The sequence below is a fragment of the Pseudomonas brassicacearum subsp. brassicacearum genome, from assembly GCF_008801605.1.
Lineage (GTDB): Bacteria > Pseudomonadota > Gammaproteobacteria > Pseudomonadales > Pseudomonadaceae > Aquipseudomonas > Aquipseudomonas brassicacearum.
The window spans coordinates 1-114,853 of the sequence record NZ_VZPJ01000010.1; the positions used below are offsets into that span (position 1 = coordinate 1).

Below are 114,853 nucleotides of genomic sequence, written 5' to 3' on the forward strand. Positions count from 1 at the left end.
TCCTTATTGGCGCTTTGGGTAGAAAGGGCGGGACGAGAAGTCTCCCACGGTCCGTACTGGCTAGAGTCGGAATCGAGCTTTTAGTCCCGCCCACCCCTTCAAGTCTAAACATACAAGCGAGCTTGCTCGCGATGGCAGTGGATCTGTGCGCATCAATGCAGGATGTGCCACCGTCATCGCGAGCAAGCTCGCTCCCACAGGGATTGGCGGTGAATGTGAATTTTGTAGCGCTGCGCCACAAGGAGTTTGAAGTAGATAAATAACTATATGGCTTACAAAAAATCTCGATTAAAACGCTTCTTTTGTTTGCACAAACAACACTATCAAAGAAATATCCCTTCACACACAGCCAACTCTTCCCCCTCCTGTTGCCACCCGCCTACTAAAAAACCGATTACATCGTAATACGTTGCCTCTTTTTTTGTAGGAAACTTCTGAAATTGAAGTTGCATGCCCGTCTCTTCGTACGAGCCCGGTTGCAAGTGGGCTAAGGTGCGCGCTTTATTCAAGTTCGCAGGGTAATTTATTCATGAACTCCGTTTTCATTGTCGACGATCATCCGGTCATCCGCCTCGCTGTTCGCATGCTTCTGGAGCATGAAGGCTATAAGGTCGTAGGTGAAACTGACAACGGCGTCGATGCGATGCAAATGGTGCGCGAATGCATGCCAGACCTGGTTATCCTGGACATCAGCATCCCCAAACTCGACGGGCTGGAAATCCTCTCGCGCTTCAACGCCATGACCACTCCACTCAAGACGCTGGTGCTCACGGCCCAGTCGCCGACACTTTTCGGCATTCGATGCATGCAGTCGGGTGCCTCTGGTTACGTTTGTAAACAGGAAGACCTCAGCGAACTTGTCAGCGCAATCAAAGCAGTATTGTCCGGCTATAACTATTTTCCCAGCCAGGCGCTGAATCCGGTACGCCCGGATGATCCACGCAGTATCGAGCTGGACCTTTTCAAAAGTGTCAATGATCGAGAACTGATGGTGCTGCAACTTTTTGCCCAGGGTCGTACCAACAAGGAAATAGCCAAGGGAATGTTTCTAAGCAATAAGACCGTCAGTACTTATAAGAAGCGGCTGATGCAGAAGCTCAAGGTCAAGTCCTTGGTCGATCTGATTGAAATGGCGAAGCGCAACGCGCTGGTGTGAGAAAAACAGGATGCTCAGACGCATAACCGAATGTCTCCTGCTGATCAGTGCGGCGTTATATACAGGAATGCTCGCGGCGGCGGCGAATGCGCCCGAGCAATATACCCTGCTGGGCCACTCGTCCATGGCCCATACCGAGGTCAAGCTGGATGATGTTCACCGCGCCTGGCTACAGGATCGGCAAGCGCTGGTCCTGGGAACTTCAGCCCCGGACTACCCGCCCTTCGATCTCTCCACCAGCGGACGCGACTACGAAGGCCTGACGGCCGATTACGCCGACATCATCGCCAAGGCCACTGGCCTGCCCATGAGCGTCCTGCGCTTCGACTCCCGCGAGGCGGCCATGGCCGCACTCAAGGATGGGCAAATCGATATGCTTGGCACCGCCAACGGTTTCGAGGCGCGCAACCCCGACATTGTACTATCGACACCGTATGCAGTGGACCAACCCGTTCTCGTCACCCGAACGAATGAAAGCCGATCCCTGACTGACGATCTCGAGGGGTTGCGGCTGAGCATGGTCTATCACTACCTGCCGCTACGGGAAATTGAAAAACTCTACCCCAAGGCACTCATTACCACCTACCCGTCCTACCAGAACGCCATCAATGCCGTCGCCTTCGGTCAGGCCGATGTATTTCTCGGCGATACCCTCTCCACCCACTACATGATCAACAAGGGCTATTTGAGCAATATCCGCATGGCCAGCTTCGGCAAACATGAATCCCACGGGTTCGGTTTTGCCGTACGACGTAACGACACTCGTTTGTTGGAGGTCATCAACGCTACGCTGAACCAGGTCTCCATTGCCGAGCAAGCCGCCATCTCCAAGCGCTGGAGTGCAGGCAGCGACCTGTACCTCACGGACCACAGGATACAACTGACCGACCGCGAGCAACGCTGGCTGGCGAGGCATCCGGTGGTACGGGTGGTGGTGAACGAAACCTCCGCGCCCTTCACCTTCTTCGATGCGGATGGGGACTTTCGCGGCATCAGTGCCGACCTGCTGGAACTGATTAGGCTGCGCACCGGCCTGCGCCTGGACATCCAGCGCCGCCAGAACGACAGCGAAATGATCGCTGCGGTCCTCAACGATCAAGCCGACATGATTGCCGCACTTTTGCCCAGCAGCGAACGACAACTCCAGTTGAAGTTCAGCCGCCCCTACGTCGACAGTTCGTTCGTCCTGCTGACCCGCAAACAGTCCGACACGCCCACGACACTCGATCAGTTCGGCCACGCCAGCCTGGCAATCGCCAAAGGCAATCCGGTCATTGAATGGCTACGCAGCCAGTACCCGAACATTCAAATCATCGAAACGGACGGCCCCTTGCGCGCCGTGGAAATGCTCGCCCATGGCCAGGTCGACGGCAGCGTGAACTCGCAAGTGATGGCCAACTACTTCATCTCCTCCTATGCATGGCGCGACAGGTTGCAAATCAGCAGCACGGTGGGCACCCAACAGGCCATGTTCGCGCTGGCCACGGTAAAAAACGCCACAGAGTTGAACGCCATCCTCGACAAGGCCCTGACCAGCATCGCCCCCGACGAACTTGGCGTCATCAACAACCGCTGGCGCGGTTACGTCTCGCCCTCGGAACACACCTGGCGCACCTACAACCGCCTGTTCCTCCAGGTCGGCGCGGGCATTGGCCTGTTGCTGCTGTTTTCCCTGGCGTGGAATGCCTACATGCAGCGCCAGATCAGGCAGCGTCAACGGGCGGAACTGGCCCTCAATGATCAGCTCGAATTCATGCATTCGCTGCTCAACGGCACCCCTCACCCCATCTACGTGAGAGATCGCAACGGCATCCTGCAAAGCTGCAACGACAGCTACCTGCAAACGTTCGACGTCAAACGCGAAGACGTCATCGGCAAGAACCTGATGCCAAGTTCCATGAGCAACGCCTTCGAAGCGCAGGAGTACCAGGCGGACTACCAACGCGTCATGGCCGAAGGCACCGCCCTGATCGTGGATCGGCCCCTGCACATCGGGGACAGGCAACTGACGATCTACCACTGGATCCTCCCCTACCGAAACTCCGCCGCCGAAGTGCAAGGCATCATCGGCGGCTGGATCGACATCAGTGAGCGGCGCCAGCTGTTCGAGGAACTGCGCGCGTCCAAGCAGCGGGCCGACGACGCGAACCGCGCCAAAAGCACGTTCCTGGCAACCATGAGCCATGAAATCCGCACCCCCATGAACGCGGTGATCGGCATGCTTGAACTGGCCCTGAAACACGCCGACAAAGGCCACGTGGATCGCTCGACTATCGAAGTCGCGTACGAATCGGCCTCCGGCATGCTCGAACTGATAGGCGACATCCTGGACATCGCCCGTATCGAATCCGGCCATTTGAGCCTGGCCCCCGAACGCGTCAATCTCAGGGCCCTGCTGCAATCGGTCATACGAGTATTCGAGGGCGTGGCCCGGCAGAAAAACCTGGCGCTGTCCCTGCAGTTCGACGCTGCCGAGGGCAGCCCTGACGTGTTGATGGACCCGTTGCGGTTCAAACAGGTGCTGTCGAACCTGATCAGCAATGCCCTCAAATTTACCGAGCAGGGCCAGGTAGTGATCAAGGTCCGGCTGTCGCCAACCGACCGGGACGACGCTCTGCAGATGCACCTGGAGGTCAACGACAGCGGCATCGGTATTGGCCCGGCGGACCTGCAACGTTTGTTCGAACCTTTTGCCCAGGTCGATAACACCAGCCGGATGGCCCGCAACGGCGCGGGGTTGGGGCTGGTGATCAGTCGCAACTTGTGCCAGATGATGGGTGGCAGCCTGCACATGAACAGCCAACCCGGCACCGGCACCCAGGTCCAGGTACGCCTGCAACTGACCGTCCTGTCGACAGCCCCGGTTCGCCCCCCACCTGAGCCGGTCATCGAAACGGCCCTGGCCCCCCTGAACGTCCTGATCGTGGACGATCATCCCGCCAACCGCCTGCTGATGTCGCAGCAATTGGAATACCTGGGCCATCACTATCAGGTCGCCCATGATGGTGCCCACGGACTCGAGGTCTGGCAAAAGAAACATTTCGATCTGGTCATCGCCGATTGCAACATGCCCATCATGAGCGGCTATGAACTGGCCCGGTCGGTTCGTCGCGCTGAATCCGAACAGCAACGGCCACCCTGCACCCTCCTGGGGTTCACTGCCAATGCCCAACCGGAGGAAAAACAGCGCTGCCAGGACGCTGGGATGGACGACTGCCTGTTCAAGCCGATCAGCCTGAGCGCGTTGAGCCAATGGATCAACGCGGTCAAACCCACCGGCCGCCCAGCGGTTTTCAGTGTACAAAGCCTGCAGGCGTTGACTGGCGGCGACCCTTCGTCCAACCGGCGCCTGTTGGCCGAATTGCTCAGCAGCAGCCGCTCGGACCGCCAGGAGTTGCTCGACGTCGCCCGCGGCGCAAACCGGCAAGCGCTGAGCGAAATGGCGCACAAGATAAAAGGCGTCGCCCGCATCGTCCAGGCGACCTCGCTGATCCAGCGGTGCGAGGCGTTGGAGCGCGCTTGTCATCAGCCGCAAGCACCTGGGCGAATCAGCGACTGCATCGACGCCCTCGACCGCGCCATGAGCGAACTGGAGCAGGCCCTCGAAACGGAGATCGCCAAGGCAAAATAATCCAGCGTTTACTATGCTATTCGCTCAGCAGTGCGTACCTGGGGGGTTCTCGAGCGGTTTCCCCTGCACGCGGGAATACCCATCGAGAACGCCCCCTGACACTTGGAGTGACTGCAATGCCCAGCGCACCGCGTCCGGAAAAACGCCGGTTCCCCCTGCACGTTCATATCAGCGTGATGTTTACCCTGCTTCTGTTGCTGACCGGGGTGGTGCTGGGGATTTTCAATTACCGGCAAACCACGCAAATCATCCTGTCCAGCAGTGAAAAGCTGTTCAACCGTATTGAACAGGATGTGCGCCTGGATCTGTACGACACCTACGAACCCATCCGTCACCTGTTGAGCCTGCTGGCCGACTATCCAGCGACGCGCACGCCCCAGATGGCGCAGCGCCTGGCCCTGCTCGTGCCCTTCAGTCAGGCACTGCGGGACAACCCGAACCTGGCGTCGTTGTACCTGGGCGATCATCAGGGCAACTTCCTGATGGTCCGGCCATTGCGCACCGCGGCCCTGAAAGCCGCCCTGCAGGCACCGACCGACGCGGCCTACCAGGTCTGGACGGTGGAGCGGACAACCGAGCAAGGCCCGGTTCATTCCCAGTCGCTGTTCTACGACGAGACGCTGACGCTCATCGGGCGCCGGGACATTGCCGACGAAACCTACGACCCCCGCAGCCGCAGCTGGTTTCGCAGCGCCGCCGGCAGCACCGAGCAGATCACCACCGAGCCCTACGTTTTTTTCTCCACCCATAACGTCGGCACCACCCTTGCCCGGCGCAGTGGCGAGCAGGCGGTCATCGGCGCCGACCTGACCCTGGCGGCCCTGTCCCAGACCCTGGCCAAGCATAAGGTGACCACCGGCACCGAAGTCGTCCTGCTCGATCCCACGGGCAACGCAGTGGGTTATCCCGACAGCAGCCGGCTGCTCGCCGACGCCCAGTCGGCACGCCTGACCAAGGCCCGCGACCTCAGTCCGGCTATCGCCGCCGCGCTCGACGACAACACCGACACCACGCGCCTGGAAGCGGCCGGACGCCAGTGGATCGTTTCTCGCAGCCACATGCAGGAAGGTGGGCCCCAGGGCCTGGAACTGGCGCTGCTGGTCCCTGAAGATGAGCTGCTGGACAATGCCTATCGCATGCGCTGGCAAGGCGCGCTCATCACCCTCGCCACCCTGCTGCTGTGCCTGCCTCTGGGCTGGCTGACGTCCCGGATCCTGGTCAAGCCCTTGGGCGACCTGGTGCAGGAGGCCGATGCCATTCGCAGCTTTGACTTCAACTACCCAGTGTCCCGTCGCTCCCCGGTGCTGGAAGTCGATCAGTTGGGCGTATCAATGGCGCGCATGAAAGAGACCCTGGCGAGTTTCTTTGAAATCACCGCCAGCCTGCGCGCCGAAACCCGCTTCGCCCCGTTGCTGGAACGGGTGTTATTTGAAACCGTGAAAATCGGCCAGGCCCAGGCCGGCCTGATCTATTTGCGCGAGAACGACGAAAACCGGGTCAAGCCGTATGGGCTGATAATCAATGGAACACCCAGGGACCTCGACGCCTTCAAGCTGCGCAGTCATGAACTACAGGCTGGCGACAGTCCGCAATGGCTCCAGCAACTGGCCACCTCGGACAACCTCGTGGCCTCCCTGGGCTTCGAACAGGCGGCCGATCTGCAGAGCGTCCTGCAGGCACTGGACTCGCCGCGGGTCCATCTGATTGGTATTCGCCTGCGCAATCGACACCAGGAAACCGTCGGCGTATTGGTACTGTTGATCACAGACAGCGGCACCGAAGCCGACCTGGAAAAACTGCAGCCCGACCGCATCGCCTTCCTGCAGGCCGTGTCCGGTGCCGCCGCCGTGAGCATCGAGGGCCAGCGCCTGCAAGACAGGCAAAAGCAGTTGCTGGACGCCTTCATCCAATTGCTGGCCGGCGCGATTGATGCCAAGAGCCCCTACACCGGCGGCCATTGCCAGCGGGTGCCGGTCCTGACCCTGATGCTCGCCCAGGCGGCCGCTGCCAGCCAGGCACCGGCATTCGACGCCTACCGGCCAACGGAGGATGAATGGGAAGCCCTGCACATCGCCGCCTGGCTGCACGATTGCGGCAAGGTCACCACCCCCGAATACGTGGTCGACAAGGCCACCAAGCTGGAAACCCTGAACGACCGGATCCACGAGATACGCACTCGCTTCGAAGTGCTCAAGCGCGACGCCTGGGTCGATTACTGGCAGGCCGTGGCAAGCGGCGGCGAGCCGTCATCCCTGGCACAGCAGCGCGACGCGACATTGACGGCCCTGGATGACGACTTTACCTTCGTCGCCCGCTGCAACCTGGGCTGCGAAGCCATGGCCGAGGCCGATCTGCAACGCTTGCAACAGATTGCCCAACGCCCATGGACCCGGACCCTCGACGATCGCCTTGGGGTTTCCTGGGAAGAGCACCGACGCCAGAATCGCACACCCAAGCCGTCGCTACCGGTCACTGAGCCGCTGTTGGCAGACAAGCCCGAGCACCTGCTCGAACACCACGAAGCCGAACTGATCCCGGCGGACAACCCGTGGGGTTTCCAGCTCGACGTACCGGCCTGGAAATACAACCGCGGCGAGCTCTACAACCTGAGCATCACGCGAGGCACGCTGACCCGCGAGGAACGCTACGTCATCAACCATCACATGGTGCAGACGATCATGATGCTCAGTCAGCTGCCCTTCCCCAGTCACCTGGACAATGTCGCGGAGATCGCTGGCGGTCATCACGAGAAAATGGATGGCAGCGGTTATCCCAAGCGCCTCAAACGTGAAGAGATGAGCCTGCCGGCACGCATGATGGCCATTGCCGACATTTTCGAAGCGCTGACGGCAGCCGACCGCCCCTACAAGAAAGCGAAGAAACTGAGCGAGGCCCTGGGCATCATGGCTACCATGTGCCGTGACGCCCATATCGATCCCGAGCTGTTCGGGTTGTTCATCGAAGAAAAAATCTACGAGAGCTACGCCAACCAGTTCCTCGCCCCGCACCAGATCGATGAAGTCGATCCCCACAGCCTGCTGGTCAAGGCAGGGTTGAAGGTATGATCAGCAATCCGTCAGGCGCAGGAATATCGCGGCCAACTGCTCGATGCCGGCTTGATCATGTTCGGTAAAACGCGCCGGTTTCGGACTGTCCAGGTCGAGCACGCCGATCAGGCGCCCGTCCTTGACCAGCGGAACTACCAGCTCGCTGTTCGACGCGCTGTCGCAGGCGATGTGCCCGGCGAAGGCATGGACGTCTTCGACGCGCTGGGTCTGCCGGGTCGCGGCCGCCGTACCGCACACGCCGCGGCCAAAGGGGATCCGCACGCAGGCGATCTGGCCCTGGAACGGTCCCAGGACCAACTCTTCGTTGCGATTGAGGTAGAAACCGGCCCAGTTCAGATCATCCAGCTGACTGGACAGGAAAGCCGAGAACTGCGCGGCGTTGGCAATGAAGTCACGCTCATCGGCCAGCAAGGATTCCAGCTGTGCCGATAACAACGCGTAGCCGTCAAGGCCGACTCCGGTGTCCTTCAAATCGATCATGCCTTGTGCTCCAACAATTTCAGGCCTACCCAATAACGGGCAAACTGATAGGCGCAACGTCCGTTGCGGTTGCCGCGACCGGTTGCCCAGCGCACCGCCAGCACATCCAGCGCTTCGTCGCGCTGCCAGGCCAGCCCGGCCTTGGCCGCCAGTTCGCCGATCCAGTGCTCCACCACGTTGAGGAAATGCTCCTGGGTAAACGGATAAAACGACAGCCACAGGCCAAAGCGGTCGGACAAGGCGATCTTGTCCTCTACCGCTTCACTGGGGTGAAGTTCGCCGTCGACCCGTTTCCAATTCTCGTTGTCGCTTTCCTTTTCCGGCACCAGGTGACGACGGTTGGAGGTGGCATACAGCAGCACGTTGTCCGGCGCCTGCTCCAGGGATCCATCCAACACGCTCTTGAGCACGCGGTAATCGCCTTCACCGGATTCGAACGACAAGTCATCGCAGAACAACACGAAGCGCTGGGGCAGTTTCGCAACCTGCTCGACCACCCGAGGCAAATCGGCCAGGTGATCGCGTTCGATCTCGATCAAGCGCAAGCCATGCGGGGCATGTTCAGCCAACAAGGCGCGTACCAGGGACGATTTGCCGGTGCCACGCGAGCCCCAGAGCAAGGCATGGTTGGCGGGCATGCCATCGATGAACTGCCGGGTGTTACGGCCCAGTTGTTCGACCTGGCGGTCCACGCCGATCAGGTCCGACAGGCGCATGTCGAGGCTGACCTGCAGCGGCAGCAGGTAGCCGCTACGGCCGTCACGCTGCCAGCGGGCAGCCAGGGTCTGGGTCCAATCGATGGTGGGCCGGGGCGCCGGCAGCAAAGGTTCGATCCGGGCCAGCACGGCATCGGCACGCTCAAGAAAAGCATTCAATCGCGAGTCCACGTCTTCTCCTCGGACAGGTTCACAGTAATGATGGCGCTCGAGCTACGAAACGCCGTATCCAATGGCGGGTCTACTTCACACAATACACACCGGCTGCACCGGATTTCAGAGATGATCAGCTATGCTTGACCGGCGAAGGGAAACGTAAGTGGTTCATCACTCAATGGACATCAGATTCACCCAACGGCTTTCCTATAAGCAGGCCCGCCTGACCGTCCTGGTGGGCTTCGTGTTGGGCACCTTGCTCAGCCTGATGCAGATCGGCATCGATTATGCCAGCGAAGACGCGTCGATCAACCGTGAAATCCTCTCGCTGCTGGAAATCAGCCATAACCCGGCCTCGCGCATCGCCTACAACATCGACGCCGAGCTCGCCCAAGAGCTGTCCATGGGCCTGCTGCGCTCACCGGCCATCATCGGGGCCGAGCTGATCGACAACAACAATACGGTGCTCGCCAGCGTCAAGCGGCCCGAGCTGCAAAGCAGCTACCGGTTCATCAGCGACTTTCTGTTCGGCGCCCAGCGTCAGTTCGAGGACCGGCTCTACCTGGATCACTTGCCCAGCGAATCCCTGGGCATGCTGCGACTGGACGTCGACACTTTTGCGTTCGGCAGTCGTTTCCTGCGCCGTGCCGAGGTCACCTTGCTCAACGGTTTCGCCCGCAGCCTGATCCTGACGGGCCTGCTGCTGGCACTGTTCTACGTGATGCTGACCAAGCCCTTGGTGCGGGTCATCCGCGAACTGAGCAGCCGCGACCCGAGCAGCAACGAGCAGAGCCGCCTGGAATGCCCCACCGGCCACCAGTCCGATGAAATTGGCGTGCTGGTATCCGTCGCCAACCAGCAGTTCGAAAATATCTCCACCGAAATCCAGCAGCGGCGCACGGCCGAAAATCGCCTCACCGAATACCTCGCGCAACTGGAAAACATCGTCTCGGCACGCACCGCCGAACTCAAGGCCAGCAACGCCCGCCTCAGCCAGTCCAACGAGGAACTGGAAGTGGCCCGGCGCACGGCCCTGGACATGGCCGAGGCCCGCTCTGCGTTCCTCGCCAACATGAGCCACGAGATACGCACACCGCTGAACGGCCTGCTGGGAATGATCGCCCTGTCCCTGGACGGCCCCCTGACGGCCGAACAACAGCAACAGCTATCGATTGCCCATGACTCGGGCAAGGTATTGGTCGAACTGCTCAACGACATCCTCGACCTGTCGAAATTCGACGCCGGTCAACTGGAGCTCGAACACATCCCGTTCGACCTCGGCTCCCTGGTGGAGGATACCGCCAACCTGCTTTCCCAGAACGCGGCCCCCAGTGTCGAACTGGCCTGCCTGATCGACCCGCAGTTCCCGGCGCAAGTACTCGGCGACCCGACCCGGGTGCGCCAGATCGTCAGCAACCTGCTGTCCAACGCACTGAAATTCACGCGCTTCGGCCGGGTCGACGTGAAGTTGAGTCATTACGAGGGCGGCGTGCGCATCGAGATCTGCGACACGGGTATCGGCATTCCCCAGGAAGCCCAGGCAAGAATCCTGCAACCGTTCACCCAGGCCGGCGCCGGGATTACCCGCCAGTTCGGTGGCACCGGGCTGGGCCTGGCACTGACCTACAACCTCTGCGAAGCCATGCAGGGCCGGTTGACGATCAGTTCCGAAGCCGGCTTTGGCAGTCAGTTCTGTGCCGACCTGCCCCTGCCCTGCCATCTCCCGGCAACGCCGGTCGAACCGTTGCGCGGCAACGTCGTCGCCATCACCGGCAGCAGCAGCGGCCTGGCCGAATTGCTGGGCATGCTGTTGCCGGGATGGGGCCTGGATTATGTGCAGCGCTCCATCGATGACGGGTTGTTGGGGCTCACACCCGACGTACTGATTACCGACTGCCCGGAATGCCTGTTCAACCTGCGGCCAACCTTTGACGCACCGATCCTGCTGGTGACCGCCTATGGCAGCTTCATGCCCAGCGAAGAAGCCGCCGCCCTCGCCCCGCTGATACAACAGGCCCGGCCGCTGGCGCGCCATGCGCTATACCAGATTCTGCGGCGCGCCATGCAAAGCGAGGCGACCGTCATCGATGACGCACAGATCGAAGCCCTGGCGCCGTCCAGGCGTGGACGGGTGCTGCTGGTGGAGGACAACCCGGTCAACCAACTGGTGGCCAAGGGGATGTTGGTAAAGCTGGGCTGCGAAGTCACCGTCGCGGCCCATGGCGGCGAAGCCCTGGATCAACTGGAACAACGGGTGTTCGACCTGGTGTTGATGGACTGCAACATGCCGGTGATGGATGGTTACGAAGCCAGCCGGCAGATCCGCCAAAGCGGGCGCTGGTCGGATCTGCCGATTGTCGCCCTGACGGCCAACGCGATGCCCGAGGAACGCGAGCGTTGCCGCGCGGCCGGCATGAACGATTACCTGTCCAAGCCATTCCGCCGCGAAGAACTGGCGGCAGTGCTGGACCAGTGGGTGCCGACTACGTCAGCGCTTTGATCTGGCCCAACAGGTAATCGAGACCGTCTCGCAACGTTCCGAGGCGGTCCAGGTCGATACCGCTGTCGCACAACAGGCGGGCCTTGAGCGGAGCGACCTGTTCACGCAAGGCTCGCCCTGCAGTCGTCAGGCTCAAGTGCACCTCCCGCTCGTCCCGGGCCGAACGCTGGCGCTGGACCAGGTCCAGCTGTTCCAGGCGCTTGAGCAGCGGCGTCAGCGTGCCGGAATCCAGCAGCAAACGCTCACCCAGGGCCTTGACCGTCGGCTGTGGTGGGGCCGTGTCCTGCCATTCCCACAGCACCAGCATCGCCAGGTACTGCGGATAAGTCAGACCGAGCTGATCGAGCATCGGTTTGTAGCCACGGATCACTGCGCGCGAAGCAGCGTACAGCTTGAAGCACAACTGGCTGTCGAGCTTCAGCGAATCGACTGACAGGTCATTCATTTGAGCAGCGCTTCGATCTCACCGGTCAGGTCCTGGGGCTTGGTGGTCGGGGCAAAACGCTTGACCACTTGGCCGTCCTTGCCGATCAGGAACTTGGTGAAATTCCACTTGATGCCTTTGGACCCCAGCACGCCGGGCGCCCGCTGCTTAAGCTGGACGAACAGGGGATGGGCGTTGGCACCATTGACCTCGATTTTCTTGAACAGCGGAAAACTCACGCCAAAGTTCAGCTCGCAGAACTCGGTAATCGCCCCCTCGTTGCCCGGCTCCTGCTTGCCGAACTGATTGCAGGGAAAGCCCAACACCACCAGGCCCTGGTCCTTGTAGGTCTGCCACAGCGCCTCAAGCCCCTTGTACTGCGGGGTGAACCCGCACTGGCTGGCCGTGTTGACCACCAGCACAGCCTTGCCGGCGAAATCGGCGAGGGTCTTTTGCTCACCCTTGATGGTGGTGCACGGGATGCTCAACAGGTTATCGCTCATGGCAAGGCTCCGAAAACGTATAGGACAGGCGGCGAAGATAGCGAGCAATTAAATTGCATGCAATTTAATTATCAAAAATACCCACACCACAAACTGTGGGAGCAAGGCTTGCCCGCGATGAAGGCGATACGGTCGTTCAGAAATCGAGAGGCCCTGTTTCGCGAGCAAGCTTTGCTCCCACCGAATTACTCCCGGGGGACCAGATCCAGGCACACCGAGTTGATGCAGTACCGCAAACCCGTGGGCGGCGGGCCGTCGGGGAAGACGTGGCCCAGGTGAGCGTCGCATTTGGCGCAGACCACCTCGGTGCGAATCATGCCGTGGCTGACGTCCCGAACCTCCACCACCGCGCTGCCCTCGATCGGCGCGTAGAAACTCGGCCAGCCACAACCGGAATCGAATTTGGTCTGCGAATCGAACAACGGCTCGTTGCAGCAAATGCAGTGGTACACGCCGTCGGTCTTGGTGGCGTTGTATTTACCGGAGAATGGCCGCTCGGTGCCCTTCAGCCGACAGACGTTGTACTGCTCCGGGTCGAGCATGGAGCGCCATTCTTCAAGGGTTTTTTCCAACTTTTCCATCGTCCTACCTCGGCAATTGAAAAAGCCCGATCCGACGCTTTTCCGCAGATCGGGCGGCACGTATGATTGCGCCTCGTCAGACGCCAGTCTGGCAGTCACGTCATGCGCATTCAAACGGATTGTGGCGCCTATACCGCGTCAGGCCTGGGCACAGACGCAGGATTCCCAGTACGGTAGTTCATACGCCGCCTGGATCGTTCATTTTCGGGAACACATCGCCATGCAGGTCAGCAAATCGAACAAGCTCGCCAACGTCTGCTACGACATTCGCGGCCCGGTGCTCAAGCACGCCAAACGCCTGGAAGAGGAAGGCCATCGCATCCTCAAGCTGAACATCGGTAATCCGGCCCCCTTTGGTTTCGAAGCGCCCGATGAAATCCTCCAGGACGTCATCCGCAATCTGCCGACCGCCCAGGGCTACAGCGACTCCAAGGGCCTGTTCAGCGCCCGCAAGGCCGTGATGCAGTACTACCAGCAGAAGCAGGTCGAAGGCGTCGGCATCGAGGACATCTACCTGGGTAACGGTGTGTCCGAGCTGATCGTGATGTCCATGCAAGCCCTGCTCAACAACGGCGACGAAGTGCTGGTGCCGGCGCCGGACTATCCGCTGTGGACCGCTGCCGTGAGCCTGTCCGGTGGCAACCCGGTGCATTACCTGTGCGACGAACAGGCCAACTGGTTTCCCGACCTGGCGGACATCAAGGCCAAGATCACGCCCAATACCAAGGCACTGGTGATCATCAACCCGAACAACCCGACCGGCGCCGTGTATTCCAGGGAAGTGCTGCTGGGCATGCTGGAACTGGCCCGCCAGCACAACCTGGTGGTGTTTTCCGACGAGATCTACGACAAGATCCTCTACGACGACGCCGTGCACATCTGCACTGCATCCCTGGCACCGGACCTGCTGTGCCTGACCTTCAACGGCCTGTCCAAATCCTATCGGGTAGCGGGTTTCCGCTCAGGCTGGGTCGTCATTTCCGGTCCCAAGCATCACGCCCAGAGCTACATCGAAGGCATCGACATGCTGGCCAACATGCGCCTGTGTGCCAACGTGCCGAGCCAGCATGCGATCCAGACGGCGCTTGGCGGCTACCAGAGCATCAACGACCTGGTCCTGCCCCAGGGCCGACTGCTGGAACAGCGCAATCGAACCTGGGAGCTGCTCAACGACATTCCCGGCGTCAGTTGTGTCAAGCCGATGGGCGCGCTGTATGCCTTCCCGCGGATCGACCCGAAGGTCTGCCCGATCCACAACGATGAAAAATTCGTCCTCGACCTGCTGCTGTCCGAGAAGCTACTGGTGGTCCAGGGCACGGCGTTCAACTGGCCGTGGCCGGATCACTTCCGCGTCGTGACCCTGCCGCGGGTCGATGACCTCGACCAGGCCATTGGCCGGATCGGCAACTTCCTCAAGTCCTACCGCCAATAAGCCAGACAGCGTGCGGGGAGTCCTCGCCTCGCACGCTGTTTGATTCAGCAACACATCCGTTCTGCCGACTCCGCAACGCCTTCTACACTAGGGGTTGAACAGCCAACGGGCACTCTGGCTCAACGTTCACGGGGGGCAGGCGCCATATTTTTTTCCCCAGTCACTTTCAGAAAAGTCTTTCAAACATTTAGGACGGCTGTAGGACACAGTTTGAAATAGTCGGCGAGTTGAATAGCCTGCGGCGGCACCTTATATACCCCGCATAACGCTACATCTTTAGCACGAGGAGATTTTCACAACCATGATGCGCATCCTGCTGTTCTTGGCCACTAACCTGGCGGTCGTGCTGATTGCCAGCATCACCCTGAGCCTCTTCGGCTTCAACGGGTTCATGGCGGCCAACGGGGTTGATCTCAACCTCAATCAGCTGCTGATTTTCTGTGCGGTGTTCGGTTTCGCCGGTTCCCTGTTCTCGCTGTTCATCTCCAAGTGGATGGCGAAGATGAGCACCAGCACCCAGATCATCAGCCAGCCGCGCACTCGCCACGAACAATGGCTGCTGCAAACCGTCGAGCAGTTGTCCCGCGAAGCCGGTATCAAGATGCCGGAAGTCGGTATCTTCCCGGCCTATGAGGCCAACGCCTTTGCCACCGGCTGGAACAAGAACGACGCACTGGTCGCCGTCAGCCAGGGCTTGCTCGAGCGCTTCTCGCCCGATGAAGTCAAGGCCGTGCTGGCCCACGAGATCGGCCACGTCGCCAACGGCGACATGGTGACCCTGGCGCTGATCCAGGGCGTGGTGAACACCTTCGTGATGTTCTTTGCCCGCATCATCGGCAATTTCGTCGACAAGGTGATCTTCAAGAACGAAGAAGGCCAAGGCATCGCCTACTACGTGGCGACCATCTTCGCCGAGCTGGTACTGGGCATCCTCGCCAGCGCCATCGTCATGTGGTTCTCGCGCAAGCGTGAATTCCGCGCCGACGACGCCGGTGCACGCCTGGCCGGCACCAGCGCCATGATCGGCGCCCTGCAACGCCTGCGCGCCGAACAAGGCTTGCCAGTGCACATGCCCGACACCCTGAATGCCTTTGGCATCAACGGTGGCATCAAGCAGGGCCTGGCTCGCATGTTCATGAGCCATCCGCCGCTGGAAGAGCGTATTGACGCACTGCGTCGTCGGGGTTGATCGTTAGTCAAGAGAAAACCCGCAGAAATGCGTAATGCTGTTCAGCTTGGAAAAAACGGCGCTTCTTTCAGAAATGGGAAGCGTCTTTTTTTGGGGAGTTTTTTTTGGAAAAATCTACTCGCCCTTTTCCTGATGGGTCGTGTGTATATCCATTACTGCGGTAACGGATATGTACTCGATCAACAAAATCCAGGCCACCCCGTCAGGCCGCCTTCGCGAGCAAGCCCGCTCCCACAGGGGAACTTGGGTGACCACAGGTTTTGTGTTCACAGCAGATCAAATGTGGGAGCAAGCATGCTCCCGATGGCATCAGCACAAACAACGCTTCAACCTCTGGACAGCCGATAAACACGCTCATCCAGCCGCTTCACACCCGCCTGCAAAAACTTCCAGCTCTCTCCCAGTACATCCTGTTCCTGCAAGACCTCCAGCCGCCAGGCATCCCCCAGCAGCCGCTGCACCTCATCATCCCCGACAGAGAACGGTGGGCCAGGCATTTCATCCTGGTTGTAATCCAGGGTAATCAACAATCCGACGCCATTGGGCAAGATCTTCTGCAGATGGGCCGCATACCGCTCGCGCATCGGCAGGGGCAAAGCGATCAGCGCGGCGCGGTCGTACAGTCCCACGCAATCGACCACATCCTTCGGGCCCAGGGCAAAGAAATCACCGCAGCGAATCTCGATATCACCGGCACGGAACACCCTGAAAGCGCCCTCTTCACTCACAACCGGCTCAAGCTGATGCTCAAGGAAAAAATCCGTGGCGGCTTTTTCCGACAACTCCACGCCAAGCACTGAGTAGCCCTGATGGGCAAGCCACAGCAGATCCAGGCTTTTCCCACACAACGGCACCAGCACCCGACTGCCTTGGGCCAATCCCAATTGTGGCCAGAAACGTTGCAGGTAGGGGTTCACCTCCGGTAAGTGAAAACCAATCTGGTTCGATGACCAGCGCTTGTGCCAAAACTCGGGCTCCATGATTCACTCCAGAAAATTCGATCAAAATGGGTTAAAACTTATATTAGATTTAGATCATTGACCTGATGGAAGATGACCCCATCTTAACGCTCAGGAGTCCCTTCATGCTGCCCAGCCTGTTTATCTCCCATGGCTCACCGATGCTCGCCCTGGAACCCGGCGACAGCGGTCCGGCATTGGCTCGCCTGGCCGCTCAATTGCCCAAGCCCAAGGCCATCGTCATCGTGTCCGCTCACTGGGAAAGTAACGAACTGCTGGTCAGCGCCAATCCGCAGCCGCGCACCTGGCACGACTTCGGCGGCTTTCCACCGGCGCTGTATGAGGTGCAGTACCCCGCGCCTGGCGATCCTCAACTGGCGACGCAAGTCGCGGACATGCTCAACGCCGCGGACCTGCCGGCACGCCTCGACCCTCAACGGCCGTTTGACCATGGTGCCTGGGTGCCATTGTCCTTGATGTACCCCGAGGCCGACATCCCGGTGGTGCAGGTTTCCCTGCCCAGCCGCCAGGGACCGATGTTGCAGACACAGGTCGGCCAGGCCCTGGCGAACCTGCGCCAACAGGGCATCTTGCTGATCGGCTCTGGCAGCATCACCCATAACCTGCGCGACCTGGACTGGAACGCCGGTCCCGACAGCATCGAGCCCTGGGCCAAGGACTTTCGCGATTGGATGGTTGAGAAGCTGGCGGCCGACGACGAGACCGCGCTGCATGATTACCGTCGCCAGGCACCGAACGCCGTGCGCAGCCACCCCAGTGATGAGCACTTGCTGCCGCTGTATTTTGCCCGGGGTGCAGGGGGCAAGTTCAGTGTTGCCCATGCGGGGTTCACGATGGGGACGCTGGGGATGGACATCTATCGGTTCGATTGACCGGGTCGCTTCAATCGCGAGCAAGCTCGCTCCCACATTGGATTTTCGGCGCTCCCAAAACCTTGTGGGAGCGGGCTTGCTCGCGAATGGGACAACGCCAATCAACCTGAAGGAACACCAAACGACAGGCAAAAAAAATCCCCGAACCAGTCGGGGATTTTTCATGTTCGATCAATCAGCCCAAGAGCCGATCAATCTTCGCGATAGCGACGCAGCTTGAGCTGCTTGCCAGCCACACGAGTGTCTTTCAACTTGGTCAGCAACTTCTCCAGACCATCTTCCGGCAGCTCTACCAGGCTGAAGCTGTCACGCACCTGAATGCGGCCGATAGCTTCGCGGGCCAGGCCGCCTTCGTTGAGGATGGCACCCAGCAGGTTCTTGGCAGCGATGCCGTCACGGGCACCCAGCGCGGTACGGCAGCGAGCACGACCTTCGGCCAGCGGGATCGGCGCACGACGCTCGCGATCACCACGATCCGGACGATCACCGGTGCGCTCAGGACGATCGCCACGCGGTGCGTTGTTCGGCACCAGGGGACGTTCCTTCTCGATTGCAGCCAGGTTCAGCGCTTGGCCATTGGTGGCCTTGCGCAGCAGTGCGGCGGCCAGGGCGCGAGGGCTGCAACCGATGTCGGCGGTCAGGCGATCGAGCAGATCACCGTGGGTCGATTCGGCGTCAGCCACCAGTGGCGACAGGCTGTTGGTCAGTTTCTTGATGCGGGCATCGAGAACGGCCTGGGCGTCCGGCAGGCGAACTTCAGCTACCTTCTGGCCAGTTACACGCTCGATCACTTGCAGCATGCGGCGCTCACGCGGGGTGACCAGCAGCAGCGCACGGCCTTCGCGACCGGCACGGCCAGTACGGCCGATACGGTGAACGTAGGATTCCGGATCGTACGGCATGTCCACGTTGAATACGTGGGTGATGCGCGGAACGTCCAGGCCACGGGCAGCAACGTCGGTCGCCACAACGATATCCAGGCGGCCATCCTTGAGGGAGTCGATCACGCGCTCACGCTGGTTCTGGGCAATGTCACCGTTCAGCGCAGCGGCTTTGTAGCCTTTGGCTTCCAGGGCGCTGGCCAGGTCCAGGGTCGCTTGCTTGGTGCGCACGAACATGATCAGGGCGTCGAAGTCTTCCACTTCCAGCAAGCTGAGAACGGCAGACGTCTTCTGGTCAGCGTGAACCAGCAGGTGAGCCTGTTCGATCGCGGTGACGGTCTGGGTCTTGGTCTGGATCTTCACGTGTTGCGGATCGCGCAGGTGGCGCTCGGCAATGGCGCGGATCGATTGCGGCAGGGTGGCCGAGAACAATACAGTCTGGCGGGTTGCTGGCAGGGCCTTGAAGATGACTTCCAGGTCATCCATGAAACCCAGCTTGAGCATTTCGTCGGCTTCGTCGAGAACCAGGTGGTTCACGGTGGCCAGGACTTTTTCGTCACGACGCAGGTGGTCGCACAGACGACCCGGAGTGGCGACAACGATCTGCGCGCCATTACGGATGGCTTTGAGTTGTGGGCCCATCGGGGCACCGCCGTAAACGGCCACAACAGTAACGCCAGGCATCTGCTTGGAATAGGTTTCGAAAGCGGTTGCTACTTGCAGCGCCAACTCACGAGTTGGCGCCAGGATCAGGGCTTGCGGTTCGCGCTTGGCAGGATCGATGCGATGCAGGATCGGCAGGGCGAACGCAGCGGTTTTACCCGTACCGGTTTGCGCCTGGCCAATCATGTCGTGGCCGGCCATGATGATCGGGATCGATTGCTGCTGAATCGCCGAAGGTTCTTCGTAGCCGGTCGCAGTGACGGCAGCGAGAATGTTCGGGTTGAGATTAAAAGCGGCGAAGCCGCCGGTTTCCTGGGTCATGGGTCTGCCTCTAAGTGCATCCGCAAAGACCCATGCTCCAAAGCTGCGCATGCCGTGTTGAGACTCAAGAGTCGCCCTGGCTGCTTTGTCGGCGGGGATTTGCGAAAACGAATGAATGAAAAAGAACGTCGTGGAAGCATCCGTTGTGCGGACATGCAACCGAAGCTGACTTCGGGGAATTGCGCTACCTTGACGCGGCCCGGCTAAAGGCCGGCGCGCACTATACCGGAATTCGCCCAAAAAGGGAGCTTTTTTTATTGCCAGACACCGTTATGGGGCTCGCTGTCACAGGCCCAGGGGTTAACGGTACAACCGTTTGTTTTACAGAGGCCCAGCGTTGCGGGGATGAGGTGCTAAAACGGTTCATCTTTACCTGTGGGAGCAAAGCTTGCTCGCGATGCGGACACCGCGATTTGCGCAGGTACTGAGTTGCGTTCATCGCGAGCAAGCTTTGCTCCCACAGGGGGGGGGGTTGTCACGCCTTGGACGGGTGTCACGTTGCCGGGCGAATGGCCTTGATCAACGACTGCAACGAATAGCCCAGTCGCGGCGCCAGCCCTTCGGCCCTGGCGACCAGTCCTTGCATGTCCAGCTCCTGATCCAGGTCCGCCGGCACGATGAGGATCACATTGCCCTCCTTCACCGGCAGCTCCCAATAATGCCGGTGGTACAAGCCGCGCAACAGCGCCGCCCCCAATGGCTTGCCGTCATCGGTGGCCCACTGGTTGATCACCAGCCAGCCGCCCGGGTTGAGGCGTTTCTGGCAGTTTTCCAGGAAGCCCCAGGCCAGGTGCCCGACGCCGGGACCGACATCGGTATAGAGGTCGACGAAAATCAAGTCCGCCGGCTCGGCGCTTTCAAGCAGCTCCAGTGCATCGCCGACGCGGATGTACAGCCGCGGATCGTCATCCAACCCCAGGTATTCGATGGCCAGGCGTGGCACGTCGGGGCGCAGTTCAATGGCCTCGACATCTTCCAACGGCAGGAACTTGAGGCAGGCCTGGGTCAACGTACCGGCGCCCAGCCCCAGAAACAGCGCACTTTCCGGCTGCTCGTGACACAACGCGCCGATGAGCATGGCGCGGGTATAGTCATATTCGAGCCAGCTCGGATCGGCTGTGAACACGCAACTCTGCTCAATGGCATCGCCAAACTCGAGAAACCGGTAATCGGCCACTTCGAATACGCGAATCATGCCGAACTCGTCGTGCACCTCGGCGAGCAAATGCTCGACGCGCTCCTCTGTCATTTCATCTCCTGATGGTGACCGTGCCGGCTTGAGCCTGCGTATACGGGACAAAGGCGCGATTGTCCGCGAAGCAACCGGAGCAGGTCACGCACTAATTTGCTGATAACATGGCCGTCCAAGCGTAAATCACCTAGAGATCATGATGAGCCAACCCTGGAGCCCTGACAGCTGGCGCGCCCTGCCGATCCAGCAACAACCCCGCTACCCCGACGCCGCGCACCTGTTGCAGGTAGAGCAGACCCTGGCCAGCTATCCGCCTCTGGTGTTTGCCGGTGAGGCCCGGGAGTTGCGCCGTCAGTTCGCCGAGGTGACCCAGGGCCGGGCGTTCCTGCTGCAAGGCGGCGACTGCGCCGAAAGCTTTGCCGAGTTCTCGGCGGCCAAGATCCGCGACACCTTCAAGGTGCTCTTGCAGATGGCGATCGTCATGACCTTTGCCGCCGGCTGCCCGGTGGTCAAGGTCGGGCGCATGGCCGGGCAGTTCGCCAAGCCGCGCTCAGCCAATGATGAAACCATCGACGGTGTGACCTTGCCGGCCTACCGGGGCGATATCGTCAACGGCATCGGTTTCGACGAGAAAAGCCGCGTACCGGACCCGGAGCGGTTGCTGCAGTCCTACCACCAGTCCACCGCCACCTTGAACCTGCTGCGCGCCTTCGCCCAGGGCGGGTTCGCCGACCTGCACCAGGTGCACAAGTGGAACCTGGACTTCATCGCCAATTCGGCCCTGGCGGAAAAGTACAGTCACCTGGCCGACCGCATCGACGAAACCCTGGCATTCATGCGCGCCTGCGGCATGGACAGCTCGCCGCAACTGCGCGAAACCAGTTTCTTCACTGCCCACGAAGCGTTGCTGCTCAATTACGAAGAAGCCTTCGTGCGCCGTGACAGCCTGACCAACGATTATTACGACTGCTCGGCCCACATGCTGTGGATCGGCGACCGCACCCGTCAGTTGGACGGCGCCCATGTCGAATTCCTGCGCGGGGTGAACAACCCGATCGGGGTCAAGGTCGGCCCGAGTATGGATCCCGACGACCTGATCCGCCTGATCGACGTGCTCAACCCGCAGAACGACCCCGGCCGGCTGAACCTGATCGCCCGGATGGGCGCCAACAAGGTCGGCGAACACTTGCCGCCGCTGTTGCGCGCCGTGCAGCGTGAAGGCAAGCAAGTGCTGTGGAGCTCAGACCCGATGCATGGCAACACCATCAAGGCCAGCAGCGGCTACAAGACCCGGGACTTTGCGCAGATCCTCGGTGAAGTGAAGCAGTTCTTCCAGGTCCACGAAGCCGAAGGCACCTATGCCGGCGGGATTCACATCGAGATGACCGGGCAAAACGTCACCGAATGCATCGGCGGCGCACGCCCGATTACCGAGGACGGGCTGTCGGACCGCTACCACACCCACTGCGACCCGCGGATGAATGCCGATCAGTCGCTGGAGCTGGCGTTTTTGATTGCCGAGACGTTGAAGCAGGTTCGGCGGTGAGTCAGTAAGGCTTTCGGTGCCTGCTGGATTGCTGTCGCGAGCAAGCTCGCTCCCACATTGGATCGGCTGTGAACACAAAACCTGTGGTCACCAGAAATCCCTTGTGGGAGCGAGCTTGCTCGCGAAGGCGTCGGCTCAGTCACCATCAATCTGGGCCAATGCCACCGCCAACCGAACCCCACTCACTCGCTGGCAATTGAGCTGGACCCGCTCCAACCCCAGCCACCGGGCCATGCGCCTCAAGTTCAGCGCCAGGGCCTGCATCCCCTCCTCGTCCAGCCCCGACGCGTCCTCGTGCACGGCATGCACGGCCAACTGCCCCAGGGCCCGCTCCGCCCGCAGGTCCACCCGAGCTGCAATGCGTTCGTGGTGCAGGAACGGCAACACGTAATAGCCATACACCCGCTTGTGGACAGGCGTGTAGATCTCCAACCGGTAGCGAAAGTCGAACAACCGCTCGGTACGGCCGCGCTCCCAGACCAGCGAGTCGAACGGCGACAGCAAGGCACTGGCGGCGACTTTGCGAGGAACTTTCGCCTCAGGTCGGCACCAGGCCGGTTGTTTCCAGCCCTGCACCTGGCAGCGCAGCAGCTCTCCGGCCTCCTCCAACTCAGCCAGGCGCCCACGGCTGTCGGCCGGAGCGAGGCGAAAGTAGTCGCGCAGATCTTTCTCTGTGGCAATGCCCAAGGCGTCGGCTGCATGTAGCAGCAAGGCGCGTTGGGCCTGGGCCTCGTCCGGCAACGGTTGCTGCAGGATCGAGGCCGGCAGGACCCGTTCGGGCAAGTCGTAGAGCCGCTCGAACCCGCGCCGCCCCGCCACCGTGACTTCACCCGCGGCAAACAGCCACTCCAGCGCATGTTTCTCCGCACTCCAGTCCCACCAAGGCCCGGCCTTCTCCTGGCGCGTGGACAAGCTGCCAGCACCCAGGGCGCCCTGCTCCTGGACCGACGCCAGGACACGGCGGATGACATCCTGGCGTTCTTGGCCGAAACGCGCCAACTGCTGATAAATCCCTTCGCCACCCGACGCCCGATTCATGCGCCAGCGCATCAACGGATACATCGACATCGGCAGCAGCGACGCTTCATGTCCCCAGTATTCGAACAGCGTACGACGTCGGCCCTGGCTCCAGGCTGCTTGATCGAGCAAATCGCGATTGTAGTGACCGAGGCGGGAGAACAGCGGGAGGTAATGCGAGCGCACCAACGCATTGACTGAGTCGATCTGCAGGACGCCGAGGCGTTCGATCAGGCGGTTGAGGCGTGAGGGTTGCACCGAAGCTGGCGGCGACCGCCCATCGAATCCTTGGGCGGCCAACGCCAGACGCCGGGCCTGTTTGAGGGTAAAGGACAGAGTCGCGGGCATGGAGATCTCCTTCTCTGCTCGCAACCTACCTCACCAATAAGGGGTTTGTGTAGGAAAGGATGGCTCATTTGTGCATTGGGTCGTCCCAGAATGGCCGAACCACTTCCTGTTCCACGTCGGCACGACTCACGCCAATGTCCTTGAGCGCCTCGTCGCTCATTCCGGCCAGCAGTTCGCGTTCGTGGTGCAATTCGTACCAGCGACTAAACTTGTGCAGCAGGGCGCTGACGGAAAAGCCGTGGGAGAGTTTGTCTATCAGTAGATAACCTTTTTGACCTTTCATCGTGATGTCCTCCGTTGGGGATGGATCAAGTCTCGCGCTAACGATAAGATCAATCCAACGAATGTTTCTTATGCAATACATCTCGGAGATTGATCAATTGTCGAGTTACCCGAGCATCGATACGGAAGTGCTGCGTACCTTTGTCGCCATCGCCGACCAGGGCGGTTTCACCCGGGCCGGGGAATTGGTCAATCGCACCCAGTCTGCCGTGAGCATGCAGATGAAGCGGCTGGAAGAAGACGTATTGCAACGCCGCCTGTTCGAGCGTGACGGACGCCAGGTCAAGCTCACCGCCGAAGGCCAGGTGCTGCTGGGCTACGCTCGGCGGATCCTCAAGCTGCACAGCGAGGTGTTCAATACCCTGCGCGAACCGCACATGGTCGGCACGGTGCGCATCGGCACGCCGGACGATTACGTGATGCGCTTTCTGCCTGGCATCCTGCAACGCTTCGCCCAGTTCTACCCGCTGATCGAAATTGAAGTGCACTGCGAATCGTCCAAGCAGTTGCTGCTGCGCCAGGACCTGGACCTGTCCATCGTCACCCGCAAGCCAGGGGACGAAATCGGCCAGTTGCTGCGCAAGGAGCGTTTTGTCTGGGCCGAAGCCGCCTGCTTCAACGTCCATGAACAAACACCGCTGCCGCTGGCGATGTTCAACAGTGACTGTTTCTGCCGGCAATGGGCCTGCAATGCGCTGGATGCCATGGGGCGCGATTATCGCGTGGCATACAACAGCTCGAGCCTGTCGGCGCTCATGGCGGTGGTGGGCGCCGGCCTGGCAATCACGGCGCAACTGGAAAGCCTGCTGACCCCGGACATGCGCGTACTGGGCGAAGCTGAAGACCTGCCGGAACTGCCCGAGGCCAGCATCATGCTGATCCGCAACCTGCATAACCCCTCGCCGATCACCGAGTGCCTGGCCGAGCACATCGTCGAAGGCTTCAAACTTTAAAGGCGAGCAGCACCGCGCACAGCACCAGGAAACCGCAGAACAGCCCGCGCAACAGCCGCTCCGGCAAGGCGTGGGCGACTTTCACCCCCCAACTGATGCTCAGCAGGCCACCGACGGCCAGCGGCAGGCCGATGCTCCAGTCCACCTCATGGTGAAACGCATAAGTGGCGAGGGTCACGCCGGTACTGGGCAAGGCCAGTGCCAGGGATAACCCTTGGGCGACCACCTGGCTGGTGCTAAAGATGCTGGTCAGGATCGGCGTCGCGACCACGGCCCCGCCAACCCCGAACAGACCGCCCATGGTGCCGGATGCTGCCCCCAGTACGGCGAGCCATGGCCAGCCATAACGCATCTGCGCCGAAGCCGGTGCATTGGCGGCGAACATGCGGGCCAGGTTGTAGAGGGTCAGCGCGATCAGGAACGCGACGAAGCCGATCCGCATGCTGTTCGCGTCGATCCCCACGGCCCAGATCGAACCAAGCCAGGCAAAGCAGAAACCCATGGAAGCCAACGGCAGGACATGGCGCAATTCAATGCGATTGCGCTGGTGATAGCGCCACAACGCGAGCATCACGTTGGGCACCACCATGACCAGCGCCGTACCTTGGGCCAGTTGCTGGTCGAGGCCGAACCAGACGCCCAGCACCGGAATGGCAATCAGGCCGCCACCGATCCCGAACAATCCCCCCAAGGTACCCAACACGGCACCAAACACCAAAAACAGCACAAATTCGAACAAGACGATTCCCCTTTCATCAGGGTGCTTATCCTACGCAGTCGGCGCCAGCGGGGAAACGTAACATCTGTGCAGACGTCAGAATTATCTGGCGCATTAAAGATTCGCCCGCTAGATTCGTAACGATCATTGATTGAAGGTTTTGCCATGAACACCCTGCGCGACACCCCCGAAGCCTGCGAAGCCCTGCTGCTCGACAACCAGGTCTGTTTCGCCCTGCACTCCACCTCACTGCTGATGACCAAAGTCTACAAGCCGCTGCTACAGGCCCTGGGCCTGACGTATCCGCAATACCTGGCGATGATGGTGTTGTGGGAAAAGGACGGATTGACCGTCGGTGAAATCAGCACACGTCTGCTGACAGACCCCGGCTCGCTGACGCCACTGCTCAAGCGCCTGGAGGCCGAAGGCCTGCTGAGCCGCACCCGCAGCCGTGAAGACGAACGCGTAGTGATTGTCGAACTCACCGAACAGGGTCGCGCCCTGCGCGAAAAAGCCCTCGACATCCCCCAGTGCATCCTCGCCGCCAGCGGCCTGACCCTGGAGCAGTTGAAGAAGCTGCAACTTGACCTGCAGGCACTGCGCGGGCATTTGCAAGACAGCCTCTGACTTACCTCCAACTGACCCACCGCTATCGCGAGCAAGCTCGCTCCCACACTTGATGCTCAGTGACTATAAATCTGCGTTCGACGCAAATCTAATGTGGGAGCGAGCTTGCTCGCGATGGCGGCAGTCCTGCCGCTCCCTGATCTGTAACTCGCCCATCTAAAATTTTTATGCTGCGCTTAAACGCTCTAGATCAAGGGTTACACGCCCTTTCAGCGGCGCAAATTCAACTCGCTTCGAAAATTTATATTGCGCACTAAATATTAGCGCTATACATTCTCCTCACACCTACTTAGCGCGCAAACATTTAGCGCAACAACACCAATCCAGAAACGAGGCTCTCATCATGCAAACTCTCTACACCGCAATCGCAACCTCCACCGGCGGCCGTGATGGTCGTGCGATCTCCAGCGACAACATCCTCGACGTCAAACTCGCCACGCCCAAGGAACTCGGTGGTGCAGGCGGTGCGGCAACCAACCCTGAGCAACTGTTCGCCGCCGGCTACTCGGCCTGCTTCATCGGCGCACTGAAATTCGTGGCCAGCCAGAGCAAACGCAAGATCCCGGACGACGCCTCGATTACCGCCCATGTCGGCATCGGCCAGATCCCCGGCGGTTTCGGCCTCGACATCGACCTGCACATCAGCCTGCCAGGGCTGGACCAGGCCGACGCGCAAAGCCTGGTGGATGCGGCTCACCAGGTCTGCCCGTACTCCAACGCCACCCGCGGCAACGTTGATGTGCGCCTGCACGTCACCGTCTAACCACCGACCCTGGACCCGAACCTAAGGAGATGCACATGAACACGCTCAGCAAAGCCTTGACCGCCACCCTTCTCGCCCTCGGCGTCAGCAGTGCCTTCGCCGACGGCATCGTCGAACACAACACCCAGGCGTTTCTCGACGCGCTGAATGCCGGCACCGGCAAGCCCCTGGAGCAACTGTCACCCAAGGACGCTCGCGCCGTATTGGTGGGCGCCCAGGCAGGGGTGAAACTGACCTTGCCCAAGGCCGACGTCAGCGAGAAAACCATCCAGGTCGAGGGCCAACCGATCAGCCTGACCATCGTTCGCCCGGCCGGGGTCAAGGGTGAGTTGCCCGTGTTCATGTTCTTCCACGGCGGTGGCTGGGTATTGGGTGACTTCCCGACCCACGAACGCCTGGTTCGGGATCTGGTGGCGGGCTCGGGCGCTGTCGCGGTGTTCGTCAACTACACGCCCTCACCCGAGGCGCATTACCCGGTGGCGATCAACCAGGCCTACGCCGCCACGAAATGGGTGGCCGAACACGGTAAGCAGATCAACGTCGACGGCAAGCGCCTGGCCGTGGTGGGCAACAGCGTCGGCGGCAACATGGCGGCGGTCGTGGCCTTGATGGCGAAGGACAAAGGCACGCCGGCGATCCGCTTCCAGGCATTGCTGTGGCCGGTGACCGATGCCAGCTTCGAGACGGCGTCCTACAACCAGTTCGCCGAAGGGCACTTCCTCAGTAAAAACATGATGAAGTGGTTCTGGGACAACTACACCACCGACGCCGGGCAACGCAGCCAGATCTATGCCTCGCCGTTACGCGCCAGCACCGCACAACTCAAGGGCCTGCCGCCCGCGCTGGTACAAACTGCCGAGGCCGACGTCCTGCGCGATGAGGGTGAAGCCTATGCCCGCAAGCTGGACGCAGCCGGTGTACCCGTCACCGCCGTGCGCTACAACGGCATGATCCACGACTATGGCTTGCTCAACGTGGTCAGCCAGGTGCCGGCGGTACGTTCGGCGATGCTGCAGGTGTCGCAAGAGCTCAAGCAACACCTGAAGTGACTTGTGATGAAACACTGTGGGAGCAAGGATCAATCCCCTCACCACAGACCCCATCCTGTCCCTTGGCCTGAACATGATCCGCAGGCATAAAAAAGCCCGACTCAATGGTCGGGCTTTTTCATACACAAGGCTTCGCTTATTTAGCGCGGCCTTTGTAGGAACCGCCTTCGCGGGTATCGATCTCGATCATGTCGCCGATTTCGATGAAGTCAGCTACCGACAGTTCGGTACCGTTCTTCAGTTTGGCAGGCTTCATCACCTTGCCGGAAGTGTCACCGCGAGCGGAGCCTTCGGTGTAGTCAACCTGACGCACGATGGTGGTCGGCAGCTCTACGGAAACCAGGCGCTCTTCGAAGAACACGGCTTCGCAGACGTCGGTCATGCCTTCTTCGATGAACGGCAGAACGCTTTCGATGTCTTCGGCGTTCAGCTCGTACATGGTGTAGTCAGTGGTGTCCATGAACGTGTAGGTGTCGCCGCTGATGAAGGACAGGGTCGCTTCTTTGCGGTCGAGGATCACGTCGTCCAGTTTGTCGTCGGCGCTGTAGACGATCTCGGTCTTGTAACCGGTCAGCAGGTTCTTCAGCTTGGTCTTCATGATCGCGCTGTTACGACCCGACTTGGTGAACTCAGCTTTCTGAACCAGCCAAGGATCGTTTTCGAGACGGATCACGGTCCCGGGTTTCAGTTCTTTACCAGTTTTCATTGCGAATATCCGAATTTGGATGGGATTTACAAAAATCTAGGCCGCGTATCATATCCAATTTACATAAAACTTCACCAGCGCTGCGGCAAGATCGGCTCGCGAGGCCTGTTCCAGACACCACGCCTGGGCATGTTCGGCCAGTTCCTGCTGCTGTTCACGGGTGTCTTTCCAATGTTCAGTCATCTCCTGGCCGGCATTCCAGGCCCGCCAAAGACCGCTGATCGCTTTTTGCGCCGCCTGGGAAAGCCCCTGGGTGTAGAGCCTGAGAAACGCCTCGAGTTTTTCCAGGTGGACGTCTTCTTCCTGCTGGTAGATGTGCCAGAGCAACGGCCGGCCGGCCCATTGGGCGCGCACGAAGGAATCTTCGCCACGCACGGCGTTGAAATCGCAACACCATAACAATTGATCGTACTGGTCCTGGCGGATGAACGGCAATACCTGCACCGTCAGTGCGCCGCGTCGATGTACCGCACCGACCGCCAGGCCGTCGACGCCAAGCCAACGCTCGACATCACCCAGTACCCGCCCTTCGGGAACCAGCACATGAAACGCCTGGGCATCAGCGGCCATTGCGTCAAACCAGCTCGCCAGCCCGGCGTTCTCATAGGCAAACAGCGAGATAAGGCAGGTATTCGGCGCCCGCTCGACGCCCAGACCTTGCAGGAACATTCGTTGCGCCGCGGCATCCTGCTGGAATTGCCGGCGGCGTTCCAGAAGCCCCGCCTCACGCAGCAGGCCACCTGTTCCTTCCTGGAAGCCCGGGAAAAAGAAATATTTCTGCACGTGCTTGTACTTGACCGACGGTAGGCCGTGGCAACCGATCACCCAGTCCTCGGCGCTCAAATAATCAAGGTTCATCCACAGGGGCGTCGTCTGGCGCGCCGCCATCGCATCCATGTAGGCGCTCGGCAGTTGGCAGGCAAACGCAGCGATCACCACGTCGGCGGCGTCGGTGGGCGCCCACTCCCCAGGCCAGTGACACACTTGCACACCCTGCTGCCATTGCTCGGACAGGGTGACGTCGATTTCCGGACACAACCGTTCGAAGGCACGCAGGTCATCGACCCATAGCCGCACCGCGCATCGATGTTCGGCCACCAACTGCCGAGCCAGGCGCCACGTGACACCAATGTCGCCAAAGTTATCGACGACGGTGCAAAAAATATCCCAACGCACGGTCATTCCCGACTCCCTGTGGCAAAGGCCTGATTGTCCCGAATAAACCGATCACGCAGAAGAGCCGACGGCGATTAATCTTCATGCGACAATCATCGCCTGCCCATGACTCTGCCAGGAAGCAGCCATGCCCGATCACTCGACACCCTCGCGCCTCACGGCTTTGCAATTGACCTTCAGCATCGCCCTGGGCCTCTGGCTGGGGTTCCTCGCCATCGTGTTGACGAGCTGGCTGCTGTCCAGATTTCTGTTCAATGAACAACTGGCACCCGTGGCCGCCGCCGTCCATCAACTGGCGCAACCACCGGCGGTGCAACCACCCCCAGAGCCGCCCACACCGATGTTCGAGCAGTACCAACAGAACCTGCAACGGAACGAGCAGCGCCAGGCGCTCGATCAGGCCCGCAACAATCCGCGCAACCTGTCCAACCCCAAGTGCCAGTTCTGGCTGCAACAGGACCAGAATGCGCCCAGTGAAAAAAGCCGCGCCAACGTTCTGCAATTCTGCGAATGACCATGAACAAACAGACCGTCCACCAGTTGATTCTCGACAAGCTCAAGATTGATCTCGACATCGCCGAACGCGCCGCGCAGACCGCCTACGAAACCGCGACCCACGAAGAAAACATCGCCGAGAACAAGTACGACACCCTGGGTCTCGAGGCGTCCTACCTCGCCGCCGGACAAGCCAGGCGCGTGGAAGAAATCCGCCAGGCCCTCACCCTCTGCCAGAACCTGACGCTAAGGCCTTACGACGAGCAGCGCGGTATTCAGGTCGGCACCTTGATCGGCCTGGAAGATGAGGACGGCCGTCAGCAATGGCTCTTCCTGGGGCCGGATGCGGCGGGCTTGAAGGTCTCGCTGGTGGGCCAGCCGATCACTGTCATCACCCCTCGCTCACCGCTGGGCCGCGGCCTTCTGGGCAAGTTCGAAGGGGATGAAGTAGAGATCGTGGTAGCGGGCGCCCGGCAACAGTTCGCTGTCACCGAGGCGATCTAGAAGGGTCTTAGTGCACCGGTAGTTCGACGCCGTCGAACAACTCTTCGAGTTCTTGCTTGTTGTGGCACTGGATGGCCTTGGCCATGACTTCCCGGGTCAGGTGCGGTGCAAATTTCTCGATGAAATCGCACATGAAACCCCGCAGGAAAGTGCCACGACGGAAGCCGATCTTGGTCACGCTGGATTCGAACAACTCGCTGGCATCCAGCACCACCAGGTCGCTGTCGAGCTTGGTATCGACGGCCATCTTCGCGACGATGCCCACGCCCAGGCCCAGGCGAACGTAGGTCTTGATCACGTCGGCATCGGCGGCGGTGAACACTACTTTCGGCGTCAGGCCACGATGGCTGAAGGCTTCGTCAAGCTTGGAACGACCAGTGAAACCGAATACGTAGGTCACGATCGGGTATTCGGCCAGGGCTTCGAGGGTCAGCTTCGGCAGCTTCGTCAACGGATGGCCCTGGGGCACGACCACACAGCGGTTCCAGCGATAGCACGGCATCATCACCAAATCCCCGAACAGTTCCAGGGCCTCGGTGGCAATGGCGAAATCCACCGTGCCGTCGGCCGCCATCTCGGCGATCTGCATTGGCGAGCCTTGGTGCATGTGCAGCGCCACGTCGGGGTATTGCTTGATGAAGTTGCTGATCACCGGCGGCAGCGCATAGCGGGCCTGGGTGTGGGTAGTGGCGATCGACAGGGTGCCCTTTTTCTCGTTGGAGAACTCCTGGGCGATCTGCTTGATGCTTTCGACCTTGCGCAGGATCTCGCCAGCGGTGGTGATGATGCGCTCGCCGGCCGGAGTCACGCGGGTCAGGTGTTTACCGCTACGGGCGAAGACTTCGACGCCCAGTTCATCTTCCAACAGGCGGATCTGCTTGCTGATGCCAGGTTGCGACGTGTAAAGGCTTTGGGCAGTAGCGGAAACGTTGAGGTCGTGGTGCGCCACTTCCCAGATGTAGCGCAGTTGTTGAAGCTTCATATGTATCCCTCAAAGCAGTTGGACGCCACGGGCATCAGCGACGGTATATAACTATATGAAAGGTTACGACAATAAATCTAGAACTTTTTATAAAAAGCCATCATTTAGCCTCAAGCCTCTCCCTGGCGTCGACGCTGTACCAGCGGTACCAGGTAGACCGGTACCCGGGATAACTGCAACACCCGTGCAGCGGTTCTGCCCAAGGGGGTCTCACCGCTTGCCCCTTGGCAATGACTGCCTACGATCAGCAAGTCGACAGAGAGTTTCGCAGCCTGCTCCAGGATGACCTGGGAAGGATCGCCCTGGTACACCCTGACCGACTTGATCAGTTGCAAATCCTGCTGCCCGTCTCCCAACTCCTCGCGGAAACTGTCGAGCACTCGCTGTTCGATATTGGCCATCACCGTATTCAGACCTTGGCGATGAAATTCGTTCAGCGCCTGTTCATCGAGATAGCTCTGCAACACCGACTCGGCGAACAGCCCCATCGGTTCCACCGCATGCACCACATACAACTCGGCTTCAAACGTCCGTGCTAACGCCAAGGCATGCTGCATCACATAAGGGGCGTACAGGCCCAGGTCTGTGGCGTACAGCATCGAACGAATCATGTGACCTCCTCGCGTGCCAAAATGGCGGAGATTGATTCAGCTTAGCAGCGCCTCGGGGACTGCGACGTGCGGCTTGACGTCCCGGACCAAGGGCAGTCAGGGCTTCATTTCGTTACTGATACCGTGGGGCACGTGACCGGTGGCGACCACCTCTCGGGCCAGTTCGCAATGGCCGGTCTGGTCATCGAAAAAAACATCGGCGGCGAACGCTTCGAGGAAGGCCGATTTGGTCAGGCCGCCCAGGAACAACGACTCATCCAGGCGAATATCCCACTCACGCAAGGTCCGGATGACCCGCTCGTGGGCCGGTGCCGAACGGGCCGTCACCAGCGCCGTACGAATGGGACAGGCGTCCTCGGGAAACTCGCGCTGCAGTGCATTGAGCGCCGCCAGGAACCCCTTGAACGGCCCGCCTCGCAGTGGCTCGCGGGCGGCCTGTCGCTCGCTGGCCTGGAAGGCTTCCAACCCATCGGCCTGATAGACGCGCTCCGATTCATCGGAAAACAGCACGGCATCGCCGTCGAAGGCAATGCGCAGCTCCTCGCTGGCCGCGCGACTGGCACCACCCGACAGGATGGTCGCGGCGGCAAACCCGGCGTCCAGGGCGCTGCGCACGTCTTCAGCGTGGGTCGACAAAAAGAGATCGCAACCGAACGCCTTGAGGTACGGGTAAGGACTGCGGCCGCCAACGAAAGCCGCGCGCGAGATCGCCAGCCCGTAATGATGAATCGAGTTGAACACTCGAAGGCCGGTGTCGGCGCTGTTGCGCGAAACCAGAATCACCTCGACTCGGGCGCGCCCCAGGTGCTCGTTGAGGTTCAGCAGCTTTTGCACCAGGGCGAAGGCATCACCGGGTGCCAGGACTTCGTCTTCATGCTCGATCTGGTACTGCCGATAGGCTTCGACGCCACTGGACAAATACACCTTGTGGCTTTCCCGCAGGTCGAACAACGCCCGCGACGAAATCGCCAGCACCAGTTTGTCGTCGATGTTGTTTGCCATACCGCTCCCCTTTCGCCCGCTCAGCGGTTATATCGGTCCACGAACGCTAACGCCTGATACAAGGCTTCGATTTTCGGCAGCTCACACCCTGCCGCTTTCGCAGCCGCCAATGGCCGGCCGTAGATCGCGTCCAGTTCCAGCGCACGCTTGTGGGAATAATCGTGGTACATGCTCGGCCAGTAGTCGGGCATCTTCTCGGTCATCGTGAACAGATACTCGGCATAACCCGGCACGATGTGATGCCCGCAGGCTTGCGCACCGCGAACCACCTCCCCCATCAGTGCCTGGATCAATTCGCGGCTATGGTCGTTGGCCATCAACGGCGTGGTACTGGCGCCCAACAGAACCGAAAGACCGTTGTACGGCACATTCCACACCAGCTTCTGCCAGCGGGCCTGTTGCAGGCCCGGCATGGCCTGGGCATCGATACCGGCGTTGCGGAACAACGTCGCCGCCTCTTCGACGATCACCATGCGTTGTGCCTGGTCGGCGCAAGGCCCACTGTGATAACCGACGTTGACCGCGCCGAGGGCCTGGTGGGTGACGACACCAGGGCCGACGCGATGCACGCAGATCAGGCACAGGCCACCCAGCAGGTGCAACGAATCGGGCAACAAGGGTCGAAGATCGTCTTCGACATCCAGGCCGTTCTGCAGCAACAGGACTTTTGCCCCGTCAGCAGCAGCCTGGGTAATGGCCGGGGCCAGCTCGGCATTGCTGGTGGTCTTGGCGCCGACCAGCAGCCAGTCGCAGGGCGGCATGTCGGCTGCCGAGCGATACGCCTGGACGGGGTTGAGGGCCAGCGTACCGTGAACCGCGCTGTCGATCCGCAAGCCGGCTTCGGCCACGGCAGCAAATTCGCTGCGCAGTAAAAAGTGCACGTCAAAACCGGCACGCGCCAGCATCACGCCGTAGAACCCACCGATCGCCCCGGTGCCGATCATCCCGATCCGCGGTTTCACGCCTGCCTGCATCTTTGCAACTCTCCTGGTAAAAGTCCCTGCACACTATCAGCGCGAGCGGCATGGCATGCAATCATCATTACATCTGCTCACGAATCTGCTTCAGAGCCATCCCCAAGGCCTGCTCCCCAGCCTTTAGGGCATTAAACCCGACCCAGCCCATTGTCGAGCCACCTCGTAACGCGATAAGGTTCGGCTCCCCGACGCGCTTAAAATCCGCTGTGCACCGCCGCGCGGGGATCGCTGGCGGCCGGCACCCGTGACCTGACGAGTAACACGATGGCTGATTTACCGATCAACGACCTTAACGTCGCCTCCAACGAGACCCTCATCACGCCTGACCAGCTCAAGCGCGATATTCCCCTGAGCGACGCTGCCCTGCGCACCGTGACCAAGGGCCGGGAAGTCATCCGCAACATCCTGGACGGCACCGATCATCGCCTGTTCGTGGTCATCGGGCCCTGCTCGATCCATGACATCAAGGCCGCCCACGAATACGCCGAGCGCCTGAAAGTGCTGGCTGCGGAAGTCTCCGACACCCTGTACCTGGTCATGCGGGTGTATTTCGAGAAGCCTCGGACCACCGTCGGCTGGAAAGGCCTGATCAACGACCCGTACCTGGATGACTCCTTCAAGATCCAGGACGGCCTGCACATCGGTCGTCAATTGCTGCTGGACCTGGCGGAAATGGGCCTGCCCACGGCCACCGAAGCGCTGGACCCGATCTCGCCGCAATACCTGCAGGACCTGATCAGTTGGTCGGCCATCGGCGCGCGCACCACCGAATCCCAGACCCACCGCGAAATGGCCTCCGGCCTGTCGTCGGCAGTGGGCTTCAAGAACGGCACCGACGGTGGCCTCACCGTGGCGATCAACGCCTTGCAGTCGGTCTCCAGCCCACACCGTTTCCTGGGCATCAACCAGGAAGGTGGCGTGTCGATCGTCACCACCAAGGGCAACGCCTACGGTCACGTGGTACTGCGCGGTGGCAATGGCAAGCCGAACTACGATTCGGTCAGCGTCGCGCTGTGTGAACAGGCGCTGAACAAAGCCAAGATCAAGCCGAACATCATGGTCGACTGCAGCCACGCCAACTCCAACAAGGACCCGGCACTGCAACCGCTGGTGATGGAGAACGTGGCCAACCAGATCCTGGAAGGCAACCAGTCGATTATCGGCCTGATGGTCGAAAGCCACTTGAATTGGGGCTGCCAGGCCATCCCGAAAGACCTCGCCGACTTGCAGTACGGCGTCTCCATCACCGATGCCTGCATCGACTGGAGCGCCACCGAGAACACCCTGCGCAGCATGCATGCCAAGCTCAAGGATGTTCTGCCGAAGCGGCAGCGCGGCTAAAAAGGATCGCAGCCTCGTTGCACTCGACAGCTCCTACACGCTCCTACGTAACTTCTACACATATTTGGAGCGGGGATGTAGGAGCTGGCGAAGCCTGCGATCTTTTGCTTTCCTCAAGACATAAAAAAACGCCGGGCTCTTCAGCTCGGCGTTTTTTATTGGGAATCCGTTTTCTCAGAGTTTCGCCGCGTGCCGCTGGTGACGCTCCATGTAGCGCTCCACGTAGGAACAGGATGGGATCACCGTATAGCCCATTTCTTCAGCGTACTGCAGCGCACTTTCGGTCAACGCCGCCGCGATGCCCCGACCGCGCAAGGCGTTGGGCACGAAGGTGCGATAGATATCCAGGGTCTGCTTGCCCAGGTCCATATAGGTCAGATAGGCACGATGACCGTCCACATTGGTCTCGAACTGATGACCAGCCTGGTCATGGTGGATGGTAACCGCCTCGCTCATCACTACTCCTCGCGGGTCTGAATGCCGACCCCTACCTTACCGATGTTTTTCCGGCGAAGGAACATCTACGCCACCCCGTGCCTTCCTGGTCACCGAGCGCCAAAACCGATCCGCTCAAACCCGAGCACGTCGTGAATAGTAGGCACCAATGACGCAAATGCTCAAGGCACGCCTGTCATCGAAGGGGTAAACCTCGTCCGGTTTATCGATTGAGCGCCATCGTCGCGCTGTAGTCGGTCACGGTGCAATAGCTGAACATCGCCAGTTGTTGAGTCTTGAGACGAGCGCGCGTAGTTAAAGTCACCGCCAATACCAATAAAGATGCCTGGGGCATTGCACAAAAAATGTACAAAAGTGTAGGTGAATCAATAAACAACGGTGTTAGCGAGGGCTGCCAGAGTTCTCCGTCGCCACGGAACTTTTTTTCGTTGACGCGCTCCAGCAAAGGGCTTCGGGCTGTATATTTTTTAAACACCCCTTAGAAAAGTTGCTCGAAAAAGAATCACCGCCTACAATTTTTTTGCTTCTTGCGCTACGTCAGTTTACTTACTACAAGTAATGGGTAGTATGTACGCCGGCTAACTCCTCAGTCTGGGGAGACAGTCACTAATAGAATGTCCTTGAAGGGGAACACGATGAACAACGTTCTGAAATTCTCTGCTCTGGCCCTGGCCGCAGTTCTGGCTACCGGTTGCAGCAGCGCATCGAAAGAAACCGAAGCACGTCTGACTGCTACCGAAGACGCAGCAGCTCGCTCCCAGGCTCGTGCAGACGAAGCTTACCGTAAAGCTGATGAAGCTCTGGCTGCTGCTCAAAAAGCACAACAGACTGCTGACGAAGCTAACGAGCGTGCTCTGCGCATGCTGGACAAAGCTAGCCGCAAGTAATAGTCCTTCGGGATTGTTATCGAGCCGACCCATTTTTGGGTCGGCTTTTTTTTTGGGTTCGAGAGCTATTGCCCGGTGTTTTCCCAAGCAATAAAAAACCCGCCGACATCGCGAAACGTCGGCGGGTTGTTGTCGAGTCTTTTACTGCTGCAAGTCGATCGGCGCGCTCGTGACCATCGGTGCCGAGGTATTCGGAACAGCGATTTCCACCGGCATGCCATCTTCGGCCGCCACCACGTCCCGCACCACGTCCCAGTTCATGCGCAAGTTGCTGGTGATGTCTTCACGCTTGAGCATCGCGTTGATCACTGAGGTGTGCTTGTCCACCACCGACGGGTTGCCCTTGTCGTCCAGCGGTGTGTGAGCTTCCAGGTACACCTTGCCACCGCTCAAGCCCAGCTTGTAGGGGTCGTTGATGATCCGCACCGATGTCCCCACCGGCACCATGCCGGCCATTTCCAGCACGTTGTTGTTGAACATCCGGAAGCAACCGTGGCTGGTCCGCATGCCGATGCCGAACTTCTTGTTCGAACCATGGATCAGGTAGCCCGGGGTGCCCAGGGTGAACTTGAACGGACCCAGCGGGTTATCCGGGCCGGCGGGCACGACATTCGGCAGCGGGTCGCCGTCAGCGGCGTGTTCGGCCTTGATCGATGCCGGCGGGGTCCAGGTCGGGTTCGGCGTCTTGGCGATGATGCTGGTGTGGGCGATCGGCGATCCCCAGCCCTCACGCCCAATCCCCAGCGGGAAGGTGTAGACCACGTTCCGCCCCTTGGGGAAATAGTAGAGACGGTACTCGGCAAGGTTGATCACGATGCCCTCGCGCGGACCCGGCGGCAGGATGAAGCGAGTCGGCAGCACGATCTCGGTGCCTGCGCCCGGCAACCAGGGATCGACCCCGGGGTTGGCGGCGACCATCTCGCTGTAGCCCAGGTCATAGGTGGTACCCAGGTCGGCGAAGGTGTCTTCGTATTTGGCCTTGATAACCTGCACCTGGCCAACGATGTCTTCACCCGGCGGTGGCAGAGGCAGCTCCAGGGCGGCAACGGGGCCCGCCATACACAGGGCGGCAAGAGACAGGCAGCGGGCGACGGCAGGCAAGCGCGGCAACATCCGGGAAATCCTTCGCAGATCGAACAAGGGGTTATGAAAACGGCGATTGTACACTGCCACTTGTTATTTCGGGGAGAGCGGTACAGAGGCGTCCGATGTGAAGCATTGTTTCAGGCATTCACATCTATGGATGGTTCGACCAAATCCCTGTGGGAGCGAGCCTGCTCGCGATAGCGGAGGGTCTGCTTGCATTAATGTTGAATGTGCTGCCGCCATCGCGAGCAGGCTCGCTCCCACAAGGGACATGTCGAAATCTGGGAAACTACAACTCGAACCGCAGCTCCGGCCAGATTGGCGAGGTGCCGCGTTTCTGGGACTCCAGGATCGCCCGGCACAACGAGCACAGGCGATGATCCTGGAAAATCTTGCGATCGACGCTCGACCAGCGTGGCTGGGCCGGCAGCAGGCTGCCGCAGAGGGTCCGGTCGGCCGAGCCACCGAGTTCCAACTGCCGGGTCACCAGGTGCACCCGTACTTCCTGGCAGGCGAACAGATCCAGCTGCTCGTCAGGCTCGATCAGTTGGTAGGCAAACAGGGACCAGGCGGGACGCGGCATCGGGGGCTCCAAATCGGGGGCGCCACATTAGCCGAAAGCCCGCCGGTAGAAAAGCGTCAAAGCAGCGGTTTCAGTGTCGGCCAGACATTTTCCAGCAACTTGCCCTGGGCCGCGACGGACGGGTGCAATCCGTCGCCTTGCATCATGGTCGGGATGCCACCGACGTCCTTGAGAAAAAACGGCACCAGCGGGACTTTTTTCTCCTCGGCCAGGGTGCTGTAGACCCGGGCAAAGGCATCGGTGTAGCGCCGTCCGTAATTGGGTGGCAGTTGCATGCCCAGCAAAAGTACCTGGGCACCGCTGGCACGAGCGCTGTCGATCATCGCTGCAAGGTTTTGTTGCAATTGTGTTGGCGGCTGTCCGCGCAGGCCATCGTTGCCGCCCAGTTCCAGGATCACCAGGTCCGGCTTATGGGCTGCAAGCAGCGCCGGCAGCCGCGCCTGGCCTCCGGCACTGGTGTCGCCACTGATGGAAGCATTGACCACTTTATCGTCAAAACCCTCGGCCTTGAGCCGTTGTTCGAGCAACGACACCCACCCTTGCCGGGTATCCAGGCCGAAAGCCGCGCTGATACTATCGCCAACGATCAGGACTGTACCCGCCGCTGCGTTCTGGGCCATGCACATCAAGGCCAGGCCGGCACTCAAAAACCACACACGCATCGGATTCTCCATGGGCTCAAGCATTCTCACCGCGACGGACCTTAGCAAAGTGGTCTCCAGCGCGGAAGGTGAACTGACCATCCTGCACGAACTCAGCCTGGAACTGAACAAAGGCGATAGCCTGGCCATCGTCGGGGCGTCCGGTTCCGGCAAATCCACTCTCCTGGGCCTGCTGGCCGGCCTCGACCTGCCCAGCAGCGGCGAGGTGACACTCGCCGGCCAAGCGCTCAGCGCTCTGGATGAAGACCAGCGTGCGCGGATCCGCGCCGAGCATGTCGGCTTCGTCTTCCAGTCGTTCCAGTTGCTCGACAGCCTCAATGCACTGGAAAACGTCATGCTGCCGCTGGAACTTGACGGGCGCAAGGATGCCCGCGAACGGGCCACGCAACTGTTGCAGCGCGTCGGCCTGGGCCAGCGCCTGACCCACTCGCCACGCCAGCTCTCCGGCGGCGAACAGCAACGCGTGGCGATTGCCCGCGCCTTTGCCGCCGAGCCCGACGTGCTGTTTGCCGACGAACCCACCGGCAACCTCGACAGCCATACCGGCGAGCGCATCAGCGACCTGCTGTTCGAATTGAACAAGGAACGCGGCACGACCCTGGTGCTGGTGACCCATGATGAACGCCTGGCCCATCGTTGCCGGCGCCTGATCCGACTTGAAGCCGGCGAGATGGTCGCCCCTCTGGAGCCTTGATGGCACGCTTGCCGCTGTTGCGCCTGTTCAGTCTCGCTGTCCGTCAATTGCTTCGCGATGCCCGCGCCGGTGAGTTGCGGGTGTTGTTCTTCGCCCTGCTGGTGGCGGTGGCGGCCAGTACCGCCATCGGTTACTTCGGTGCCCGCCTCAACGGCGCGATGATGATGCGCGCCACCGAGTTCCTCGGTGCCGACCTGCTGCTCGAAGGCAGCTCCCCCGCCCGCCCGGAGCAGATTCGCAGCGGCATCGAACTGGGGTTGGAACACGCCCGGGTGGTGGAGTTCTCCAGTGTTGTGGCCACCGACAATGGCATCCAGCTGTCCAGCGTCAAGGCGGCCGATGACAGCTACCCATTGCGCGGCGAGCTGAAAAGCACCCCCACCCCGTTCGCCCCGGAAGAAATCGGCGGACGCCCGAACCCTGGCGAGGCCTGGGTCGAAGCACGACTGCTGACGGCACTGGAGCTGAAGATCGGCGACAGCATCGACGTCGGCAACCAGACCTTGCGCCTGAGCCGCGTGCTGACTTATGAGCCCGATCGCGCCGGCAACTTCTACAGCCTCACCCCGCGGGTACTGATCAACCTCAAGGACCTGGAGGCCACCGGCGTGGTCCAGCCGGGCAGCCGTGTCAGCTATCGCGACCTGTGGCGCGGCCCGGCATCGGCGCTGCAAACCTACCGCGACCTGGTCAAGCCAGGCCTTGAAGCCAACCAGCGCCTGCAGGATGCCCGCGACGGCAACCGGCAGATCGGTGGCGCCCTGGGCAAGGCCGAACGCTACCTGAACATGGCCAGCCTGGTGGCGGTGTTGCTGTCCGGTGTCGCCGTCGCGCTCTCGGCCAACCGCTTTGCCACCCGACGGTTCGACGCCAGCGCGCTGCTGCGCTGCCTGGGCCTGTCACGCCGGGAAACCATGGTGCTGTTCAGCCTGCAATTGACGGTGTTGGGCCTGCTCGCCAGCATCAGCGGCGCCCTGCTCGGCTGGATCGCCCAACTGGGCCTGTTCGCCCTGCTGCATGACCTGCTGCCCACCACCGTTCCGCCGGGTGGCCTGCTGCCGGCGATCGCCGGGATCGGCACCGGGCTGGTGGCCCTGGCGGGGTTCGCCCTGCCGCCATTGGCTGCGCTGGGCCGGGTACCGCCGTTGCGCGTGCTGCGCCGGGACATGCTGCCGATCCCCTCCAGCTCCTGGGTGATCTACGGTGCCGCGCTGGGCGCCCTGGGCCTGATCATGTGGCGCCTGAGCCTGGACCTGGTCCTCACCTTCGCCCTGCTGGGTGGTGGCGTCGTCGCCGCGCTGGTGCTCGGCGGCTTGTTGTTGCTGCTGCTCCAGAGCCTGCGTCGCCTGTTGGCCCGCGCTTCCCTGCCCTGGCGGCTGGGCCTCGGCCAATTGCTGCGTCATCCCTTGGCCGCCGCCGGCCAGGCCCTGGCGTTTGGCCTGATCCTGTTGTCCATGGCGTTGATCGCGTTGTTGCGCGGCGAGCTGCTGGACACCTGGCAAAACCAGTTGCCAAAAAACGCCCCGAACTATTTCGCGCTGAACATCCTGCCCAACGACAAGCAGGCCTTCACCGACAAGCTGCTGGCATTGTCGGCGCAATCGGCCCCGCTCTACCCCGTGGTACCCGGGCGCCTCGTCAGCATCAATGGCGAACCGGCCACAGAGTTCGTCACCAAGGACTCTGCGGGTGACCGGGCGCTGCAACGTGACTTGAGCCTGACCTGGGCCGCGGACCTGCCGACGGGCAACATCGTCACCGCAGGGACCTGGTGGCCGCAGCAACCACCGGACGATATCCCGGGGGTTTCGGTGGAAGGCAAAGTGGCCGAGAACCTCAAGATCAAGCTGGGCGACCGCCTCGTGTTCAGCGTGGGTGGCGTCAACCGTGAAGCGAAGGTCACCAGCCTGCGGGAGATCAACTGGGACAATTTCCAGCCCAACTTCTTCATGATCTTCCAGCCAGGCACATTGAAGGATCTGCCAGCGACCTATCTCACCAGTTTCTACCTGGCGTCGGGCCACGACCAACCGATCGTCGACCTGTCCCGGGCCTTTCCGGCGGTGACGATCCTGCAAGTCGAGGCCCTGCTCGAACAACTGCGCAGCATCCTGGCCCAGGTGACCCTGGCGGTGGAGTATGTGTTGTTGTTTGTACTGGCAGCGGGGATGGCGGTGTTGTTTTCCGGCCTGCAGGCGACCCTCGACGAGCGCATTCGCCAAGGTGCGCTATTGCGTGCACTGGGCGCCGAACGGCCCTTGCTGGTCAAGGCCCGGCGCATCGAGTTCGGCCTGCTGGGCGCGGTCAGTGGCCTGCTTGCGGCCCTGGGTTCGGAGCTGGTGAGCCTGGTGCTTTACCGGTACGCCTTCGACCTGCCCTGGCATCCGCATCCATGGCTGTTGGCATTGCCGCTGCTGGGGGCCTTGTTGATCGGCGCGGCCGGGGTGTTTGGCACCCGTCGAGCGCTCAACGCCAGCCCGCTGACAGTATTGCGCGAGGGTTGATAGACTCCCGGCTTCGCTATTACAAGAAGTTGCCATGAGCCGTTATCGCCCACCCCGCACCGCCGGCACCGCGCTGATCACCCCCGAGGGTGAAGCGCGGATGCGCGCTGAATTCCATGAGCTGTGGCATGTGCGCCGTCCCCAGGTGACCCAGGCGGTCAGCGAGGCGGCGGCCCAGGGTGATCGTTCGGAGAACGCCGAATACACCTACGGCAAGAAAATGCTGCGGGAAATCGACAGTCGCGTGCGCTTCCTCACCAAGCGCCTTGAAGCGCTTAAAGTAGTCAGTGAAAAACCCAGCGATCCGAACAAGGTGTACTTCGGTGCCTGGGTGACGGTCGAAGATGAGGATGGCAAGGAATCACGCTATCGCATCGTCGGCCCGGACGAGTTGGACCTGAAGCAGAACCTGATCAGTATCGACTCACCGTTGGCACGGGCCCTGATCGGCAAGGCCCTGGACGCCGAGGTCAGCGTCCAGACGCCTACCGGCGAGAAACGGGTCTACATCGTGGACATCGCGTATCCGTAATCCTCGCCTCAGCGGCGCGTGATCAATCCCTGCCGGGCAACACGGGTCAACTGCCGGATCATTTCAGGAGCGTCCACCGCACTGGGGGACTGGATGACGGCCAGATCGAAACTGTCATTGGCGAACCGGGCCAGTGACTCGCCGTCTTCGACAAACTGGATCAGGAAAGCTGCGGGCCCATGATTACGACGTGGCCAGCCGTCGAGATAGCGCAAGAGCGTTGGCTGGTGAGTGCCGCCCAGGAGAATTTTCGGATTGCGTTGCACAAGGTTCGCCGTGATCGGCGCAAGACGTACTAGGGGGCTGGGTGCGTTCATCGTGTCGTGTCTCTGCCTCAAAAGTCTGCATGGCAGGTGAGAGGCAACACCGAACCAGCGCTTTAGCGGTATTTCGAAGCCTTGTCTTCGGCTTCTATCGGCGACTGGATTGAGTCACCTGGCGCCCCGCAAGTAGCTGTTTAAATCGGCGCATGAGCGGCATCCTAGAGAAGCTGACTGGCCAGTGTCAAGAATCACTCTCCATAAAAAGGCCCGTAGAAGACAGTAATGCTGTTTTCTGATTATCTGTTCCGAGAGGTGTGGGTTGGTGTGTATATCCGTTGCTGCGGTAACGGCGACTTAGGGTTCCGCCCTTACGGCGGGTCACTTTTGGAAAAGCGCCAAAAGTAAAAGCGCTTTGCCCCACCACTCGGCACCTCGCCTAGGCTCGGTGTGCCCGCACTCCGGCATTGCTCCGTGGGCCCGCCGCGAAGGGCCATCCATGGCCCAGCGCGACTACCTCGGCATCCATGCCGAGGTGCCCACTGCGCAATGCCTGCGTTCGGCCAGCGTGGTTTTACGGGGCGTCCAGATCAAGATCTAAAGCAAGAGCAAGAGCAAGAGCAAGAGCATGACCGGGGGACACATGCCAGCATCGTTGGGGCTGAGCCACCGCTATCGCGAGCAAGCTCGCTCCCACACAGAATCTCCAGTGAACACAAAATTATGTCCGACACAAAACCACTGTGGGAGCGAGCTTGCTCGCGATGAGGCCGGCACATCCAACATCACCGCAAACTGACACACCGCCTTCGCGAGCAAGCTTTGCTCCCACAGCCAAAACAACAAAACCAAAAAAACGGCGCTTTCCCATTTCTGGAAGAAGCGCCGCTTTTTCGAAGTGAACAGCATCACGTACAAGACGGGTTCCAATCGTGCAATCAACCCGCGATGGCGCGATCGACCGACAGCTTGCCCGCACCTTCGATCAGCACGGCAATACTGCCCGCCAGCAACGCCAGGGCAAACTCATAACCGTTGTTGGCCATGAACAAGCCGTTACCGATGTGCACGGAGAAAATCGCCACCAGCGACAGAAAGGCCAGGCCCAGTGCCGCAGGACGCGCCAGCAAACCGATGATCAGCGCCAGGCCGGCGAAAAACTCGGTGCCGCCCGCCAGTGTCGCCATCACGTAACCTGGGGTCAGGCCGATGCTTTCCATCCACTGCGCGGTGCCTGCCAAGCCGTAGCCACCGAACAGGCCGAAGAGTTTCTGCGAGCCATGGGCGGCGAAAATGATGCCGACAGCGATGCGCAGGACAGTCAGGCCGTAGCCAGCGCGGGTAAACAAGACTTTATTGATCAACGAGCTCATGCGGGTTCATCCCTAGGTATGTGGTTGTTGGTCGCTATATTAATCAAAAAAACTTGTACCAAAAGCGCAAAAAATGCGAGATACAAATCGAATTTATCGATTATTTTCGCTGGGCGACCTTTTGATCTCCAGGCTCCAGCGACTCTCGCTCACGATCAAATGCCAAGTAGTACTTATTGACACTATTAACGTAGCTGACGGCGCCCATTCCTACCTGCTCCATGGCAATGCGCTCGACCTGGAAAAACCACTGGTTGGGGTTCAGTCCCCGCCGCCGGGCCTCGGCTCGCATACCTTGGACGCGCTCGGGGCCCATGTTGTAGGCGGCCAGGACGAAGGCCATGCGCTCGCGCTCGTTGAGCTTGGGGCTGGCAAAGAACTTGCGGCGGATGAGGGCCAGGTACTTGGCGCCAGCCTGCACATTGGCATCCAGGTTCTGGATGTTATCGACTCCGACGCGCTGAGCCGCCGATGGGGTGATCTGCATCAGGCCGGTGGGGCCTGTGCCGCTGCGGGCGTTGGGTTGCAGGGCTGATTCCTTGAACGCCAGGGCCGCCAGGTTGAGCCAGTCCATGCCTTGGGCATCGGCATGTTTTTGCAGCACCGGGCGCAGTTTTTCCAGGCGCTGGCGATCAGCCCGGGCCAGCGGATAGTGGACCTGATACAAACGACGGTAAATGCGCAGGAATGCCGCGTCCTCGTTGGCGGGCACCTTGTAGGTCGCCAGGAATCGGTCGATGCTCGCCCGCAGCATGGCGGCGTCACGGCGAACGAACCAATACTCGTCACTCGGCTCGCCGATCAGCACCTGACGGTCGAAGCGCAACTTGGGCAGGATCTTGCTCCAGCGCTCGGCGATGGGCTGCTCGACGATGGTCAAATGGAAAATCCCACCCTGGACCATTTCCAGGACATCCTCCACAGCCAGGGTAGGATCGACCCATTCGACCTTCACCGGCGGCAGCTTGAGCAGCGCCAGTTTCTGGTTGATCTGGCTCACGGCGTCCCCCGCCGCGCTGCCGTTGGGCAGGGCCAGGGTCTTGCCGGAAAGTTGCTCCACACGGGTGTAGCGCTTCTCGCCCTTGATACCCACCAGCAGCAACGGCACGCCGGTACGGATCGGATCGCTGGCGCTGACCGCATGGCCGGCCTGCAGCTCGAGCAACTCACCCGGCGCTACCAGGTCGCCCTCCCCGCGCTGCAAGGCGCCGAGCAACTGGTCCTTGGCCATGGGGATAATCTTGAGGGTGATTTCCTGGCCATCCCGGGCGTGGCCGTTGAGGTATTGCTCGAAGGCTCGCAGCCGATGGTATTCGACACCAATGGGTTGGCCCTGGACTTCACCGGAGCTGTTGCGGCTCTGGTTGACCAAAACCTTCAACACACGGCTGCTGCGAATTTGCGCCAGGTCGCGCACCGTGCCCGGCGCCACTGCCTGCACCGGCCCAGGCAGCCGCGCTTCGGCCGGCATTGGCAACAACAGCGAACAACACAACAGTAGCAATACCTGGGGACGTGTCATCCACTCTCCGGAAGGAATACTGCGGACCGCCTCCCTTGAAAAAACGAGGCTGAGTCGACAGAAACAGAGCGCCTGGGGCGCTGAAAAAGTGCGGAAGACTGGCACAGTGATGGCTTTTATACCAACCCGATGTGTCTCGCGGCCTTAACAGACAGCCTCAACTCGTTGTAGTTCTTGGCTTTTCTTATAAATCTACAGCTCTGATATGCTTTCCAGCCTTTGGGCCGAGGTAGCACCATGCAACTCATCGATATCGGCGTCAACCTGACCAACCCCAGTTTCGCCGACAAACATCAGGCGGTGCTCGAGCGCGCCTATGAATCCGGAGTCTGCCAACTGGTCTTGACCGGCACCAGTATCGAGGGCAGCGAACAGGCTCTGGAACTGTGTCAACACCTCGACGACACTGGCGAGCGACTGTTTTCCACCGCCGGCATTCACCCTCACAGTGCCAGCGAGTGGACCGCCGACAGCGCCCGGCACCTCAAGGATCTGCTGATGCACAGCCGCGTGCGCGCGGTGGGCGAATGCGGGCTGGATTTCAACCGGGACTTCTCTCCCCGACCGCAACAGGAAAAGGTCCTGGAAGAACACCTCGCCTTGGCGGTCCAGTTGCAATTGCCGGTGTTCCTGCATGAACGCGATGCCGATCAACGCTTGCTGGACATCCTCCGGGATTTTCGCGATCAATTGCCGGCGGCCGTGGTGCACTGCTTTACCGGTGAAAAAAAGGCGCTATTCAGCTACCTCGACCTGGACCTGCACATCGGCATCACTGGCTGGATCTGTGACGAACGCCGCGGCACGCACCTGCACCCGTTGGTGCGCGAAATTCCCCGCGGTCGGCTGATGCTCGAAAGTGACGCACCGTACCTGCTGCCCCGCACGTTGCGGCCCAAACCCAAGAATGGCCGCAACGAACCGGCCTACCTGACGGAGGTCCTGCGCGAAGTGGCCTTGCACCGGGGCGAAACCCAGGAAGACCTGGCAGCCCACAGCACCGCCTGCGCCCGGGCGTTTTTTGGTTTACCCACAATATCCTGAACCCTGCAGATCCCTGTGGGCTCACATCAAAACCCTGGGGTCGATGTTGTCTGTTGACCCATATCAAAATCCCGTCACCTGAGTAGCGGCAGAATAATGGCACCTTGCCAATGCTGTTTCCGCTATCAGAGAAGACCTTCCATGGGTGCCTGGCTTAGCAATATCTCGCTGAAATACAAATTCTGGGCGGTCAATGCGGTCGCCTTTGTCACCACCTTGCTGCTGGTGCTCTACGCGGTGCACCTCGAACAGCAGGCGCGCAACCACGCGGCCCAGGCGAACGCCCAGGCCCAGGCGCACCTGCTTGATGCCTGGCCAGCCGGAACGCCCTTGCCCAAGGTCGACTATCTCCTGGCATTCCAGCGCGACCAGATTCCTGTTCTCAACGAACAACCGCTGCCTTCGCTGGCCCAGGCCAACGGCTGGGTCGAACTCGACACCGGGCTGCTGTTTGGCGACGACCCGCTGCTGGGCGCCCAAGTGGTCCGTCGAGGTGACGGCCAACAACTCGCCGTGTTGGCCCAAGGTGTGAGCCTGAGCCAAGTGTTCGGTGAACGCTTCAGCCATTACGCCGTGGCCGTGTTCGTGTTGATGTTGGCGATGCTGGGCGCCTCGCAGCTGTTGATCCGGTTTTTGCTCAGCCAGCTCAACACGCTCAAAGACGTGATGCTGCATGTGGAAAAAACCGGTGACCTGTCCGCCCGCGTGCCCCTGGCCTGCGAGGACGAAGTGGGCCAGATGGCGGCGGCGTTCAACGCCATGCAGGCCGGTTATCAACGGGTGGTCGACACCGTTGCCAGCACCGCCCGGCAGTTGGACAGTGGTGCGGCACGCCTGGCGTCGAGCATGAACGATGTTCGCCACGGCATGCTCGGCCAGCAAAGCGAAACTGATCAGGCCGCCACGGCGATCAACGAAATGTCCGCCACGGTTTATCACATCGCCCAACATGCCGGCGCCACCCGCGACCTGTCGAAAACCGCCGACACCCTGGCCGGCAACGGTCACGAAGTGGTCGCCCGGGTGCAACAGTCGATCACCGGGTTGTCTTCGGGTGTGCAACAGACCGCCGAAATGATCCAGCGCCTGGCCGAAGACAGCCAGAAGATCAATGGCGTGGTCAGTGTGATCCACAGCATCGCCGAACAGACCAATCTGCTCGCCCTGAACGCGGCCATAGAAGCCGCACGGGCCGGGGAAATGGGCCGAGGCTTTGCCGTGGTGGCCGACGAAGTGCGTAACCTGGCCAAGCGAGTACAGACCTCCACGGACGAAATCACCACCATGGTTTCGGCCCTGCAAGCCGGGACCCGGGACGCGGTGGACTTCATGCAGGAGAGTTCGCTCAAGGCCGACGATTGCGTGCAACAGGCCCGCGAGGCCGGTGACGCGTTGGCACAGATCACCGCAGCGGTGGCGCAAATGCGCGAGAGCAACACCCAGATCGCTGTCGCGGCCGAACAGCAAAGCCATGTCGCCGAGGAAATGAACCGGGCGGTGGTGAGTATTCGCGACGTGACCGAAAACACCGTGCGCCAAACCGTCGACTCAGCCACCACCAGCCATGAACTGGCGACGTTGGCGGGCGAGTTGAGCAAGGCGATTGGGCAGTTGAAACTGTAGAACACTGGCTTGCCCGAGTTTCCCTGTGGTGAGGGGATTCCCTCTGTGGGAGCAAGGCTTGCCCGCGATGGGCGCAATGCGGTCTTTGGCGAACCGACGAGCCTCCATCGCGGGCAAGCCTTGCTCCCACAGATAAATCCCCTTGCCACAACAGCAAACTGTATGGCCACCTATCGCTTCGATAGCCAACCGCCATTCGCCGCCTCACCCGACCGGACCTATCCTTGGATTATTCAGCTTCATTCAAGGAACAGCATCATGGGCAAACGTCACCCCAATCTTCCCGCCTGGCAATGGCGCGCCTACCCAGACAATCATCGGCACCCCACCAACCTGGTGTTGCACCTGATTGCCGTGCCGCTGTTCATCATCGCGTTTCTGCTGATTGTGTCGGGGGTGTTCAGCTTGAGCCTGGGCGATATCGCCATCGGCATCATCGGCCTGCTCGCGGCACTCGGCTTGCAACGTCACGGACACAGCCTGGAGGCCCAGGCCTCCGAGCCGTTCAGCGATCGCAAGGATGCCGTGTCACGCCTGCTGGTGGAACAGTTCCTGACTTTCCCACGGTTCTTTCTCAGCGGTGGCTGGTGGCGCGCCTGGCGGGAGCGCCACCGCCACAACCGCAAGCCTTGACCGGAGCAGCCTTACCCAAAGATAGTGACCGTCTGCCGACTCAGGGCGATCAAGCGGCCATCGGCGCTCCAGAACTTCGCGGCGACATGGCCGTAGCCGTCCTGGGCGTGCTCAATCTCGGCCAGGTACTTGCACCAGTCCAGTGTCGTGAGCTCCAGCAGCGGCTGGACGAACTCGATGGTCCAAGTGAGCGTACTGCCCGGGGCCATTTGCGTGAGGTGAGGCAATAAGGCTGGAGGCCAGGCATCGACCAAGGCCAGGATGTGGCTTTCGTTCAGCTGTTCCTCTTTCACGTCCCCGCGCAAACGCACCCAACCGCCCATGCTCCGGGACTTGTTGCCGCTGAATGGCAAGCCGCCAACGCTCCAGCGCATAGCCAGGTGCCGCATGAATTCCGGGGTCATGCCTTTGACATAAGGCAGCTCCTGGCATTGCTCCACGCTTTTGAATTCTGGCGCGGGATCGGCCTGCACCGCCACCACGGATGAGCGCGATGCACCGAAGCTGCCTTGCACCACGGTCACTACCTGGCCATTCTGCACCGCGCGCCCCAACACCTGGCTGACTGCCTTGCCTTCACGCAATACGTCGACTTCGAAACTGACAGGCACGTCGGGTTCGACCGGGCCGACAAAGGTGATCGCCAGCGAGCGCACCGGGCGGTCCGCCGGCACTTGGGCACGCATCGCCTCATATTGCAGTGCCGCCACCAACCCGCCAAAACTGGCCCGCCCCTGGCCCCATTCAGGCGCGATGCTCACCGCACCTGGCAGCCGGCGCACGGCATCGATCAAATCGGAAAAGCGCATGACGACCTCGAAAACAGGGAAAAGGATGAAGGGATCTTAACCAGCCCGGGCTGGCGGCACAGGGCTCATTCCGGCCAAAGAGACTGACAGAAAAGCCGCAGTCTTTGAATTCCCCCCAAACCAATGTGGGAGCGAGCTTGCTCGCGATAGCGGTGTATCAGTCAATCTGTACGCGAACTGACCCACCGCTATCGCGAGCAAGCTCGCTCCCACAGAGGGGAAGTCCCACAGGGGATGTGCTGGGGTTCAGGATTTTTCGAAGCAACTGGCAATCAGCTTGTCGAGCACCTTGTCGGACTTGGCCTCGGCCTTTTCCATCGCGGCGTGCCAGGTTGGCACACAAGCGTGCAGATCGGTTTCTTCCTTGGCCCTGGCCAGCCATTGCCAGCAATCGTGCCAGTCACCCAGCGCGGCCTGGGCGGACTTGAGCCGGGGCATGGCTGCTTCGGGCAAGCGGTCGAGTTCAGGGTAGGCTTCGATGGCGTAGCGCACGCGCTTGATCAGCAGGCGCAATCGATGGCGGTCATGGGCCGGATCACGCAGGGCTTCGCCGAGCGTTTTCCACTGTTTGTCCAGGCGCTTTTCGATGCGCTTGCGCAAGCCCTTCAGCAACCCCTCACGCTGGGCGGCGCGAATGAAGCGCGGGAAGGCATCGAGGATCATCAGCAACTGCGCCAGTTCAACACTCGCGGCCACGGCGGGATAAGCCTCGGCCATTTGCACCTGGCGTCGCCGCGCCGCCTCGGCCTGGCCATGCTGCTCCAGGTAAGCGGCCAACACTTCCCGGTCGCGCAAGGGCGTGGTCAGGGTGCCGACCGCCGAAGCAGCCGTTTCCAGCTGTTCGACGCCGGGCAACCCACGCAATGGTCGAAGCAGGCTGCGCAAACGGCGAACCGTGGTCCGCAGGTCATGCAGCGCTTCGCTGTCGGTATGGGCATTCAAGCGGGCCTGACAGGCCAACAGGCGGACTTCCAGGCCCAGTATCCGGGCCACCAGCCGATCGATCATGGACGTACTCCGTACACAGCGTTGAGCGTCAAGCCGCAAGCTACCAGTGAAAAACGATTCTGCGTCCTTCCCTTGTAGCTTGCAGTTGATTGCTTGTCGCTGCCTTTATCGTCCGGCGCGGGACTCGCGAATGTAGAAACGCGCCTTCTCGGCTTTCTTGGCGCAGCCTTCGAACGCTTCGAATTGCTGCTGGGTCTTGGCGCCCGTCAGCAAGGACAGGGCCTTGGAGTAGCTGACGGTGCCGGCAAAACCTTCGGCCTTGGCCAGGTCCAGTTCATGCCAGGCACTGTCGAGCTGGCTGCCACAACTGTCGCGGTAAGCGGTTTTGCCTGCACAACCGGCCAGGGCCAAAACCATCAAAGAAGCCACCAAGGGCAGGCGGATCCGGGCTTTCATCAATAACACCTCAAGTCAGGTCAACAGTCGTGCTATTAAGACGGTGGCAACGGCGAAAAGTGCCTTGCTTGACCGCGTAAATTCAAGTGTGGCCGAGCATACGCAAATGCCGCCACGGCGTGTCAAAAAACGACGCGTGCGCCACAACGATTGAGCCAAGTCGTCGATGGGTGCATTGTTGAAATCTGTTCGACAAGAGGCCGGGTCATGACAAAACGTGTCGCATTGGTATTGGGTTCGGGTGGCGCCCGGGGCTATGCCCATATCGGGGTGATCGAAGAAATCGAACGACGTGGCTACGACATTGCTTGCATCGCCGGTTGTTCCATGGGCGCGGTCGTGGGGGGGATTTATGCGGCGGGCAAGCTTGAGGAGTACCGCAACTGGATCGAAAGCCTGGATTATCTGGACGTCCTGCGCCTGGTCGACGTCAGTTTTCGCCTGGGGGCGATCCGTGGCGAAAAGGTCTTCGGGCAGATCCGCAAGATCGTCGGCGAAATCAACATTGAACAATTGCGCATCCCCTACACCGCCGTCGCGACCGACCTGACCAACCAGCAGGAAATCTGGTTCCAGGAAGGTTGCCTGCATCAGGCGATGCGCGCCTCGGCGGCGATTCCCAGCCTGTTCACGCCCGTGATGCAAGGCAACCGCATGTTGGTGGATGGCGGCCTGCTCAACCCATTGCCGATCGTGCCGGTGGTGTCGAGCCACTGCGACCTGATCATCGCGGTCAACCTCAACGCCACCAATCAGAAACAATATCGGTTACCGGTGATCCCGCGCCCCGCCGCGTTCCGGCGGCGCTTCGACACCCTGGTCAGTTCCCTGGGGTCGCGCCTGCCGTTTCGCCGCAAGCAGGCCGAGCAGCTGTTGCTGCTGGAGCAGGAAGCCTTGAAGGCCGAAGCCGCTGACATCAACCCGTGGATCGACTCGGCCGAGCCCGAAGGCCAACAACCGGCCGCCGCGCCAGAGAACGAAGGCGCACCGAAATCCGCCACCGGTTCGTTCATCATCGATAACGTCGGCCCGGCGTCGTTGCTGGATTTGATCAACCAGAGTTTCGAAGTGATGCAGACCTCGCTGGCCCAGTACAAGATTGCCGGTTACCCGCCGGATGTGCTGATCAACGTGCCGAAACGGGTGTGCCGGTTCTTCGAGTTCTACAAGGCGCCGGAGCTGATCGCGTTGGGGCGGGAGATTGCCAGCGATACTTTGGATCGGTATGAGAGCGACCAGAACTGAGAGATATCGAGTGGCTGTTCGGGCCTCTTCGCGAGCAAGCTCGCTCCCACATTGATCTGCAGTGAACCCTGTGGGAGCGAGCTTGCTCGCGATGGCGGCAGCCCTGACAACACCAGACTAAAGCCCACCCTCCCCCAACAACCGATACCCCACCCCCGCCTCGGTCACAATGAACCGCGGTCGGGTCGGGTCGTCGGCCAGTTTCTGGCGCAGGTGGCCGACCACGATCCGCAGGTAGTGACTGTCTTCGGTGTGGGTCGGGCCCCAGATGTCCTTGAGCAGTTGCTGCTGGGTAATGACCCGCCCCGGGTGCCGCGCCAGTTGCGCCAGCACGGCGTACTCCTTGCGGGTCAGGGCCACTTCGCTGCCGTCCAGCAGCACCCGTCGATACGCCAGGTCCACCGTCAGCGGGCCGAACTTCAGCGCGGCTTCCTGTGGCTCGCCTGCCGGAGCCTGGCGCAACAAGGCGCGGATGCGGGCGAGAAATTCCTGGATACCGAACGGCTTGGTCACATAATCGTTGGCTCCGTTGTCCAGCGCCTCGACCTTCTGCGCTTCGCTGGCCCTCACCGAGAGCACCAGCACCGGCACCGTCGACCATTGGCGAAACTCGCGCAACACCTGCTGGCCGTCCATGTCCGGCAGGCCCAGGTCGAGCACCAGCAGATCGGGTTTGTTCAGCGCCGCTTGGGCAAGCCCTTCAGCGCCAGTGCCGGCTTCCAGCACCTTGTAGCCTTGGGAACTCAGGCTGATGCGCAGGAATTTGCGGATCTGCGGCTCGTCATCGATGACCAAAAGGGTCGCGGTCTGGCTCATGGGGTTCGTTCGTTGCACTCAGGTGGAAAGGCAAGCAGGTGGGACGAGAGTAACCCAGCGCCGCTCAAGCTTCATCGTCCATGCCCGGTTGTGCCTGCAAGGGCAGGTGCAACGTGATGCAGGTGCCGCGTCCGTCGAGACCATCGGCCACGCTGATCCGCCCGCCATGGGCACCGACCATGCCCTGGCAGATGGCCAATCCCAACCCCGTGCCCTGCCCGCCCCGGTCACCGCGCGCGGCGGTGTAGAACATGTCGAAGATTTTCTCTCGCTCTTGTTCAGGGATCCCGGGCCCCTCGTCAGCCACCGCAAAAAACACTTCGCTGTCGGTCGCCCCGGCGCTCAGCAGCAGCCGCCCGTGGGCCGGCGAGAATCGCGCAGCGTTCTCCAGCACGTTCACCAGGGCCTGTTCGATCAACGCCGCATGGACATACAACAAGGGCAGATCGGCAGGCACCTCGACGCCGACCGCCAGCGGCGCCAACACCGCCCGCAAGCGGTTCAGTGCGCTGCCGACGATATCGGCCGGCGACACCCAGTCCCGCGCCAGCTTCAGGGCGCCGTGGCCAAGACGGGTCATGTCCAGCAGGTTCTGGATGTAGCGATCCAGCCGCTCGGCCTCATCGCGGGTGCCTTCGAGCAGTTCGCGACGATCGGTCAGTGGGATCGCCTCCCCCAGCGCCAGCAGGCTGTCGATGCTGCCGCGCATGGACGTCAGCGGCGTGCGCAAGTCATGGGACACCGAAGCCAGCAAGGCGCTGCGCAGTTGCTCGGTTTCACCGTGCAGGCGCGCCGCTTCCAGGTCCTGGGCCAGTTGCGCCCGCGCCAACGCCTGGGCCAATGGTTGACTGAGGGCCGCCAGTAAACGGCGACGCTGGCCGCTCAACGGCTTGCCTTCGTTCGGGCACACACCCAGCAATCCCAGTGGCCCGCCTTCCGCCGACAGCGGCCACCACCACCAGCGTCCGGATGGCAACGTCCCGGTGCCGGCACCGGCGGGCTGGTCGTGCTGCCAGGCCCAGTCGGCCGCCGCACGTTCGGCCTCGGTGAATGTCAACGGCTCGCCGGTCTCGACCTTCCAATCGCTCTGGCCGTCGCGATTGAGCAGACAAAGCTGCAAGTCGTGCAGGCCGTTGAGATGCTGCGCGGCGGCGCTGATCACCGCCTGGCGGTCGGTGGCGGCAGTGAGTTTGCGCGACAGGTCGAGCAGTTCGCCGGTTTCCTGCTGGGTGTCGCGCAGGGCCTGCAACTGGCGACGCTGGCGAGCGGCAAGATTGCCGGTCAGGGCGGCCATCAGCAGGAAAAACACCAGGGTCAGCACGTCTTCTTCGCGCTGGATGGTGAAGGAAAAATTCGGCGGGATGAACAGGAAATCATAGGCCAGGAACGACAGCGCTGCACAGGCCAGCGCCGGGCCAAGGCTGCTACGTACCGCCACCAGCAGCACCGCCATCAGGAACACCAGGGAGATATTGGGCAGCGCCAGCCACCCTGAAATACCCCAGGCCAACGCGCTGGCCGCCACGGTCGCCGTCAGCGCCAGCACGTAGTCGAACCCGGTCTGGACCGCGCTCGAACGCACTTGGGCGGGACGGGGCTGTTCATCGCTGTCCAGCACGTTGATTTCCAGTCCCCGGGCATCGCGCAACAAGCGTGAAGCCAAGCCACCGCCGAACAACCGTCGCCGCAAACGCGGCCGGGACTGGCCCACCAGCAGTAGCGTGGCGCGACGTTCGGTGGCGTGCTGGATCAAGGTCTTGGCGACTTCGCCGGCCCGCAACAGCACCACTTCGCCGCCGAGACGTTCAGCCAGCTGCTGGGCATTTTGCAGGTACTGTCGCGATGACTCGTCGTGCGTGACGCCGCTGTCTACGTGGACCAGGCTCCACGGCAGATGCCGACGCTGGGCGACGCGGCTGGCGTGGCGCACCAGACGCTCGGCCTGCACATCGGCGCCCACCCCCACCAGCAATCGTCCGCGCACTGCCGGCGCGGCCTGGCCCAGTTGCCGATAACCCTGGGCCAGGTCGTTGTCCACCTGGGCGGCGGCGGTCTGCATGGCCAGTTCACGCAGCGCGGTCAGGTTGGTCTGGGTGAAAAACGCATCGATCGCCGCTCGCGCCTGCTCCGGCACATAGACCTTGCCATCACGCAGGCGCTCCAGCAGCTCGCGTGATGGCAGGTCGATCAACAGCAGTTCATCGGCTTCCTGCAAGACCCAGTCCGGCAGCGTCTCGCGCACCTGCACACCGGTGATGCCGCGCACCTGGTCGTTGAGGCTTTCCAGGTGCTGGACATTGACGGTGGTGTAGACATCGATGCCTGCGGCGAGCAGTTCCTGAATGTCTTGCCAGCGTTTGGCATGACGACTGCCGGGGGCGTTGCTGTGGGCCAGTTCGTCCACCAGCACCAAGGCCGGGCGGGCCGCGAGCAGGCCGTCGAGGTCCATTTCTTCGAGCATGACGCCGCGATATTCCGAACGCACCAACGGTTGCTGTACCAGGCCGCCGAGCAGTGCTTCGGTTTCGGCACGACCGTGGGTTTCCACCACTCCGGCGACGACTTTCACGCCTTGACGCAGTTGGGTGTGGGCCGCTTGCAGCATGGCGTAGGTCTTGCCGACACCGGGCGCCGCACCCAGGAAGACCTTGAGCCGGCCACGGTCGTTGCGGGGCAGATTGGCTAACAGTGCGTCGGCGCGGCCGGAGTCGCTCATGGCGTGGAAATCTCTTTCAAATATTGATCAAACACCCTGTGGGGAGTCGGACCTGTGGGAGCAAAGCTTATGGGAAGTGGACCTATGGGAGCAAAGCTTGCTCGCGATCAAGGCGACACAGTTCAACGGATGGACCGCGTTATCGTTCATCGCGAGCAAGCTTTGCTCCCACAGGCTTTGCTACAGCGGGCTTTTACTGCAGCAAGCTTTGCTCCCACAGGCGCCACTCCCACGGGTTTTACAGTTTTTCCAAGGCCAGGTTCAGCGCCAGCACATTCACCACTGGCGGGCCCACCAAGGATTGCTCAGTGTTGTCGTCGAGCAGTTGCTGCAAGGTCGAGGCCGGCAGGTTGCGCGCGGCGGCGACACGCGCCAGTTGATAGGCAATCGCCGCCGGAGGCAAGTGCGGATCCAGCCCACTGGCGGAGGTGGTCAGCAATGCCAGCGGCACCGGGCCCTGGCCGGGCACCTGGAGTTTTTGGGCGTCTTCGATTACCCGCGAGGCCAGGGCCGGATTGCTCGGGGAAAAGTTGCTGGCGCCGCTGGCGACCGTGGCGAAGGCTCCAGCCGATGGCCGTGGATGAAACCAGGCATCGCCGGTGAAATCCTGGGCGATCAGCGTCGAGCCACGGACCTTGCCGGCCGCATCGACGATCAGGCTGCCATTGGCCTGGGCGGGAAAGGCGACTTGCGCCACGCCAGTGACCACCAGTGGGTACGCGACACCGGTGATCAGGGTCATCAGTAATAACAGGCTCAAGGCCGGGCGAATCAGAGTGGACATTTCAAAATCCTCGAATTGAAGTAAATCCAGTGCTCAAAGCCTGTGGGAGTCACCTTGTGGGAGCAAAGCTTGCTCCCACAAGAAACGGCGAACTCAAACCAGCTTCAACGCCGTCAGCAACATATCGATCGCCTTGATCCCCACGAACGGCACCACGATCCCACCCAGGCCATAGATCAACAGATTGCGTCGCAACAGCGCCGCCGCACTCGCCGCTTGCACTCGTACACCGCGCAGGGCCAGGGGGATCAGTACGACGATGATCAGGGCGTTGAATACGATGGCCGACAGGATCGCGCTCTGGGGGCTGCTCAGGTGCATCACATTCAACACGCCGAGCTGTGGATAAATCGAAGCGAACAGCGCCGGCAGGATCGCGAAGTACTTGGCGATGTCGTTGGCGATGGAGAAGGTGGTCAATGCACCACGGGTCACCAACAGTTCCTTGCCGATCTGTACCACATCGAGCAGTTTGGTCGGGTCGCTGTCGAGGTCGACCATGTTGGCCGCCTCCCGCGCGGCCTGGGTGCCGTCGTTCATCGCCATGCCGACATCGGCCTGGGCCAGGGCCGGGGCGTCGTTGGCACCGTCGCCACACATGGCCACCAGCCGACCGTCATTTTGCTCATGACGGATACGCGCCAGCTTTTTCTCCGGCGTGGCCTCTGCCAGCACGTCATCGACACCGGCCTCGGCGGCAATCGCCGCAGCGGTCAGCGGGTTGTCACCGGTGACCATCACCGTGCGGATCCCCAGCTTGCGCAGCTCGGCAAAGCGCTCGCGAATGCCCGGCTTGACCACGTCCTTGAGATGGATGGCCCCCAGCAACCGGCCGTCCATGCAAACCAGCAGCGGTGTGCCGCCACTCTGGGCGATCTTGTCGACCTCCCGCGCCAATGCCTGCGGCAACTCATTGCGTGCAAGGCCGATGAAGTCCAGCAACGAGTCCACGGCGCCCTTGCGGTAGATACGGCCCTGATAGTCGACTCCGGACAAACGGGTTTCAGCACTGAACGGCACGGCCGTCAGCGCTTCGACGCCAGGCTCAGACTGTGGATGCAAACCTCGCAGGTACTCGACGATGGACTTGCCCTCGGCGGTGTCGTCAGCCAACGAGGCGAACAGCGCGCCTTCGGCCAGTTCCTTGGCACTCACACCAGGGGCGGTATAGACCGCTGTACAACGACGATTGCCAAAGGTGATGGTGCCGGTCTTGTCCAGCATCAGCACATGCACGTCCCCCGCCGCCTCGACCGCACGACCGGATTTGGCGATCACGTTCAGGCGAACCAACCGGTCCATCCCGGCGATGCCGATGGCCGACAGCAACCCGCCGATGGTGGTGGGAATCAAGGTGACCAGCAGCGCCACCAGAAACACCAGCGGCAGGTTGGCGTTGGCGAAATGGGCGAACGGTTGCAGCGTCACCACCACCAACAGGAAGATCAGCGTCAGGCCGATCAACAGGATATCCAGCGCCACCTCGTTCGGCGTTTTCTGGCGTTTGGCGCCTTCGACCAGGGCGATCATGCGGTCCAGTGTGGACTCGCCGGGATTGCTGGTGATACGTATCAGCAGCCAGTCGGAGACCAGCCGCGTATTGCCGGTGACGGCCGAGCGATCGCCGCCGGACTCGCGGATGACCGGCGCCGATTCGCCGGTGATCGCAGCCTCGTTGACCGCGGCGATGCCTTCGATCACTTCACCGTCGCCGGGGATCATGTCGCCGGCCTCGACGCGCACCACATCACCTTTGCGCAGACGGGTGGCGGGGACGATTTCAAAACCGCTGGCGGTCTGGCGACGTGCGTTGAGGCCTTCGCTACCGGCCTTGAGGCTGTCGGCCCGAGCCTTGCCGCGGCCTTCGGCCAACGCTTCGGCGAAGTTGGCGAACAGCACGGTGAACCACAGCCACAGCGCGATTTGCGCGGCGACAAAAGTCGGCACGGCGTTGTCGGGAATGAAGCACAGCACGGTGGTGAGGATCGCGGTCAGTTCCACCACCAGCATCACCGGGGCGCGGTGCAATTGACGCGGGTCGAGCTTGACGAAAGCTTGCACCAGCGCTGGCCGCCACAGGGCCGAGATTGCGGTTTTCGGTTGCTCCGGCGCCTTGGCGACGGCGGTTTTGCTCATCGGCATATTCATTTTCATATCCCTCAGAAGCCCAGGCTCAAGTGTTCAGCAATCGGCCCCAGGGCCAGGGTCGGCAAGAAGGTCAAGCCGCCCACCAACAGGATGGTCACGGTCAACAAGGTCACGAACAACGGGCCGTGGGTGGGGAAGCTGTTCTGGCCAATCGGCGCGGTTTTCTTCAAGGCCAGGCTGCCGGCCAACGCCAGCACTGGCAGGATGTAGCCGAACCGGCCGATCAACATGCCCAGGCCCAGCATCAGGTTGTGGAAAGGTGTGTTGGCGCCGAACCCGGCAAATGCCGAACCGTTGTTCGCTCCCGCCGAGGTGTAGGCGTACAACAACTGGCTGAAACCGTGGGCACCCGGGTTGCTCACCGCAGCGGCCGGACCGGGCAGGCTTGCGGCGACGGCCCCCAGCACCAGCACGCTGACAGGCATCACCAGCAGGGTTGCCACCAACAGTTGCACCTCCCTGGCGCCCAGCTTCTTGCCCAGGTATTCCGGCGTGCGACCGATCATCAAGCCGGCCAGGAATACTGCGATCAGCACGTTCAACAGCATTCCGTAGAGCCCGGCCCCGACGCCGCCGAAGATCACCTCGCCGACCATCATGTTCACCAGCGACACCATGCCACTGAGCGGGTTGAGGCTGTCGTGCATGGCGTTGACCGAACCGTTGGACGCTGCCGTGGTGGTCACCGACCACAGCACCGTGGCGGTGGTGCCGAAGCGCGCTTCCTTGCCTTCCAGCGGCGCGGTTTGCTCGACGGCTGGGTTGTTCAGGGCCGGGTTGGGCTGGTATTCGGCCCACAGCGACGTGGCACCGCCGATCAGGAACAGGGCAAGCATGCAGGCGATGATCGCCCGGCTCTGGCGCAGGTCCTTGACGTAATGGCCGAAGGTGAACACCAGCGCGGCGGGAATCAGGATGATCGAAGCGACTTCGAACAGGTTGCTCCAGGCCGTCGGGTTTTCGAACGGATGCGCCGAGTTGACGCCGAAGAAACCGCCACCGTTGGTGCCCAGTTGCTTGATCGCGATCTGGCTGGCGGCCGGCCCCAACGGGATGACCTGGTCGACACCTTGCATCGTGACCCCGTGTACATAGTGCGCAAAGGTCTGCGGTACACCCTGCCAGACCAGGAACAATGCCAGCAGCAGGCACAGAGGCAACAGCCCGTAGAGAGTGGCGCGAGTCATGTCGACCCAGAAGTTACCCAACGTTGCGGCGGACTTGCGCCCGATGCCGCGACACAGTGCCACGAGCACGGCCAGGCCGGTGGCGGCGCTGACGAAGTTCTGCAAGGTCAGGCCGACCATCTGGCTCAGGTAGCTCAGGGACGCTTCACCGCTGTAGGACTGCCAGTTGGTGTTGGTCGTGAAACTCACGGCCGTGTTGAAAGCCTGGGTCCACTCCATGCCGGGCAATTGTTCGGTATTGAGCGGCAGATATCCCTGCAGCAGGAGAATGGCGAACAGCAACACAAAACCCGCCAGGTTGAACGCGAGCAAGGCCAGGGTGTATTTCTGCCAGCTCTGCTCAGCGGTGGAGTCGACACCGGCCAGGCGATAGCAACCGCGCTCCACCGGGCCGAGGATCGGCGAAAGCCAAGTGCGCTGGCCTTCCATCACCCGGTAGTAAAAACGCCCCAGAAACGGTGCCGGAATCAGCACCAGGGCGAAAAAGGCGAGGATCAGCCCATAGTCATAACCGTGCATAGCCGCTCCTAGTTCCGATCTGCGCGCAATAGCGCAACCAGCAGATAAATGAACAGCGCCCCTGCCAGCAGCAGCGACACCCCGTCCAGAACACTCATGGGATTTCTCCGTGGTACGGCGTCGTGCCGTGTGTGGAGTGATTGTCGGCAGAGAGGCTGTAAAGGAACGAGATCGAGGGTGGGGCTGGGGGGTAAAGAATCCGTAAAAAGTGTTGGCTGGGCCGGCCTCATCGCGAGCAAGCTCGCTCCCACATGGGATCTGTGGTGAATAAAGAATTTGTGTTCGCTGAAGCCCTCCTGTGGGAGCGAGCTTGCTCGCGATGAGGCCAGCCCAGGCGCCGACGCTCTGAACTGGGGCACAAAACCAAGCCATCCGATAGCGAACATCCCCGATACGACACGATTTCACCCATTACGACCGCCCTCGCCACACTGGCACGTCCACTGCAATGCCCCTCCCCAGCGCTTTTGCTATGGATCGAGGGGAGCCACCGATGAACACACAACTCAAACCCACCCTGGGCACCCTGCATTTATGGGGTATTGCCGTCGGCCTGGTGATTTCCGGCGAGTATTTCGGCTGGAGCTACGGCTGGGGCGTGGCCGGGACAATGGGCTTTTTGGTGACGTCCTTCATGGTGGCGGCCATGTACACCTGCTTCATTTTCAGCTTCACCGAACTGACCACCGCCATTCCCCATGCCGGCGGACCGTTTGCCTACAGCCGTCGCGCCTTCGGCGAGAAAGGCGGGTTGATTGCCGGCCTGGCGACGCTGATCGAATTTGTCTTCGCCCCGCCGGCCATTGCCCTGGCCATCGGCGCCTACCTGAACGTGCAGTTCCCGGCCCTGGACCCAAAACACGCAGCGGTCGGTGCCTATATCGTGTTCATGGGCCTGAACATCCTCGGGGTCAAGCTGGCCGCGACGTTCGAGCTGATTGTCTGCGTCTTGGCGGTGGCCGAACTGCTGGTGTTCATGGGCGTCGTGGCCCCGGCGTTCAGTTTCAGCAGCTTTGCCCTGAACGGCTGGGCCGGTTCCGATGTATTCGGCGCACCGGCCATTGCCGGCATGTTCGCCGCGATTCCCTTCGCCATCTGGTTCTTCCTGGCCATCGAAGGCGCGGCCATGGCCGCCGAAGAAGCCAAGGACCCGAAACGCACGATTCCCAAGGCTTACATCAGCGGCATCCTGACCCTGGTGGTCCTGGCGATGGGCGTGATGTTCTTTGCCGGCGGCGTCGGCGACTGGCGCACCCTGTCGAACATCAACGATCCCCTGCCCCAAGCCATGAAAACCGTGGTTGGCGAAAGCTCCGGCTGGCTGCACATGCTGGTGTGGATCGGCCTGTTCGGCCTGGTGGCGAGTTTCCACGGCATCATCCTCGGCTACTCGCGCCAGTTCTTCGCCCTGGCCCGCGCCGGTTACCTGCCCGCCTCCCTGGCCAAACTGTCACGCTTCCAGACGCCGCACCGGGCGATCATCGCCGGTGGGCTGATCGGCATCGCAGCGATCTACAGCGACGGCCTGATCAACCTCGGCGGCATGACCCTGACTGCAGCGATGATCACCATGGCCGTGTTCGGTGCCATCGTCATGTACATCATGAGCATGCTCAGCCTGTTCAAATTGCGTAAAACCGAACCCAACCTGGAACGTACCTTCCGGGCACCGGGCTATCCGCTTGTACCCGGCATCGCCCTGGTATTGGCCGTGGTGTGCCTGGTGGCGATGGCCTGGTTCAACGCGCTGATCGGGCTGATCTTCCTCGGCTTCATGGCGGTGGGTTTCGTCTACTTCATCCTCACCGCACAGCTGCGTGCAGACGCTCCCGCCGATGCGATGCTGACCGGGCTTTGAGGTGAAGCTGGCCGAACGGGCGTAGTATTGAACCACTGCGAGCAACCTTCGCTCATAAGTGGTAGGTGCGATGGATCGGCGAAATGTTCGTCCGTCCATCGCCCCCTCAAGGAGAACCCTATGCCCTGGTATGCCTGGTTGATTCTGATTGTTGCAATCGGCTCGATCGTTGGTGGTCTGATGATGCTGCGCGACACCGCCAACAAGGTCGAGTTGACCGATGAGCAACGCAAGCGCGTTGCCGAGCGCAATGCGGAAATGGATGCGAAGGAGGCCAAGGATCGTTGAATCGCACACCGCTTTTGTGGCGAGGGCGCTTGCTCCCTCGCCACAAAAGCCAGCGCCTGCTGCGTCACTTTTCCCAGTCCGCCTTGGCAATGTGCAAGCCATGCAACCCCTTGTACGCCGCCCGCTCAGGCTGACTCCAACCCTCCAGCAATGAATCCTCCAATCGATAGATCTCAACCCCCAGCGGGCGACAGACGCTAAGGGGATCCTGCGCATCCGGCCCCCACATCGCCAGCGACAAGTCGCCACCCGGGCAGGTGGACAGGGCGCACAACAGATCGATCTCGGCAAAAAACTCCAGGTAATCGCCCTTCTGCGCCGGACAGGCCTTCATGAAGTACATGTCGTCATGATTAAGCCCCGTGCATTGGAAGATATTCAGCACGTCATGCACATCGAACTCCGTCAGGCCGTGGGGCAACACTGCACGGGTCAGGTTCGAGTGGCAGTGATGATGGAAATCCTCGCCGGTCAGCATCCTGTTTACATAGGGATCACAGCGCGTCCCCAACAGATCGTGCAGTCGTCCACCATGCTCATCGATACCATAACCGGCCAGACTGTCATCGGTGATGGTCACCAAGGGCCGCAGGAATGGCAGGTTCGACCACAACCGATCATGGGTGCTGACGTGAGCACCTTGAAGCTGGCGCGTGCGCGCTGCCCACAAGCGTTCCCGTGGATCGTGGGCATTCCAGACGTTGAAGTCCCCCACCTGCGGGCCCACCGGGGTCGTGACGCGGAACACATGACCGGCAGGTACGTGCCAAGCGCGGCCGGTGCGGATGGGGACCTCGAACTGTTCGATCAGCGTGCGCTTGTCCTGCTGGGTGCGGATGCGGTCGTAGAAGGGTTTGTCCACCTGCAGGGCTGAACCTTTGCTGACCTGGTAGGCGGCTGGGTAGTCTTTGTACATGGCGCGGGTCCTTGATCAGGGGTGATGGGTGGGAGTTAGCAGTTGCAGAAGCAGTTGCTCGGAATCGTTGAGGTAAGAGCCAGTCAAATTACTCCAACTCGGAAATTTAATCGTAAAAAGACTTTTCGGGAGGGCGCAACGTGTCGAGGATGGGGAATGCGGCTTGGCAGCCTACCCTATCCGATCAGGTCCTATGGTCGGGGAAAAACCCCCACGAAAAGGGTGACGCTTCCCCCCTTGCAGATTAATATGCCAGTGCTCAGACATAACGCGACAGAATTCCGTGAACCTTTATTCTTTCCATATTAAAGTTCAAAAAATTCCGCACAGCGTCTATCAGATCAATAATCTCCAAATTGAGCAGCACAAGGGAAGAACACATTGAAAAAAGTTGCGATACTTCAATCCAACTACATCCCTTGGAAAGGGTATTTTGACATCATCGCTTCAGTAGATGAATTCATTCTGTACGACGACATGCAATACACACGACGTGACTGGCGAAACCGTAACCAAATAAAGACCCCGCAAGGGTTGCAATGGTTGACCGTGCCTGTTCTGGTAAAAGGCAAGTATCACCAAAAAATCAGGGAAACTGAAATTGATGGTACTGAATGGGCCGCAGCCCATTGGAAATCGCTAGTTCAAAACTATAGCCGTGCCCCTCATTTTCATGAAATCGCAAAGTGGCTGGAACCCCTTTATCTGAATACGTCCTACACCCATCTTTCAATACTTAATCAACGATTCATCCAAGCCATTTGCGATTATCTGAACATCACGACTCGTATTAGCCATTCATGGGACTACAAACAAGTTGACGGTAAAACCGAGCGCCTTGCCGAACTCTGCGTACAAGCGGGCGCTACCGAGTACGTCTCCGGCCCATCCGCCAAGAATTATGTCGACGAACAAATATTCGAAGCGATGAACATCAAATTAACCTGGTTCGACTATGCAGGCTATCCAGACTACCCACAGTTATGGGGTGAATTCACCCATGGCGTCACCATTCTTGATCTCCTTTTCAACTGCGGAAAAGACTCTCATCGCCAAATGAGGTATGTAGCTCAATGAAGCTGTCCATCGTAGCGACTCTTTATCAATCAGCCTCCTACATCGAAGAGTTTCATTCTCGCGTGAGCGCAGCCGCAAAGGAATGTGCAGGGGACGACTACGAAATCGTACTTGTGAACGACGGCTCGCCTGACAATAGCCTTGATATCGCTATATCGCTTACCGAGCAAGACTCTCATGTGGTGCTGGTCGATCTCTCACGAAACTTCGGCCATCACAAAGCCATGATGACCGGGCTGTCCCAATCCAAAGGGGATCAGGTTTTCCTGATTGACAGCGACCTTGAAGAAGACCCCGAATGTCTGCTCAGCTTTTCCGAACAGCTCCAAAAAATGGCTTGCGACGTTGTCTATGGCGTGCAGGAGCAACGTAAAGGCGGCTGGTTTGAACGCTGGAGCGGCCGTTGGTTCTATCGTTTCTTCCAAGCCCTGACAGGCATGGCGCTGCCTGAGAACATCGTCACCGCCAGGCTGATGACCCGCCGCTATGTCAACGCCCTGCTGCGACATGAGGAACGAGAGGTGTTCCTGGCAGGACTATGGCACATCACCGGGTTTGATCAGCAACCTCAAAAGATCAAAAAGAGCAGCACCAGCCAAACAACCTATACCTTTAGAAAAAAGATGTCTGTATTGGTTAACTCGGTGACGTCGTTCAGCAATGCTCCCTTGGTCGGTATTTTTTACATCGGCATTGCGATTTCTTTTTTTGCCGTGCTTTACATTGTTTACTTGATAATGCACTGGCTGTTTCTGGCGACGCCATTAAGCGGGTGGACATCCGTCATGGCTTCCATCTGGCTACTAGGCGGCATGATTATCTCGTTCATTGGTGTAGTAGGTATTTATCTTTCAAAAATATTTTCCGAGTCAAAACAACGCCCCTACACTATTGTGAGGCAAATTTATGCACAACAAAAAGACTGAGCTACTTGAAGAAGTAGCTAGCTACTATTCACAAAAGCTCGCCTTGCATGGTGAAACGCCAAATGGAGTGGACTGGAATGGCGAGCACGGCCAAGCCATGCGCTTCGAGCAATTGTGCAAGATCATTAACGCCCCGCAGGCATTTTCTATAAATGATCTAGGGTGTGGTTACGGCGCGCTGGTCGATTACCTGAAAGCCAATAATCATACGTTTTCTTATCTTGGCGTGGACATTTCAAAAGAAATGATCCAAGCCGCAAAAAACCGCTATGTGAAAGACTCCCAAGCTCGTTTTATTGAATCCTCCGAACCGGACGCTGTCGCTGATTACAGCGTCGCCAGCGGCATATTCAATGTCCGCTTGGGCCGATCAGACAGCGAGTGGCTGGCCTATCTCGAAAATACTTTGAATATACTGGATCGAACAAGTCGCCTGGGATTCGCCTTCAATTGCCTGACGTCCTATTCCGACGAGGATAGAAAAAGGGAGGATCTGTACTATGCCGACCCTTGCAGGTTATTCGATCTATGTAAGCGACGTTACTCCCGACACGTAGCCCTCCTTCACGACTACGGCCTGTATGAGTTCACCTTGCTAGTGAGGAAAATGTAATGAGAAAAAAACTAGTCATCTTCGGCTTAGGCGACATCGCAGAGTTGGCATTTTTTTACTTCAATACAGACTCTACCTATGACGTCGTGGCCTTCACGGTAGACAGTAGCTATATCGAAGACTCTACTTTTTGCGGGTTGCCAGTCGTCGCCTTCGAAAACGTTGCTGAACACTATGCTACCGGTCAGCATGAAATGTTTATCGCTCTGAGTTATTCAAAACTCAATGCAGTACGAAAGGAAAAATATTTCGCGGCAAAAGCACTAGGCTACACACTAGCCAGCTACATCAGCAGCCATGCTACCGTCCTGAATGAAGGTCGAATTGGAGAAAACTGCTTCATTCTTGAGGACAACACCATCCAGCCTTTTGTAAAGATTGGGAATAACATCACCTTATGGAGCGGCAACCATATCGGCCACCACTCCACGATCCAGGACCATACGTTCATCGCATCCCACGTAGTAGTTTCTGGAGGTGTTCACATCGGTGAACAGTGCTTTATCGGGGTCAACGCGACGCTGCGCGATCATATAAAGATAGAAGACAAGTGCGTGATCGGCGCAGGCACGTTGCTGTTGGCTAACGCTGAGCGGGAAGGCGTATTTATTGGTAGCGCGACTGAGCGTTCAAAAGTACCCAGTAGCAAGTTGAGAAAAATATGAAATACACATGGCAAAAACTCGGTCGTCTGTATACTCCCGAAAATGAGAAGCGCCATCCAAAACTGTTATCTCATGCTGCCAACCCTTTACCTGTGCACCTGCATAATGATGTCTTTCGGGTTTTCTTCAGCGCACGGGATTGTGACAACCGATCTTCCGTCGGCGCAGTAGACATTGATATTGAGCAGAGAATAGTTATCAAAGAACACCCCCTTCCCTTTCTGGAGCACGGCCCCGCAGGCAGTTTCCATGCTGATGGTGTGAGCATTGGCAATTGCTACATTGCCAACGAAGTGCAGTACATGCTTTTCATGGGGTGGCAATCGCCAGACAATCAGCACTGGCGCGGTGATGTCGGCAGACTGATCGTCAATGCGGATACCACGCTGACACTCGAGAGTGATCTCCCGTTCATGAGCACTGACGAAATCGACCCTATCAGCCTTTCCTACCCATGGGTGCTCAAGAACGGAAACAACGGTTATGACATGTGGTACGGGTCGACCAAAACCTGGGATTCCGGCAACGGCGAAATGATCCATGTGATCAACTCGGCACATTCCCATGACGGAAATAACTGGCATCGTAACGGTTTGGCCATCCCCTTCGAAGTGGGTGTAGCCCAAGCGTTTTCACGCCCTACCGTGGCAAAGAATAACTTAGGCGGACTGGAGATGTGGTTTTCCTATCGCAGTGGTACCGGAGACACGTATAGGATCGGCTACGCCACCACCGATGGAGGTACGCAATGGCGACTGGCACTGGAGGAAGCCGGTATTGATGTCTCCCCAGATGGCTGGGATTCGGAAATGATCGAATACCCATTCGTGTTCGACCACAAACACAATAGATATATGCTTTATAACGGCAACAGTTACGGTAAAACCGGTTTTGGTCTCGCTGTACTGGAGAAGCGTTGATGGCTAACGCATTCAACTATATTTATATACTCGCCACCATCGCCTTTACTGTTTATGGACAACTTATTCTAAAATGGCGAATCTCCAAATTAGGCCCCCTGCCGGTCGAGCCGATTGAAAAAATAAAATTTTTACTCTTACTGTTATTGGACCCGGGAATTTTTTCGGGCTTCGCAGCAGGGTTCCTGGCATCACTGGCCTGGATGGCGGCGATGACCAAGTTTGATCTTAGTCATGCCTATCCATTCATGAGCCTGAACTTCGTTATTGTCTTGCTGTTAAGTGGCTGGATTCTAAGTGAACCCATGACATTTCAGAAAGCACTGGGTGTTGGATTGATTATTCTTGGCACCGTCGTGGCTGCCCGCGGATAGCGCCTTCGGCAGAGCTCATAAAGGCCAGTCATCTCGACTGGCCTCCCTTCACGGTTATTTCAGTTCACTTCCAGCTTATCGCGATTTCTGTCCAGTATTGCCTTGCCAATTCCCTTGACCTCCAGCAACTCCTCCACTGAAGAGAACGGCCCATTGTTCTCCCGATAGGCAACAATCGCCTCGGCTTTGCCCTTACCTATCCCCGTCAACTCACGCTGCAGCGTTGCAGCATCCGCCCCGTTTAAATCCACCTTGGCGCCCTGCGTTTTGGCTGGTTGCTCCACTGCTTGCGGTGTAGGGACCGACTCGGGTTTGACCACTGGGGCGGCGATAGCAGCAATCGAGGCGCTGGTGAGGAAGGCAAAAACCAGAGAGTAGAAATAGCCTGTACGCATAAATGACGCTCCATGACATCGTTAAGTAGAGAAGCAGCTTTTCCGAAGCTGCCTCTCAAACTTAGGCGATGATCTATCGCTGTCAAAAATGTGTACGTTACAGTTTGTGTAACAATCAGGGTTCGAGTCGGCGTTGCTGATAGATCCAGTCGACAATCTCTCCGTCCGGAGCGTAACCACTGACAGTATCCCGAAGCAGCTGACGAACCCTGGTGTAGTCATCGTGTTCAATGGCGGCCAGCAACTCAGCCAGCTTGATCTTGAGCGTGTCCCAAGACAGATGGTCCTCATTGGCACTCATGATCATTGGGTGCTGGGTGGCGACTACGTTGTCGCCGATCAGCAACTCCTCGTAAAGCTTCTCGCCCGGACGCAAGCCTGTGAACTCGATTGAAATGTCGCCATGGGGATTCTTTTCCGAACGAACACTCAGGCCAGAGAGATGAATCATTTTTTCCGCCAGCTCGACAATCCTCACTGGCTCGCCCATGTCCAGCACAAACACATCCCCGCCCAACCCCATGGAGCCCGCCTGGATCACCAACTGCGCGGCCTCGGGTATGGTCATGAAATAACGGGTGATCTTGGGATGGGTAACAGTCAACGGCCCGCCGGACTTGATCTGTTTATGGAACAGGGGAATAACCGAACCGGACGAACCCAATACGTTACCGAACCGGACCATGGTAAAGCGCGTCTTGTTCACCCGCGAAACGTTATCCTTGTCGCCGAATAACACGGGGGCCAGTTCACGGCTGAGGGCTTGCAAGGTCAGCTCCGCGAGCCGCTTGGTGCTGCCCATGACATTGGTCGGGCGCACCGCTTTATCCGTGGAGATCAGGACGAAGTTCGATACACCCGCCTGCAACGCAGCCTGTGCCGTATTCAACGTACCTATCACGTTGTTCAGGACGCCTTCGGCGATGTTGTGCTCGACCATCGGGACGTGCTTATAGGCAGCGGCGTGATAGACCGTATCGACATTCCAGGTCCTCATCACGTCCAGCAGCTTGTCCTGGTCTCGTACCGATCCCAGGATAGGCAGCAGCCGAACTGACAACGACTCGCGAAGGATTCGAGGTTCAAGTTCGGACAGAATGCTATAGAGATTGAATTCGCTATGCTCATATAGCAGCAACGTAGTCGGTTTAAGTGCCAGGATTTGCCGACAAAGCTCAGAGCCGATCGAACCACCGGCCCCAGTGACCAGGACCGACTGGTCAGTGATGCAATGCTCCAGAAGATCAGGTTGCGCGGGGACCGGATCGCGCCCGAGAAGGTCCGCGATATCCACTTCTTGGATATCATCGACCTTGACGCGGCCGCTGGCCAGGTCCATGAACCCGGGGACACTGCGTACATGCAGTGGAAAACCTTCAAGCAGCGTCAAGATCTCTCGACGGCGCCCACGTGAGGAGGAAGGCACTGCCAGCAGAATTTCCTGTGCGCCGGTTGTGTCGATCATCTTTTGGATATGCCTGGGCTCATAGACCTGCAGCCCAGCAATCACTCTGTCAGCAATGCTGTTGTCATCATCGATGAATGCGACCGGTCGCATCACCCGCCCCATGCGTAGTGCGGCCACGAGCTGGTTGCCTGCGGCCCCGGCACCATAAATAGCAACCTTGGGCAGGCCGTCGTCCCGGTTGGTAAAGGGTACATGCTGGGCTGCAGTAAACCAGTCCCCCAGGAAGTATTGCCGCATCATCAGGCGCAAGCCACCAATCATGATCAGGCTCAACCACCAATAATTGAAAATGATGGAGCGTGGTACCACGGTTTTATGGTTGCTGTACCAATACACCACCAAGGCCAGCAGCAAGGCCGAAAGGCTGACTGCCTTGCAAATCGTGATCAGCGCGTCGTTACCGAAATAACGCATGACCGCGCGATACATGCCAAAGCGGATAAAGATAGGAATGGCGACCAGCGGTGCGGACCCGAAAAGCCACAAATGCGTTGCAATCGGGCTGGCCAATGCTTCAACACCCAGTCGAACGACGAACGCCAACCAGAGGGCGATCCAGACAAGGACGATGTCTGTTGCCACTTGTATCGCCCGTTTGTGGCGTCTTGGCAATCCCAGCAGGGCTATTCTCAACTTATCCATAAACCCTTTACGCATTTTGGCTCGCCCCTGTCGCGATTCCGCTTTTATTGAACCTGTCGACGTCACGCATCACTGATAAAACGATCATCAAAAAACATACCTGTAACAGCATCCAAGATTAGACCTTCTCTGACCGTCCAGCGCGAGCTATAGCTCTTATCACCAGCGGAATAAAGCTAATACCTACCCACCGCACCAGGCTCCGGAACACGGACCAGCCGTTACAGGCTGCAGTTCATAACATCCATTGCAACGAGATCGAGCCTACGGCGCCCGTATGTTAGTGGCTGGGGCGGGCAACCTACCATAGTCACGGGTCGCCAAGAAATTTTCACGTGTTGGCAGCGATGTCTGAGGACGCGATGGCACGGCGATCGGTCGAAATTCGCGTAACCCTCATTACGCTCGCAGCCGTGCTGCTCGCCTGGGCAACCTATCAGTTTGTGAAAAACCGCTTCGAAAATTCAACAGTCGCCTGAAAACACCGATCCTTTTAGTGATCGTGGCTTTTGTTGGCGCAGTCGGATACGCAACGTTCTCCAATGCCGGATTCCCGCAACGCGCGCCGGTTAAAAGTGCCGAGGAGTTTAACAGTCAATTTGTCGGACCGATTTGGAAGTACACAAAGAACAATGCCTGTATCAATCGATATCCTTTCAAAGAGGCTGTATCCTACGGATGGCGGTTCTGCATCGCCAACAAAGATTGGGCGCCCGCCCTATTGTTACTAGGTAACAGCTTCGCCAACCATCGGTTTCCTGGATTGGCCGCCGCCAAAGAGACGAACGACAGCCGCATTTTGTCCATCGGTGCGTGCCCGCCGGACATGATCGACATAACCGATCCCAATGCGCCGACCGACACCAATCTATGCTCTGGCAGCCGCTCGTATCATCAGAAGCTGCTGATCAATGGAATAATTGAAAATAGTAAAACAATTAAATACACCATCATCGACGGGCTAAAAGGTTGTTAATGATGCTTATATAAAACGTATAGACGAGCGCATCACCCACCTTGAAAAAACGGGATAAAAGTAATTGTTTTCATCCCGCACATCGCAACAGATCACGAACTGAAAGTATATTATTCTAGGCCATTTAAAAAATATAGCTGACTGCGTAGTGGGCTTGGAGGCAAAAAAGAGATTGATGACGGTTTTGCGCTTCTGATAACACAGATATCCGCGGCCCATCTGAACGTTAAATTTTCGACCAAAACGAACTATTTTGCGGACTGTTCAATTGCTCACTGACGTTGAACGGCATGCCAATTTTCCGCGACCAATATGTCCATTACTCGGAGTATGCGAGCCAACAAGTCGCAAAAATATTCATTAAATGGGCAGAAACAAACGCACGAGGTATTCTGAACAAGTAAAAGAAAGTGCCGCTGACTGCAAAGCCGGCGGCACTGTATCTCATACTCTCCTCTTCCCCGACATCGATCGGGTTACATCAACCGATGGTCTCGGTCAGGACCTTGACAATACGCTGTTGCTGCTCAGCGCTCAGGCCAATCCACAGCGGCAAACGCACCAGTCGTTCAGATTGCCTGTCCGTAACTTCCAGCGCCCCGTGTGCCCGACCATATCGTTTCCCACCAGGCGACGAATGAAGGGGGACGTAATGGAACACCGAGGAAATGTCATGTTTCTTGAACTCGCCGAGCACATATTGCCGATCGAGCCCTGGCGCAAGCAGAACATAGTACATATGCGCGTTGTGCTGGCATTCTTCCGGCACGATGGGACGGCGTAACAAGCCATCGGCTTCAAGCGGTTCAAGAAGTTCGTGATAGCGCTGCCAAATTTCCAGGCGTTCATGGGTGATGCGTTCGGCCTCTTCGAACTGTGCCCACAAGAAAGCCGCAATCAACTCCCCTGGCAAGAATGAAGAACCCACTTCCTGCCAAGTGTATTTATCCACTTCTCCCCGGAAAAACCGGCTACGGTCGGTGCCTTTCTCACGGATGATTTCGGCCCGAAGCGCCAATGAAGACTCGTTAACCAATAACGCGCCACCCTCGCCAGAAATAACATTCTTGGTCTCATGGAAGCTGTAGGCACCCAGATCACCAATGCTGCCCAACGCTCGTCCTTTGTAGGTAGCCATCACACCCTGCGCGGCATCCTCCACAACCCTCAGGTCATGCCGTTTCGCGATATCCATGATGGTATCCATTTCGCAGGCCACACCTGCGTAGTGGACCGGGACAATAGCTCGGGTACGTGCAGTGATCGCCGACTCGATGAGGCTCTCGTCAAGGTTTAAGGTGTCCTCCCGAATGTCGATGAACACCGGAACGCCACCTCGGAGCACAAAAGCATTGGCCGTCGATACAAAGGTGTACGAAGGCATGATGACCTCGTCACCCGGTTCGATGTTTAGCAGCAGTGCCGCCATTTCCAACGCAGCCGTACATGAGTGGGTCAGCAACGCCGTGTCACAGCCACTTCTGCTTTCCAACCATTCGTGGCAACGCTTGGTGAAAGGACCGTCGCCAGCAAGCATGTTGCCGGACTTGGCTTCGGCAATGTAATGCAACTCTTTACCAGTCATGAATGGCCGGTTGAACTGGATTTTCTGAGTCATTGATTTTCCTTTTGCAACCTATGCCATTCGTCTGTGACACAGTGAAGATATTCGCTGCATTCACATCTTGATCAGAGCTTCAAGGCGAGCCGTGACGAGGATTTCTCCGGCCAGGGCATCAGGGCATTCAAAAGCGCCTGTATCTACATAACCGGTTGTCAAAGGGCACCACCAGTTGGAATAGGAACTGGCGCCCTCCTCATTGTCCACTCTTTTGGCGTAGCGCTTGGCAGGTATTTAACGTTTCGTTCGACGCCAACGGCTTGTAAAGCACCTGCGTGCGGCTGGCAGCGAAACTGCCTGCACCTTCCGCAGTCTGCCAGGTGCCTACCTGCTCGTATCCTTCAGGAAAGGTAACGCCCAAACTGGACAACAGCTCGATTGAAATACTGCGCGGGCCATCGGGCTCCAGCAGCAACCAGGCCGCCGCTATTTTTTCACAGGACGTGCGGTTCAATGCTGCTTTGGCGAGCTCCAGACTGCCGGGGTAGCCGCCGATAGTCCAGGCCTGGCCGATGTTCTGAGCACCTATTGCGTAAAGTATGCCAGGGGATTGGCCGGATAGATCGATCACCGGGGTAGACGGCTCAAAACCAGCAGTTCGTGCCATTTTGGTGGCACTGTCGATATACCGCGCGTACCCCTGCGAGAGAATCAAGCTCGATCCTTGGGGGCCTATTTCCAAAGGAGACGTGTGAAGCCTGAGGGGCTGGGGCTGGCGATAGGGCTGCTCAAGCGCTGTTTGCAAAAGAGTAGCGGTGACTGCCTGAGCCGCAAGCACCAGTGGCAGCGCGAATAGCCAGCTGGCACGTTCACGAGCCATCGGCCCTAAAAGGATGATGCCGGCAAGCAACCAAAAAATACCGGCCGAGGCGCCGCCGGTCCAATAATTTTTATTTGTCCCAAAAGCGTAAATATGGGGCATTACTAGAAATAGAAGTGCAATCGCCCCATGTGATCCGGTAACGCCTCTCAACGTCTTGAAACGACCTACTGCCAAGCCGGTCAGGATCCCGGCAAACACCACACCGAAAATCAGCAGCCCCTGAAAATTGCCGAGTTCTGCAACACTGGAAACTTGAGTTGTCGTCAATAATGCGACCAACGCAAAGAATGCAAGTGATATGGTTAAACAGAGAAACATGCCGATCTTCTTTTCGCTCCATGCTCCCAATGTAGCAAGAAAGGAAGTGGCGAAAACAATACCGATGGCAAGCTTGGCTCTTTCACTCAGGAGGAAGTCGTCGATATGCAGGATCTGAATCAGCGTGTGGCCACCGCCAAGGTATCGACCGAACTCAATGCCCAGTTCGACGCGTTCTACAAACTGCGATAATGAACCGTCAATCAGCAGCGCACTTGCCAACAGCGGCACAACAGCACTCACAGCGATGAGCAACAACAATCGTATTGAAACCTTGCGCGACAGCAGAAGGTAGATAAAAACAGCAATAGCCAGCGCAAGTGCGGTGCTTGGCTTGGCCATGAACGCCAACCAGCCGCCAATGCCGATCACTGCCCCACCAAAAGCACTTTTACGGGTTAAGTTTTTTTCGGCAAGAAGCAGACCGATGCTGGTGATCAACAACGCCTGCAGCGCCAGACTGTTATAGCTTGGCGTGGGTAACCAGATATCGAAGAAAATAAGGACGCTGCCAGCCAATCCAGCTGCAGCCGTATGCAGGATAATACGTTTTTCCCTAGACTCTGGCGCAAGCGAAGAAAGGAGGACGTAAGCCAGGCCCCAAGCCAAGCCGAACGTCATTAATATATTTGCCTGTCGAAGGGCCGCAATGTCGCCGTCGAGTAACCTATACAGTGGATGATAAATAAAACCAAATTGCGTAAGCGAAACATCATAAATAAATGGATTTGAAATCCACACAAGATAAAAACTTTCGTCAGTAAATTCGATACCGTAGGCGCTGTATTTGAGAAGCCAGCCCAGAATCAAGAGTGTCCCCATCACAGAGAGAGTCATCATCGCTCTGGACGAAACTACAATAGCGGGACTTATAAACTTTTCACCTTGGACCACTTGATGCTGCTCGCTTATCATTTCGAAAAGACTGGAAGGGTACTCGTTGGCATCGGTAAAGTCACCAAGCTAGACGAAAGGTAAGGTGATGTTATTTGGCAACCCAGAAAGATATCTCAGCGCCTGCGAGTTGCAGGAAATGGACGCTGGCTCAATGAGACTGGGGGAAAGTCACTCCGCACAGCCCACTACAGCAAGCTTTCGACGCTCACATTATCGACCGCCGAAGTGCTCCCTTAACGATCCTTGTGTTTTGGCATCAATCGCCGCTGCTGGAATATCCAATCGACGATCTCTCCTTCGGGCGTGTAACCGCTTACGGTTTCGCGGAGCAGGATGCGGACCCGTGAATATTCATCCTTGGTAACGGCGGCCATCAACTCGTCCAGTTTAACCTTGAGTTGTTCCCACGGCAGATGGTCTTCATTGGCGCTCATGATCATGGGGTGCTGGGTCGCGACCACGTTGTCACCGATCAACAGTTCCTCGTAGAGCTTCTCGCCTGGACGCAACCCCGTGAACTCAATTGCAATATCCCCGTGCACATTCTTCTCGGAGCACACATTCAAGCCAGACAGGTGGACCATTTTCTCAGCCAACTCGGCGATTTTCACCGGTTCTCCCATATCCAGCACAAACACATCGCCGCCTCGCCCCATCGAACCTGCCTGAATCACCAACTGGGCAGCTTCCGGGATTGTCATGAAATAACGGGTGATATTGGGATGCGTGACGGTGATGGGGCCGCCGGATTTGATCTGCTGCCGGAAACGCGGAATAACCGAGCCGGATGAACCCAGCACATTACCGAAGCGCACCATGACAAAACGGGTCTTATTGACCCGGGCAACATTACCGCTGTCTGCGAAGAGCACTGGCGCCAGCTCATGACTCAGTGCTTGCAAGACCATTTCTGCCAAGCGCTTGGTGCTGCCCATGACATTGGTCGGACGCACGGCCTTGTCCGTGGAAATGAGCACAAAGTTCTCGACCTGAGCCTTCAACGCCGCTTGCGCGGTGTTCAACGTACCGATGACGTTGTTGAGCATGCCTTCGGCGATATTGTGCTCCACGAGGGGCACATGCTTATAGGCTGCTGCGTGATACACCGTCTCGACGCTCCAGGACTTCATGACGTCGAACAGTTTGGTCGCGTTACGTACCGAGCCCAGGATCGGCAATAGATTTACCGCGATTGATTGTCGGACGATGGTCTCTTCCAGTTCGCTCAAGATACTGTAGAGGTTGAACTCGCTGTGATCGAACAACAGCAAAGTGGACGGCTGCAGGGCGAGAATCTGACGACAGAGTTCAGAACCAATCGACCCACCCGCTCCCGTAACCAGGACAACCTTTCCCCGAATACAACGCGACAGAAGCTCGGGTTGTGCAGGCACCGCATCTCGACCCAACAAGTCGGCAATATCGACTTCCTGGATATCGTCGACTTTCACACGGCCGCTGGCCAGATCCATGAAACCCGGCACACTGCGTACGTGCAGTGGATAGCCTTCCAGATACCCAAGGATTTCACGGCGTCGCGCACGACTCGCCGAAGGAACGGCCAACAGCACTTCTTGAGCGCCAGTGAGGCGAATCATCTTCTGGATATGCTTGGCCTTGAATACCTGCAGACCAGAAATCATTCGATTGGCGATACTGGCATCGTCATCGATGAAAGCCACTGGTTGCATATCTCGACCAATGCGCAAGGCTGCTACCAGTTGATTACCGGCAGCACCGGCTCCGTAGATCGCCACTTTGGTAAGGCTGGCGTTACGGTTGATGAAGGGCGCATGGCGGGAGGGAATGAACCAATCGCCCATGAAGTACTGGCGCATAAACAACCTCAAGCCGCCGATCATCACCAGGCTGAGCCACCAGTAATTGAAGATGACCGAACGCGGGACAGGCGCCATGTAAGATGCGCCCCAGTACACCACGAGCGCCAATACCAACGCGCTCAAGCTGACTGCCTTGATGATCGCGATCAAGGCATCGTTACCCAGGTAGCGCATGACGGCCCGATACATACCAAAATGAACGAACAATGGGATAGCGATCAAAGATGCGCTGACAAGGAGCCATGGATGGTTGGTAAAGGGATTGATCATCTCGTCAAAGCCAAGGCGCACCACGAACGCCAACCACAAGGCCCCCCAGACCAGCACTACGTCGGCCATGACCTGAAGCAGTCGTTTCTGCCGACGCGGCAGGCCCAGCAATGCAACGCGAAGTCTATCCATGAATGTTTCCAGCCCCTTGTTGTTCCTACTCATTCTCGTTATGTCCGGCTTGACCCATTTCACATCTTTACCCGGGCGCTCAGGCATCCTCCAACTGACCGGCCTTGAACTTGAAGGCCAATATCACCAAGGGCACGTAGGCCAACACAACGCCTGTCAGCCCATCCAGCTTCAGAACCACGACGCACCACGCCAGGGGAAACAACCACAGCACGTTGATCGCCGCCACTGCCATCGTGACCGGACGATGGCGCCCATAACGGCGCGAGGCAAACTGATAGGCATGACTACGATGAGCCTCGTAGACTTTATCTCCCCGCAAAAACCGCCGAGTCAGGGTGACCGTCGCGTCGACGATAAACACCCCCAGCAGGATCAGCCATGCCCAGAACAAGGCCGGAGAGACCCAGGCGGCTTGCAAGGACATGATCCCAAGCGCGATCCCCAGGAAACCACTGCCCGCGTCCCCCATGAAAATTTTCGCAGGTGGGAAATTCCAAAACAGAAAGCCCAGCACTGCGGCGGCCAAGATCAACGGAGGCCAGATCAGGTCGGTGAAACCCGACAGTATGTAGAGAGCACTCGCGCCCAGGCACGCCGACACCGCTTCTATGCTGGCAATACCGTCAATACCGTCCATGAAGTTGTACAGGTTGAGAACCCAGACAAGATAAAAGGCAGCCAGGGCATGTCCTATCCAGGATAGATCGACACTGACACCAAACAGGTTCAGCGGCGCCAGACCTTCAAGCCATGCCAACGCCCATATAGCGGCGCTGAAATGTCCGAGCAATCGCCACCGCGCTGCAATGTGTCCATGGTCATCCATGAAACCCACGATGGCGACCAGCGCACCTGCACCGCCCAATGCGATCAGGTAGTGAGGCGGTACCAGACCCAGTTGCCCCAGCAAGGGCAATGTCAGCAGGAATGCCACGACTATGGCGACACCTCCGCCCCGGGGCGTAGGGATACTGTGGGAGCTGCGTGCATTCGGAATATCGATGATGCTACGCGCCAAGGCATAGCGGCGCAGCCCCGCGGTCATGAGCAGTGAGGCCAGCGTGACAGAGGCAAACAACCAGAAGTACATCATTTAGCTTGATTCATCCTGAAATGCCGTGCGGTTTCGGCCAATGCATCATCGACACTCACGGGTGGGTTCCAATTCAAAAGTGTACGTGTCTTCTCGATATTGACCTGCAGCGAACCACATAGGCGCTGGGACAGCGCTTTTCTGCCCAGCATGCTGGCGCCGCGGTCGAGCATCCAGCTAGGAACCGGAATCAACCGGGCAGGTTTACCCAGCGCACGAGCCATCCGGCTGAGCAATGTCGTGGTCGACAGATCTTCTCCATCACTGACCAGGAAGGTCTGGTTCGCCGCCGCGGGGTGATCGATACAGGTTACGATGAGGTCGACCAGGTTATCGATGCTCACCAGACTACGTCGGTTATCGATGGCACCGAATGGCAAAGGCACGCCTTTGTCCAACCAACGCATCATGTTCAAGAAATTAGCCTTCACGCCGGGCCCGTACACCAGGACAGGCCGGATGATGACCACTTCCATTCCTGTCGCCTGCGCAACCTCCCGCAGACCTTGCTCGGCCTCCTGCTTGGACACGCCATACGGGTCCGCTGGCGCAGGAATATCGTCGGCGGCGTAAGGTTGGCCGGGCGACGTACCTTCCCCATTAACTTTAATGGAGCTGATGAAAATAAATCGACGGACGCCGGCTTCAGCCGCCTGCCTTGCAAAATTGAGCGTCCCCTCCACGTTGACCTGCCGAAAGGCGGCCAACGGATCAGCCTCCGTATCGTTCATCACGTGCACGCGAGCAGCGCAATGAATGACTGTATCCACATTGGCCAGGTGCGCGTTCCATTGAGTTTGCGCGGAAAATGACTCAATCCGCACAGTGCTGATCGGGCCTGGCGAATGCCGGTCACCACGAACCACTGCGATCACGGATCGTCCTGCATCTGCTTGCAACCGTGTAAGTACCGCACCACCTACAAACCCGCTCGCCCCGGTCACAAGAATACTTTTCTGCATCAGCGGTTCACCTTCCGTAGCGTGGCTTTTCTGAAGATATCTTCCAAACGCGCCAGCAAGCGTTGCTTGGAGTAGTGCTGGAGGTAATAGTCACGACCGCTCTCCCCCATGACTTTGCGCTGGGATGGCGCAAAACCCGCCAGGGTCTGAGTGATACGTGCCAAGCCACCTGCATCACCGGATGCACACGTAAACCCTGCACCGGACTCGTTGATTACGCGCGCGGCTTCGCCATTGATCATGCCGAGCAGAGGCCTGCCCGAGGCCAGGTAAGCCTGGACTTTTCCGGGAATGGTTTTTTCAAACACATCATTGGTCTTCAGTGAAACCAACAGTGCATCGGCATTGGCAAACAACGCCGGCATGGCCTCCAACGGATGCCTGCCCAGAAGCAGGACGTTGTCCAGACCTCGCGCACTTACCTGCTGGCTCAACCACTGGCTCATCCGGCCATCCCCCACGATGGCCCAACGCACGGCGACTTTCCCACGCAATTGCTCGGCAGCGTCAAGCACGGCGGGGAAATCCTGAGCCTCGCCCAGATTTCCAGCAAATACCACGGTAAATACCGACTCATCGCGTGCCAGTATCGAGTTCGAGTGCTCCGAAGTCGCAGAGAAATCGTCTTCAGCCCAGCTGGGGAAGTAGACCAAGCGTTGTGGATCTATGGGCCGTGTGCAGTAGCCTTTGACGTTTTCGAGAAAACCATTCGATTGCAGCAATAGGTAGTCGGCACGGTTATAGATCCAAGACACCATTCGACCGACCATGGAGAGTAACGCTGGTTTTTTCAATACACCAACCGCCCTCAGTGTTTCCGGCCACAAATCCAGAATCCAAATGAATACGGGGGCTTTCTTCAAGCGACCGATCACCAGGGCAGGAATAGCCGCCATGATGGGGGAGACTGCGTAGACGAATACGGCATCGAAAGTGCGTCCCCGCAGCGCGTAGGCGCCAACGGTCGAAGCACTGGAAAAAAAACTCAGATAGTTGAGGATCAACTGAATGCTGCGTTTGCCGCGCGGGATCATGGGCACCCGCACAATGCGGGCACCATGGTATTCGGTGAACTTCCCTGGTGCTGACTTGTAGGCCTCGAACACCTTCCCTTCCGGATAATTAGGCACTCCAGTAAGCACCGTGACCGAATGCCCTTTTTCGGTGAAGTCACGCACCAGATCGTTGATGCGCATGTTCTCTGGCCAGAAGTATTGCGTGACCACCAAAATATTCAGCTTGCTCTCAGGCATATTCACGACTCGACTCAATACCGCTTCCAAACGACACGGTTTACGTAGTCGGTATAGCTGTGCACGATTCTGGCTACTTTTTCGGAAACGTTAGGCATGCTGTAGTCCGCTACCAGACGAAGGCTGCGCTCGCTACCCGAGAGTTGTGTCTGGAGGATATTCAGTCCTTGCAGGACTCGCTCGACTTCCAGCCCCACCATCATCACCGCTGCTTCTTCCATCCCCTCGGGCCGCTCATGAGCTTCGCGCAGGTTCAAGGCTGGGAAGTTGAGAATCGACGACTCTTCATTGATGGTGCCACTGTCAGACAAGACTGCACGCGACTCGAGTTGCAGCTTGTTGTAGTCCATGAATCCCAAGGGCTTGAGCAGTCTGACATTTTCATGAAAAACAATGCCCATGGCATCGACACGCTTTTGAGTGCGTGGATGGGTAGAGACAATCACGGGCTGGCCAAACGTACTGGCAACGGTATTGAGCACCTCGACCAACTTGAGGAAGTTCTTATCCGAGTCGACGTTCTCTTCGCGGTGCGCGCTGACCACAAAGAACTTGCCCGCCTCCAAACCAAGTCGCTCCAGGACGTTCGACGCCTCGATACTGTCGCGATAATGATTGAGCACTTCAAACATAGGACTGCCAGTCTTTATGACACGATCGGCAGGCAAACCCTCGCCCAGCAAATAATCCCGGGCGATGGTGCTATAGGTCAGGTTGATGTCTGCCGTGTGATCAACGATGCGCCGATTGATTTCTTCGGGGACGCGCATATCAAAGCAACGGTTTCCGGCTTCCATATGGAACGTGGGGATCTTGCGCCGCTTGGCGGGAATAACTGCCATGCAACTGTTTGTATCACCCAGCACCAGCAAGGCTTCAGGTTCAATAATAGCCAGTACCCGGTCCACCGCGATGATCACATTGCCGATGGTTTCCGCGCCGGTGCTCCCGGCAGCATTCAAGAAGTGGTCAGGCTTTCGGATGCCCAAGTCCTGGAAGAAAATCTCGTTCAGCTCGTAGTCATAATTCTGACCGGTATGCACCAGCACGTGTTCGCAATACTTATCCAGTGCGGCCATGACCCTGGACAAACGGATAATTTCAGGACGCGTGCCCACCACGGTGACGATTTTCAGTTTTTTTAGTGCAGTATTCATTGCTAATCCTTCAGGCCTGAGTGCCAACAGCCATGGTGTAGGTGTCTGGCCGCTCACGATCAAAAATTTCGTTGGCCCACAGCATTACGATCATTTCGGTTTCGCCAGTGTTGGTGATGTCATGGCTCCAACCCGGGACGGTTTCAACTATTTGTGGTGTTTCGCCGTCAGTGTAAAGTTCGTAGAACTCACCGCTGACAATGTGCCGAAAACGGAAGCAGGCGTGACCTTTGATAACCAGGAACTTCTCGGTCTTGCTGTGATGGTAATGCCCTCCCCGCGTAATGCCAGGATGAGCAGTGAAGTAAGAGAACTGACCGGCATCCGGGGTCTTGAGCATCTCAACGAATACGCCTCGCACATCACCGTGCTTGGGCAGCTCATAGGTGAAATCGTCTGGCGTGAAATAGCTCAGGTAAGTCGAATACAAAGCGCGGACCAACCCAGTCCCCACCCGCTCGGTCACCATCGTCTCTCGGCTGCGCTTGAACGCCTGCAACTGATCGGCCAATGCCCCGACCGTCGTGGCATAAACCGGTTGTACATCCAGATAAGGACCTTCCGGGGCGCTACCATCCATCACATCGATGAAGCTTCGGATTACATCGTCGATATAGACCAACTGCAGCGGTGCCGCGGGATCATTGACGGTAATTGGCAAGCCACGGACGATGTTATGGCAGAACGTCGCCACCGCCGAATTGTAGTCTGGCCTCGCCCACTTTCCGAAAACGTTGGGCAAACGATAAAGATAAACTGGCGAACCTTGCTGTTTCGACAGATCAAGCAAGGCGTGTTCAGCATCGCGCTTGCTGGTCCCATAAGGATTATCGACCTCAGCCTGTATGGATGAGGTGTAGATCACGGGTATCGACCGGCCAGTGGCCTTGATGGCAGCACACAACGTAGCAGTGAGGCCACTGTTACCTTCGCTGAACTCCTCGATACGCTGGGGTCGATTGACGCCCGCCAGATGGAACACAAAGTCCACTTCATCAAGCATCGACAACAGATCGGATGGGGCCTCCTGGCGACCAAATCGAACCACCTGAACGTCTTGGCGCTCTTGCAGGTGGGCCACAAGGTTTTTGCCGACAAAGCCGCCAGCCCCGGTAATAAGAACTTTCATGGGCATCACTCCTCTGGAGTGGCGGGCTCGCCACGCTGTATGGCCCGCATGAAATCCAGCTTCAACAACAGCTTTTGCATACCTTCGACATCCAAGCGCTCGGTGTTATGCGAGTTGTAATCCTCGGTGCGCGAAATTTTCTCCTCGCCTAGCTCCACGAACTTGCTGTAGTTCAAGTCGCGCAGGTCTGGTGGTACACGGAAATAGGCGCCCATGTCTTCAGCGCAGGCCATCTCCTCACGACTGAGCAGTGCCTCGTAAAGCTTTTCACCGTGGCGCGTGCCAATGATTTGAATCGGGTGGTCAGGTTGACCGAGCATCGATGTCAACGCTTGAGCGAGGGTTTCGACAGTGGCAGCCGGGGCTTTCTGAACAAAGAGATCACCGTTGTTGCCATGCTCGAAGGCGTAAAGCACCAGATCCACCGCATCGGCCAGGGTCATCATGAAGCGGGTCATGTTGGGATCGGTGATCGAAAGCGATTTCCCTGCACGAATCTGCTCAATGAACAGAGGGATGACTGACCCTCGGGAGGCCATGACGTTGCCATATCGTGTACCGCAAATAACCGTCTTGTTTTCGTCGACATTACGCGACTTGGCCACCATGACTTTTTCCATCATGGCCTTGGAGATACCCATGGCATTAATGGGGTAGACAGCCTTGTCCGTGCTCAGGCAGACCACGCGCTGGACACCATTCTGGATGGCCGCCTCAAGCACGTTGTCGGTGCCGATGACGTTGGTTTTCACCGCCTCCATGGGGTGGAATTCGCAGGACGGTACCTGCTTGAGGGCCGCAGCATGGAAGATATAGTCAACACCACGGGTAGCATTCAGCACGCTTTGGTAGTCCCGTACATCGCCGATGTAAAACTTCAGCTTGACGTTACTGTAACGCTTGCGCATGTCGTCCTGTTTTTTCTCATCACGACTGAAAATGCGGATCTCAGCAATGTCGGTATCCAGGAAACGTTTGAGCACCGCGTTGCCGAAGGACCCAGTACCACCAGTGATAAGAAGTTTTTTGCCGTTGAACATATGATCTGACCCTTGCCACGAACCTGGTGAATTACCTGGCTCGTAGAGCTGAATAAATGATGTCGTCTTTCTGCTGAGCGCTTGGATAGCTGATCAGCACCGCCCGGTACGCGCCCTTGAACACAAAGAAGCTGCCCGCCGCTACGCCCACCACGCCACAAGCTGCCACGACGCTACGCATGTCTTCAAGCGAGCCGCCACCGCCTAGAATAGTGATGGGGATACGCACGGCTGCACGAAGCTTTATTGCAAGCTCCACATCGTAGCCTTTCATTTTTCCGTCGTTTTCGATGGAATTGAGCACAATTTCGCCGGCACCGAGTTTTTCAAACTCTTGAGCGGCCTCGATGACGCTGCGCTTGGTATTGCGCGTGCCGTTGTGCGTCCAGACCTCCTGATGCTTGCTCAGCAAGCGCGCTTTATGATCCAGGACCACCACAACACTCTGCCTGCCAATCTCTTCTGCGATTTGACTGATCAAATGCGGATTTTCAAATGCCGCCGAGCTGATGGCAACCTTCTCGACACCCAGCGCAATAATATTCTTGGCCTGCTGAGCTGTACGAATGCCCCCGCCGTAGCACAGCGGCATCCTGCACTCCGCCGCCAATTTGGCAATCTGGGCATAATTAGGTTCCACAGCATTTGCAGTGGCATCGATATCGATCACGATCAATTCGTCGGCTTCTTTCTCATTGAAGATTTTTACCGCATTGATCGGGTCCCCGACGTATTTGGGGTCCTTGAACTTCACTGTCTTCACCAGCCCGCCATCTTGAATCAGCAAGCAGGGAATGATCCTGGGTCTCAACATGTCATAGTTCCGCGAAGTTTTTCAGTAATCCGACGCCGAAGTGATGGCTTTTTTCAGGGTGAAACTGGACGCCATACACATTTTGAGCCCGCACCGCGCAACTGAACTCCAAGCCATAGGAGGACGTCGCCTCGCTATATCCAGCGTCTTCGCAATCAAAAAAGAACGAATGGAGAAAATAGAAGCGCGCGTCAGTCTCAAACCCCTTGAACAACGCGGAACCTGAGGAAGAACTGACATCGTTCCACCCCATGTGCGGCAGAGGCAACTCGGCCAAGTCAGGAATCGACTTGAAGGAACGAACACGACCAGGCACCCAACCAAGGCCAGGCAAGGCCCCCTCGTCACTGCTGTTCGCCAGAATCTGCATGCCTACGCAAACGCCCAGGACCGGAACCTTGTGACGCAGAACCAACTCTTCAAGCGTGGGCCGCATGCCTGAGGCATCGAGCCGCTCGACCGCATGATCGAATGCGCCTACCCCGGGGAGAATCAACTTCGTTGCACCGTCGAGCTGCGCAGCCGTCTGAGCGACTGCGACCGGGATGTGCAAACGTCGATAAACGTTCACGAAAGCCTGGATATTACCCAGACCGTAGTCAATGATGGTAATCATCTGAACAGCCGTTTTTCCAATCCGATTGCGCTGAGGATACGAGCACCTATTCCAATCAAGAAGCGTTTGTTTTTGTAATCATGGAAGGTCTTGTTTTCGCCGTCGAAAATGCGCTGAAGCTCGGGAACAGTCAAGTCCAACTTATGCGCGACGTATTCAAATTCCGAAGCAAGAAAGTTTTCATCCAGTTCGGGTTTCGCGATGCGCGCTAAAGCGGCTTCCCGGGTCATTTGCCCGGTCATGATAAGGCTGGAGAAATGAGCACGACGTTTCTCATAGCCAAATTTGCGCGGCATCCAGTAGTCTTCGTAAAAACGAGTGAATCTGGATTCATGATGCTTATGCTGAAAACGCTTCCAACCAAACAAGCGCTCGAGCGTTTCCTCAGCCTCGCTCTTTATGTAAGGCACCAAATTTAGAGGACGCACGACCTGCATACCCAAGACATAACGATAATAGATTTTATAGGACAATATATCTACGAGAGGAAACGTCTTAAGTTTACGCACACCAAATCTAGCATGAATATCATTTATAAGAGTCTTGTCTATCCCCGGATAAGCTCCCCACTCCTCCGGTTCACGGCAGCACTCGGTAGAGTAGTTAGCCCCAGTCAGCACATATTTTATTTTATTTGCTTTGGCAAACTTATAAAGCCCTGAAAAAAAAGCAGTATCCTGGGGAATATCCTGATCTGGAACCTGGGCTTTTAGAAAAGCCACCTGCAAGCTTTTCATTTCCTCCCAGTTAATAACATCGGTATATAACTCTAAGCCCAGTCCGTCCACCAACTTTTCAATATTTCCAACCGCTTGATCAGTATTCCAGCCAGCATCAACATGAAAAAGCAATGGACGCAGCCCCATTTTTTCTTTAGCGATATAAGCTAAATAGGAGCTATCGAGGCCACCACTCAAACCGATGATGCAATCAAAATCACGACCTTCGCCGTCCTTCTTGATTTTTTCCGATATTTTCATCAGTTCGGCTTCCCCAAGCGAACCAGTATTCCAACTCGGCTTGATACGGCCATGGAAATTATTACAATACTCGCAGACCCCATGCTCATCAAAAGAGATGCTAGGATCAGAACTGTCCATGATGCAAGTATTGCAAATTTTGTAGCTGCCCCAGCTATGTTTCATATTTTCTCACCAACCAGAGAGAAGTCCATATAATCGTTTGCGTAGGCCATAGAAAAAACTGTTCGACGTAGAAAGCGCCCTCAGTCGATTCACAAAGCCAGTTTTGGTGGTCATGATTCCGAGGATATCCCCCTTAACCCGACACTCTTCACAGAGAACTTTTTGGTACAATCTTTCTTTGGCCTGAGGCGAGAGCTTATCCCCATGCATATCGTAGAACAGACGAATAGCAGACATGCGAGGCGTTAGTTTACTATTATAAGAAGCATAATCCCCAAGCATATTTATGCTATTACCACTGTGCACACGCCACCGGCACCCCACAATATCCGAATGAACAATTTTCCAATCAAAAAAAGTAACCGCCAGCTCCATCCAGGTGTCTTCATTAGGTAAGTTTTCAGGCACGGGAAATATCCGAGAAATTACCGGCCTGCTCATCATGTAAGAAACACCCGTCAACCCACCTTTACCAGCACGCTTGGGGATCAAATGGCCGTCAAACTTCTTATTTTCCGACATCGTGATCAGCTTACAAAGCCCAACTACAGATTCTTCAGCAGCATACCCTTTGACCTTATCAAAACGCGCAGCCAAACTCCCAGCTGGCATAATATCATCACCAGCATAAACGCACACAAACCGGCCTTCCGCGCTTGCAACGCCGTAGTTAAAGGCCGAGCATTTGCCTGCCTTCGGATTTTTAAATAATCGAAGCTGCGGAAAGTCCAACTGGAGCTCCGTTAGGATCTTCCAAGTGTTATCGCTTGAACCATCATCAACGACAATGACTTCGAAATCCAAACCTTGCTGTTCCAACACGCTTGTCACTGCAGACTTCACGTGAAGCGCTTCATTTTTTACCGCAATTACAACACTTACACTTGGAATACTCATACCCCCCCCTTCGAATCATTAACGCTCATCTTGCCAGGTGACTTAACCCTTAAAAACAAACAAGCCGCAAACATCAAAATATAGCCATTACTCAGCAATGTTCCAATAAGACCGCTTGTAAACATACCCAGAAAAAAAATCAACCACAAGGATTTGAAAGCATGGTCTTCAGACTTTCTGAACCATCGAAATACCTGACCAACAAAAAACGAATACAGCAAGACGCCAAACCAACCAAGATTGGCGTAGCCCTCCGTGAAATAAACAGCGTTTGAATTCGCCGTTGCATTCCATCCCCACTCATATTCGAATACTAATTTCTCGAGAAAAACCCTATCCAAGGAAAACAATGAGGCAAAGAAATTACTGGTTGCGCCATACAAAGGTTCATTATTGAACTGCTGCTCGAGAACCAACAGTGTATCCGAAGCTGTAAACATCGGAACCGAAACAGCCCTCCAGATCAAATGATCCAAGGCGCCATCCGGAAGGTATTTAGCACTGTAGAACTCAGGACTGAAGATCCCCCCTCCAACCCCTGCGGCTTGGCTGGATTCACCGCCCCCCATCGCCAGTAGCGTAACCACGTACAAAATCAAAGCTCCTCCGGAGAAAAAAAATAGCGCCACCGGAAGACTTATTTTTTTCCGCTGAGAAGCAATATATAACAAAGGCAGAAGAGCATTCAGGAAAAGCGCTTTTTGCAAGAAGCTTAACGAATAACCAAAAAACACTAGGAGGCACAAGTATCGCAAGCGGTGCTTATCCAAAAACATCCGCGCCAGACTATACGGTAGAAATGCACTCATAAAAATTGTGCTTATATAAATAAGCGCAGCTTCCGCGCCTTCACGCCCCTTTAAAAAAGCCCCCCGCTGGGCGCTCAGCTCTTCGCTGCTTGCACCCGATATTGCCGAAACGATAGGAATTGCAGGAGCCGTGTATAAAGTCACAAAAAGAAAAGATAGGAACACAACCCAAACGAAAGCATGTACTGTGTTAGCACTTACTATCAGTCTTGTTGCTCGCGCCCTGAAACGAAAATCCAACAATGGCAGATAGTATCCAACAAACATACCCACCACCGAAATAAAAGTCATCATCGACAACTTTAAAAAATAATCACTCGGCAAAAAAATATAATTAACAAAGAACGGCATCCACATGTACACTAGCGATAGTGCAAAGGCGACTAGATACAATGCAAATCTTGTGCTTGTCAATGTATAAAAAAACATTCAAACCTCTACCAGGCAAACCAGTGGTTAGCCTTCACTATGTATTGAGCAAGGTAAACAACAACAGCAATCAACAATACATAGGGATTGCGCCTAAACACTTCCAGCAAGCTGATGCCTGCCACCTTCAAAACAACTAGCAAGTAAACAAAATAGAAAACAAAGCCTGTAAACGAATACACTTCAGTCAAGTAACCAGGCGCAGTAGCAGCCACAGCAGACACGACACCCACTCGTAATACAAGGCCAAACAACTGGAGTGCTAACGCTGTCGGTTGATTATTGGTGGTATGAAGAACCATGGAAATCGGCGAAACCAGAATTTGCATCACAATCCAAGGGACCATATACACAACAATCTCGCCCGTACGCTCCCAACCTTCACCGAATACGATAGAAAAAGCATAAGGAGCGAGCGCACCTCCAATGACTAGAGGTAGTACTGCAACTCTAACAATTCCTGAAAGAATATCCGAAGTAAACTCAGCAAGCTTTCCAGTTCGCATTTTTTCCGGAGCATTGGAAATATAAACTTGGGACACTGCGCTACCAATGAGACTTATCGGTGCCTGCATGATCTGCATAGCCAGCAGTAGAAACCCTGCTTCCGGACCTATCGCCAAACCAGCAATTATGATGACGGGAACTTGTATTGACGCATTATTAAACAAAGCTTCTGAAGTTGAATATTTCGGAAAGCGACTATATTTTAAAAATAGCGCCCCCATTGTTTTCAGACGAAGACCCGTTAACGACCTCTTATCTTCGCGAACGCATCTGACCAACAGCCCAACCGCCCCAGCACCATTATTTATTGTTTGACCAAGAATCAAACCCAGTGGACCTGCGAATAAACTACCGTAGAGCAACTGTATCGCACTTGCTGACAATGCTTGCTGAATCTTAGTTTTAGCGATCTGGGAAAATCTTTTTCTACGACCCATCCAGAATTGCAGGGCACTGTAAGCGCCCGATAAAAAAACCCCGATGGGGAGCACCCAAAAACAAGCAGCCAATTTCGGCAGCCCTAGCCATGCGGTAAAAAAATCGGAGCCCAACAACAACCCAAATCCAACTAATAGCGCTGTAAGAAAAGAGAATCCAAGCCCAAGTGCCAATAGATGCGCAGCCTCCCCATCCTCTTCTGGCAAAGATATCGCCAGTTCAAACCGAAGTGTCGCCACTACGGAAAAAATACTCAACAATCCTAAATAGACAGAAAGCGTATTGAAATCTTGAGGAGAATATAATCGTGTCAGAACCGGTAATAAAAGCACCATCAAAAGTTGAGCAGCAGCAGTTCCACCCGCCAATACAGTCACGGACCTTAAAAAATCATTACCACGATATCTATCCAAAAAATTATTGAGCGACATAGGCACTCTCTAAAGGAAAAATAAGCCAGTCACTCAAAAGACTGCTCATTTAGAGATAGCACCGATAATCGCGCCAACAATTCTCTGAATGTCCTCTTTTTCAAGATAAGGATGCATTGGCAAGCTTAGCACCTGTTCAGCGACTTCATCACCGACCGCAAGCACCACCGCAGCATCCGCGACGGCAGGTTGCTTATTCAGCGGGATGGGATAATGAACCACGGTTGGAATACCTTCAGCTTTGAGCCTCTCTTGAAGCTCCGAACGACCAGATACTTTGACTGTATACTGTGCAAAGACACTAGTAGAATGCTCGGAAATATAAGGCGTGGACAGTAGGCCCGCCTCGTTCAAAAGTGAAGAATACTGCTGTGCGATATCCTGCCTACGCTGAATTTCTTCTTCGAATATATCCAGCTTCTGCAATAAAACCGCAGCCTGAAGTGTGTCAAGCCGACTGTTCATACCAATGCGAATATGGTGATATCTTCGGTCTTGCCCATGACGCGAAATCTGACGTAAAGCTATAGCTAGCTCATCATCATTGGTAAACAGCGCTCCCCCATCGCCATAACAGCCCAAGGGTTTACTGGGAAAAAAACTCGTGCAGGCAATAGTACTCAAGTTACACGAGCGCCTGTCTTTGTAGGTTGCCCCGAAGCTTTGTGCTGCGTCTTCAATGACTGGAATATCATATTTTGAAGCGATTGCATTGATAGCGTCGAAGTCAGCGCATTGCCCATATAAAGAAACAGGTATAATCGCCTTGGTCCGAGACGTAATCTTAGTCTCGAGTAAACCAGGGTCCATATTATAGGTCTTCGCGTCAACATCGACATAGACAACCTTGGCACCCAATACTGCAGCGGCTTCAGCCGTAGCGATGTAGCTGAAGCCTGGGGTAATCACCTCATCGCCTGCCTGGATACCTAGCGCCATCAAGGCAATTTGCAGAGCATCTGTGCCATTTGCGCAAGTGATGCAATATTTAGCGCCGACAAACGACGCCAGCCTTCCCTCAAGCTCAGTAACTTCAGGGCCTAAAATGTACTGACCGTGGGTTAATACACGCTGAATGGCAGCATCAAGTTGATCCTTGATGCGGAGCTGCTGTTTTTTCAGATCTATAAATTCAATCATTTTGTCCAGCTTCCGTTTTGCTGAGAACTTTACCGTCCAATTTATAAACAGCACCACTGTGCTGGCACACCACAGAAAGATCCCCTTCCAGTGGCAACTCCAGCTGCTCACCGAACTCGCTCATCCAGCCAATTTGTCGAGCAGGCACACCTACCATCAATGCAAAGGCAGGAACGTCACGATTGATCACCGCGCCAGCACCTATAAATGCGAACTGTCCAATCGTTACCCCGCAAACAATAGTGCAGTTGGCCCCCAACGTAGCCCCCTTACGGACCACTGTATTACGGTATTGGTCTTTACGCTCAATCAACGAACGGGGGTTATACACATTGGTAAAGACCATACTTGGCCCGCAAAACACTCCATCTTCCAAGGTAACGTTGTCGTAAACAGAAACATTATTTTGTATTTTGCAGTAATCGCCAATAACAACCTTGTTACCCACAAAAACATTCTGACCTAACGAAACCCCCTTTCCGATCCGGGCACCGGCACATACGTGCACAAAGTGCCATACACGCGAGTTTTCACCAATAATCGCGCCTTCGTCGACGATGGCACTGCTGTGAACGGAATAATTCACCTTCGCTCCCGCAAATACGTTAGCCCGGTCCTCGTAAGGACAGGGCCACATTGAAGTGATCAGAGGACTGCACCAAACACGTGCTGTCCGGACACGAAGCTTAGTACTTACAGACTACGCAGGAAAGGGTGCCCTTCATCATTTTGCGCAGAGGTAGCAGTACTGGAGCGGATAGTATTCACTGTCTCCACGCAATGACGCGCATCCTCGATTCCATAGCCACGACCTGCAAGAATCTCTGTGTAGCTGATGGTATGGAGGTCCGTGAAGCCTTCTGAAAACTCCATCTCCTCCCCATCGACGGTGATTGATCGGTAGGTGCTTTTTTTACCTTTTACTGCTTCTGGAAGGTCATTCGCGTCAATCGAAAGGAACCAGCGTACGCGCGCCTGTTCATACTCCAAGTAACCCGCCGCCTTATGCGCAGAAGTAAAATGCACGACATTCCGCTGCAGTTTTCCAAAAATGAAATGCAGCATATCGTAGAAATGCACGCCAATATTGGTCGCCAAGCCGAAGGACTTACGTGCGTCCCCCTTCCAGCTTTCCATATACCAGTTCCCACGGGACGTGATGTAGGTAAGCTCGACGTCGTATTTGGTGGACCGCTGTTGAGCAGCAACTTTCGCCTTGAGATCAAGAATAGCTTGGTGATGGCGCAGTTGGAGGATGTTATAGACTCGTTGACCGGTTTCTTTCTCAACGAGCGCCAGCTCGTCAAGAATCTGCGGTGTAGGCACCAACGGTTTTTCGCAAATCACATCACAGCCTAGACGCAGTCCCGCAGCAATATGAGCATGATGTAGATAATTTGGCGAACAAACGGAAACGTAATCAAGAGCAGTGCGAGGATCGCGCTTGAGCTGATGCGCATGCTCATAGAACCGCTCAAACTGAGTAAAAAACTCACTACTTGGAGAAATGCTATCAATAATACCAACAGAATCATTGATATCGTAAGCAGACACCAAATTATTACCTGTATCTTTGATAGCACGCATATGGCGGGGCGCGATATAACCAGCAGCACCAATCAGAGCAAAGTTTTTCATTTAACCTCTGTAATAACTAAAGACACGAAGATAAAAATTCAAACATCAAGCCTTAATAATGTGAGGCGCTGGCTCTCGATATTTACCACGGCTATCAATGATCAGTCTGGCATGCTGTTTAATGAGCGAATAGTCAAATTTGTCGTGATCCGTCGCCAAGATGACAGCATCGAAGGAAGCGATGTTACTCTCAGTTAACGGCTCACTGCTGAGTTCGAAGTGGTGCTCGCGCATCTTCGGAAATACCGGTACATGCGGATCGCTATAACCCACCAAACCGCCCTTCGCCTCTATCAATTCCATTATTTCAACCGACGGAGACTCACGCATGTCATCCACATTCTTCTTATAGGCAATACCCAGCACCAGAACCTTGCTACCCTTAAGGGCCTTACCAGCGTTATTGAGACCGTCCATAAGCTTATTTAGTACATATTCGGGCATGGCTTGGTTTACTTCACCGGACAGCTCAATAAACCGGGTATGGAGACCATACTCACGAGCTTTCCAAGTGAGGTAAAAAGGGTCAATAGGAATACAATGACCGCCCAGGCCAGGGCCCGGGTAGTAAGCTGTAAAACCAAAAGGTTTAGTCGCTGCGGCGTCTACCACTTCAAAGATATCAATACCCATGCGGTCGGCGACGATTTTCATCTCATTCACCAAGCCAATGTTCACTGCCCGATGGATATTTTCCAGCAGTTTAGTCATCTCGGCAGCCTTGGCGGAACTCACCGGCACCACACGATCAATTGCCTGCTCATACAATGCGATGCCAACTTCAAGACATGCTTGGGTATCACCACCGATGATTTTTGGAATGGTGCGGGTTTCGAAATTAGGATTACCCGGATCTTCACGCTCAGGTGAATAAACCAGGAAAATATCCTCCCCCACCTTTAAGCCGCCTTCCTGCACACGAGGCAAAAGCTCCTCCTCAGTCGTGCCGGGGTAGGTTGTGCTTTCGAGAGAAACGATCTGTCCTTTACGCAAATAGGGCTTGATGGCGTCAGTTGTATTGATGACGAAGCTCATGTCCGGTTCACGATACTTATTGAGTGGCGTCGGAACGCACAAAATCAAAGCATCGCACTCCGAGACCCTAGTAAAATCTGTGGTCGCTTCGAAACCATTCGATCTGGCGCCGGCAATTCTCTCACCAGGTATATGCTCGATATAACTCATACCCTGGTTGAGGCGATCTACTTTAAAGCTGTCGATATCAATGCCTAACACCCTGAAGCCAATCGCGTTATAGCGCAGCATCAACGGCAAACCGACATAGCCAAGACCCACGATACCAATGACCGCTTCCTTAGTTTTGAATCTTGCTACGCTCGATTGTTTAACGCCTGACATTACTGAATCCCTTAATCACGAAGCCTATAAGTTACAGATCAGTGACACATACCCTCTTTGAATCGTCATCATGGGATGAACTGCTCGCCACTGATCTATCAAAATTCAAACAGAAGCACACGCTACTACCACCCCCAGGATCCGGCCTCCATTTCCTGAGGAGGCAAACACCTCCTGCCCCCTTCGACTTGCGAAAGGCCGAGGGAGCGGTGGTTGTCCTGCCGCTGTCGATGAAGGAAGTCAATGAGCAACACCTCGCTGGCGCCCCATCATCGTCATAAAAATACCTCCTAGCGCTTTAAGGGCCGACTCAATTGCTACGTCAGCTCGCCGCCTACCAGTAGCAGAGAGCGCCAAAGGCTAGGTTGAGCGCTATGGACTGCCAGTTCGCATATTCGGGAATGAACGGACACTACCGCACAAACCTCGATGTGCTCATGCAGAAGATCAGGCGCATACAAGCATAACCCTGCCAAACCAGATGCTCCTCGGCAAGCTTGTCCTGACGGGGTCTGCGCTACACCGGATACCAGATTTTAGCTAGGATGGTAGGGACTATATCTGCAGACGTCCAGCTGTTCATGCTTTCTCGGACAGTGCTGATCGTATCCCTCTCTAGAAGCGTCATCTTTCAAATGTTTGATATCTCCGACCTATAACGGAAATTTTTCCTACTTTGAAATGATAGCTTTTTGATGTCTACGTACAAATTTTGAGTGAGCTCGCCTAACAATCCATCAAAGAATCGAGAGAACGTTGTCACAGCTTTTGAGAGCTCGGCTTGGGCACCGTCAGCAAACCAATTTTCAGCCCGCCGGCCAGCTGACGCTGCATTTTTCAACTCAGCCCCTCGAGAGCAAAGGTGAAGGGCGCCGGAGCACATACATTCACCTTATCATCCCAGCCGAGTCACTTGCTTATCTGAGAGCACTGCCCCCCAGAACATTCTAGCGCTGACGCTGTTCATTTCGACGGATAAGAAACCTGATCAAAGCCAAGAAACCACCCAGCATCAGCCCACCGACAACTCCCAGCACCAAGATCAGCATTTTCCTTGGCTTGATGGGGCTTTCTGGTATCTCGACAACACCATCCTGACGATAAACCGAAATAGTTTCAGGATCGACATTCAACTTACGATAAAAACCATATCGCATCTGAAGCGAGCGCAAATCGCCGATGAACGCATCATCCGAAGACCTCGACTCCAGCGCTTCGACTTCGGCCGCGAGCGCCTTGCTGCCGCGTTGATAATCTAATTTATTGCCCGTATCCACAGTGATATCAACTGCAGCCGTTGAATTCACGACAGGGGTCGTGAGGCCGATAGCCTTTGCGATCTGCAACGCTTCACGCAGCTGTTGGATCCGGTCCTCGCGTACCCGTTGCGCAGTTTCTCGCAAGCTGACAATTCGTTGTTCCAAGTTACGCGCTCTTACTGAAGCCTCGGTCGTAACGTTCTTAATCAGCTCCGACTCGGCAGCCACACTCGCACGCTGAACGTAAGCCTTCGCCCACTCCGTAGCCTGTGCAGGGTCGTTACTTTGCACAGTCACCGAGAAACGATCCGGTGTATCTCTGCCAGGCCCCTTGATCATTAACTCACGAGAAAATCGCTCATACAAACGATCGAGAGGCGCCTCACGCTGGGATTTATCAAGCGACGGAAGATAGATTGTATTGAAGAAGGTTTGTCGAAGGGACTCGCCTTGGAGGTTTCGGGCAAAGACATCATAGACGTCCTTGATCGAATAAGGATCAAGTTCCGTGCTTTTCCCACGACCATAATTCAGCTCAGCAATACCATTCTGAGTGGGAGGAATGATAAAAAGCTTGGCCTCATAGACAGGCTTGCTAAGGAACGCATAGGCGGTTGCACCTATGGCGACCAAAAGAGTGACCACCAGAATCAACCACTTTTGGACGAAAATTCCGCGAGCAAGCTCCATCAGGTCGATTTCATCGCCCCCCTGCAAATCAACATGATTATTTTGCATGTACGGCCTCGCTTCCTTTTTTTGGCATTACGCCCCAGGTGAAACTGGAAGCTCTAAAAGGCAAGACTGACAAGGCCTCGGCGGATACAGCCCTAAACTGAGTTAGATTAAATACGAACAAAACGCACCCAAAGTCAGAAAAATTGTAGACAGTGATCCTTACCAAGACTACTGGGCTCACACATCCATTATTTCAATCGTCGACGCGCACCCACGAACCATGCGAGTAACGGTCCAAACATCATACCAGCGAGAAGCGCCAGGATCACGAAAACCGAGACAGGGAGCTGCGGAGCTGACCAGCCCAGAAACAGCAGTGCCACCGACTGGTTATTTTCAAGCACGAACAGGACGATAGCTGAGGCCACGAGCAGCGCAAGTACGACAAGGGCCAAGCGTTTAAAGTTCCGCATGTGAACTCCTCTGTTTTGGGGCTCTGTCAGAGCTCATCCCCCTCCTCCTCATTCACCCGATCCCTGAGCTCTTTACCCGGCTTGAAATGGGGGACGAACTTCCCGTCTAGGCTGACGGACTGGCCGGTCTTTGGATTGCGACCTACCCGCGGAGCGCGGTAATGCAAGGAAAAACTGCCGAAACCGCGAATCTCGATGCGATCTCCAGTCGCCAAGCACTGGGACATCTGCTCAAGCATAGTCTTGATGGCCAGCTCCACATCCTTGGATGAGAGTAGCCCTTGATGGGTGACAATTCGTTCGATCAACTCCGACTTCGTCATATTTTTCCCTTCTTTTTCAAGCAGCTAGGAAAATCGCTTGAAAAGGTTTTAGCATGACCGGAGGGATTTGAACAGCCCAAGTATTGACATTCTTCTTGACTCCCCTATTGCCTCTTTCCGCGCAAGCAGGGAGATGCTATCGACAGATGACCAGCATCGTACGAGTCAGATAGCCAGCCGGATTGAAACCAAAGGGATACTGATCTTCATCCTTCGCATCGTCGGATCGGGTAATCACCTTGTAACCAGCCCCCTTGCACTCTCTTGCAGCTCTCTTGTGGCACTTCTCCCAGCCGGAACCCAACCCCGAGCAGTCGACCTCGATACCACTGACACCACGCACTGCGTGGGTCTTGGCACTCGTAGAGCAAGCTGCCAGCACCAAGACACTCAATACCAGAAAGAGCTTGTTCATTCAGTTCCTTTAGACAGAGGTCCGGATCGATCACTTATACAAGTCGGAGCCACGCCCTGAATAGATTATTGATCCGCTTCATAAAAGAGACAGCTGGGTTGATGGGTTGGTTTCGCAGTGCCCCGAATCAACGCTGTCATCGGCAGCGACTTGCAGAGAATCTTGAAATTTCGCAGGCACAAAAAAGGGCGACCGAAGTCGCCCTTTTTCTATGGTCTGACAGAACTCAGTTCTGTTTTTCCATCTGTGCACGCAGCAGGTCGCCCAGAGTGGTAGGACCAGCAGCAATCTCAGCTGGCTTTTCGCGCAGGCTCTGGATTGCTTCTTTCTCTTCAGCATCGTCTTTCGACTTGATGGAGAGCTGGATTACGCGGCTCTTGCGGTCAACGCTGATGATCTTGGCTTCTACTTCTTCGCCCTCTTTCAGAACGTTGCGCGCGTCTTCAACGCGGTCACGGCTGATTTCGGAGGCTTTCAGAGTCGCTTCGATATCGTCGGCCAGAGTGATGATGGCGCCTTTAGCGTCAACTTCTTTCACGATGCCCTTAACGATTGCGCCTTTGTCGTTCTCTTGAACGTACTCGGAGAACGGATCGCTTTCCAGTTGCTTGATACCCAGGGAGATGCGCTCGCGCTCTGGGTCAACCGACAGGATAACGGTGTCCAGCTCGTCGCCCTTCTTGAAACGACGTACGGCTTCTTCGCCCACTTCGTTCCAGGAGATGTCGGACAGGTGAACCAGGCCATCGATGCCGCCGTCCAGACCAATGAAGATACCGAAATCGGTGATCGACTTGATGGTGCCGGAGATTTTATCGCCCTTGTTGAATTGGCCAGAGAAGTCTTCCCATGGGTTGGACTTGCACTGCTTGATGCCGAGGGAGATACGACGACGCTCTTCGTCGATGTCCAGAACCATGACTTCCACTTCGTCGCCGACTTGTACGACTTTCGAAGGGTGGATGTTCTTGTTGGTCCAGTCCATTTCGGAAACGTGTACCAGGCCTTCAACGCCTTCTTCCAGCTCAGCGAAGCAGCCGTAGTCGGTGAGGTTGGTAACACGAGCGGTGACGCGGGTGCTTTCTGGGTAACGGGCTTTGATAGCGACCCATGGATCTTCACCCAGTTGCTTGAGGCCCAGGGAAACACGATTGCGCTCGCGATCGTACTTCAGAACCTTGACATCGATCTCGTCGCCAACGTTGACGATTTCCGAAGGATGCTTGATACGCTTCCAGGCCATGTCGGTGATGTGCAGCAGGCCATCGACGCCACCCAGATCGACGAATGCGCCGTAATCGGTGAGGTTCTTGACGATACCCTTGACCTGCTGGCCTTCCTGCAGCGATTCCAGCAGAGCTTCACGCTCGGCGGAGTTCTCGGCTTCCAGGACACTGCGACGGGAAACGACAACGTTGTTGCGCTTCTGGTCCAGCTTGATGACCTTGAATTCCAGCTCTTTGCCTTCCAGGTGCGTGGTATCGCGCACTGGACGGACGTCAACCAGGGAACCTGGCAGGAACGCACGGATGCCGTTAACGTCGACAGTGAAGCCGCCTTTAACCTTACCGTTGATAACGCCCTTGACCACTTCCTCAGCTGCGAAAGCCGCTTCCAGAACGATCCAGCATTCAGCGCGCTTGGCTTTTTCACGGGACAGCTTGGTTTCACCAAAGCCATCTTCAACCGAGTCCAGCGCAACGTGAACTTCGTCACCGACGTTGATGTTCAGTTCGCCAGCGTCGTTGTAGAACTGCTCAAGCGGGATGAGTGCTTCAGACTTCAGACCAGCGTGAACGGTTACCCAGCGAGCTTGGTAATCGATATCAACGATAACACCGGTGATGATGGAGCCTGCCTGAAGGTTCAGGGTTTTCAGGCTTTCTTCAAAGAGTTCCGCAAAGCTTTCGCTCATTTTAATTCCTGTTGATTAGGGCGAAGAATACGCCCGCCTCCACACCCCAGACGGTGTGGGTTAGTTTCATATAAAGGAAGCACCGCAGGACTATGACTGGTCCCCTGCAGGGCTTCCGGGTCACCCGGCGATATCGCGAATGGCGATCTCGCTCATGATGCGTTGCAACACCTGGTCGATGGACAACTCCGTGGAATCCAGCTGTATCGCATCAGCCGCCGGTTTGAGCGGGGCTACTGCGCGCTGGGTGTCACGCTCATCGCGTGCACGGATCTCATCTAGCAGACTCGACAGACTAACATCCTCGCCTTTGCCCTTCAACTGCAAATATCGGCGACGCGCCCTCTCCTCCGCACTGGCGGTGAGGAAAATCTTCAGCGGTGCATCGGGAAAAACCACCGTGCCCATGTCTCGACCGTCTGCCACCAGTCCCGGCGGCTCCTGGAATGCGCGCTGACGTTGCAACAAGGCTTCGCGCACCGCGGGCAGCGCGGCGACCTGGGAGGCCCCGGCCCCCACGCTTTCGGTACGAATGACGTCGCTGACTTCGTCACCTTCCAGAATGATGCGCTGGAGCTGACCGTCGGCCGCGGCAATGAATTGCACATCCAGATGAGCGGCCAGCGCCTTGAGCAACTCTTCGTTGGTCAGGTCGACGCCATGGTTCGCGGCAGCGAACGCCAATAGACGATACAAGGCACCCGAATCGAGCAGATTCCAGCCCAGCTGCCTGGCCAGGATCCCGGCGACGGTCCCCTTGCCCGAACCGCTCGGACCATCGATGGTGATGACCGGTGCCTTGATGTTCACGACTGTGCCTCTTGTGCCACTCGAATACCGACCTGTGCGCACAGCGCCAGGAAGTTCGGGAACGACGTCGCGACGTTGGCGCAATCATGGATGCGAATCGGCGCGCTGGCGCGCAAAGACGCAACACTGAAGGCCATGGCGATACGGTGGTCGCCGTGACCATGGACTTCGCCGCCGCCAATCGGGCCGCCGTCGATGATGATGCCGTCCGGCGTCGGCTGGCACTTGACGCCAAGGGCGAGCAAGCCATCAGCCATCACCTGGATACGATCCGATTCCTTGACCCGCAGTTCCTCAGCGCCCGTCAATACGGTGCGCCCTTCTGCACAGGCGGCCGCCACGAACAGCACCGGGAACTCGTCGATGGCCAGCGGAACCAGAGCCTCCGGAATCTCGATACCCTTGAGTTTAGCTGCTCGTACGCGCAGGTCCGCCACGGGTTCGCCGCCGACTTCACGCTGGTTTTCCAGGGTGATGTCAGCGCCCATCAAGCGCAGGATGTCGATCACGCCGGTACGGGTCGGATTGATGCCGACGTGCTCGAGCACCAGGTCGGAGCCTTCGGCGATCGAGGCGGCCACCAGGAAGAACGCCGACGACGAGATGTCGCCCGGCACTTCGATGTGGGTCGCGGTCAGCTTGCTGCCAGACTCGACGGACGCCGTGGCGCCATCGACCGTGACCGGGTAGCCGAAGCCGCGCAGCATGCGCTCGGTATGATCGCGGGTCGGGGCCGGTTCGGTGACGGTGGTCTTGCCTTCGGCGTAGAGACCGGCCAGCAGCAGGCAGGATTTCACCTGGGCGCTGGCCATTGGCATGGTGTAGGTCAGGCCCTTGAGCTTGTTGCCACCGCGGATGATCATCGGCGGACGACCGTCGGCGGCCGTCTCGATGACCGCGCCCATTTCCCGCAATGGGTTGGCGACGCGATTCATCGGGCGCTTGGACAGCGAGGCATCACCGGTCAGGGTGCTGTCGAAGTCCTGCGCGGCCAGCAGGCCGGACAACAGGCGCATCGAGGTCCCGGAGTTACCCAGGTAGATTGGACCCGGGGCAGGCTTGAGGCCGTGCAGGCCGACACCATGGATGGTCACGCGACCGTGGTGCGGACCTTCGATGACCACGCCCATGTCGCGAAACGCTTGCAGCGTCGCCAGGGCGTCTTCGCCCTCAAGGAAGCCTTCCACCTCGGTCACGCCTTCGGCCAGGGAGCCGAGCATGATCGAACGGTGGGAAATCGATTTATCGCCCGGTACACGAATACGCCCGCTCAGGGAGCCACCAGGTTGTGCCAGGAAAATCAGATCGTTGGAGTTCATAGCGTCCACATAGGCCCGACGGGCCAGGATTTTACTGAAATGCTCGCGGGCCACCCTGGCGCGTGTGAAAACGCCCAGCAATTGGTGCCCGTCCCCTGCATCGACCGCGTCGCGCAAGGCGTCGAGGTCGCTGCGAAATGTATCGAGTGTGCGCAGGACAGCTTCGCGGTTGGCGAGGAAGATGTCGTGCCACATGACCGGGTCGCTTCCAGCGATTCTCGTGAAATCGCGGAAACCGCCGGCAGCGTAACGGAAGATCTCAAGATTTTCATTGCGTTTGGCCAACGAATCCACCAGGCCGAACGCCAACAGGTGCGGCAAGTGGCTGGTGGCAGCCAACACTTCATCGTGGCGCTCGACCTGCATGTGCTCGACATCGGCGCCCAATTCGCGCCACAAACGGTCCACCATCGCCAGCGCGGCTGGATCCGTCTGGTCCAGCGGCGTGAGGATCACTTTGTGGCGACGAAACAACTCGGCGTTGGAGGCTTCCACCCCGCTCTGCTCGGAACCGGCAATCGGATGGCCGGGTACGAAGCGCGCCGGCATCCCACCGAAAGCCTCGGTGGCCGCACGCACGACGTTGCCCTTGGCGCTACCGACATCGGTCAGGATCGCTTGCCCCAGGTTCATGGTCGCCAGACGCGCCAGCAGTTTTTCCATGGCCAGGATCGGCACCGCCAACTGGATTACGTCCGCGCCCTGGCAAGCGATCGCCAGGTCATCCTCACAGCGATCGACCACCCCCAGCTCCACGGCCAGCTTGCGCGACTGCGGATCCAGGTCGACACCGACCACCTCGCGGCACAGGCCGCTTTCACGCAAGCCCTTGGCAAACGAACCGCCAATCAACCCCAGGCCGACCACCACCAGGCGACCGATCATAGGGGCAGCAGGTTGCAGAGAAGTGACATCAACCACGAGCCAGAACCTTGCTCAACGCCTCAAGGAAACGGTTGTTTTCCGCTGGCAGGCCGATGGTGATGCGCAGGTGGTTCGGCATGCCGTAGTTGGCCACCGGACGCACGATCACGCCTTCGCGCAGCAGCCCCTGGTACACCGGCGCGGCGACACGCCCCAGGTCGACGCAGATGAAGTTGCCTTTGGATGGAATCCAGCTCAAGCCCAACTCCCGGAACCCCGCTTCCAACTGCTGCATGCCGGCCGCGTTCAGGCGACGACTTTCGGCCAGGTAGGCCTCATCCTGCAATGCGGCGCAGGCGGCTGCCAGGGCGAAGCTGTTGACGTTGAATGGCTGGCGCACGCGGTTCAGCACATCGGCCACCACGGCGGTGGACAAGCCGTAGCCAACCCGTAGCGAGGCCAGGCCGTAGGCTTTCGAGAACGTGCGCGAAACCAGCAGGTTCGGGTAGGCCGCGAGGAAATCCAGGCCATCGGGCAAATCGCTGCCTTCGGCGTATTCGATGTAGGCCTCGTCCAACACCACAAGCACGTGCGCGGGCACGTCTTGCAGGAAGTCGTCCAGGGCCTGGGCATCGAACCAGGTGCCGGTCGGGTTGTTCGGGTTGGCAATGAAGACCACCCGCGTGTTGGCGTCGATGGCAGCCAGCATGGCCGGCAGATCGTGTCCCCAGTTTTTGGCCGGGACCACATGGGCATCCGCGCCCACGGCCTGGGTCGCAATCGGGTAGACCGCAAACGCGTGCTCGCTGAACACGGCGTTGAGACCTGGTGCCAGGTACGCGCGCGCCACCAACTCAAGAATGTCGTTGGAGCCGTTGCCCAGCGTCACTTGGTTCAGCTCGACGCCACAGCGCTCGGCCAGCAGGCTTTTCAGCGCAAACCCATTACCATCGGGGTAACGGGTCAGCTCGGCCAGTTCGTCGCGGATCGCCGCCAGCGCCTTGGGGCTCGCGCCCAACGGGTTTTCGTTGCTCGCCAACTTGACGATGCTGGCCGGATCCAGGTCCAGCTCGCGGGCCAGTTCGTCCACGGGCTTGCCCGGAACGTAAGGCGAGAGTTGTTGCACGCCTGGCTGAGCCAGAGCGAGGAAGTTGCCACTCATTTGCTATCCGCCCTTAAAGAACTGCCTTGGGGTAGGAACCCAGCACCTTGAGTGCCACTGCTTCCTGACTGATTTTCTCCAGCACACCTTTTACCAGCGGATCGCGGTGGTGGCCGACAAAATCGATGAAGAACACGTAGGTCCATTTACCGCTGCGCGACGGACGGGTCTCGATCCGCGTCAGGTCGATACCGTTGTCGTGGAACGGCACCAGCAGCTCATGGAGCGCACCAGGCTTGTTGCTCATGGAGACGATGATCGAAGTCTTGTCGTCGCCAGTCGGCGGCACTTCCTGGCTGCCGATCATCAGGAACCGCGTGGAGTTGTCCGGGCGATCCTCGATTTTCTCGGCCAGGCGAGTCAGCCCATAGAGGCCGGCCGCCATATCGCCAGCAATCGCCGCCGAGTTCCACTCACCCTTGACCCGCTTGGCCGCTTCGGCGTTGCTCGATACCGCTACGCGCTCGACGTTCGGGTAATGGGCGTCCAGCCACTTGCGGCACTGGGCCAACGACTGGGCATGGGAATAGATCCGGCTGATGCTGTCGGTCTTGGTGTTCTCGCCGACCAGCAGGTGATGGTGGATACGCAGCTCGACTTCGCCGCAGATCACCATGTCATGTTCGAGGAAGCTGTCCAGCGTGTGGTTGACCGCGCCTTCGGTGGAGTTCTCCACCGGCACCACCCCGAAATTCACCGCGCCGGCCGCCACTTCACGGAAGACTTCGTCGATGGCCGCCATTGGCTTGCTGATCACGGCGTGACCAAAGTGCTTCATGGCGGCGGCCTGGGTGAAGGTCCCTTCCGGACCCAGGTAGGCGACTTTCAGCGGCTGCTCGAGCGCCAGGCACGACGACATGATTTCGCGGAACAACCGCGCCATCTCTTCGTTGCCCAGTGGCCCCTTGTTGCGCTCCATGACACGCTTGAGCACCTGAGCTTCACGCTCAGGACGATAGAACACCGGCACTTCGCCTTCGGCCAGGGAGGCCATCTTCACCCGGGCGACTTCCTGGGCGCAGCGCGCACGCTCGCTGATCAGCTCCAGGACCTTTTCGTCCAGGGCATCGATGCGCAGGCGCAGCGCCTTGAGTTCTTGCTCAGACATCAGCCATGTTCCTTCTCGAACTCTGCCATGTAGGCGATCAACGCATTGACGGCGTTGATGTCGACGGCGTTGTAGATGGAGGCACGCATGCCACCGACCGAACGGTGGCCCTTGAGGTTCAGCAGGCCACGCTCGTCGGCGCCGGCCAGGAACGGCTTGTCCAGACGGTCGTCGGCCAGGCGGAACGGCACGTTCATCCACGAACGATCGGTCTTGTTGATCGGGTTGCTGTAGAGACCGCTGGCGTCGATGAAGTCATACAGCGTGCGCTGCTTGACTTCGTTGAGCTTGCCGATGGCTTCGACACCGCCCTGCTCCTTCAGCCATTCGAACACCAGGCCGGAGAGGTACCAGGCCAGGGTCGGCGGAGTGTTGTACATCGAGCCGTTGTCGGCCGCGACCTTGTAGTTGAGCATGGTCGGGCACAGGGAACGGGCACGCCCCAGCAGGTCTTCACGAATGATGCTGACCAGGATGCCGCTAGGGCCGATGTTTTTCTGGGCGCCAGCGTAGATCATGCCGAAACGGGAGATATCCACAGGGCGCGAGAGAATGTCCGAGGACATGTCGGCCACCAATGGCACGTCGCCGGTTTCCGGGATCCAGTTGAATTCCAGGCCACCGATGGTTTCGTTCGGCGCGTAGTGAACGTAGGCCGCGTCCTTGGACAGGTTCCATTCGTTCTGGCCGGGAATCGCGAAATAATCGTAGGGCTTGGCGGTGGCAGCCACGTTGACGTGACCGTAGCGCGAAGCTTCTTCGATGGCTTTCTGCGACCAGATGCCGGTATCGATGTAGTCGGCCTTGCCACTTTCCGGCAGCAGGTTCAACGGGATCTGGGCGAACTGCTGGCTCGCGCCGCCCTGCAGGAACAGCACCTTGTAATTGGACGGGATGTTCAGCAGATCACGCAGGTCCTGCTCGGCCTTGGTGGCAATGGATACGAACTCATCGCTGCGATGACTCATTTCCATGACCGACAGGCCCTTGCCGTGCCAGTCGAGAAGTTCACCCTGGGCACGCTTCAGGACCGCCTCAGGAAGCGCCGCCGGGCCGGCACAGAAGTTATAGGCTCTCTTGCTCACATCCAATCTCGCTCTGATCTGGTGGTCACATAAATCTTGTTCAACACTGATCGTTCCCACGCTCTGCGTGGGAATGCATCCAATGACGCTCTGCGTCATGGGACGCGGAGCGTCCCGAGCGGCATTCCCACGCGGAGCGTGGGAACGATCCTAATGTGCAGTGTCGCAAATTTTCAAACGAGACAAACAACAAGGGGGCGAATCTTCATCCGCCCCCTGCGTGTCCGCTTAGTCCTGCGGTTCTTCTTCGTCTGCGGCAGCGTCGAGCGGTTGGTCGCCGGTCACGTCGTCGACATCGGCACCCAGGGTGCCCTCGAACGCCACGCCTTCCTCGCCTTCCAGCTCCTCGCCTTCGACTTCCGACGGCTCCTGCACCCGCTCAAGCCCTACCAGCGTTTCGTCGCTGGCCAGCTTGATCAGCGTCACGCCCTGGGTGTTACGACCCAGGCTCGAGACTTCGGCAACTCGTGTACGCACCAGGGTACCCTGGTCGGAGATCAGCATGATCTCCTCGCCATCGAGCACCTGGACAGCGCCAACCAGACGACCGTTACGATCGTTGCTGACCATGGCGATCACGCCCTGGCCACCACGCTTGTACTCAGGGAACTCGCTGATGGCCGTGCGTTTGCCATAACCACGCGCCGAAGCGGTGAGGATCTGGCTGCCTTCTTCGGGAATCAGCATGGAAATCAGCTTCTGGCCTTCCGGCAGGCGCATGCCGCGCACACCGCGGGCGGTACGGCCCATGGCACGCACGTCGGATTCCTTGAAGCGAGTGACCTTGCCACCGTCGGAGAACAGCATGACCTCACGCTCGCCGTCGGTGATGGCGGCGGAAATCAGTACGTCGCCTTCGTCCAGCTCCAGGGCGATCAGGCCGACGCTGCGCTGGCGGCTGAAGGATTCCAGCGGGGTCTTCTTCACGGTGCCATTGGCGGTAGCCATGAAGATGTAGTGACCTTCGGTGTATTCCTCCACCGGCAGCATGGTGGTGATGTATTCACCATCGTCCAGCGGCAACAGGTTGACCAGCGGACGGCCACGTGCGGCACGGGACGCTTCCGGGATTTCGTAGGTCTTGAGCCAGTACACCTTGCCTTTGCTGGAGAACAGCAGCAGCGTGGTGTGGCTGTTGGCGACCAGCAGGTGAGCGATGTAGTCCTCGTCCTTGACGCCGGTCGCCGACTTGCCTTTGCCGCCGCGACGCTGGGCCTGGTAGGCAGCCAGCGGCTGGGTCTTGGCGTAGCCGCCGTGGGAAATGGTCACCACGCGCTCTTCTTCCGGGATCATGTCACCCAGGGTCAGGTCCAGGCGCGCATCGAGGATCTCGGTGCGGCGCACGTCGCCGTACTCGGCACGAATCACTTCCAGCTCTTCGCGGATCACTTCCATCAGGCGCGTGGCGCTGTTGAGGATGCGGATCAGCTCGCCGATCTGGTTGAGGATTTCCTGGTACTCGGCCAGCAGCTTCTCGTGCTCCAGGCCGGTCAGGCGGTGCAGGCGCAGTTCCAGGATGGCTTGCGCCTGTTCCGGGGACAGGAAGTACTTGCCTTCGCGCAGGCCGTACTGCGGGTCGAGGTTCTCCGGACGGCACGAGTCGGCGCCAGCGCGCTCGACCATTGCCACCACCGCGGAGGACTCCCAAGGGGTGCTGATCAGCGCTTCCTTGGCTTCCGACGGCGTTGGCGAGGCCTTGATCAAGGCGATCACCGGGTCGATGTTCGACAGGGCAACGGCCTGGCCTTCGAGAATGTGACCACGCTCGCGAGCCTTGCGCAGCTCGAATACGGTACGACGGGTGACCACTTCGCGACGGTGACGCACGAAGGCTTCCAGCAGGTCCTTGAGGTTCAGGATCCGCGGACGGCCGTCGATCAACGCAACGATGTTGATGCCGAACACGCTTTGCAACTGGGTCTGGGCGTAGAGGTTGTTGAGGATCACCTCAGGCACTTCGCCACGACGCAACTCGATCACGACGCGCATGCCGTCCTTGTCGGACTCGTCACGCAGCTCGGTGATGCCCTCGAGCTTCTTCTCTTTCACCAGCTCGGCGATCTTCTCGATCAGGCGAGCCTTGTTCAGCTGGTACGGCAGTTCGGTGATGACGATCTGCTGGCGACCACCGACCTTGTCGATGTCTTCGACGGTGGAGCGGGCGCGCATGTAAATGCGGCCACGGCCGGTGCGGTAGGCTTCGATGATGCCGGCCCGACCGTTGATGATCGCGGCGGTCGGGAAGTCCGGACCCGGGATGTATTGCATCAGCTCATCGACGGTCAGCTCGGGATTGTCGATGAGGGCCAGGCAACCGTCGATGACTTCACCGAGGTTGTGCGGCGGGATGTTGGTCGCCATGCCCACGGCAATACCGCTGGAGCCGTTGACGAGCAGGTTCGGGATACGGGTCGGCATGACCGCCGGGATCATTTCGGTGCCGTCGTAGTTCGGCACCCAGTCCACGGTTTCCTTGTGCAGGTCGGCCAGCAGTTCGTGAGCCAGCTTGGTCATGCGCACTTCGGTGTATCGCATGGCCGCGGCGTTGTCGCCGTCCACGGAACCGAAGTTGCCCTGGCCGTCTACCAGCAGGTAGCGCAAGGAGAATGGCTGCGCCATACGAACGATGGTGTCGTACACGGCAGTGTCGCCGTGGGGGTGATACTTACCGATCACGTCGCCGACGACACGGGCAGATTTCTTGTACGGCTTGTTGAAGTCGTTGCCCAGCTCGCTCATCGCGAACAGCACGCGCCGGTGCACGGGCTTCAAGCCATCGCGCGCATCCGGCAGCGCCCGCCCGACGATTACGCTCATTGCGTAGTCGAGGTAGGACTGTTTCAGCTCGTCTTCGATATTGACCGGGAGGATTTCTTTGGCCAGTTCGCCCATGAGAAGCCTGATTCCTTTTTCTGGTGAAACCTCGTCACATCCAGATGGGACGAACGAAGCTCGCCGCTGCAGAACAAGTGCCGTGCAGCGACTTACGACAAATCAACGAGTTATGCCATGGATCTGCGCAGTAAAGGCCACCTCGCGAGGCAGCCTTGGAAACCGCCGGATGTTATCACAAGAGCCGCCACGCACCTATCCCCCAGATGCGCATGGTGCGTAGTTAGTTGACCGGTGACAGGCTGATATGGGACCAGAGGGGCTTAGAAGCGCTACGGATGGAGAATCAGGGCGAAAATGCAAGGCATTTGTTGCCTTTGAGGACCTCATCGCGAGCAAGCTCGCTCCTACAAGGATCTTTTGTGTCTGAAATTTCAGACACACCTCCTATCCACTGTGGGAGCGAGCCTGCTCGCGATGGCGGTGGATCAGACACCAAAAGGCCTTCAATGCAACCGCTTGCGACACATCAACTGCGCCAGCTTGGCGGTGTCCGGGCGCTCGATGATGCCCTTCTCCGTGACGATGACGTCGATCAAATCCGCCGGAGTGACATCGAACGCCGGGTTGAAGGCGTCCACCTCCGCGCCAAGCCTCTTACCACCAATTTCCAGCAGTTCACGCCCATCGCGCTCCTCGAGCGGAATGTCATCACCGCTGGCCAGGCTCATGTCGATGGTCGAACTCGGCGCCACCACCATGAAACGCACGCCATGGTGCATGGCACAGACCGCCAGTTGATAGGTGCCGATCTTGTTCGCCACGTCGCCATTGGCGGTGATGCAGTCGGCACCGACGATCACCCAGGTCACACCTTTCGTCTTCATGATGTGGGCAGCGGCGGAATCGGCGTTGAGGGTCACTGGGATGCCCTCATGGGCCAGCTCCCACGCCGTCAGGCGCGAGCCTTGCTGCGATGGACGGGTTTCGTCGGCATAGACGCGCTCCACCATGCCTTCGATATACGCGCCACGGATGACCCCCAAGGCCGTGCCGAAGCCGCCAGTCGCCAGGGCACCGGTGTTGCCGTGGGTGAGGATGGCCTGGGCGTTGCCCTGGTGCTTGCGGATCAGGTCGACACCGAGCTGGGCCATGGTCAGGTTGGCTTCGCGGTCACTTTCGTGGATCGCGATGGCTTCAGCCTCAAGCACCGCCAGCGGCTCGGTGTGCTCTTTCAAGCGTCCCAACCGGTCGCGCATCCGATCCAGCGCCCAGAAGAGGTTCGCCGCTGTCGGCCGGGCCTGGGCCAGCAAGGCAAAATCAGCCTCCAGCGCCGCTTGCCAGTCACCGCCCTCGGCCATCCTGGCCCGCGCCGCCAGCACCACACCATAAGCCGCACTGATGCCGATGGCCGGCGCGCCGCGCACCACCAGCGAGCCAATGGCCTCGGCCACATCGGCGGCACAGGTGCAGGCGATCCAGTTTTCCTCGAACGGCAAGACACGCAGGTCCAACAGGTACAGGACGCCATCACGCCAATCGATGGCCTTCACCTTCTCCGCAGCCAATAGTCGATCGCGCATCCTTCACCCCGTACTCATGAACAAAAGCCGCCGATTATAGCGATCCCTCCGCGAAGACGCTCGGGTATACTTCGCCATCCTTTATACCCCATGGAACCGTTCCACGATGCCCAAGCCTGCCGTTGCGCTCGACTTATTATTGCTGCCGACCTGGTTGGTGCCTGTCGAACCCGCCGGTGTAGTGCTCAAGGATCATGGCCTGGGCATTCGCGACGGCTGCATCGTGTTCATCGGTCCACGGGCAGAAGCCCTCAAATGTGACGCCGCCCAGGTCCGCGAGCTGCCCGGCATGCTGCTCAGCCCCGGCCTGATCAATGCCCATGGCCACGCAGCCATGACGCTGTTCCGCGGCCTGGCCGACGACCTGCCCTTGATGAGCTGGCTCGAACAGCATATCTGGCCGGCGGAAGCCAAATGGGTCGATGAAGATTTCGTGCGCGATGGCACCGACCTGGCAATCGCCGAGCAGATCAAGGGCGGCATCACCTGCTTCTCCGACATGTATTTCTACCCCAAGATCGCCAGCGAGTGTGTCCACGACAGTGGTATTCGTGCGCAAATCGCGATTCCAATCCTCGATTTCCCGATCCCCGGCGCCGCCAGCGCCGACGAAGCCATTCGTCAGGGCATCGAGCTGTTTGGCGACCTCAAGCACCACCCACGGATCAAAGTCGCATTCGGTCCGCACGCGCCCTACACCGTAGGCGACGAGAACCTGGAGAAAATCCGCGTGATCGCCGAGGAGCTGGACGCGGCCATTCATATGCACGTTCACGAAACCGCCTTCGAAGTGCAGCAGGCTGTGGATAACACAGCGGAGCGACCGCTGGCGCGCCTGGGACGACTTGGCCTGCTGGGGCCACGCTTTCAGGCCGTGCACATGACTCAAATCAGCGACGAAGACCAGGCCTTGCTGGTAGAAAGCAATTGCAGCGTGATCCACTGCCCGGAATCGAACCTGAAGCTGGCCAGCGGTTTCTGCCCGGTGGAGCGCCTGTGGCAGGCCGGCGTCAATGTCGCCCTCGGCACCGACGGCGCGGCGAGCAACAACGACCTGGATCTGCTCGGCGAAACCCGCACCGCCGCCCTGCTGGCCAAGGCCGTCGCCGGTTCCGCCACGGCCCTGGATGCTCATCGGGCACTGCGCATGGCTACGCTCAATGGCGCCCGGGCGCTGGGCATCGAAGCGACAGTCGGCTCGCTGGAAGTGGGCAAGGCCGCCGACCTGGTGGCCTTCGATCTGTCGGGCCTGGCCCAGCAGCCGATCTACGACCCGGTGTCGCAACTGATTTATGCCACCGGGCGCGATTGCGTAAAACACCTGTGGGTGGGCGGCAAGCCGCTATTGGAAGATGGCCGACTGACCCGCATGGACGAATCAAGACTGATCGCCACGGCCCAGGCCTGGGGTCGCCGCATCAGCGGCCACAACGAATAACCACGCCCCTTGAGCCACGGCTCGGGGCACCTGATTTTTCAAGCTTTTCGAGGATCTGCACATGAGCAACGTCGACCACGCCGAAATCGCCAAATTCGAAGCCCTGGCCCATCGCTGGTGGGACCGCGAAAGTGAATTCAAGCCGCTGCACGACATCAACCCGCTGCGGGTCAACTGGATTGACGAACGGGTCAACCTGGCTGGCAAGAAGGTGCTCGACGTCGGTTGTGGCGGCGGTATCCTCAGCGAAGCCATGGCCCAGCGCGGGGCGACGGTGATGGGCATCGACATGGGCGAAGCGCCACTGGCGGTTGCACAACTGCATCAGCTGGAGTCGGGCGTCAGCGTGGAATACCGGCAGATCACCGCCGAAGCCCTGGCCGAAGAAATGCCCGGCCAATTCGACGTGGTCACCTGCCTGGAAATGCTCGAGCACGTGCCGGATCCGTCGTCGGTCATCCGCGCCTGCTTCCGCATGGTCAAGCCGGGCGGCCAGGTGTTTTTCTCCACCATCAACCGCAACCCGAAGGCCTACCTGTTCGCCATCGTCGGCGCCGAATACATCATGAAGCTGCTGCCTCGCGGCACTCACGACTTCAAGAAATTCATCCGCCCTTCCGAACTGGGCGCCTGGAGCCGTGCGGCCGGGCTGACCGTCAAGGACATCATTGGCCTGACCTACAATCCGCTGACCAAGCACTACAAGCTGGCCGCCGACGTCGACGTCAACTACATGATCCAGACCCTGCGCGAGGAGTAAGTCGATGCGTCTCAAAGCGGTTCTCTTCGACATGGACGGCACGCTGCTCGACACCGCGCCGGATTTCATCGCCATCTGCCAGGCCATGCGCGCCGACCGTGGCTTGCCACCGATGAACACGCAGCACATTCGCGACGAGATTTCCGGCGGTGCCCGGGCGATGGTCGCTGTGACCTTTTCCATGGACCCGGAATCACCGGGGTTCGAGGAACTGCGTCAGGAGTTCCTCGACCGCTACCTCAAGGGTTGCGCGGTCCACAGCCATTTGTTCGACGGCATGGCCGAGGTGCTGGCCGATATCGAAGCGGCCAACCTGATCTGGGGCGTGGTCACCAACAAGCCGGTGCGCTTCGCCGAACCGATCATGCAGCAACTGGGCCTGGCCGAACGCTCGAAAGTGCTGATCTGCCCTGACCATGTGAAAAACAGCAAGCCGGACCCGGAACCACTGACCCTGGCGTGCAAGCTGCTCGACCTGGACCCGGCCAGCGTGCTGTTCGTGGGTGATGACCTGCGGGACATCGAGTCCGGTCGCAGCGCCGGCACCAAGACGTGTGCGGTGACCTATGGCTACATCCACCCGGACGACAACCCCAGGCACTGGGGCGCGGATGTGGTGATCGATCACCCATCGGCACTGCGCGAGGTGCTGGATAACGCGCTGTGCGGTTGCTGATATGACTGTCTTGTGATGAAGGAATTTATGTGGGAGCAAGGCTTGCCCGCGATGAAGGCGATGCGGTCGTCCAGAAATCGAGGCGCCTGTTTCGCGAGCAAGCTTTGCTCCCACAGCCTGCTTCCAATGGCGGGGCTCAATCCCCTGACACTACAGCTTCTGCCAACAGATTGATTTGTTGAGGTTTTTTTATGTTTGATTATTCCGCCCGCCCCGACCTGCTCAATGGCCGGGTGATTCTGGTCACCGGCGCCGGCCGCGGGATCGGTGCCGCTGCCGCGAAAGCCTACGCCGCCCATGGTGCCACCGTGCTGCTGCTGGGCAAGACCGAAGCCAACCTGACCCAGGTCTACGATGAAATCGAAGCGGCCGGTCATCCGCAGCCAGCGGTGATCCCGTTCAACCTCGAAACCGCGCTGCCTCATCAGTACGATGAACTGGCGGCCATGATCGAAACCGAGTTCGGTCATCTGGACGGCCTGCTGCACAACGCCTCGATCATCGGCCCGCGTACCCCCCTGGAACAGTTGTCCGGTGAGAATTTCATGCGGGTGATGCACGTCAACGTCAACGCGATGTTCATGCTCACCAGCACCTTGCTGCCCCTGCTCAAGCTGTCCAAGGATGCGTCCGTGGTATTCACCTCCAGCAGCGTCGGGCGCAAGGGCCGGGCGTATTGGGGCGCCTATGGCGTGTCCAAGTTCGCCACCGAGGGACTGATGCAGACCCTGGCCGACGAAGTCGACACCGTCGCCGCCGTGCGCGCCAACAGCATCAACCCCGGCGCCACCCGCACCAGCATGCGCGCCCAGGCCTACCCGGGGGAAAACCCGCTCAACAATCCGACGCCCGAGGAGATCATGCCGGTCTACCTGTACCTCATGGGCCCGGACAGCTCCGGCGTCAACGGCCAGGCGTTCAACGCGCAATAGTGAGCCCGGCCC

At 58.2% G+C, this 114,853-nt stretch carries 103 protein-coding genes; 36 read left to right on the plus strand and 67 right to left on the minus strand.

Features of this window, described 5'->3' with window-relative positions; all coding sequences use genetic code 11:
- Positions 1-529 precede the first annotated feature (529 nt).
- From F7R20_RS21260 to F7R20_RS21270, 3 genes are all read left to right on the plus strand, one after another.
- The gene (locus tag F7R20_RS21260) at positions 530-1,156 is read left to right on the plus strand and encodes a response regulator transcription factor (protein ID WP_003199430.1); all 627 of its coding nucleotides are present in this window, start codon (positions 530-532) and stop codon (positions 1,154-1,156) included.
- A gap of 10 nt (positions 1,157-1,166) precedes the next feature.
- Positions 1,167-4,787: a transporter substrate-binding domain-containing protein gene (locus F7R20_RS21265; RefSeq protein ID WP_003199428.1), complete on the plus strand. Its 3,621-nt coding sequence runs from the start codon at positions 1,167-1,169 to the stop codon at positions 4,785-4,787.
- Positions 4,788-4,903: 116 nt separating this feature from the next.
- Complete coding sequence (locus tag F7R20_RS21270) at positions 4,904-7,852, plus strand: HD domain-containing phosphohydrolase (protein ID WP_003199425.1); 2,949 nt, start codon at positions 4,904-4,906, stop codon at positions 7,850-7,852.
- Here the strand turns inward: F7R20_RS21270 and F7R20_RS21275 are convergent, their stop codons facing one another.
- Together F7R20_RS21275 and F7R20_RS21280 are read right to left on the minus strand one after the other, a co-directional pair.
- Positions 7,853-8,335 carry a GAF domain-containing protein gene (locus F7R20_RS21275; protein WP_003199423.1) on the minus strand — a complete coding sequence of 161 codons (483 nt, stop codon included), beginning with the start codon at positions 8,333-8,335 and terminating at the stop codon, positions 7,853-7,855.
- Positions 8,332-9,222: an ATP-binding protein gene (locus tag F7R20_RS21280; RefSeq protein ID WP_003199422.1), complete on the minus strand. Its 891-nt coding sequence runs from the start codon at positions 9,220-9,222 to the stop codon at positions 8,332-8,334. The genes F7R20_RS21275 and F7R20_RS21280 overlap by 4 nt, the downstream gene beginning before the upstream one ends.
- A gap of 163 nt (positions 9,223-9,385) precedes the next feature.
- Here F7R20_RS21280 and F7R20_RS21285 point away from each other — a divergent pair, with 163 nt between their 5' ends.
- Complete coding sequence (locus F7R20_RS21285; protein WP_003199420.1) at positions 9,386-11,707, plus strand: hybrid sensor histidine kinase/response regulator; 2,322 nt, start codon at positions 9,386-9,388, stop codon at positions 11,705-11,707.
- Here F7R20_RS21285 and F7R20_RS21290 read toward each other — a convergent pair.
- The 3 genes from F7R20_RS21290 to msrB all read right to left on the minus strand — a co-directional run bounded on the left by F7R20_RS21290 (position 11,691) and on the right by msrB (position 13,215).
- Positions 11,691-12,152: a MarR family winged helix-turn-helix transcriptional regulator gene (locus F7R20_RS21290; RefSeq protein ID WP_003199418.1), complete on the minus strand. Its 462-nt coding sequence runs from the start codon at positions 12,150-12,152 to the stop codon at positions 11,691-11,693. The genes F7R20_RS21285 and F7R20_RS21290 overlap by 17 nt on opposite strands.
- Positions 12,149-12,634, minus strand: a complete 486-nt coding sequence (locus tag F7R20_RS21295) for a glutathione peroxidase (protein ID WP_003199416.1) — start codon at positions 12,632-12,634, stop codon at positions 12,149-12,151. The genes F7R20_RS21290 and F7R20_RS21295 overlap by 4 nt, the downstream gene beginning before the upstream one ends.
- Before the next feature lie 185 nt (positions 12,635-12,819).
- Positions 12,820-13,215 (minus strand): peptide-methionine (R)-S-oxide reductase MsrB, encoded by a 396-nt coding sequence (gene msrB / locus F7R20_RS21300; protein WP_003199414.1) that lies wholly within the window; start codon positions 13,213-13,215, stop codon positions 12,820-12,822.
- A gap of 220 nt (positions 13,216-13,435) precedes the next feature.
- Here msrB and F7R20_RS21305 point away from each other — a divergent pair, with 220 nt between their 5' ends.
- Positions 13,436-14,647 carry a pyridoxal phosphate-dependent aminotransferase gene (locus tag F7R20_RS21305; protein WP_003199412.1) on the plus strand — a complete coding sequence of 404 codons (1,212 nt, stop codon included), beginning with the start codon at positions 13,436-13,438 and terminating at the stop codon, positions 14,645-14,647.
- Between the two features lie 301 nt (positions 14,648-14,948).
- Positions 14,949-15,836: a protease HtpX gene (htpX, locus tag F7R20_RS21310; RefSeq protein WP_003199411.1), complete on the plus strand. Its 888-nt coding sequence runs from the start codon at positions 14,949-14,951 to the stop codon at positions 15,834-15,836.
- 326 nt (positions 15,837-16,162) lie between these two features.
- Here htpX and F7R20_RS21315 read toward each other — a convergent pair whose 3' ends face one another.
- Positions 16,163-16,816: a thiopurine S-methyltransferase gene (locus F7R20_RS21315; RefSeq protein ID WP_003199409.1), complete on the minus strand. Its 654-nt coding sequence runs from the start codon at positions 16,814-16,816 to the stop codon at positions 16,163-16,165.
- A gap of 104 nt (positions 16,817-16,920) precedes the next feature.
- Here F7R20_RS21315 and F7R20_RS21320 point away from each other — a divergent pair, with 104 nt between their 5' ends.
- A complete protein-coding gene (locus tag F7R20_RS21320) occupies positions 16,921-17,688 on the plus strand; it encodes a DODA-type extradiol aromatic ring-opening family dioxygenase (protein WP_003199407.1) in 768 nt (255 codons plus the stop codon).
- Between the two features lie 191 nt (positions 17,689-17,879).
- Here the strand turns inward: F7R20_RS21320 and F7R20_RS21325 are convergent, their stop codons facing one another.
- Positions 17,880-19,553, minus strand: a complete 1,674-nt coding sequence (locus F7R20_RS21325; RefSeq protein WP_003199404.1) for a DEAD/DEAH box helicase — start codon at positions 19,551-19,553, stop codon at positions 17,880-17,882.
- 493 nt (positions 19,554-20,046) lie between these two features.
- The gene (locus F7R20_RS21335; RefSeq protein ID WP_003199402.1) at positions 20,047-20,802 is read right to left on the minus strand and encodes a spermidine synthase; all 756 of its coding nucleotides are present in this window, start codon (positions 20,800-20,802) and stop codon (positions 20,047-20,049) included.
- Positions 20,803-20,944: 142 nt separating this feature from the next.
- Here F7R20_RS21335 and F7R20_RS21340 point away from each other — a divergent pair, with 142 nt between their 5' ends.
- Complete coding sequence (locus tag F7R20_RS21340; protein ID WP_003199400.1) at positions 20,945-22,291, plus strand: class II 3-deoxy-7-phosphoheptulonate synthase; 1,347 nt, start codon at positions 20,945-20,947, stop codon at positions 22,289-22,291.
- A 135-nt stretch (positions 22,292-22,426) separates the two neighbouring features.
- Here F7R20_RS21340 and F7R20_RS21345 read toward each other — a convergent pair whose 3' ends face one another.
- A complete protein-coding gene (locus F7R20_RS21345; RefSeq protein WP_003199396.1) occupies positions 22,427-23,656 on the minus strand; it encodes a winged helix-turn-helix domain-containing protein in 1,230 nt (409 codons plus the stop codon).
- A gap of 64 nt (positions 23,657-23,720) precedes the next feature.
- Complete coding sequence (locus F7R20_RS21350; protein WP_003199394.1) at positions 23,721-23,939, minus strand: DUF1127 domain-containing protein; 219 nt, start codon at positions 23,937-23,939, stop codon at positions 23,721-23,723.
- 97 nt (positions 23,940-24,036) lie between these two features.
- Between F7R20_RS21350 and F7R20_RS21355 the strand changes: the two genes are divergently transcribed.
- A complete protein-coding gene (locus F7R20_RS21355; protein ID WP_027912697.1) occupies positions 24,037-24,891 on the plus strand; it encodes a LysR substrate-binding domain-containing protein in 855 nt (284 codons plus the stop codon).
- Here F7R20_RS21355 and F7R20_RS21360 read toward each other — a convergent pair.
- A complete protein-coding gene (locus tag F7R20_RS21360) occupies positions 24,881-25,630 on the minus strand; it encodes a sulfite exporter TauE/SafE family protein (RefSeq protein WP_003199392.1) in 750 nt (249 codons plus the stop codon). The two genes, F7R20_RS21355 and F7R20_RS21360, sit on opposite strands and share 11 nt — an antisense overlap.
- 144 nt (positions 25,631-25,774) lie before the next feature.
- On the opposite strand from F7R20_RS21360, the gene F7R20_RS21365 reads away from it, so the two are divergent.
- From F7R20_RS21365 to F7R20_RS21375, 3 genes are all read left to right on the plus strand, one after another.
- Positions 25,775-26,236, plus strand: a complete 462-nt coding sequence (locus F7R20_RS21365) for a MarR family winged helix-turn-helix transcriptional regulator (RefSeq protein ID WP_003199391.1) — start codon at positions 25,775-25,777, stop codon at positions 26,234-26,236.
- Between the two features lie 343 nt (positions 26,237-26,579).
- On the plus strand, positions 26,580-26,999 hold the full coding sequence (locus F7R20_RS21370) for an organic hydroperoxide resistance protein (protein WP_003199389.1): 420 nt from the start codon (positions 26,580-26,582) through the stop codon (positions 26,997-26,999).
- 35 nt (positions 27,000-27,034) lie between these two features.
- Positions 27,035-28,048, plus strand: a complete 1,014-nt coding sequence (locus F7R20_RS21375; protein ID WP_003199387.1) for an alpha/beta hydrolase — start codon at positions 27,035-27,037, stop codon at positions 28,046-28,048.
- Between the two features lie 136 nt (positions 28,049-28,184).
- Here F7R20_RS21375 and F7R20_RS21380 read toward each other — a convergent pair whose 3' ends face one another.
- The gene (locus tag F7R20_RS21380) at positions 28,185-28,754 is read right to left on the minus strand and encodes an elongation factor P (RefSeq protein ID WP_003199385.1); all 570 of its coding nucleotides are present in this window, start codon (positions 28,752-28,754) and stop codon (positions 28,185-28,187) included.
- A gap of 48 nt (positions 28,755-28,802) precedes the next feature.
- Positions 28,803-29,936, minus strand: coding sequence for an elongation factor P maturation arginine rhamnosyltransferase EarP (gene earP, locus F7R20_RS21385; RefSeq protein ID WP_003199383.1), 1,134 nt, complete (start codon positions 29,934-29,936; stop codon positions 28,803-28,805).
- A gap of 121 nt (positions 29,937-30,057) precedes the next feature.
- On the opposite strand from earP, the gene F7R20_RS21390 reads away from it, so the two are divergent.
- Together F7R20_RS21390 and F7R20_RS21395 are read left to right on the plus strand one after the other, a co-directional pair.
- Complete coding sequence (locus tag F7R20_RS21390) at positions 30,058-30,444, plus strand: hypothetical protein (RefSeq protein WP_003199380.1); 387 nt, start codon at positions 30,058-30,060, stop codon at positions 30,442-30,444.
- 2 nt (positions 30,445-30,446) lie between these two features.
- Positions 30,447-30,929 (plus strand): GreA/GreB family elongation factor, encoded by a 483-nt coding sequence (locus F7R20_RS21395; protein WP_003199378.1) that lies wholly within the window; start codon positions 30,447-30,449, stop codon positions 30,927-30,929.
- A gap of 7 nt (positions 30,930-30,936) precedes the next feature.
- Here the strand turns inward: F7R20_RS21395 and cysB are convergent, their stop codons facing one another.
- The 4 genes from cysB to F7R20_RS21415 form a co-directional block, all read right to left on the minus strand.
- Positions 30,937-31,911 (minus strand): HTH-type transcriptional regulator CysB, encoded by a 975-nt coding sequence (gene cysB, locus F7R20_RS21400; RefSeq protein ID WP_003199376.1) that lies wholly within the window; start codon positions 31,909-31,911, stop codon positions 30,937-30,939.
- A 110-nt stretch (positions 31,912-32,021) separates the two neighbouring features.
- Entirely contained in the window at positions 32,022-32,522 is a 501-nt protein-coding gene (locus F7R20_RS21405; RefSeq protein ID WP_003199370.1) for a universal stress protein, read from the minus strand.
- A gap of 96 nt (positions 32,523-32,618) precedes the next feature.
- On the minus strand, positions 32,619-33,524 hold the full coding sequence (locus F7R20_RS21410; protein ID WP_003199368.1) for a 5'-nucleotidase: 906 nt from the start codon (positions 33,522-33,524) through the stop codon (positions 32,619-32,621).
- A 20-nt stretch (positions 33,525-33,544) separates the two neighbouring features.
- Positions 33,545-34,498, minus strand: a complete 954-nt coding sequence (locus tag F7R20_RS21415; RefSeq protein ID WP_003199366.1) for a putative 2-dehydropantoate 2-reductase — start codon at positions 34,496-34,498, stop codon at positions 33,545-33,547.
- A gap of 267 nt (positions 34,499-34,765) precedes the next feature.
- Between F7R20_RS21415 and F7R20_RS21420 the strand changes: the two genes are divergently transcribed.
- Complete coding sequence (locus F7R20_RS21420) at positions 34,766-35,842, plus strand: 3-deoxy-7-phosphoheptulonate synthase (RefSeq protein WP_003199364.1); 1,077 nt, start codon at positions 34,766-34,768, stop codon at positions 35,840-35,842.
- 174 nt (positions 35,843-36,016) lie between these two features.
- Here F7R20_RS21420 and F7R20_RS21425 read toward each other — a convergent pair whose 3' ends face one another.
- Positions 36,017-36,298: a GNAT family N-acetyltransferase gene (locus F7R20_RS21425; protein ID WP_003199362.1), complete on the minus strand. Its 282-nt coding sequence runs from the start codon at positions 36,296-36,298 to the stop codon at positions 36,017-36,019.
- 635 nt (positions 36,299-36,933) lie between these two features.
- Here F7R20_RS21425 and oprI point away from each other — a divergent pair.
- On the plus strand, positions 36,934-37,185 hold the full coding sequence (gene oprI, locus F7R20_RS21430) for an outer membrane lipoprotei OprI (protein ID WP_003199355.1): 252 nt from the start codon (positions 36,934-36,936) through the stop codon (positions 37,183-37,185).
- 141 nt (positions 37,186-37,326) lie between these two features.
- On the opposite strand, the gene F7R20_RS21435 is transcribed toward oprI, so the two are convergent.
- From F7R20_RS21435 to F7R20_RS21450, 3 genes are all read right to left on the minus strand, one after another.
- Positions 37,327-38,298, minus strand: coding sequence for a L,D-transpeptidase family protein (locus tag F7R20_RS21435; protein WP_003199349.1), 972 nt, complete (start codon positions 38,296-38,298; stop codon positions 37,327-37,329).
- Between the two features lie 262 nt (positions 38,299-38,560).
- Complete coding sequence (locus tag F7R20_RS21445; RefSeq protein WP_003199347.1) at positions 38,561-38,854, minus strand: hypothetical protein; 294 nt, start codon at positions 38,852-38,854, stop codon at positions 38,561-38,563.
- A 56-nt stretch (positions 38,855-38,910) separates the two neighbouring features.
- Positions 38,911-39,516, minus strand: a complete 606-nt coding sequence (locus F7R20_RS21450) for an arylesterase (protein WP_003199345.1) — start codon at positions 39,514-39,516, stop codon at positions 38,911-38,913.
- 10 nt (positions 39,517-39,526) lie between these two features.
- On the opposite strand from F7R20_RS21450, the gene F7R20_RS21455 reads away from it, so the two are divergent.
- From F7R20_RS21455 to greB, 3 genes are read left to right on the plus strand one after another with little or no spacing between them, the layout of a single operon-like run.
- Entirely contained in the window at positions 39,527-40,210 is a 684-nt protein-coding gene (locus F7R20_RS21455) for an ABC transporter ATP-binding protein (RefSeq protein WP_003199342.1), read from the plus strand.
- The gene (locus F7R20_RS21460; protein ID WP_003199340.1) at positions 40,210-42,714 is read left to right on the plus strand and encodes an ABC transporter permease; all 2,505 of its coding nucleotides are present in this window, start codon (positions 40,210-40,212) and stop codon (positions 42,712-42,714) included. Before F7R20_RS21455 ends, F7R20_RS21460 begins: the two co-directional genes overlap by 1 nt.
- A gap of 34 nt (positions 42,715-42,748) precedes the next feature.
- Positions 42,749-43,246 carry a transcription elongation factor GreB gene (gene greB, locus F7R20_RS21465; RefSeq protein WP_003199337.1) on the plus strand — a complete coding sequence of 166 codons (498 nt, stop codon included), beginning with the start codon at positions 42,749-42,751 and terminating at the stop codon, positions 43,244-43,246.
- An 8-nt stretch (positions 43,247-43,254) separates the two neighbouring features.
- Here the strand turns inward: greB and F7R20_RS21470 are convergent, their stop codons facing one another.
- From F7R20_RS21470 to F7R20_RS21485, 3 genes are all read right to left on the minus strand, one after another.
- Positions 43,255-43,563: a hypothetical protein gene (locus F7R20_RS21470; protein WP_013692574.1), complete on the minus strand. Its 309-nt coding sequence runs from the start codon at positions 43,561-43,563 to the stop codon at positions 43,255-43,257.
- Positions 43,564-44,444: 881 nt separating this feature from the next.
- Positions 44,445-44,879 carry a DoxX family protein gene (locus F7R20_RS21480; protein ID WP_003199333.1) on the minus strand — a complete coding sequence of 145 codons (435 nt, stop codon included), beginning with the start codon at positions 44,877-44,879 and terminating at the stop codon, positions 44,445-44,447.
- A 100-nt stretch (positions 44,880-44,979) separates the two neighbouring features.
- On the minus strand, positions 44,980-46,401 hold the full coding sequence (locus F7R20_RS21485) for an MltF family protein (RefSeq protein ID WP_003199330.1): 1,422 nt from the start codon (positions 46,399-46,401) through the stop codon (positions 44,980-44,982).
- A gap of 237 nt (positions 46,402-46,638) precedes the next feature.
- On the opposite strand from F7R20_RS21485, the gene F7R20_RS21490 reads away from it, so the two are divergent.
- The 3 genes from F7R20_RS21490 to F7R20_RS21500 all read left to right on the plus strand — a co-directional run bounded on the left by F7R20_RS21490 (position 46,639) and on the right by F7R20_RS21500 (position 49,701).
- Positions 46,639-47,445, plus strand: a complete 807-nt coding sequence (locus F7R20_RS21490; protein ID WP_003199328.1) for a TatD family hydrolase — start codon at positions 46,639-46,641, stop codon at positions 47,443-47,445.
- Positions 47,446-47,586: 141 nt separating this feature from the next.
- Complete coding sequence (locus tag F7R20_RS21495; RefSeq protein WP_003199326.1) at positions 47,587-49,068, plus strand: methyl-accepting chemotaxis protein; 1,482 nt, start codon at positions 47,587-47,589, stop codon at positions 49,066-49,068.
- A gap of 258 nt (positions 49,069-49,326) precedes the next feature.
- Complete coding sequence (locus F7R20_RS21500) at positions 49,327-49,701, plus strand: terminase (protein ID WP_003199324.1); 375 nt, start codon at positions 49,327-49,329, stop codon at positions 49,699-49,701.
- Positions 49,702-49,712: 11 nt separating this feature from the next.
- Here the strand turns inward: F7R20_RS21500 and F7R20_RS21505 are convergent, their stop codons facing one another.
- The 3 genes from F7R20_RS21505 to F7R20_RS21515 form a co-directional block, all read right to left on the minus strand.
- Complete coding sequence (locus F7R20_RS21505) at positions 49,713-50,510, minus strand: acyl-CoA thioesterase (RefSeq protein ID WP_003199321.1); 798 nt, start codon at positions 50,508-50,510, stop codon at positions 49,713-49,715.
- A 246-nt stretch (positions 50,511-50,756) separates the two neighbouring features.
- Positions 50,757-51,518, minus strand: coding sequence for a CHAD domain-containing protein (locus F7R20_RS21510; RefSeq protein ID WP_003199320.1), 762 nt, complete (start codon positions 51,516-51,518; stop codon positions 50,757-50,759).
- Between the two features lie 105 nt (positions 51,519-51,623).
- Positions 51,624-51,914, minus strand: a complete 291-nt coding sequence (locus tag F7R20_RS21515; RefSeq protein WP_003199317.1) for a hypothetical protein — start codon at positions 51,912-51,914, stop codon at positions 51,624-51,626.
- 207 nt (positions 51,915-52,121) lie between these two features.
- Here F7R20_RS21515 and F7R20_RS21520 point away from each other — a divergent pair, with 207 nt between their 5' ends.
- On the plus strand, positions 52,122-53,159 hold the full coding sequence (locus tag F7R20_RS21520) for a patatin-like phospholipase family protein (protein ID WP_003199314.1): 1,038 nt from the start codon (positions 52,122-52,124) through the stop codon (positions 53,157-53,159).
- 117 nt (positions 53,160-53,276) lie between these two features.
- Here F7R20_RS21520 and F7R20_RS21525 read toward each other — a convergent pair whose 3' ends face one another.
- From F7R20_RS21525 to kdpF, 6 genes are all read right to left on the minus strand, one after another.
- Positions 53,277-53,975 carry a response regulator gene (locus tag F7R20_RS21525; RefSeq protein WP_003199312.1) on the minus strand — a complete coding sequence of 233 codons (699 nt, stop codon included), beginning with the start codon at positions 53,973-53,975 and terminating at the stop codon, positions 53,277-53,279.
- Between the two features lie 64 nt (positions 53,976-54,039).
- Positions 54,040-56,691 (minus strand): sensor histidine kinase, encoded by a 2,652-nt coding sequence (locus tag F7R20_RS21530; protein ID WP_003199310.1) that lies wholly within the window; start codon positions 56,689-56,691, stop codon positions 54,040-54,042.
- 238 nt (positions 56,692-56,929) lie between these two features.
- The gene (kdpC, locus tag F7R20_RS21535) at positions 56,930-57,475 is read right to left on the minus strand and encodes a potassium-transporting ATPase subunit KdpC (RefSeq protein WP_003199308.1); all 546 of its coding nucleotides are present in this window, start codon (positions 57,473-57,475) and stop codon (positions 56,930-56,932) included.
- A 93-nt stretch (positions 57,476-57,568) separates the two neighbouring features.
- Positions 57,569-59,629 (minus strand): potassium-transporting ATPase subunit KdpB, encoded by a 2,061-nt coding sequence (kdpB, locus tag F7R20_RS21540; protein ID WP_032833235.1) that lies wholly within the window; start codon positions 59,627-59,629, stop codon positions 57,569-57,571.
- 5 nt (positions 59,630-59,634) lie between these two features.
- A complete protein-coding gene (gene kdpA / locus F7R20_RS21545) occupies positions 59,635-61,329 on the minus strand; it encodes a potassium-transporting ATPase subunit KdpA (protein ID WP_081352379.1) in 1,695 nt (564 codons plus the stop codon).
- Positions 61,330-61,337: 8 nt separating this feature from the next.
- On the minus strand, positions 61,338-61,427 hold the full coding sequence (gene kdpF / locus F7R20_RS21550; protein ID WP_032833236.1) for a K(+)-transporting ATPase subunit F: 90 nt from the start codon (positions 61,425-61,427) through the stop codon (positions 61,338-61,340).
- A gap of 395 nt (positions 61,428-61,822) precedes the next feature.
- Between kdpF and eat the strand changes: the two genes are divergently transcribed.
- Both eat and F7R20_RS21560 read left to right on the plus strand, forming a co-directional pair.
- A complete protein-coding gene (eat, locus tag F7R20_RS21555; protein ID WP_003199301.1) occupies positions 61,823-63,187 on the plus strand; it encodes an ethanolamine permease in 1,365 nt (454 codons plus the stop codon).
- Between the two features lie 120 nt (positions 63,188-63,307).
- A complete protein-coding gene (locus F7R20_RS21560) occupies positions 63,308-63,475 on the plus strand; it encodes a DUF2897 family protein (RefSeq protein ID WP_003183831.1) in 168 nt (55 codons plus the stop codon).
- Positions 63,476-63,539: 64 nt separating this feature from the next.
- Here F7R20_RS21560 and F7R20_RS21565 read toward each other — a convergent pair whose 3' ends face one another.
- Positions 63,540-64,391, minus strand: a complete 852-nt coding sequence (locus F7R20_RS21565) for an urea carboxylase-associated family protein (RefSeq protein WP_003199299.1) — start codon at positions 64,389-64,391, stop codon at positions 63,540-63,542.
- Positions 64,392-64,772: 381 nt separating this feature from the next.
- On the opposite strand from F7R20_RS21565, the gene F7R20_RS21570 reads away from it, so the two are divergent.
- The 6 genes from F7R20_RS21570 to F7R20_RS21595 are packed head-to-tail and all read left to right on the plus strand — an operon-like array spanning position 64,773 to position 68,966.
- Entirely contained in the window at positions 64,773-65,468 is a 696-nt protein-coding gene (locus F7R20_RS21570) for a WbqC family protein (RefSeq protein ID WP_003199297.1), read from the plus strand.
- Positions 65,465-66,394 (plus strand): glycosyltransferase family 2 protein, encoded by a 930-nt coding sequence (locus tag F7R20_RS21575; RefSeq protein WP_003199295.1) that lies wholly within the window; start codon positions 65,465-65,467, stop codon positions 66,392-66,394. Before F7R20_RS21570 ends, F7R20_RS21575 begins: the two co-directional genes overlap by 4 nt.
- Complete coding sequence (locus F7R20_RS21580; protein WP_003199293.1) at positions 66,375-67,007, plus strand: class I SAM-dependent methyltransferase; 633 nt, start codon at positions 66,375-66,377, stop codon at positions 67,005-67,007. Before F7R20_RS21575 ends, F7R20_RS21580 begins: the two co-directional genes overlap by 20 nt.
- Positions 67,007-67,672, plus strand: coding sequence for an acetyltransferase (locus F7R20_RS21585; protein ID WP_003199290.1), 666 nt, complete (start codon positions 67,007-67,009; stop codon positions 67,670-67,672). The genes F7R20_RS21580 and F7R20_RS21585 overlap by 1 nt, the downstream gene beginning before the upstream one ends.
- A complete protein-coding gene (locus tag F7R20_RS21590) occupies positions 67,669-68,592 on the plus strand; it encodes a glycoside hydrolase family protein (RefSeq protein WP_003199288.1) in 924 nt (307 codons plus the stop codon). The genes F7R20_RS21585 and F7R20_RS21590 overlap by 4 nt, the downstream gene beginning before the upstream one ends.
- Entirely contained in the window at positions 68,592-68,966 is a 375-nt protein-coding gene (locus F7R20_RS21595) for an EamA family transporter (protein ID WP_013692566.1), read from the plus strand. The genes F7R20_RS21590 and F7R20_RS21595 overlap by 1 nt, the downstream gene beginning before the upstream one ends.
- A gap of 59 nt (positions 68,967-69,025) precedes the next feature.
- Here F7R20_RS21595 and F7R20_RS21600 read toward each other — a convergent pair whose 3' ends face one another.
- Both F7R20_RS21600 and F7R20_RS21605 read right to left on the minus strand, forming a co-directional pair.
- A complete protein-coding gene (locus F7R20_RS21600; RefSeq protein WP_003199285.1) occupies positions 69,026-69,361 on the minus strand; it encodes a ComEA family DNA-binding protein in 336 nt (111 codons plus the stop codon).
- Positions 69,362-69,476: 115 nt separating this feature from the next.
- Complete coding sequence (locus tag F7R20_RS21605) at positions 69,477-71,471, minus strand: polysaccharide biosynthesis protein (RefSeq protein ID WP_003199282.1); 1,995 nt, start codon at positions 71,469-71,471, stop codon at positions 69,477-69,479.
- Between the two features lie 496 nt (positions 71,472-71,967).
- On the opposite strand from F7R20_RS21605, the gene F7R20_RS21610 reads away from it, so the two are divergent.
- Positions 71,968-72,447 carry an SGNH hydrolase domain-containing protein gene (locus F7R20_RS21610; RefSeq protein WP_013692565.1) on the plus strand — a complete coding sequence of 160 codons (480 nt, stop codon included), beginning with the start codon at positions 71,968-71,970 and terminating at the stop codon, positions 72,445-72,447.
- Positions 72,448-72,928: 481 nt separating this feature from the next.
- On the opposite strand, the gene rffA is transcribed toward F7R20_RS21610, so the two are convergent.
- The 31 genes from rffA to mtnA all read right to left on the minus strand — a co-directional run bounded on the left by rffA (position 72,929) and on the right by mtnA (position 111,035).
- On the minus strand, positions 72,929-74,065 hold the full coding sequence (gene rffA / locus F7R20_RS21615) for a dTDP-4-amino-4,6-dideoxygalactose transaminase (RefSeq protein WP_003199278.1): 1,137 nt from the start codon (positions 74,063-74,065) through the stop codon (positions 72,929-72,931).
- A gap of 199 nt (positions 74,066-74,264) precedes the next feature.
- Positions 74,265-76,046, minus strand: coding sequence for a hypothetical protein (locus F7R20_RS21620; RefSeq protein WP_230494398.1), 1,782 nt, complete (start codon positions 76,044-76,046; stop codon positions 74,265-74,267).
- Positions 76,047-76,339: 293 nt separating this feature from the next.
- Positions 76,340-78,349: a polysaccharide biosynthesis protein gene (locus F7R20_RS21625; protein WP_081352378.1), complete on the minus strand. Its 2,010-nt coding sequence runs from the start codon at positions 78,347-78,349 to the stop codon at positions 76,340-76,342.
- Between the two features lie 79 nt (positions 78,350-78,428).
- Positions 78,429-79,445: an MraY family glycosyltransferase gene (locus tag F7R20_RS21630; RefSeq protein ID WP_003199271.1), complete on the minus strand. Its 1,017-nt coding sequence runs from the start codon at positions 79,443-79,445 to the stop codon at positions 78,429-78,431.
- Positions 79,442-80,407, minus strand: coding sequence for a UDP-glucose 4-epimerase family protein (locus F7R20_RS21635; protein ID WP_003199270.1), 966 nt, complete (start codon positions 80,405-80,407; stop codon positions 79,442-79,444). The genes F7R20_RS21630 and F7R20_RS21635 overlap by 4 nt, the downstream gene beginning before the upstream one ends.
- Positions 80,407-81,660, minus strand: a complete 1,254-nt coding sequence (locus tag F7R20_RS21640; protein ID WP_033028072.1) for a glycosyltransferase family 4 protein — start codon at positions 81,658-81,660, stop codon at positions 80,407-80,409. Before F7R20_RS21640 ends, F7R20_RS21635 begins: the two co-directional genes overlap by 1 nt.
- Before the next feature lie 14 nt (positions 81,661-81,674).
- Positions 81,675-82,817, minus strand: a complete 1,143-nt coding sequence (gene wecB / locus F7R20_RS21645) for a non-hydrolyzing UDP-N-acetylglucosamine 2-epimerase (RefSeq protein ID WP_003199266.1) — start codon at positions 82,815-82,817, stop codon at positions 81,675-81,677.
- Positions 82,818-82,827: 10 nt separating this feature from the next.
- Positions 82,828-83,946, minus strand: a complete 1,119-nt coding sequence (gene wbjC / locus F7R20_RS21650) for a UDP-2-acetamido-2,6-beta-L-arabino-hexul-4-ose reductase (protein ID WP_003199263.1) — start codon at positions 83,944-83,946, stop codon at positions 82,828-82,830.
- A gap of 5 nt (positions 83,947-83,951) precedes the next feature.
- On the minus strand, positions 83,952-84,986 hold the full coding sequence (locus tag F7R20_RS21655; RefSeq protein WP_003199261.1) for a polysaccharide biosynthesis protein: 1,035 nt from the start codon (positions 84,984-84,986) through the stop codon (positions 83,952-83,954).
- A 31-nt stretch (positions 84,987-85,017) separates the two neighbouring features.
- Positions 85,018-85,800 (minus strand): AglZ/HisF2 family acetamidino modification protein, encoded by a 783-nt coding sequence (locus tag F7R20_RS21660; protein ID WP_003199259.1) that lies wholly within the window; start codon positions 85,798-85,800, stop codon positions 85,018-85,020.
- Between the two features lies 1 nt (position 85,801).
- Positions 85,802-86,416 (minus strand): imidazole glycerol phosphate synthase subunit HisH, encoded by a 615-nt coding sequence (hisH, locus tag F7R20_RS21665; protein ID WP_003199257.1) that lies wholly within the window; start codon positions 86,414-86,416, stop codon positions 85,802-85,804.
- Positions 86,413-87,561 (minus strand): N-acetyl sugar amidotransferase, encoded by a 1,149-nt coding sequence (locus tag F7R20_RS21670; protein WP_003199255.1) that lies wholly within the window; start codon positions 87,559-87,561, stop codon positions 86,413-86,415. Before F7R20_RS21670 ends, hisH begins: the two co-directional genes overlap by 4 nt.
- Before the next feature lie 6 nt (positions 87,562-87,567).
- The gene (locus F7R20_RS21675) at positions 87,568-88,458 is read right to left on the minus strand and encodes a glycosyltransferase family 2 protein (protein ID WP_003199252.1); all 891 of its coding nucleotides are present in this window, start codon (positions 88,456-88,458) and stop codon (positions 87,568-87,570) included.
- Entirely contained in the window at positions 88,455-89,624 is a 1,170-nt protein-coding gene (locus tag F7R20_RS21680; RefSeq protein ID WP_170291497.1) for a hypothetical protein, read from the minus strand. Before F7R20_RS21680 ends, F7R20_RS21675 begins: the two co-directional genes overlap by 4 nt.
- 80 nt (positions 89,625-89,704) lie before the next feature.
- Entirely contained in the window at positions 89,705-91,072 is a 1,368-nt protein-coding gene (locus tag F7R20_RS21685; protein ID WP_003199249.1) for an oligosaccharide flippase family protein, read from the minus strand.
- A gap of 45 nt (positions 91,073-91,117) precedes the next feature.
- Complete coding sequence (locus tag F7R20_RS21690; RefSeq protein WP_033028071.1) at positions 91,118-92,212, minus strand: DegT/DnrJ/EryC1/StrS family aminotransferase; 1,095 nt, start codon at positions 92,210-92,212, stop codon at positions 91,118-91,120.
- A complete protein-coding gene (gene wbpD, locus F7R20_RS21695) occupies positions 92,205-92,798 on the minus strand; it encodes a UDP-2-acetamido-3-amino-2,3-dideoxy-D-glucuronate N-acetyltransferase (protein WP_028236954.1) in 594 nt (197 codons plus the stop codon). The genes F7R20_RS21690 and wbpD overlap by 8 nt, the downstream gene beginning before the upstream one ends.
- A 107-nt stretch (positions 92,799-92,905) precedes the next feature.
- On the minus strand, positions 92,906-93,850 hold the full coding sequence (gene wbpB, locus F7R20_RS21700; protein WP_003199246.1) for a UDP-N-acetyl-2-amino-2-deoxy-D-glucuronate oxidase: 945 nt from the start codon (positions 93,848-93,850) through the stop codon (positions 92,906-92,908).
- Between the two features lie 45 nt (positions 93,851-93,895).
- Positions 93,896-95,209, minus strand: coding sequence for a UDP-N-acetyl-D-glucosamine 6-dehydrogenase (gene wbpA, locus F7R20_RS21705; RefSeq protein WP_003199245.1), 1,314 nt, complete (start codon positions 95,207-95,209; stop codon positions 93,896-93,898).
- A gap of 947 nt (positions 95,210-96,156) precedes the next feature.
- Entirely contained in the window at positions 96,157-97,206 is a 1,050-nt protein-coding gene (locus tag F7R20_RS21710) for an LPS O-antigen chain length determinant protein WzzB (protein ID WP_003199244.1), read from the minus strand.
- Between the two features lie 188 nt (positions 97,207-97,394).
- Positions 97,395-97,619 (minus strand): lipopolysaccharide assembly protein LapA domain-containing protein, encoded by a 225-nt coding sequence (locus F7R20_RS21715; RefSeq protein ID WP_013692556.1) that lies wholly within the window; start codon positions 97,617-97,619, stop codon positions 97,395-97,397.
- 26 nt (positions 97,620-97,645) lie between these two features.
- Positions 97,646-97,942 carry an integration host factor subunit beta gene (gene ihfB / locus F7R20_RS21720; protein ID WP_003199243.1) on the minus strand — a complete coding sequence of 99 codons (297 nt, stop codon included), beginning with the start codon at positions 97,940-97,942 and terminating at the stop codon, positions 97,646-97,648.
- A gap of 136 nt (positions 97,943-98,078) precedes the next feature.
- The gene (locus F7R20_RS21725; protein ID WP_013692555.1) at positions 98,079-98,357 is read right to left on the minus strand and encodes a hypothetical protein; all 279 of its coding nucleotides are present in this window, start codon (positions 98,355-98,357) and stop codon (positions 98,079-98,081) included.
- Between the two features lie 226 nt (positions 98,358-98,583).
- Positions 98,584-100,272, minus strand: coding sequence for a 30S ribosomal protein S1 (gene rpsA, locus F7R20_RS21730; protein WP_003199242.1), 1,689 nt, complete (start codon positions 100,270-100,272; stop codon positions 98,584-98,586).
- A gap of 120 nt (positions 100,273-100,392) precedes the next feature.
- On the minus strand, positions 100,393-101,082 hold the full coding sequence (gene cmk, locus F7R20_RS21735) for a (d)CMP kinase (protein ID WP_003199238.1): 690 nt from the start codon (positions 101,080-101,082) through the stop codon (positions 100,393-100,395).
- Positions 101,079-103,286, minus strand: coding sequence for a bifunctional prephenate dehydrogenase/3-phosphoshikimate 1-carboxyvinyltransferase (locus F7R20_RS21740; protein ID WP_003199237.1), 2,208 nt, complete (start codon positions 103,284-103,286; stop codon positions 101,079-101,081). The genes cmk and F7R20_RS21740 overlap by 4 nt, the downstream gene beginning before the upstream one ends.
- A gap of 28 nt (positions 103,287-103,314) precedes the next feature.
- Positions 103,315-104,427 (minus strand): histidinol-phosphate transaminase, encoded by a 1,113-nt coding sequence (gene hisC, locus F7R20_RS21745; RefSeq protein ID WP_003199235.1) that lies wholly within the window; start codon positions 104,425-104,427, stop codon positions 103,315-103,317.
- Between the two features lie 13 nt (positions 104,428-104,440).
- Positions 104,441-105,535, minus strand: coding sequence for a prephenate dehydratase (gene pheA / locus F7R20_RS21750; RefSeq protein ID WP_003199233.1), 1,095 nt, complete (start codon positions 105,533-105,535; stop codon positions 104,441-104,443).
- Positions 105,535-106,620: a 3-phosphoserine/phosphohydroxythreonine transaminase gene (gene serC / locus F7R20_RS21755; RefSeq protein ID WP_003199231.1), complete on the minus strand. Its 1,086-nt coding sequence runs from the start codon at positions 106,618-106,620 to the stop codon at positions 105,535-105,537. Before serC ends, pheA begins: the two co-directional genes overlap by 1 nt.
- 228 nt (positions 106,621-106,848) lie before the next feature.
- Entirely contained in the window at positions 106,849-109,512 is a 2,664-nt protein-coding gene (gyrA, locus tag F7R20_RS21760) for a DNA gyrase subunit A (protein ID WP_003199229.1), read from the minus strand.
- A 446-nt stretch (positions 109,513-109,958) separates the two neighbouring features.
- A complete protein-coding gene (gene mtnA / locus F7R20_RS21765) occupies positions 109,959-111,035 on the minus strand; it encodes an S-methyl-5-thioribose-1-phosphate isomerase (protein ID WP_003199227.1) in 1,077 nt (358 codons plus the stop codon).
- A 106-nt stretch (positions 111,036-111,141) separates the two neighbouring features.
- On the opposite strand from mtnA, the gene F7R20_RS21770 reads away from it, so the two are divergent.
- The 4 genes from F7R20_RS21770 (at position 111,142) to F7R20_RS21790 (ending at position 114,841) form a co-directional block, all read left to right on the plus strand.
- Positions 111,142-112,473, plus strand: a complete 1,332-nt coding sequence (locus tag F7R20_RS21770; RefSeq protein ID WP_003199225.1) for a TRZ/ATZ family hydrolase — start codon at positions 111,142-111,144, stop codon at positions 112,471-112,473.
- A 61-nt stretch (positions 112,474-112,534) separates the two neighbouring features.
- A complete protein-coding gene (gene ubiG / locus F7R20_RS21775; protein WP_003199224.1) occupies positions 112,535-113,233 on the plus strand; it encodes a bifunctional 2-polyprenyl-6-hydroxyphenol methylase/3-demethylubiquinol 3-O-methyltransferase UbiG in 699 nt (232 codons plus the stop codon).
- Positions 113,234-113,237: 4 nt separating this feature from the next.
- Positions 113,238-113,909 (plus strand): N-acetylmuramic acid 6-phosphate phosphatase MupP, encoded by a 672-nt coding sequence (gene mupP, locus F7R20_RS21780; RefSeq protein ID WP_003199221.1) that lies wholly within the window; start codon positions 113,238-113,240, stop codon positions 113,907-113,909.
- 191 nt (positions 113,910-114,100) lie between these two features.
- Complete coding sequence (locus F7R20_RS21790) at positions 114,101-114,841, plus strand: YciK family oxidoreductase (RefSeq protein ID WP_003199218.1); 741 nt, start codon at positions 114,101-114,103, stop codon at positions 114,839-114,841.
- Positions 114,842-114,853 lie beyond the last annotated feature (12 nt).

What these genes read in the sequence shown, in the direction of transcription:
- mtnA (WP_003199227.1), bottom strand. Translation starts at nt 111,035, where the DNA reads ATGCGCGATCGACTATTGGCTGCGGAGAAGGTGAAGGCCATCGATTGG.
- wbpB (WP_003199246.1), bottom strand. Translation starts at nt 93,850, where the DNA reads ATGAAAAACTTTGCTCTGATTGGTGCTGCTGGTTATATCGCGCCCCGC.
- F7R20_RS21595 (WP_013692566.1), top strand. Translation starts at nt 68,592, where the DNA reads ATGGCTAACGCATTCAACTATATTTATATACTCGCCACCATCGCCTTT.
- F7R20_RS21505 (WP_003199321.1), bottom strand. Translation starts at nt 50,510, where the DNA reads ATGCGCTTTTCCGATTTGATCGATGCCGTGCGCCGGCTGCCAGGTGCG.
- rpsA (WP_003199242.1), bottom strand. Translation starts at nt 100,272, where the DNA reads ATGAGCGAAAGCTTTGCGGAACTCTTTGAAGAAAGCCTGAAAACCCTG.
- F7R20_RS21410 (WP_003199368.1), bottom strand. Translation starts at nt 33,524, where the DNA reads ATGGCAAACAACATCGACGACAAACTGGTGCTGGCGATTTCGTCGCGG.
- F7R20_RS21370 (WP_003199389.1), top strand. Translation starts at nt 26,580, where the DNA reads ATGCAAACTCTCTACACCGCAATCGCAACCTCCACCGGCGGCCGTGAT.
- F7R20_RS21450 (WP_003199345.1), bottom strand. Translation starts at nt 39,516, where the DNA reads ATGCGTGTGTGGTTTTTGAGTGCCGGCCTGGCCTTGATGTGCATGGCC.
- kdpF (WP_032833236.1), bottom strand. Translation starts at nt 61,427, where the DNA reads ATGAGTGTTCTGGACGGGGTGTCGCTGCTGCTGGCAGGGGCGCTGTTC.
- F7R20_RS21405 (WP_003199370.1), bottom strand. Translation starts at nt 32,522, where the DNA reads ATGATTCGTTCGATGCTGTACGCCACAGACCTGGGCCTGTACGCCCCT.
- F7R20_RS21655 (WP_003199261.1), bottom strand. Translation starts at nt 84,986, where the DNA reads ATGTTCAACGGCAAAAAACTTCTTATCACTGGTGGTACTGGGTCCTTC.
- mupP (WP_003199221.1), top strand. Translation starts at nt 113,238, where the DNA reads ATGCGTCTCAAAGCGGTTCTCTTCGACATGGACGGCACGCTGCTCGAC.
- F7R20_RS21500 (WP_003199324.1), top strand. Translation starts at nt 49,327, where the DNA reads ATGGGCAAACGTCACCCCAATCTTCCCGCCTGGCAATGGCGCGCCTAC.
- htpX (WP_003199411.1), top strand. Translation starts at nt 14,949, where the DNA reads ATGATGCGCATCCTGCTGTTCTTGGCCACTAACCTGGCGGTCGTGCTG.
- F7R20_RS21390 (WP_003199380.1), top strand. Translation starts at nt 30,058, where the DNA reads ATGCCCGATCACTCGACACCCTCGCGCCTCACGGCTTTGCAATTGACC.
- F7R20_RS21630 (WP_003199271.1), bottom strand. Translation starts at nt 79,445, where the DNA reads ATGATGTACTTCTGGTTGTTTGCCTCTGTCACGCTGGCCTCACTGCTC.
- ihfB (WP_003199243.1), bottom strand. Translation starts at nt 97,942, where the DNA reads ATGACGAAGTCGGAGTTGATCGAACGAATTGTCACCCATCAAGGGCTA.
- F7R20_RS21395 (WP_003199378.1), top strand. Translation starts at nt 30,447, where the DNA reads ATGAACAAACAGACCGTCCACCAGTTGATTCTCGACAAGCTCAAGATT.
- F7R20_RS21520 (WP_003199314.1), top strand. Translation starts at nt 52,122, where the DNA reads ATGACAAAACGTGTCGCATTGGTATTGGGTTCGGGTGGCGCCCGGGGC.
- F7R20_RS21600 (WP_003199285.1), bottom strand. Translation starts at nt 69,361, where the DNA reads ATGCGTACAGGCTATTTCTACTCTCTGGTTTTTGCCTTCCTCACCAGC.
- F7R20_RS21365 (WP_003199391.1), top strand. Translation starts at nt 25,775, where the DNA reads ATGAACACCCTGCGCGACACCCCCGAAGCCTGCGAAGCCCTGCTGCTC.
- kdpA (WP_081352379.1), bottom strand. Translation starts at nt 61,329, where the DNA reads ATGCACGGTTATGACTATGGGCTGATCCTCGCCTTTTTCGCCCTGGTG.
- F7R20_RS21460 (WP_003199340.1), top strand. Translation starts at nt 40,210, where the DNA reads ATGGCACGCTTGCCGCTGTTGCGCCTGTTCAGTCTCGCTGTCCGTCAA.
- F7R20_RS21640 (WP_033028072.1), bottom strand. Translation starts at nt 81,660, where the DNA reads ATGCCTGAGAGCAAGCTGAATATTTTGGTGGTCACGCAATACTTCTGG.
- F7R20_RS21685 (WP_003199249.1), bottom strand. Translation starts at nt 91,072, where the DNA reads ATGTCGCTCAATAATTTTTTGGATAGATATCGTGGTAATGATTTTTTA.
- F7R20_RS21585 (WP_003199290.1), top strand. Translation starts at nt 67,007, where the DNA reads ATGAGAAAAAAACTAGTCATCTTCGGCTTAGGCGACATCGCAGAGTTG.
- F7R20_RS21325 (WP_003199404.1), bottom strand. Translation starts at nt 19,553, where the DNA reads ATGACCCAGGAAACCGGCGGCTTCGCCGCTTTTAATCTCAACCCGAAC.
- F7R20_RS21345 (WP_003199396.1), bottom strand. Translation starts at nt 23,656, where the DNA reads ATGCCCGCGACTCTGTCCTTTACCCTCAAACAGGCCCGGCGTCTGGCG.
- F7R20_RS21740 (WP_003199237.1), bottom strand. Translation starts at nt 103,286, where the DNA reads ATGATCGGTCGCCTGGTGGTGGTCGGCCTGGGGTTGATTGGCGGTTCG.
- F7R20_RS21350 (WP_003199394.1), bottom strand. Translation starts at nt 23,939, where the DNA reads ATGAAAGGTCAAAAAGGTTATCTACTGATAGACAAACTCTCCCACGGC.
- F7R20_RS21470 (WP_013692574.1), bottom strand. Translation starts at nt 43,563, where the DNA reads ATGAACGCACCCAGCCCCCTAGTACGTCTTGCGCCGATCACGGCGAAC.
- F7R20_RS21335 (WP_003199402.1), bottom strand. Translation starts at nt 20,802, where the DNA reads ATGACAGAGGAGCGCGTCGAGCATTTGCTCGCCGAGGTGCACGACGAG.
- F7R20_RS21530 (WP_003199310.1), bottom strand. Translation starts at nt 56,691, where the DNA reads ATGAGCGACTCCGGCCGCGCCGACGCACTGTTAGCCAATCTGCCCCGC.
- F7R20_RS21295 (WP_003199416.1), bottom strand. Translation starts at nt 12,634, where the DNA reads ATGAGCGATAACCTGTTGAGCATCCCGTGCACCACCATCAAGGGTGAG.
- earP (WP_003199383.1), bottom strand. Translation starts at nt 29,936, where the DNA reads ATGACCGTGCGTTGGGATATTTTTTGCACCGTCGTCGATAACTTTGGC.
- msrB (WP_003199414.1), bottom strand. Translation starts at nt 13,215, where the DNA reads ATGGAAAAGTTGGAAAAAACCCTTGAAGAATGGCGCTCCATGCTCGAC.
- ubiG (WP_003199224.1), top strand. Translation starts at nt 112,535, where the DNA reads ATGAGCAACGTCGACCACGCCGAAATCGCCAAATTCGAAGCCCTGGCC.
- F7R20_RS21690 (WP_033028071.1), bottom strand. Translation starts at nt 92,212, where the DNA reads ATGATTGAATTTATAGATCTGAAAAAACAGCAGCTCCGCATCAAGGAT.
- F7R20_RS21515 (WP_003199317.1), bottom strand. Translation starts at nt 51,914, where the DNA reads ATGAAAGCCCGGATCCGCCTGCCCTTGGTGGCTTCTTTGATGGTTTTG.
- F7R20_RS21565 (WP_003199299.1), bottom strand. Translation starts at nt 64,391, where the DNA reads ATGTACAAAGACTACCCAGCCGCCTACCAGGTCAGCAAAGGTTCAGCC.
- hisC (WP_003199235.1), bottom strand. Translation starts at nt 104,427, where the DNA reads ATGAGTGGCAACTTCCTCGCTCTGGCTCAGCCAGGCGTGCAACAACTC.
- F7R20_RS21510 (WP_003199320.1), bottom strand. Translation starts at nt 51,518, where the DNA reads ATGATCGATCGGCTGGTGGCCCGGATACTGGGCCTGGAAGTCCGCCTG.
- F7R20_RS21420 (WP_003199364.1), top strand. Translation starts at nt 34,766, where the DNA reads ATGGCTGATTTACCGATCAACGACCTTAACGTCGCCTCCAACGAGACC.
- F7R20_RS21680 (WP_170291497.1), bottom strand. Translation starts at nt 89,624, where the DNA reads ATGTGGATGCCGTTCTTTGTTAATTATATTTTTTTGCCGAGTGATTAT.
- F7R20_RS21675 (WP_003199252.1), bottom strand. Translation starts at nt 88,458, where the DNA reads ATGAGTATTCCAAGTGTAAGTGTTGTAATTGCGGTAAAAAATGAAGCG.
- kdpB (WP_032833235.1), bottom strand. Translation starts at nt 59,629, where the DNA reads ATGAAAATGAATATGCCGATGAGCAAAACCGCCGTCGCCAAGGCGCCG.
- F7R20_RS21285 (WP_003199420.1), top strand. Translation starts at nt 9,386, where the DNA reads ATGGACATCAGATTCACCCAACGGCTTTCCTATAAGCAGGCCCGCCTG.
- F7R20_RS21710 (WP_003199244.1), bottom strand. Translation starts at nt 97,206, where the DNA reads ATGCAAAATAATCATGTTGATTTGCAGGGGGGCGATGAAATCGACCTG.
- F7R20_RS21445 (WP_003199347.1), bottom strand. Translation starts at nt 38,854, where the DNA reads ATGCCGCGTCCCGCCTGGTCCCTGTTTGCCTACCAACTGATCGAGCCT.
- F7R20_RS21340 (WP_003199400.1), top strand. Translation starts at nt 20,945, where the DNA reads ATGAGCCAACCCTGGAGCCCTGACAGCTGGCGCGCCCTGCCGATCCAG.
- cysB (WP_003199376.1), bottom strand. Translation starts at nt 31,911, where the DNA reads ATGAAGCTTCAACAACTGCGCTACATCTGGGAAGTGGCGCACCACGAC.
- F7R20_RS21375 (WP_003199387.1), top strand. Translation starts at nt 27,035, where the DNA reads ATGAACACGCTCAGCAAAGCCTTGACCGCCACCCTTCTCGCCCTCGGC.
- wbjC (WP_003199263.1), bottom strand. Translation starts at nt 83,946, where the DNA reads ATGAAAGTTCTTATTACCGGGGCTGGCGGCTTTGTCGGCAAAAACCTT.
- F7R20_RS21260 (WP_003199430.1), top strand. Translation starts at nt 530, where the DNA reads ATGAACTCCGTTTTCATTGTCGACGATCATCCGGTCATCCGCCTCGCT.
- F7R20_RS21415 (WP_003199366.1), bottom strand. Translation starts at nt 34,498, where the DNA reads ATGCAGGCAGGCGTGAAACCGCGGATCGGGATGATCGGCACCGGGGCG.
- F7R20_RS21635 (WP_003199270.1), bottom strand. Translation starts at nt 80,407, where the DNA reads ATGCAGAAAAGTATTCTTGTGACCGGGGCGAGCGGGTTTGTAGGTGGT.
- wecB (WP_003199266.1), bottom strand. Translation starts at nt 82,817, where the DNA reads ATGAATACTGCACTAAAAAAACTGAAAATCGTCACCGTGGTGGGCACG.
- F7R20_RS21275 (WP_003199423.1), bottom strand. Translation starts at nt 8,335, where the DNA reads ATGATCGATTTGAAGGACACCGGAGTCGGCCTTGACGGCTACGCGTTG.
- F7R20_RS21575 (WP_003199295.1), top strand. Translation starts at nt 65,465, where the DNA reads ATGAAGCTGTCCATCGTAGCGACTCTTTATCAATCAGCCTCCTACATC.
- F7R20_RS21455 (WP_003199342.1), top strand. Translation starts at nt 39,527, where the DNA reads ATGGGCTCAAGCATTCTCACCGCGACGGACCTTAGCAAAGTGGTCTCC.
- rffA (WP_003199278.1), bottom strand. Translation starts at nt 74,065, where the DNA reads ATGACTCAGAAAATCCAGTTCAACCGGCCATTCATGACTGGTAAAGAG.
- wbpA (WP_003199245.1), bottom strand. Translation starts at nt 95,209, where the DNA reads ATGTCAGGCGTTAAACAATCGAGCGTAGCAAGATTCAAAACTAAGGAA.
- F7R20_RS21480 (WP_003199333.1), bottom strand. Translation starts at nt 44,879, where the DNA reads ATGAGCTCGTTGATCAATAAAGTCTTGTTTACCCGCGCTGGCTACGGC.
- F7R20_RS21725 (WP_013692555.1), bottom strand. Translation starts at nt 98,357, where the DNA reads ATGAACAAGCTCTTTCTGGTATTGAGTGTCTTGGTGCTGGCAGCTTGC.
- F7R20_RS21290 (WP_003199418.1), bottom strand. Translation starts at nt 12,152, where the DNA reads ATGAATGACCTGTCAGTCGATTCGCTGAAGCTCGACAGCCAGTTGTGC.
- F7R20_RS21525 (WP_003199312.1), bottom strand. Translation starts at nt 53,975, where the DNA reads ATGAGCCAGACCGCGACCCTTTTGGTCATCGATGACGAGCCGCAGATC.
- F7R20_RS21320 (WP_003199407.1), top strand. Translation starts at nt 16,921, where the DNA reads ATGCTGCCCAGCCTGTTTATCTCCCATGGCTCACCGATGCTCGCCCTG.
- F7R20_RS21315 (WP_003199409.1), bottom strand. Translation starts at nt 16,816, where the DNA reads ATGGAGCCCGAGTTTTGGCACAAGCGCTGGTCATCGAACCAGATTGGT.
- F7R20_RS21425 (WP_003199362.1), bottom strand. Translation starts at nt 36,298, where the DNA reads ATGAGCGAGGCGGTTACCATCCACCATGACCAGGCTGGTCATCAGTTC.
- F7R20_RS21435 (WP_003199349.1), bottom strand. Translation starts at nt 38,298, where the DNA reads ATGTTGCCGCGCTTGCCTGCCGTCGCCCGCTGCCTGTCTCTTGCCGCC.
- F7R20_RS21380 (WP_003199385.1), bottom strand. Translation starts at nt 28,754, where the DNA reads ATGAAAACTGGTAAAGAACTGAAACCCGGGACCGTGATCCGTCTCGAA.
- F7R20_RS21485 (WP_003199330.1), bottom strand. Translation starts at nt 46,401, where the DNA reads ATGACACGTCCCCAGGTATTGCTACTGTTGTGTTGTTCGCTGTTGTTG.
- F7R20_RS21625 (WP_081352378.1), bottom strand. Translation starts at nt 78,349, where the DNA reads ATGGATAGACTTCGCGTTGCATTGCTGGGCCTGCCGCGTCGGCAGAAA.
- F7R20_RS21580 (WP_003199293.1), top strand. Translation starts at nt 66,375, where the DNA reads ATGCACAACAAAAAGACTGAGCTACTTGAAGAAGTAGCTAGCTACTAT.
- F7R20_RS21495 (WP_003199326.1), top strand. Translation starts at nt 47,587, where the DNA reads ATGGGTGCCTGGCTTAGCAATATCTCGCTGAAATACAAATTCTGGGCG.
- hisH (WP_003199257.1), bottom strand. Translation starts at nt 86,416, where the DNA reads ATGATTACCATCATTGACTACGGTCTGGGTAATATCCAGGCTTTCGTG.
- F7R20_RS21590 (WP_003199288.1), top strand. Translation starts at nt 67,669, where the DNA reads ATGAAATACACATGGCAAAAACTCGGTCGTCTGTATACTCCCGAAAAT.
- F7R20_RS21770 (WP_003199225.1), top strand. Translation starts at nt 111,142, where the DNA reads ATGCCCAAGCCTGCCGTTGCGCTCGACTTATTATTGCTGCCGACCTGG.
- F7R20_RS21715 (WP_013692556.1), bottom strand. Translation starts at nt 97,619, where the DNA reads ATGCGGAACTTTAAACGCTTGGCCCTTGTCGTACTTGCGCTGCTCGTG.
- F7R20_RS21660 (WP_003199259.1), bottom strand. Translation starts at nt 85,800, where the DNA reads ATGTTGAGACCCAGGATCATTCCCTGCTTGCTGATTCAAGATGGCGGG.
- F7R20_RS21605 (WP_003199282.1), bottom strand. Translation starts at nt 71,471, where the DNA reads ATGGATAAGTTGAGAATAGCCCTGCTGGGATTGCCAAGACGCCACAAA.
- oprI (WP_003199355.1), top strand. Translation starts at nt 36,934, where the DNA reads ATGAACAACGTTCTGAAATTCTCTGCTCTGGCCCTGGCCGCAGTTCTG.
- F7R20_RS21790 (WP_003199218.1), top strand. Translation starts at nt 114,101, where the DNA reads ATGTTTGATTATTCCGCCCGCCCCGACCTGCTCAATGGCCGGGTGATT.
- F7R20_RS21620 (WP_230494398.1), bottom strand. Translation starts at nt 76,046, where the DNA reads ATGACTCTCTCTGTGATGGGGACACTCTTGATTCTGGGCTGGCTTCTC.
- F7R20_RS21560 (WP_003183831.1), top strand. Translation starts at nt 63,308, where the DNA reads ATGCCCTGGTATGCCTGGTTGATTCTGATTGTTGCAATCGGCTCGATC.
- F7R20_RS21270 (WP_003199425.1), top strand. Translation starts at nt 4,904, where the DNA reads ATGCCCAGCGCACCGCGTCCGGAAAAACGCCGGTTCCCCCTGCACGTT.
- F7R20_RS21670 (WP_003199255.1), bottom strand. Translation starts at nt 87,561, where the DNA reads ATGAAACATAGCTGGGGCAGCTACAAAATTTGCAATACTTGCATCATG.
- F7R20_RS21490 (WP_003199328.1), top strand. Translation starts at nt 46,639, where the DNA reads ATGCAACTCATCGATATCGGCGTCAACCTGACCAACCCCAGTTTCGCC.
- F7R20_RS21305 (WP_003199412.1), top strand. Translation starts at nt 13,436, where the DNA reads ATGCAGGTCAGCAAATCGAACAAGCTCGCCAACGTCTGCTACGACATT.
- gyrA (WP_003199229.1), bottom strand. Translation starts at nt 109,512, where the DNA reads ATGGGCGAACTGGCCAAAGAAATCCTCCCGGTCAATATCGAAGACGAG.
- pheA (WP_003199233.1), bottom strand. Translation starts at nt 105,535, where the DNA reads ATGTCTGAGCAAGAACTCAAGGCGCTGCGCCTGCGCATCGATGCCCTG.
- greB (WP_003199337.1), top strand. Translation starts at nt 42,749, where the DNA reads ATGAGCCGTTATCGCCCACCCCGCACCGCCGGCACCGCGCTGATCACC.
- F7R20_RS21265 (WP_003199428.1), top strand. Translation starts at nt 1,167, where the DNA reads ATGCTCAGACGCATAACCGAATGTCTCCTGCTGATCAGTGCGGCGTTA.
- eat (WP_003199301.1), top strand. Translation starts at nt 61,823, where the DNA reads ATGAACACACAACTCAAACCCACCCTGGGCACCCTGCATTTATGGGGT.
- kdpC (WP_003199308.1), bottom strand. Translation starts at nt 57,475, where the DNA reads ATGTCCACTCTGATTCGCCCGGCCTTGAGCCTGTTATTACTGATGACC.